The organism is Pseudovibrio sp. Ad37 (genome assembly GCF_001623075.1).
GTDB lineage: Bacteria > Pseudomonadota > Alphaproteobacteria > Rhizobiales > Stappiaceae > Pseudovibrio.
In genome coordinates this window covers 1-113,859 of the sequence record NZ_LMCF01000026.1, presented here as the reverse complement: position 1 = coordinate 113,859, position 113,859 = coordinate 1, and the positions used below count along the sequence as shown (strand labels likewise).

Below are 113,859 nucleotides of genomic sequence, written 5' to 3'. Positions count from 1 at the left end.
GCCTCTTTGCTTTTGGGCTCTGCCTTCCTGTTTTTTGCCGGTGGTGTTACCGGTATGCATTTGCCGCTTAGAGGTACGTTTGAGGGTTTCTCCTCTCTTTCTCTCGGTCTGTTGGGGACGGGCTGGGCGATTGGGTATGTAACTGGCTGCCTGAGCGTGCCGAAGATCGTGCAGCGGGCGGGGCATATTCGGGCCTTTGGTGTGATGGCATCTTTGGCGTGCTTGTCAGTTCTGGCCTCTTCCCTGTTGGTTGATCCCATTGCATGGATTGCCTTTCGCTCCGTGGCAGGGTTTGCCTTTGCCGGGGCGGCCATGATCGTGGAAAGCTGGTTGACGGAACGCTCGGACCCAAGCAACCGCGGGGTTGTTTTTGGCACCTACACCATGGTGAACCTTGCTGCGACCACGGGTGGGCAGGTGGTTCTTTCCATGGGTCCGATTGATGGTTTCGAGTTCTTTGTGATTGCCTCCATGTTTTATGTGGTGGCACTTATCCCGACAGCTGTCACGCGCACCCCTGCTCCGGCTCCCCTTGCACAGGTCAAACTGGATATAAGACGGCTGTGGCGTAACTCTCCTGTTGCCGTGGTTGCTGTTGTTCTGACTGGCGTTTCCAACGGCAGCTTTGGAACGTTGGCGGCGGTATATGGCGGGAAAGTTGGCCTGCCGATTGCCAGCATCACGTTGTTTGTGAGTTCATCCATTTTGGCTGGCGCCTTTGCACAGGTGCCAATCGGCATGATCTCAGACCGCACGGACCGCCGCTACGTCGTGATTGCGATTGCGGTGGTTGCTTTGGCGGCGGACTCCATGTTCCTGTTTGCAGACACCAGCAGCGCCAACATTGCCATTGCCTCAGCGGTAATTTTTGGCGCTGCGATTTACACGTTCTACCCGGTGCTGGTTGCCCACGCGAATGACCATGCGGATGCGGGGGATGCGATGCAGACCAGCGGTGGTTTGTTGCTGATGCTTGGCGTGGGGTCCATGATCGGACCATTTCTGGGCGGCGTGTTGATGAGCGTTTTCGGGTCCATCGGCCTGTTCATGTCCACGTTTGCAGCCCATGCGCTTATTCTTGCCTTTACCTTATGGCGCCTCACACAGCGTTCTGCTGTTGCAGAGAGCGAGAAGAGTGTGTTTGTGCCTTCTGCGCCAACGCGCACGGCCACACCGCAAACGATTATTCTTGCTGATGAAGAAGTTGCCAAGGAGATGGAAGTGGACGAGCTGTCAGAACAACCTTCGTCTTAAGTGGTTATGCGCAGGCATTTGCAGGATGTCTGCGTTATCGAATAAATATGAGGTAAAAACTCCCATTTAAACTTGACTATAATTATCAGGTATACAATAGCTCACTCTACAACCTTTGCTATTGCCCGTCCTTATGAGAAGTCAAGCCGATGAAAACCAATCTTTTCGCAGCCGCCTTCGCTGGTGCCCTTTCAACTCTTGTTGCCTTTGGAGCGTCCGCGCGTGATGTAAAACACGAGCTGGGAACCACCACTGTTCCTGATCAACCTCAGCGTATTGTTGTGCTGGAATATAGCTTTGTTGATGCGCTGGCTGCCGTTGGCGTTGCTCCTGTGGGTGTGGCGGATGATAAGAAACGTGAGCGCATCATCAGCGCCTATACGGATAAGATTGGGCAGGACTGGGTTTCTGTTGGCACCCGTAAGACACCAAGTCTTGAAGTGATTGCATCCTTAGGTCCAGACCTGATCATTGCCGACAAGACCCGGCATACAGCCGCTTATGACACGCTTTCTGAAATTGCACCGACGGTTGTCTTTGACAGTCTGGGTGGTGACTACCCTTCTGCAATTGCGCAGCTGGAAGCAATTGGCGCTGCCGTTGGCAAGGCAGATGAGATGAAAGCCCGTGTTGAAGCGCATAAAGCCAAAATGGCTGAGATTGGTGCGCAGTTTGAAAAGGCTGGCGACTACAAGATCCAGTTTGGTGTGACCAACGCAAAGGGGCTTTGGCTGCATTCCCCAGTTTCCTACAATGGCTCTTTATTGAAAGGCTTTGGCTTTGCCAGCGGCATGAAGCCAACCAAGGGTGCGGTTTATGAATCCAACTACGTGAAGACCTCTCTGGAGCAGCTTTCTGCTGTGAACCCGGACATTCTCATTCTGGGCCGCTACGCAAACCCAGCCTTTGCGGATGGCTGGAAGGGTGAAGCGCTTTACGAGAACATCAGCGCTGTGAAAAACGACCGCGTGTTTTACATGGAAGCGCATGTGTGGTCTCGTCTGCGCGGCATGGTGGCAGCAGAGATGACCGCCAATGACCTGCAAAACATTATGAAGCAAGTTCAGAACTAAGCCGCGCACATGCCACTCACTGCCATGTACTGGAGCCTTATGGGGATGGCGCTGCTCGGTGGAGCGGCGCTGTCCCTTGCCACAGGTGGCCGGCAAGATATCGGGTTTCTCCAAATCCTGAATTCGGTCTTTGCTCAACTTGATGAGCAGAGCCTTTCCATTGTGCGCGATATCCGTGCTCCGCGCACTCTCATTGCCGCATTGATTGGCGCAAACCTAGGCCTTGCCGGGCTTTTGCTGCAAGCCACAACGCGCAATCCACTTTCCTCTCCGTCTATCCTTGGCATCAATCAAGGGGCCGCTCTGGGCATAGCCATCGGGCTGGTGTTCCCATCACTCGTTCTCTTCAACATCGACACCATGGCGGTGCTGGGTGCTGCCTTTGCCGGTGGACTAACTCTGACGCTTGCAGGTGGCCTGAAAGGCACATTGAGCGCACTTCGGTTGATCCTTTCTGGTGTGGCAGTCAGCGCTTTTGCGTTTGCATTGGTGCGGTTCACTTTTACGCTGGATGACGAGCTGGCCCTCTCCGTGATCCAATGGACCACAGGCGACATTGCGGATGTACGCTGGAAGCAGGCAACACCGCTGCTTATCTGGTGTCTGGCAGGTGGCCTCCTGACGTTCGTCATGTCGCATAAGCTCAATTTGATGGCGCTTGGAGAAGCAGCCTCAAAGGGTCTTGGGTCTGATCCGCGGTTTACGTTGCTTTTTGGTATTTTGCTCGCGGCAATCCTGACCGGCGTTTCCGTTTCTGTCGCCGGACCTGTGATGTTTGTTGGCCTCATCATTCCGCATGTGTGCCGCGCTGCCTTTGGCACAGACCATCGTGTGTTGGTGCCTGCGGTTATGCTGTGTGGTGCCACCTTGATGCTTGTTGCTGATGGCGCTTCCAAGCTGATCAACTTCCCGGAGGAAACTGCGGTGGGTGTGGTTTCAGCCCTGATTGGCGCGCCCTACTTTTTGTACCTGACCATCACGGCCAAGGAGATTGACTGATGAGCGTGCTCTCTGAGGCCTCCGGCGCACAGTGGCGTACAGATTTTAAAAGCCACCGGAACACCAAAGCCTTTCGCGTCCAAATGCTACTGTTGTTTGCCTGCGTCTTTGTCAGCATGCTCAGTCTGGGTGTGGGCGCGGTTAACATCCCGCTGGATGTGATTTTGAACAGCCTGTTTGATCTGGATGGCCAAAAGCAGACCTATATTATCTGGAAGTCACGGCTTCCCCGTGTGTTGATTGCCTTGCTGGCCGGGGCAAGCCTTGCTGTTTCCGGTGTTATTGTTCAGGCTATCATTCGCAATCCGCTGGCAAGCCCCAAGATCATGGGCATCAACTCAGGCGCTGCACTGGCTGCTTTGGGCACAGTTATGTTCCTGCCCAATGTGCCCGTTACTTATCTTCCTATCGCAGCGGCCCTTGGCGGCATTGTTGCTGCGGTGGTTGTGTTGTTTGCAACTCATCTGCGCCAAGTCTCCCCAGCCCGTCTGGCTCTGGTTGGCATTGCCGTTGGCATGGTATGTGATGCAGGTGTTGATTATCTGCTGGTGACAGCCGCAACGCTGGAAATCTCCAACCCGCTTGTCTGGCTCACCGGCTCGCTATGGGCTCGCACGTGGGTGCATGTGCAGTCGATCTGGTTGCCACTGATGGGCCTTTTAGGTCTGACTATGGTGCTTTCCTATCAGCTGGACCTGCAGCAACTGGGAGACCAGACCGCGCGCGGGCTTGGCCAAAGCACAAATAAGATGCGTCTTTTGTTGTTGGGCGTTGCAACCCTGCTTGCCAGCATCTCTGTTGGGGTTGTCGGCGTGATTGGCTTTATCGGCTTGATGTCACCGCATATCAGCCGCTCTCTTGTTGGAGGACGACATCGTCTCCTGCTGCCAACAGCTGCTCTAGTGGGCGCACTTCTGGTTGTTCTGGCTGATGCGGTTGGACGGGCTGTTGCGCCGCCGCTTGAAGTCTCCGCAGGCATTTTGAGTGCAATGCTGGGCGCTCCCTACTTCATCTGGATCATGAGCCGCTCACAAAAAGGACAAAGCACATGAGCATCGTTCTTTCAAACGTCATTTCCGGTTACGAAGAGTTCATGCTCAAGGGCATCAATCTCACCATTCAAAAAGGCAGTTATGCCGCTTTGATCGGCCCGAACGGCTGCGGAAAATCCACACTGCTGAAAACCATTGGTCAGATCACGAAATTAAAAAGCGGCAGCATCACCGTTGATGGTCAAGAGATCCACCGTTTGCCTGCCAAAACCGTTGCAAGGCAGATTGCGTTTTTGCCGCAAAGTCCGGTGGTTCCGACTGGCATCAGCGTTGAGCAACTTGTTGGCTATGGACGTGCGCCGCATCAATCTCTCCTTGGCATTCGTAGCAGACGGGATGTTGAGATTGTTGAGGAGGCCTTGCACACCTCGGGCCTTTACACGTTCAAAGACCGGGCACTAAAAGACCTTTCCGGCGGCCAGCGCCAGCGGGCCTTCATCGCCATGTGTCTGGCTCAGGATACGCCCTACATCATGTTGGACGAACCAACCAGCTATCTGGATATCCGCTATCAGTACGAGACACTGGATCTCCTCCAACAGCTCAACAGTCAGGGCCGCACGGTGGTGGTCGTCCTCCACGACATAGCCCAGGCCTCCCGCTATGCAGATCACCTCGTCGTCATGCGTGATGGCGCTATCTTTGCCGAGGGCACCCCACACGAGGTGGTCAGCCCATCTTTGGTAAGTTCGGTCTACGAAATTGACACTAGCGTTTACGCTGATCCGGTGTCTCAAACACCAGTGGTGACACCAGTTTGAGATGAAGGCCAGCGAGCGTTCTGGTGAAAGCTGCGCATTAAGTGTTAGGGACAAAACCTGCTTGTCCAGACCTAATGTTATTCGGATTTTGATGCCTGTAACAACTATTTTTCAGAAAATCCTCAATGTCAACATCTATCTCATGGACAATCGCTGAGACATCGAAACACTCCTATTGGAGGCAATCCCTCTTTGATTTGGCGGAGAGTGTTAAGAGTTAAAGACTTAGAGCTCGTCGAAACCTCGGGCGCAGACAACATAGCCCTGAAAGATCACCTTCACGATCGCTATCCTAAGCGTTAGGCGAGCACATCCCCCCACTACGCGAATTATATAGAGAAGAAATAAAAAGTACTTCGCACTTAAATTCATCCACTTATGTAAAATTCGCGTCACGCAATATAAACTAGGAGCAGTGTTCAGCAAGCAGTTGGAGAAAAAGTGACAAACCTTTGGAAAGCAGAGAAAATGCTCGTTTTATTATCTAATAATTTCAAGGAGATAAGTGGTGCCCGGAGGCGGATTCGAACCACCGACACGCGGATTTTCAATCCGCTGCTCTACCAACTGAGCTATCCGGGCATTTCGCGTTGGGCAGTGTGCCCCGCTGAGGTGAGGGTCTTATAGGGTGCCAGATTTCTTCTGTCCAGCACCCCAATGAGTTTTCCCAAAGGCTTTTAGGGGGTTAAATCTTTTTTTTCGCAGAGTGTATTGCACGAAAGAAGTCAGGCCATAAAAAAGGGCGCTGTTCAAGCGCCCTTAATTCTCTCTCACTCTCAAAAACCTTAGACAGTGACCCAACTGGCCTGTTCGTGAGATTTGGCCATGGTCTGGACGAGGCCTTCGATGAAGATACCGCGTTCGAAGTCGATCAGGTGACTGTATTCGCCCTGAAGGCTTTTCAGAATCTCGTTTACTTCGATAATCTTCAGATCGTTAAAGCCGAGACCGTGGCCCGGGGCTGGGATGAAGCGGTCATACGGCGCATGGGCCGGCCCTGCCAGAACCGTGGTATAGCCCTGCCCTGCCACGTCGCCTTCAGCTTTGTAGACGTGCATTTCGTTCATGCGTTCCTGATCATAAACGATAGACCCTTTTGAGCCGAAGATCTGCGCTGCAACACGGCCTTTACGGCCCCATGCAGAGCGGTTGAGCTGGAGGGTGCCGTTGCCGCCGTTTTCCAGTTCAAACAGCACGGTGGCTGCATCATAGGTCTCAACAGCTTTGTCGTTGCCTGCTGCGTCCTTACGGGTCGCATATGGCTTGGTCATGTGGCACATGACTTTTGAGATGCGCAGGTCCAGAGCCATGAGGAGAGACATGGTGTGCACGCCAAAGTCATCCAGTGCGCCAAAGCCGGAAGCTGCGCCGCTTTTGATGCCCCATTCATCATCCGGGTTGGCCATGAAGTCTTCGTCCATCTCAAGACGGATCTGAAGTACATCACCGATTTCGCCTGAGTTCAGCAGGTCGCGGATGCGGCGCATCATGGGGTTCTGGATGTAGTTATAACCAAGGAAGGTCTTCTTGCCGGATTTGCGGGAGGCTTCCAGCATTTTCTGCGCATCCGCATAGGACGGAGCCATTGGCTTTTCGCAGTAGACGTGCTTGCCCGCTTCCAGAGCTGCGATTGCCATTTCCGGGTGGAACTCATTCGGCGTGGTAATCGAGATAATGTGAATATCCGGATCGGCGAGCATATCGCGCCAGTTGCCCGTAGACTTGGCAAAGCCAAAGTCTTTTGCGCGTGCTGCTGCCAGTTCTTCATTCACCTCAGCAAGCGTCACCAACTCTGGCTTCAGCTCACCACCAAACACACCGGATACAGCATTCCATGCCAGAGCATGACATTTGCCCATGTATCCGGTTCCAATCAGACCTACGCCGATTTTTTCCATCTCAGTAATCCTGGAAGTGCCCCTAGAATAGAGTTCATTGGAATAGAACGCGTTATGAACGGGGCATTGATAAAATGAAGGAGCGGCACGATCGGGTAATGCCGCTCCTCAGTGTCTCACTGAACATCCTGTAAGTTGCGTATGCCTGACCCGAAAACCAACAGAGGGTTTTCGGGAATACACATCACACAGTGCCGCCCAATGATGCCTCCAGACTGGCAAGCTCTTGCCCGCCAGCCATGAGATCTTGAAGTTCTTCAGCGGTGATTTCGCCTTTCTTCGCAGTACCAAGGGTTTGCCCTCTGTTCAGCACTGTGAAGCGGTCTCCCACTGCCATGGCGTGGCGTACGTTGTGCGAAATGAACACGACGCCAACACCTTTTTTGCGGACCTTATCCATGGTCGAGAGCACGTTTGACGTCTGGCGTACACCCAGAGCAGAGGTCGGCTCGTCGAGGATGAGGACCTTCGCGCCGAAATACACGGCGCGCGAGATTGCGACTGTCTGACGTTCGCCGCCAGACAGTGTGCCCACAGCCTGATCCGGTTCGCGCAGATTGATGCCCATCTTGGACATTTCTTCCATAGTGACTTCGTTTGCGTACTTATGGTCGAAATAGGAGATCGGGCCGAACTTCTTGACTGGTTCACGGCCAAGCCAGAAGTTGCGGGTGATGGACATGAGCGGGATCATCGCAAGGTCTTGGTGCACCGTTGCAATACCTGCATTCATGGCATCACGCGGGCTTTCAAAGACCTGCTTTTGACCATCAACGACGATCTCGCCTTTGCTTGGCTTGTGCACGCCGGACATGGTTTTGATGAAGGTGGATTTACCTGCACCATTGTCACCAAGCAGACAATGCACTTCGCCGGGCATGACGGAGAAGGAAACACCAGCCAAAGCAATGACGGAGCCAAAGTGCTTCTCGATGTTCTTCATCTCAACAATAGGTGTCGTCATGATCAGCGCTCCCCTGTGACACGCTTGCGGATCATGTTGTTAAACAACACCGCGATCAGCAGCATGGAACCGAGGAAGACCAGATACCAGTCCTGATCGATATTGGTGTAGCTGAGGCCGATCAGCACCATTCCGAAGATGATGGAGCCGAAGAAGGCACCGATTGCAGAGCCATAACCGCCTGTCAGCAAACAGCCACCGATCACCGCTGCAATGATTGCCTCAAACTCCTTTTGGAAGCCACGGCGGGCGTCCGTTGAGCCAGCATCCATAACTGTCAGGATTGCAACGAGAGCTGCACAGCATGCGGTGAACATGAACAGGTACATTTTGACCTTGCGCACCGGCACACCGGAGTTGCTTGCCGCGTTGCTGTCGCCACCTGCTGCAAAGATCCAGCTGCCAAATGGGGAGCGAAGCAGAACCCAGGTCGCCAGAAGAGCCAGCAGGCCAAACCAAAGAATATCGACCGGAATGCCGTCTACCTTTGGCTTTCCGGATTTGAAGGTGTCGACCCAACCTGCTTCAGCCAGCCAGTAGAAGAACGGTGTGAACGCTTCTCCGCTAAAGAAATCAGCAAGCCAGCTGCCTTCAAACTCTGCACGGATGCCGCGCAGCTGAGTGGAGCCGCCGGTTGCCGCTTTGAGGCCAACCAGAGACAGGCCGCGCAGGATAAACAGGAACGCAAGCGTCACAATGAAAGACGGTAAGCCCGTACGGATGACGATCTGTCCGTTTATGGCCCCCATCGCAGCCGCCGCCATGAAGGTGACGATGATCGCTGCATAAAGTGGCAGGTCGAAGGTGACCATTGCCGCGCCGAAAATCAGGCCTGTGAACGCAACCATAGAGCCAACGGAGAGATCAAACTCACCGCCGATCATCAGAAGTGCCGCCCCAATTGCCAGAATGCCAAGTTGGGCAGCAGGCGTCATGAAGTTCAGGATCCCTGCGAGGGTGAACATCTTAGGGTCAGCAGTAAAAAGAAAAAAGATTGTTACGAGAGCAAGGCCAGCAATGGCGCCGAGTTCAGGACGCTTCATGAGCCGGGATATGAGCGAGACGTTTTTTACTCTTTCGTCCGCGCTCTCAACAGCAAGATCGGACATTTTATTTCCCTCAGTTTTGCATGAAATGAGAGGGATGCGTGCACCCCTCCCACAGCAAAGCTCCTTAACGGATGCCTTGAGCGGACAGCTCTACAACCTGGCCGGCTTTATCAGCGGTGATCAGATTTGGACCGGATGGAACGTTGCCACCAGGGATAAGTCCGTACTCTGCATTGAGAGCGAGGAAGATAACAGGCAGGTAGCCTTGAAGGAACTGCTGCTGGTCGATTGCAAATGCTGCTTTACCATCAGCGACTGACTGCAGGAAGCCTGCGGACATGTCGAAGGTTGCAACATTTACTTCACCAGTGCGTCCAACTGCTTCAACAGCTGCCACTGCAGGCTCACCTACGAGAGACGCACCAAGACCCATGATGGTGTCGATGTCTTCGTTGGATTGCAGAGTTGCCTTGATCTTCGCTTCAACTTCAGCTGGATCGTTATTTGTTGGAACAACAGTTACGTTGCCGCCAAAGCCAGCTGCAAAACCGTCACAGCGCAGGTCGAGGGACACGTTGCCCACTTCCTGGTTGACGCAGATGCCGACTTTGCCGCCCATGTCAGCAAGCTTTTTGCCTGCTGCTTTACCGGCGTCATACTCGTCCTGGCCTACGTGCAACAAAGCACCAAAGCTTGCGGACACATCACTACCGGAGTTCATGGAGATGACAGGGATGCCAGCTTCCACTGCTTTGGTAATGGATGGGCCGAGCGCGTCACCATCTGGAATGGACACAACAATTCCGTCCGGCTCCTGAACGATTGCTGCATCAATCAGCTGGCTCATGGCCACCATGTCAAAAGTTTCTGGAGCACGGTAGGAAACGTTAGCGCCGCTGTCTTTCGCTGCTTTGTCTACACCATTCTTAACAACAGACCAGAATGGGTCGTTTGCCTGGCCATGGCTCACAACAATGATGTCAGCAGCCATTACAGCAGGTGCAGTCATGATCGCAGCAGCAGCTACGAACGCGCGTAAAATCTTTTTCATATAAACCTCCCAAGATTGGCGGATGCCAATTTTAAGTCAGGGTTTCCCCTAGAAGTCCGGTGTTTATCTCGTCCACAAACACTGGAGTTCGAATGCGTTTCCGCACGAATTGTAGTGCTCAGCCGTCCCACGGGCAAAAGCACCCATCACCCCAATTATATCAAAGCAAGCCTGATTGCGGCAAATCCGTGCTGAAACAGCACTTTAAAAGGGTGATGAACAGAGCACGTGTTACCGGCCCTACAATCGTAGAATTCATCCAAATTTGAGCAATTCGGAAAATTCATTCCAAATTTATAGAACGTACATTGCGGTTTTTCAAGTTTTGGAATAGATTTTTTTCATGACACAGAATTTAGACGCAATTAGCCCAGACATTCCCTCGGATTACGAGAGCCTGAAAGCTCGAATAAGTACTCTTTCAGACAGCATGCCCAAGCGCCTTTTGCAGTGCGCAAGATATGCTTTGGCGAATCCGGACAGAATCGCTCTTGGCACCACAGCTGAGATTGCCAGCGCTGCAGGCGTGCAGCCTTCTACTCTTGTTCGCTTTGCCCAAACGTTGGGATTTGACGGTTTCTCGCAGATGCAGCAGATTTTTCAGGGGCAGCTGGTTGGCCGCAACTCTGAATATACGGAGCGCCTGACGAAGATCCGCGAGAGTGGAACAAACACTCCTGGCGGCATTCTTGGCAACTTTGTAGAACGCTCCAAACAGTCGCTTGATGATCTTCTGCGCCAGGTCGACACAGTCGCTCTTGAGCGCTCCATTGAAGCGCTGTCAGCTGCAGAAAACATACACTTATTAGGCCTGCGGCGTGCATATCCGGTCGTCAGCTACCTACACTATACATTGGGCAAGATGGGCGTGAGAACGAACCTTCTGGAATACACAGGTGGCATTCTGGAGGAGCGTGTTCAGTTCATCAATGAGAACGATGCTTTGTTTGTGGCGACCTTCAGCCCCTACTCTCCTGAGGTGGTTGAGTTTGCAAGCAAGGCCTTTGGTCGAGGCGTCTCTGTTATATCCCTGACCGACAGCGTTCTGTCTCCAATTGCCCGCGTTTCTTCAACCGTTCTGGAGGTTAATGAGGCTGAGCACGGCGCGTTCAGATCACTCTCTACAACCATGTGTCTTGCGACTTCTATCGCTGTTGCCGTTGGCGATGCGCGAAAGTGGACGTCCCTCTCCTAGAGTACCTCTAAGGAATCAATGGGAAGCCGGCAAAGGACTGAAATTGGAAAGGAGCCTGTTTAAAATTTTGGAACAAAGCCCATTCTATTTTGAACAGATATTCCACTTGTGATTATTTTTGGAATATGTAATCTTTCAGAAAATGCTAGTACCTGATTGGGAGAATCCGTTGAAATCACTTGATGTCATCACAATCGGCCGGTCATCGGTCGACCTGTATGGAACGCAGGTTGGCAGCCGACTGGAAGACATGTCTTCATTTAATAAGTATGTCGGCGGCTCACCAACCAATATGTCAGTCGGAACAGCCCGTCTTGGGCTGAAATCTGCCCTTATCTCCCGCGTAGGGGATGAGCACATGGGCCGTTTCATCCGCGAGCAGCTGGTTAAAGAAGGCGTTTGCGTTGATGGTCTTGTTACTGACAAGGACCGCCTGACCGCCCTTGTTATTCTTGGCATTCGCGACAAAGAGCAGTTTCCGCTGATTTTCTATCGCGAAAACTGTGCTGACATGGCGCTGTGCGAAGATGATATTGATCCTGAGTTTATTGCTCAATCCGGCTGTGTGACTGTAACAGGCACACACCTTTCGCACCCACGCACAGAAGCTGCTGTTTTAAAAGCGCTGCGTCTTGCGAGAGAGAACGGCTCCCGTACGGCTCTGGACATTGACTACCGCCCCAACCTTTGGGGTCTTGCTGGTCATGGTGATGGTGAAGAACGTTTCATCGCTTCTGAGAAAGTGACCGCTGAGCTGCAAAAGCACCTGCACCTGTTTGACCTGATCGTGGGTACGGAAGAAGAGTTCCATATCGCAGGCGGTTCCACCAACACGCTTGAAGCTCTGAATGCCGTGCGCAAGGTCAGTAAGGCTGCTCTTGTTTGCAAGCGTGGCCCGATGGGCGCTGTGGTGTTTGAAGACGAGATTGGCGCGAGCCTTGATGATGGCAAGTCCGGTCCGGGCTTCCCGATTGAAGTGTTCAACGTGCTTGGTGCGGGCGATGGCTTTATGTCTGGCCTGCTGCGCGGCTGGCTGAAGGATGAAAACTGGGAAACCACCCTCACCTATGCAAATGCATGTGGTGCGTTTGCCGTCTCTCGCCATGGCTGTGCGCCTGCTTACCCAAGCTGGGAAGAGCTGCAGTGGTTCCTTGATAACGGTTCCTCCGAACATGCTCTGCGCAAAGACAAGAAGCTGGAGCAGATCCACTGGTCTACCAACCGCAAGGGCGAGTGGTCCAACATGAAGGTGTTTGCCTTCGACCATCGCTCTCAGCTGGAAGACATGGCCGCCAAAGTTGGCGCATCCGAAGACAAGATCCCTGAGTTTAAAGAGCTTTGCCTCAAAGCTGCTCAGCAGGTTCGTGCTGGTGGTGACGACTACGGCATTTTATGCGATGGCCGTCTTGGTGACGAAGCTCTGTTCAAAGCAACGGGTTCCGGTCTTTGGATTGGCCGTCCGGTTGAACTGCCAGGCTCTCGCCCACTGGAGCTGGAGATCGGCCCAGACCTTGGTTCGCAGCTGGCGGAATGGCCGGTTGAGCATGTGGTCAAGGTGCTGTGCTTCTACCATCCGGATGACAGCGCTGAGATGAAGGCCCGCCAGGAAGAGACCATTCTTCGCCTTGCGCATGCATGCCGTGAAAATAATCTGGAATTTTTGCTGGAAGTCATCCCGTCCAAGGTTGGACCGGTTGATGATGATACCACCGCGACTATCATTCAGCGCTTCTATGATTTGGGTGTCTACCCTGACTGGTGGAAGCTGGAGCCATTGAAGACTGACGCAGGCTGGCAGAAAGCTTGTGACGCGATCAAGTCAAATGATCCTTGGTGCCGCGGTATTGTTGTTCTTGGCCTTGATGCACCAGCTGAGGAGCTCACTGCGAGCTTTGAGGTTGCAGGCAAGTATGACCTTGTGAAAGGTTTTGCTGTGGGCCGCACTATTTTTGCTGAGGCTGCTGAGAAGTGGCTTGGCGGAAACATTTCTGACGAAGAAGCCATCGCTAACATGGCTGCAAAATTTGAAGGCCTCGGATCTGTCTGGGAGCAGGCCCGAATGGATAAGAAAGAAGTTGCATGAGCACGATCAGATTAACAGCCGCGCAGGCTCTGGTTCGCTATCTAGCAGCCCAGAAAACGCCTGAGGGAGACAGCTTTATTGCTGGGGTCTGGGCTATTTTCGGTCACGGCAACGTGGCGGGTCTTGGTGAAGCGCTTTATCACACGCAGGACACGCTGCCGACCTATCGCGGTCACAACGAGCAAGGTATGGCCCACGCGGCGATCTCCTATGCCAAAGCATCCAACCGTCGCCGCGCGATGGCTGTGACCACCTCCATTGGTCCCGGTGCAACCAACATGGTGACTGCTGCTGCGCTGGCTCACGTGAACCGCCTGCCGGTTCTGCTGCTGCCAGGTGATGTGTTTGCAAACCGTGCACCGGATCCAGTGCTTCAGCAGATTGAAGACTTTCAGGATGGCACTGTCAGTGCGAATGACTGTTTCCGCCCTGTAAGCCGTTACTATGACCGTATCCAGCGCCCTGAGCAGCTTTTGACAGCTCTGCCACGCGCCATGGCGGTTATGACTGATCCGGTCGAGTGTGGTCCTGTTACACTGGCCATGTGTCAGGACGTGCAGGCTGAAGCTTATGACTGGCCTGTGAGCTTCTTTGAAGAGCGCACCTTGCACTTCCGCCGCCCTGCACCTGATGCAGCTGAGCTGGAAACTGCGGTTGCTGCAATCCGCGCTGCGAAAAAGCCGATGATCATTGCTGGTGGTGGTGTGCACTACTCTCTGGCAACGGATGACCTGAAGAGCTTTGCTGAGACACACAACGTACCCGTTGCTGAAACGCAGGCTGGCAAGTCCGCTCTGCGATGGGATCATGAGCTGAATCTGGGCAGTGTTGGTGTGACTGGCTCTTCTGCCGCAAATGCTGTTGCCGAAGATGCTGATCTGATCATCGCAGTCGGCACACGCCTGCAGGACTTCACGACAGGCTCCTGGGCACTGTTTAAGAACCCCGATCGCCGTATTTTGCAGCTGAACGCCGCCTCTTATGACACCGGAAAGCACAATGCGCTTCCATTGGTGTGTGATGCGCGTGTTGGTCTGCAGGCTCTCAGCCAAGATTTGGGCAACTGGAAGGCTGTGACCGAGACTACGTCTCACCTTGCGACCTGGCTCTCAGCTGTTGAGAATGCAACGGCAGCCCCTGAGGGTGGCAATGAGTTGCCAACTGATGCGCAGGTGATTGGCGCTGTTCAGCGTGCCTCCAATGCAGACACCACTGTTGTGTGTGCTGCTGGTGGTCTGCCTGGCGAGCTGCACAAGCTTTGGAAGACCGACAAGCCGGGTGGTTACCATCTGGAATACGGCTTCTCCTGCATGGGCTACGAGATTGCCGGTGGTCTTGGCGTGAAGATGGCCAAGCCAGAGAACGAAGTGGTCGTCATGGTTGGCGATGGCAGCTACATGATGATGAACTCTGAGCTGGCGACCTCCGTCATGCTGGGTCACAAGATCATTCTGGTTCTGCTGGACAACCGCGGTTACGGCTGCATCAACCGTTTGCAGATGGCAACCGGTGGTGACAACTTCAACAACCTGCTGGATGACGCCTATCACGTTGAGCCATCCAACATTGATTTTGCTGCACATGCGGGTGCAATGGGGGCAACCTCTGAGCACGTGAAAAGCATCGAAGAGCTGAGTGAAGCTCTGGAGCGCGCAAAAGCCAGCACCAAGTCCTACTGCATTGTGATCGACACTGATCCGCTGCCAACCATGCCGGAAGGTGGCCACTGGTGGGATGTTGCCGTGCCAGAAGTATCAAAAAGAAAAGAAGTTAATGAAGCTCGCAAGGGCTATGAGCACGCGCTGACCAATCAGCGTTTGGGGGACTAAGGCCAATGATCCGTTACGGAACCAACCCAATTGCGTGGAGCAATGACGACGACCGTACTCTTGGTGCGCACATCTCTCTGGAACAGTGCCTGAGCGAGGCTGGCGAAATCGGCTTTGACGGCATTGAAAAGGGCCACAAGATGCCAACCGAGCCAGCTGCTTTGAAAGCTGCGCTCGACCCGCATGGTCTTGCCTTTGTTTCTGGCTGGCATTCCCTGAACCTGTTGGCTCACAGCGTTGAAGAGGAAAAGAAGGCGATCCAGCCGCACCTCGATCTGCTCAAAGCCATGGGTTGCAAGGTTTGCATCACTTGTGAAACCTCCAACGCGATCCACGGTGCTGATGATACCCCGCTGGCAGACAAGCCTGTGCTGGCTGATGACCAGTGGGCGAAGTTTGGCGCTGACGTTGAAGCAGTTGCTGCCTATTGTGCTGAACAGGGTATCTCGCTCGTTTACCATCACCACATGGGTACTGTGGTACAGAGCGGTGAAGAGATTGATCGCTTTATGGACGTGACCGGACCGAACACCTACCTGCTGCTGGACACTGGCCATGCATGGTTTGGTGGAGCAGATCCGGTGGAAGTTGCCAAGAAACATATGGCGCGTGTACGCCATTTGCATGCGAAGAACGTTCGCCCGACTGTCCGCGCACAGGTTGAAGGCGAGCGCCTGAGCTTCCTGGAAGGCGTCCGCCGCGGTGTGTTCACCGTTCCTGGCGATAAAGAAGGCGGCGTTGATTTTGAACCTGTGCTGAAGGTTGCAGCCGAGCATGGCTATGAAGGCTGGCTGGTGATTGAAGCAGAGCAGGACCCTGATCAGCGCAATCCGTTCACATACCAGAGCATGGGCCTGAAAGCACTGCGTGAGATGGCTATCAGCGCTGGTCTTGATAAGAAGGTAGTCGCATGAGCAAGCTTCTCGTAAAACCCAATGGTACAGAGGGCAAGGTGCATGACATCACGCCTGAATCAGCCGGTTGGGGCTACGTTGGTTTTGGCCTTTATCATCTGGAACCGGGCGCAAACGCCAAGGAGCTGATGAAGGGCCGCGAGGCCATTCTGGTTATCGTGGAAGGCAAAGCCTCAATCACTTCTGATGGTCAGGACTTTGGTGTGCTTGGTGAGCGCAAGAACGTGTTTGAACGCATCAAGCCATGGTGTGTGTACGTTCCTGCCGGAGCTGAGTGGAGCGCAACTGCTGTTACCAAGCTGACACTGGCTGTGTGTACTGCTCCTGCAAAAGACGGCAGCTACCCTGCCCGCGTGATTGGCCCGGATGACATTCCAAGCGTTGAGCGCGGCGTTGGTGCCAACACCCGCTACATTCACCCGATTGCCATGGAAGACCAGGACTTTGCAGAGAGCCTGCTGGTGACTGAGGTTTACACCCCTCAGGGCAACTGGTCGTCTTATCCTCCGCATCGTCATGATGAAGATAACTTCCCGGAAATGACCTATCTGGAAGAGACGTACTACCACCGTCTCAACCCGGATCAGGGTTTCGGCTTCCAGCGTGTGTTCACTGAAGATGGTGAGCTGGATGAGGCGATTGCCATGTCCAGCGGCGATGTTGTGCTTGTTCCAAAAGGGCACCACCCTTGCGGCTCTCCGTATGGCTACGAGATGTACTACCTGAATGTGATGGCTGGCCCGATGCGCAAATGGCGCTTCCAGAACCACCCTGACCACGACTGGATTGCACAGCGCGACGCAAAACCTGCGGACGCCTAAGGCACCTGATATCCGCGTGTTCCCACTGATATGTCCTTGGGAGCACGCGTTTAATAAGCGCGTAGGTTCTGCGGAAACCACCAGGCATTCGTTGGAGATGCGCGATATAAACGCTGTTGTGAAAGATAAGCTATGACTGTTTCAATTGGCCTGTTGGGAGCTGGCCGTATTGGCAAGACCCACGCAAAAGCTGTGAGCCAGCTTGAAAATGCCAAGCTGGCTGCTGTGTTCGACCCGTTTGAAGATGCTGCAAAAGAGATTGCAGCTCAAACAGGTGCACGCGTTGACGGCCTTGATGCCATCATGAATGATCCGGCTATTGATGCTGTGATCATCGCGACCCCAACTGATCTGCACGCTGAGCAGATTGAGCAGGCTGCGCGTGCTGGTAAGGCAATCTTCTGCGAAAAACCAATCCATCTGGACGGCGACCGTGTGCGCGAATGCCTCAAGGTTGTTGAAGAGACCGGCGCAAAGCTGATGGTTGGCTTCAACCGTCGTTTTGATCCGAACTTCGCTGAAGTGAAACGCCAGATCGAAGCTGGTGTCATTGGTGATGTTGAGATGGTTCAGATCACCTCTCGTGACCCTTCCCCGCCACCAGTCGACTACGTGAAGCGCTCTGGCGGTCTGTTCAAAGACATGATGATCCATGACTTTGACATGGCTCGCTTCCTGCTTGGCGAAGAAGTTGTTGAAGTGAACGCCATGGGCAGCGCAATCGTATCTGAGGAGATCGGTGCTGCTGGTGATGTGGACACGGCAACTGCAACTTTGAAAACTGCGAGCGGCAAGATCTGCACCATCACCAACTCCCGTCGCGCAACATACGGCTACGATCAGCGCGTGGAAGTGCACTGTTCCAAGGGTATGGTGTCTGCAGAAAACATGCGCACCACCACTGTGACTGTTGCAAATGGTGACGGCTACACTGCTGAGCCACTCATGGACTTCTTCATGGAGCGCTATGAAGCAGCTTACCGCATTGAGCTGGCAGCCTTCGTTGACGCTTTGACCAGTGGTACCGAGATCTCTCCAAACGGCTTTGATGGCCTGAAGGCTCTCGAACTTGCTGAAGCTGCAACTGAAGAAGTTGCCAAAGCACGCGATCTGGCAAACGCTTAAGCTGCTTTAAAAACTGAATATGAAAAGGGCCGATGCATTGCAACGGCCCTTTTTTATTGGTCTAAAGCCTTCGCTTTACGCCATGGCTGCCTGACGGCGGACGGTGGCGATGCGGAAGCGGTTGGCGACGTAGGCGCCGTCTGTGAGGCTGGCGTTGCCTGCCGGGTTGGCACCGGTGACGTGGAAGTCAGAGTAAGCTGCTGACTGATTCACATAGATGTTGCCAGTGAGGTTCACAGAAAGCGGTGCGCCTGCCCACGCGTAGGCATCAGTGGCCTGATCAATCACCCCTTCCTTTGTTGAATACAGCGCTGCGGTGATGGCACCGTGGCTCTTGGCTGAGCCTGCTGCGCGGGCGATGGCATCGTCAATGTCATCACAGGCAATGATGAAGGAGATCGGGCCGAAGCGCTCCTGCATGTAAGCTTCTTCTTCTTTGGAATCGACTGCCACAACGGTTGGCGTTGCAGAACGTGCGCCGTTCATGCCTTCCACGGGCTCAGATGAGCGGATCACTTTGCCCAGTTTTCCTGCTGCAAAAATACGTTCCAATGTGGATGGGTTCTGCACGGCGCCGAGGATGGCAGCGGCACGAGCCGGATCGCCAAGGAGCTTGTCCAATGAGATCTTGATGGCTTGCGCCACTTCCTCAAAGCTCTTCTTGCCGTCGTTGGTTTCAATGCCGTCACGGGGAACGAAGATGTTCTGCGGAGTGGTGCACATTTGACCGGAATAAAGCGACAAGGAAAACGCGATGTTGCTGGCCATGCCGCGCAGGTTGTCGGTCGATTCAATGGTGATCGCGTTGACGCCTGCTTCCTCGGTGTAGACCAATGCATCGCCTGCGTTTTCACGGACCCATGCACCAAAGGCATTGGAGCCGGTGAAGTCGATGATCTTCACGGCATCATTGGTCACCAGTTCCTTGGTTTTTGGCGCCTCTGCGGTATCCGCAGCCAGCATCAGTGCGTTTGGATCGAAGCCAGCTTCTTTGAGCACCTCACGGCCAATCTGAATGGAGATGGCCATTGGCAGGATCGCCATTGGGTGCGGTTTGATGATGACCGGGTTGCCAGTGACGAAGCTTGCGAACATACCCGGATAGGTGTTCCAGGTTGGGAAGGTCGCGCAGCCGATGACCAGCGCAACACCGCGCGGCACAACGCGGAATTTCTTGTCGAGCACAATCGGATCGTGCTTGCCCTGCGGCTTGGTCCAGGTCACCTCGGTTGGTGTCTGGGTCATCGCGTCATAGGCATAAGCGACGGCTTCCAGTCCTCTGTCCTGCGCGTGTGGGCCACCTGCCTGAAACGCCATCATGAACGCCTGACCAGAGGTGTGCATCACCGCGTTGGCGATAAGGAAAGACTTTTTGTTGATGCGAGCCAGCATTTCCAGCGCAACGCCAACGCGCTCTTCAACACTGGCTTTCGCCCAGCTTTTGCCAGCTTCTGAGGCTGCTTTGACCAGCTCTGCAGGGTCGGCATCTTCATAGGTGACGCCCAGCTCTTTGCCGTAGGGAGACGATTCTGCGCCTGTCCAGTTGCCATTGGTTGGCTGGCCCAGTGCGAATGGCTTACTGAGAATCTCCTCAAATTCTGCAAGCTGATCGTCTTTTGCTGTTTCGCCATAGATCTTACCGGATGCGATCTCAGGATAAGCAGACCAGTAATCTCTTGATTTACTTGTCTTTACTGCTTGAAAGAGCGTGTCTTTATGCGTTTCAAAAAAGTTACTCATTGTTCCTCCTCGAAAAACCTGCGCCTACCGCAGTGCTTCTTCGACCAATGTGTGACCTTAAAGCGCTCCGCAATTACTCCAGATCGCGCGAACACTTTAAAGGTCTCTTGTTTCCTGCGTATTCTCTTCCCAAAACCGGATTCCACTTTTGGCGAATACGCTCTGAATTCCAATTGACAGCGGTTTCACTTCCAGACAATAATTTACCGACCGGTCAGTCATTTCAAGCAAAAAGTGCCAGAACCATCGACCAGTCTACGAAATGATTAGGTTTTCCAGAGGGCTCTCCTCATGAATTTGGAAGTTCATTGGGAGCAAATTGGTGGTTCACTGGTGAGTGATGATTGATCTATTTGGAGGGAGAGACCATGAGCGAGCCCACAGTCATTTCCGAGCAGAGCATTTTGGTGGATGTGAATGACACCTACCACGTGATTACGCTGAACCGCCCTGACAAGCTGAACTCGTTCAACGACGAGATGCATCGCGCACTCTATGCGGCGCTGGAAGCTGCGGACGCAGATGACAACTGCCGCGCCATTTTGCTGACGGCTGCAGGCAAAGGCTTCTGCGCTGGTCAGGATCTTGGTGACCGCGTGAAGCCGACACCAGACTCCCCTCCACCGGACCTGACCCAGACCATCGGTGATTTTTATAATCCTCTCATCCGCAAGCTGAAGTCGATCAACATACCGATCGTGTGTGCGGTCAATGGCGTGGCAGCTGGCGCAGGCGCCAACATTGCCATGGCCTGTGACATCGTGATTGCCTCTGAGAAAGCCAAATTTATTCAGGCGTTTGCCAAGATCGGGCTGGTGCCGGATTCTGGCGGCACCTACTTCCTGCCACGCCTTGTGGGTTCGGCCCGTGCGCGTGGCCTTGCCATGCTGGGCACGCCGATCACAGCGAAGCAGGCCGAAGAATGGGGCATGATCTGGAAGTGCTCTTCTGCCGAGACCTTTCTGGAGGAAGCCACTGCCATGGTGCAAGAGCTTTCTGTGGGGCCAACCATTGGCCTTGGCCTGATCAAGCAGGCGCTCAATGCCTCTGAAGGCAACACGCTGGATGAGCAGCTTGATCTGGAGCGGGATTACCAGGGCGAAGCCGGACGGACACCGGATTATCTGGAGGGCGTGACGGCCTTCATGGATAAGCGGGCTCCAAAGTATTCAGGCAAGCGCTGATGAACAAGCAGGAATTAGCGGAGGCCGTTGCGGCCTCCATGTGGGACGAAGACGAGGCGACACAAGCGCTTGGGATGACGCTGGACGAGATTGCACCCGGACGGGCTGTGATTTCCATGAAGGTGATGGAGCGCATGACCAACGGGCATAAGACCTGTCATGGCGGGTACATTTTTACCCTTGCGGACAGCGCCTTTGCGTTTGCCTGCAACAGCCATAACCAACGTGTTGTCGCCTTCCAGTGTTCCATCACGTATCTCGCCCCGGCCTTTGAAGATGATGTTTTAACGGCAACTGCCGACGAACTTACCGTGCAAGGCCGATCCGGCATTTACGACATTCATGTGCGCAATCAGGACGGCGCGCATATTGCAGAATTTCGCGGAAACTCGAGGACCATCAAAGGGACGCATATCGAGTTAAGCACCTAATATTTATGGATGACCAGCATTTGAGGAGGAGAAAATGTTGGAGGTTGAAGAACGCAGGCCCGATCTGGAGCCTATTGAAACGGCAGGACGGGAAGACCTGGCAGCGCTGCAATTGGAGCGCATGCGCTGGTCAGTGCGGCACGCTTATGAGAACGTAAAGTTCTACAAAGACAGCTTTGATGCAGCTGGCGTGCATCCTGATGATCTGCAAAGCCTTGCTGATCTGGCGAAGTTTCCATTCACCACCAAGCAGGACTTGCGCGACAATTATCCGTTCGGGATGTTTGCTGTTCCGGAAGAGGATATCTGCCGCATTCATGCATCCTCTGGCACCACAGGCAAACCAACCGTTGTTGGCTACACCAAGAAGGATATTGAAACCTGGGCCGGTGTGGTTGCGCGTTCCATTCGTGCAGCAGGTGGTAAGCCGGGTGACAAAGTGCACATCGCTTATGGTTACGGGCTGTTTACGGGCGGTCTGGGTGCCCACTACGGGGCGGAAGCGCTTGGCTCTACCGTTATTCCAATGTCTGGCGGCATGACAGAGCGGCAGGTGCGGCTGATTGAGGATTTCAAGCCAGAGATCATCATGGTCACCCCGTCTTACATGCTCTCCATTTTGGATGAGTACCGCAAAGAAGGGCTGGACCCGCGCAAGAGTTCCATCAAGATCGGCATCTTTGGAGCTGAGCCATGGACCAACTCCATGCGCGAGGAGATTGAACAAGCCTTCGACATGCATGCGGTTGATATTTATGGCCTTTCAGAGGTGATGGGTCCAGGTGTGGCGCAGGAGTGTGTGGAGACCAAAGACGGCCTGCACATCTGGGAGGATCACTTCTATCCGGAGATCATTGATCCGGTAACGGGTGAGGTTCTGCCGGATGGATCTGAAGGTGAGCTGGTGTTTACCACGCTGACCAAGGAAGGCCTGCCGATCATCCGCTATCGCACCCGCGACCTGACCCGCCTGATGCCGGGCACAGCCCGCAAGATGCGGCGCATGGAGAAGATCACCGGTCGGTCTGACGACATGATGATCGTACGCGGTGTGAATGTGTTCCCGACCCAGATTGAGGAGCAGATGCTGCGCTGTGACGGGCTCTCCCCTCACTACCAAATCCAGATTGCCCGTAAGGGACGCATGGATCAGCTGACCGTCAACGTGGAAGCCGCTGCACATGCAACATCTGACGCTGATCGCCTGGCAAGCGCCAAGGAACTGGCGGTTCATGTGAAAAACAACATTGGAATTTCGGTTGGGGTAGACGTGGGCCTGCCAAATTCCATAGAACGAAGCCAAGGCAAGGCCACACGGGTTATCGACCTGCGGCCTAAAGAAGATTAACGGAATTAAAAAGCATGGCGCGCACCAGAGCAGCGGATTATGACGACAAACGCAAATCCATCTTAAAGTTATCGGCGCGCGCCTTTGCGCAGCAAGGCTATGACAAAACCTCGATGGCGCAGCTCGCCAAGATCTGTGGGTTCTCCAAGGCTTTGCTCTATCATTACTACGAGAACAAGGAGACGCTGCTGATCGACATCATCAGCGCTCACCTTGAAGAGCTGGTTGATGCGGTGGAAAGTGTTGCTCAGGCCGAGCAAGATCCATTGGAGCGTCTGCGCGGCCTGTGCCGTGCTTTACTGCTGGCTTATGAAGACGCAGATTCTGAGCATAAGCTGCAGATCAACGAGCTGTCCTTTCTTCCAACAGAGAAAAAGCAGGACATCATTGAGCTGGAGCGCAAACTGGTTGCCATCTTCGCCAAAGCAGTTGCGGCCACAAACCCGCAGTTTGGCGATGGCAGTGCGCTGATCAAGCCCGTTACCATGAGCCTGTTTGGCATGCTCAACTGGTCTTATCTATGGTTTAAACCGGGCGGCGACCTGACCCGCGAAGGTTACGCGGATCTGGTGGTGCAGTTGTTGCTGAACGGCTCGCAGTCCATACAGGGGAAACTGGCGAGCTAAGCCTCGCCTGCTCCCGATAACGCTGGATTTCTCAGTCGCCAGCTCTCCGAGGCGCAGTACCTTCACCGCGCTGTGGGGATCTCCAATTGAGACTGTGGGTTTTGTTAAATGACAGGCATGCTTTGCAGTTCGCGCTGCCTGCCTTTTCCCAAATGCCCCATTGCAGTAAAAATGCAGCTTGCAAGACTCTTCTATTTTTCCGAGAGTTACGGGAAGACTCAAGGAACAGACCCATCATGAAAACAGAACGCGAAAAGATGGAAGCGGGTGAATGGTACACCTGCATCGATGACGAGCTGGAAACGCTGCGGCAAGCGGCCTACCACGCTGTACATGAGCATCGTACGCTGCACCCGAGCAAGCGTGGATGGATAAGCCCTGCCCTGCGTACGCTGCTTGGCAGTTCTACCGACAGCACAATCATCGAGGCGCCATTTCACTGCGCTTATGGCATCAACATTCATTTGGGAGAACGGGTTTTCCTCAATGCGGGCTGCACGATTTTGGATACCGCGCCTGTGCGAATTGGTGACCAGACCATGCTTGGCCCCAATGTGCAGATCTACTGCGCCCAGCACCATAAAGACGCTGAGAAACGCTGCGCAGGGCTAGAGTTTGCCAAGCCCGTGACCATTGGCAAACGAGCATGGATTGGCGGGGCTGCGATCATCATGCCGGGCGTGACCATTGGCGATGAGGCCATTGTTGGTGCAGGCAGCGTGGTGACCAAAGATGTACCTACCGGAGCCACTGTTGTGGGTAACCCGGCACGGATGATGGGGCAGGCTTAAGTGCTGGTCACAATAAGCTCAATTGCAGGTTGGTAAAGCTGCATATAGGCTGTGGGCATCTGATCATTCCAGCAAACATAAGTGACCTATGAAACTGTTTTATGCCCCCGGCACGATCTCGATTGCCGTTGCCATTGCTCTTGAAGAATCCGGTGTACCCTACACCACACACAAAATTGACTTTAGGAACCCTGACGTCAGCCGTCCGCAGCTGTTAGAGGTGAACCCAAAGGGCCGTATCCCTGTTCTGTTGACAGACCATGGTATTTTGACAGAGGCCGGTGCTCTGCTCGACTATGTCGCTGATCTTGCTCCAGATGACAGCCTGAAGCCTTCTGATCCCTTTAAGGCCGCCAAGATGCGCGAGGCCATGTACTATCTGGCCTCCACCATGCATGTGAACCACGCCCATAAGCTTCGTGGTGCCCGTTGGGCGGACAAGGAAGCGAGTTGGGAGGACATGCGCGCCAAGGTGCCAGAGACCATGACAGCCTGCTGCGCCTATGTGGAAGAGAACATCATCACCGGCCCTTACGTGCTAGGCGACACCTTCAGCATTGCTGATGCCTACCTTTACGTGGTCAGCACCTGGCTTAAAGGCGATGGAGTGGACATCACACCGTTTCCAAAGCTCCACGCCTTCCAGAAGCTGATGGAAGAGCGGGATTGCGTGAAAGCGGTGAAAGCTGCGGGGATGCTGGGTTAAGCTCCTGACCCAAACAGGGCAGCTGCCGCTTTACATCCGGGGCAGCTGCTTTGCATTGGCTCAATACCAATTAGGCGTTTTAGTTGACCACCTCAAATGCAATTTCTCCGTTATGGAGAAAACAACATTTGGTAAAAACCGCCAGATCAACCGGATTGGGAAGACGAATATCAGACAGGTCCGGCAAGGGTTTCATTGCCAGATCAAAGTCCCTTTGAACCTGCGATATCAAGGTGATGATAATCCCTGTTTTCCTTGCAAACTCTTTGAGCTCATTCAGCTGCAAGGAGAGTTCGGGGTTTTGGCGTTTCTGATCAAGCAGCTGCAGGTAATCAATAACAACTAGCGTCTTTGAGGGCGCATGCCGAAGTTCATTGATGATGTAGCGGGCACAAATCTCATCAGAGCAATCCAGATGGAAAGCCTCCCTCATCTGAGCAGGATTGTAGCCGAGCTGGGACACACGCTTCAAAACATCTGCAGGCGTATACTCGAGGGTAAAAAAGTAACTCTCGCCCCCTGCTCTACTGGCTTGAATGGCCAGTTCCAATCCAAACAGAGTTTTGCTCTGACCCGGACGTGCAGCAATTAAAACAAGGTCTCCGCAGTCTAACTGACGAAGGCATTTTTGAGCGCGGCCAGACCGTGAGCCAGAAACCGACAGGTGGCTCCAGCTGCTATAGCCTTCTTTTTGCGCAAGCTGATCCAGCGCCGCATGTAACGGCATGCCACTTTCGCGTGCGGTTAACTTCGCTTGTCTTTTCAGATGGTGAACAGGACTGGACAGTTTCATTGAAGAACCCTCTCTTCAGAGCATACATTGCAGTCCCTCCTTATGCGCTTGCTCGAACAGTATGGTTCTGATCCTGACGTCCTACATGTGCAATGCTTTCCGGATTGGAGGGCGGAGGCTTGGACGTAGCCTTGCTGCAAGGATAGAAATCTGGCTTACCGCAATCAAGAGCCAGTTGTGCTTTTCAACATGCTGCTGAAAAGACCCAGCCTCTGCCGGTTGCTCAAAGATCAAGCCGATACACAACCTGCTGCTCGCCAAACCGTTCAAGTTGCCGGGTTTGTTGCATGCCCAGCTTTTGTAGCAGGCGGATGGAGCGGATGTTTTGGAGTTGGGTTTCAGCAAGAAGGGATGTCAGGTTCAGCTCCTGCATAGCGAATGGCAGGAAGGCATTGAGGGCTTCCTCTGCATATCCCTGCCCCCAATATTCCGGCAGGAACTCGTAGGAGACTTCCATGTCTTCTCCTTGATGACAAGGAGCTAAACTGAGCAGGCCGAGGAACTCGTTGGTTCTGCTGGAGCGCACTACAGCATGATACACCCCTGTTTCAGTAGTCACCCTTGCACATCGAGTTTCGATAGCTGCAGGGCTTTGCTTTCCGCCCAGAAACATTCTTGTTTGCTCATTGGCGAACAGTTGTCGGAGTGCGGGTTTATCTGAATGCGCTGGCTGGGAGAGTGAGCAACGGCGCGTTACAAGTGGTTTTCTCATTACACTGATCCCCTCACCTTCCTTTATGCGTTGCGCTGTTTTCTTCAGCTCAATTTCTCTCAGATCAAAGGCAATATTAAATAGAGTATCTCGCCCACCTTTATTAGCGTGCTAATAATACTTAGCCTTCTTTGGTTTTGTTATTTCTGCAGTGACGTTGCCGAGTCATAATTGGCCAGTTGATTAAGATTGTCGGCAAGAAGGGCGAACTAATGGCTCCTGGCAACAATAGGGAACAACAACCCAACGAGAACCCTGCTCCAGATCACGAAAACTGGATTCAGGCGATGGGGCAACAGCTCAATTTGCGGTTTGAACCTGGTGGTGAAGGTGAGCGGGTCCCTGCTGGTGGGCCTGAGAACCAGGTGCCGCCAGAGGTTCGGGTCGATGATGCTGAGGTTCAGCCGCCAGATGCGCCACAAGTTCCACCTGCGCAGGGCATGCCGAATATGCCGCCACTTGCAGTTCCCATGCAAGACCGCCCCAACGAAAAGCCGAAGGAAGGCAGCCGGATGCAGGTGGAGTACAAGGACAATGGCACGATGGTCATTGATCCTTACTCCGTCCCCCGCACAATTGCGACTGGTCATGGGGCTGGTTTGGACGGTGTACGCCACGCGGTTTATGCGCCAACCCGATTGTCTACAGATGTAGAAGGCAAAATCACCCCACCTCTACAAGGTGCTGACCTGAACGAACATGCCCTTGGACGCGGCGGGACAGGGTACCTGCAAACCTATCCGGAGATGGAGGATGCCGTCATCAAACGCCCTTACAGCTTTGGTGAGGGCGAAGACCGCCAGTTCCTTGGGATGGAGTCCATCATTCATGAAACCACCATTCTTTCTGCTCTTGGCGAGTTTGAAGGTGCAAAGGGCGTTGAAAATATCATCAAGGTGAAGGGTTCTGGCGTGACTGGCGATGGTGAGCCTTTCGTGATCATGGAGAACCTCAAAGGCGGCACGCTGGATAACCGCATTGCGAATGAAGGTCTTCCTCCAGCGCAACTGGACCAGTTCGCTGAAGGCTTGCTCTCTGGAATTTCCTTCCTGCAGAACCGCAATGTGATCCACCAGGACCTGAAGATCGACAATATCATGTTCCGCGATCAGGACAGTGTGGAACCGGTGATCATCGACTTTAATGCCGCCTCCGCCACAGAAGGTATTGCTGCCACCACAGATGACTACGAAGAATTCCGCTATGAGCGGGATGGTGAGCCGAACATGCAGCCGCCAGAGAAACAAGGCAACGAGATCAATCTGGCGAAGATCACCCCCAAAGCAGATTCCTGGACTGGTGGCCTTTGTCTGGCCGCAGCTGTCATCGGCAAGCAAAACCAGCAACAGTTGATTCAGGAGGCCAGATTGGCCGGAGAGGATCAGGTGGCGATTGACGCAGCCCTTGATGCTCGCCTTGGAATGGCTCCTGAACACATCAAAGTGGCCATCAAAGGCATGATGCGGGCTGATGTAGCTGAACGCCTGACCGCTGAGCAAGCCCTTGAGCTGATGCACCAGAACAATCCGGAGTATGTGCCTGAAGAACAACCACAGCCGCAGGCACCTGAACCAGAGCCTCAAGAGCCGGGACGGGTCTATAACGAGGGTCCTAAGGAAGGCAGCCCAATCCGTGTACAGAGAAAGCGAAATGGCACCATGGTGATTGAGCCGGACAGTGTGCCAACAGGCATCGAGATGGTGCCTCAGCGCGGGCGAGACGCTCGCCAATTTGGCAATCGCTATCGCGCGACACAGCATAGCCTGCGCATGAACCAGCATGTTCCGCCACCAATCGTCGACGGGGAACACGATCAGCCGGGCGTTCTTGCCCACGGTGCAACTGGCGTGCTCCAGGACTTCACAGAGATGGAAAACGCGGTTTTGAAGCGCCCCAATGCGGTGCAGGTGGAGGCGGGAGAACCTTTGACCTACATCGGCATTCCGCAGCTTCTGCATGAAGCGAAGATCCTGACGGCGCTGGCTGAATTTGACGAGGCAAAGGGCTACGAGAACATCCCTCAGATCAAAGGCACCGGCATCACCGAACAGGAAGAGCCTTACATGGTGATGGAAAAGCTCAAGGGCGGCAATCTGGCTGAACGCATCCCAGAAGACAAGGGCATGCCCCAAGAACAGGCAGAGGCATTTGCCAACGGCCTGCTGAATGGACTTGACTTCCTGCACAAGCGCAACATCGTCCATCAGGACCTGAAACCCAACAACATCATGTTCCGCGAGGAAGGCGATGAGGTGCCGGTGATCATCGACTACGACCTTGCCACGGCGCATGAAGGTGTAGCGACGGGAACTGGTGAAGGTGAGCCCGATGGGTTTGATTTAAGCGGCACCCCAGACATCATGCCGCCTGAAGCCAAGAATCCTGGCCCGAACAAGGAAAATTTGAGCGAGAAGATTGATGTCTGGTCTGCTGGCCTCTTGCTGGTGACGGCCGTTGCCGGAAGTGCGACTGCAGAGCTTTTGAAGACGGATTTAGTAGAATTCCGTAATGGTGAAAACAAGGACTCCAACCAGTTGCGCGTGTTGCTGGAGCGGCACTTAGCTGGTGTTCCGCAAAACATGAAGGAAGCCATCATCGGTCTGCTCAAACTGAACCCAACAACCCGCCTTTCCGCAGAACAGGCGCTCACGTTGATCAATCATGCGAAGGGAGGCCCAGGCGGTTGATTAAGGAGGATCGTGGTGCGGTTGCTGTGATCTGATGATGTACAGTTTCCCCTATACCCCCAGCTTTACGACCACGTTGAGGAGCGTATCACGGAGGGATTGGACTTCTTCTTTGGTGAGGTTCTGGTAGATGACGCGGCGATCGCCGGTCATGACGCTTTCCATGGCTTTTTCGACGGTGATTTTGCCTTTGTTGGTTAGGCCGACGATCTTGCTGCGTTTGTCGGTATCGTGATCGATGCGCGTGACGAGGCCGTCGGATTCCAGCTGCTTGAGAATTTTGGTCATACCGCCTGAAGTCATCAGCAGAGCACGGTACAAATCACTGGGGGACATTTCCCTCGGCTCAGGTAGCCCTCGCAGCGCGACCAGCACCTCAAAGGCGCCGTTTGTCAGGCCGTAGGTTTCCAACTCTTTGTTGCAGTTTTGATCGAGGATTTCGCTGAACCTGTTCATACTCAGAAACAGCTCGGTTTCTAAAGAGACAGCTTCTGGCCAGTTCTGGCGCATCTGTTCCAGGGCTTTGCCCATTGGGTAGGCTTTCGACATGAGATCCTCATCACAGTTTATCGGATTTCTAAATCAAACCTTGCCAGAAAGATAGTTTGAATATACCTATCCAGAAAGCTACTTAGATAGATAGGTGTGACATGAGAAGTTTCTGGGACAGAGTTCGACACTCCGTGCTGTTTGAAGGGATCGCCCTTTCCATCGTCGCGGTGTTTGGAAGCTGGATTACTGGCCATTCCATTTCAGAGATTGGTGTTCTTGGACTGGTCATGTCCCTGATCGCCATGGGCTGGAACTTTCTTTACAACTGGCTCTTCGACAAATGGTATGTGGCCAACCGTGGTGCCAAGCCAAGGACCGTTGCCTTGCGTATTGTGCACGCCCTGTTGTTTGAAGGCGGGCTGCTTGGATTTGGCATTGTCGCAATCATGTGGCTTCTGCAGATGAATTTTGCTCAGGCATTGCTGCTTGATATCGGCTTTGCGGTGTTCTTTCTGGTTTACGCCTTTGTCTACAACTGGGTTTACGATCTGGTGTTCCCCGTTCCGGTTGCAAAAGCCGTTTGAACGTGTGGTACTGACATAAGAACGCAAGAAAAGCCGGAATAACGCAAATTCCGGTTTTTCCTTTCAAACCAACGCAAACCGTCGTTTTGATAGATCAGATGTCGTCGTAATCGACTGTTACATCATCTGTTTTCGGCCTGGACTGGCAAGTGAGCACGTAGCCAGCCTCAATCTCCCATGGTTCCAGCGAATAATTGACGGCCATGTCGACTTGACCAGAGACCACCTTGGCGCGGCAGGTGCAGCACATTCCACCCTTACAGGAGAACGGTGCTTCTATGCCCAAACGCAGGGCACCATCAATGATGGTTTCACCCGGTTCCAGAGTAACGTCGTGGCGTGCACCATCAACGATCATGGAGACCTTGGCCTTATGGTCTACAGCGCTGGAATCCTTGGCTTTATGGGCTGCGTGCGGGTCACCGCCATCAGCAGGCACAAAGAGCTCGTTATGGATGTGTTCCAGCGGAATGCCATGGCTTTGACAGGCTTGTTTGGCTGCCTCAATCATATCACCCGGACCACAAAGGAAGACGTGGTCGATGCTGTTCTCACCAACGGTTTTGGTGATGAATTCCTCAATCTTTTCAGATGTTAAGCGACCATTGAAGAGGCTCAGTTCCTGCTCTTCACGAGACAGAACATGGTAGACACTCAAGCGATCGAGGAAGCGATCCTTCAGGTCATCCAGCTGATCCTTAAAAATCACGCTCTGGGAATTCTTGTTGCCGTAGAACAGGAAGAAGTGGCTGTTCGGCTCATCTTCCAGTACAGCCTGCACCATGGACATGATCGGCGTGATGCCGGATCCTGCTGCAAAAGCGGCGTAAACCCTTGCTTCTTCAGTGGTTCCTCTTGGCAGATTGAAGCGGCCCATCGGGGTCATCACGTCAATCTCGTTGCCAACAGAGACATGATCCAGAGCGAAGCTTGAGAAGCGACCACCCTCCACTTTCTTGATCGCAACGCGGATGTCATCATCCTTTGGAGACGAGCAAATGGAGTAGGATCGGCGGGTGTCTTCGCCGTTGATGAACTCGCGCAGGGTGAGATACTGCCCTGGAATAAAAGAATAATCTGACTTCAGGTCCGCAGGAATTTCAAAGGCGATAGAGACAGCTTCCTCTGTTTCCTGATGGACTGACTTGATCTTCAATCTATGAAACCGTGGTGACATGGTTTCCTCCCTTACATCTGTCGGCGTTTTTCAGGCGAGCGGATCAAATGCACTTGAAATAATCAAACGGCTCAGAGCAATCATTGCAGCGGTACAGCGCTTTGCAAGCAGTAGAGCCAAACTCGGAAATGCGGCTGGTGTTGGCAGAGTTGCACTTGGGGCAACGGACTTGCTCCTCACCAAACAAGGCCCGGCGCGAGGCCTTGCCGTTTGGAGGCGCAATGCCGTAAACCCTTAGCTTTTCACGCGCTTTTTCTGAAAGCCAATCGGTGGTCCAGGCTGGCGTGAGAACGGTTTTGACGTCCACCCTCTCAAAACCAGCGGTGAGCAGAGCCGCTTCAATATCGAAAGCGAACATGCTCATGGCCGGGCAACCAGTGTAGGTTGGTGTGATGGTCACCTCTACAGAACCATCTGCCTGCACGTGCACATCGCGCAAGACACCAAGGTCCTCAATGGTAAGCACCGGCACCTCAGGATCGGGTACATCGCACACCGCATTCCAGGCCTTTTGATCCAACTCAGATCTCAGAATTTTCGCTGCAACTGCCATGGGTTAGCTCCCGATCACCACTGGGCTTGTGGGAACGAGCGCTGCAGATACTGCATTGGCGACAGAATATGTCCCAGATGCTCGCTGTGCTCGCCCTTACGGCCACCTGTCTGCATCCAGCTTTCAGTTGGACGTTCTAGATTGGCGCGTGCCAGAACCGTGTTCACCGTCTCATCCCATAAGTGCTTGATAGACATAGGATCTACAGCAACTTCTTTGGCAACTAATGATGATACAACCTCGTCACATTCAAACATCTCGCCGGTGTACATCCAGAGGAACTCCAACGCATCACTTATGCGATTGTGGCTTTCCTCGGTGCCGTCTCCCAGACGGATCACCCACTCAGCAGAATGGCGCAGATGGTAAGCTGCTTCTTTCTCTGCTTTCGCTGCCAGACCTGCCAGTTGCTCGTCTTTTGAGTTCATCATCGCTTCCCAGAACGGGTGCATGAACGCGGAGAAGAGGAACTGGCGCATGATGGCATACGCGAAATCATCATTGGGCTGTTCGACCAGCAGAAGATTGTTGAATTCACGCTCAACCCTATGAAAACACAGGGCATCTTCGTCGCGACCCTTACCTTCGATTTGCCCTGCATAGGTGTAGAGCTCACGGGCATGACCGATGAGATCAAGCGCGATATTGGTGAGTGCGATGTCTTCTTCCAGGTGAGAAGCGTGACCACACCATTCGCCTAGTCGCTGGCTCAGAATTGCGGAGTCGTCAGCTAACCGCATGCAATATGTAAATAGTGCCGTATCTGTCATCATGGCCTCCTTACATATTCGCGACTTCGTCAGGCAACTCATAGAACGTTGGGTGGCGATAAATCTTTGAAGCTGTTGGCTCAAACATCTCGCCCTTCTCGTCCGGATCGTTCGCGATGATTGCTGCTGATGGGACAACCCAGATAGACAGCCCTTCTCCGCGGCGTGTGTAAACGTCTCGCGCTGCCTGCAGAGCCATCTCCGCGTCAGCTGCATGGACAGAACCTGCATGTCTATGAGACATGCCATTGCGTGCTCTGATGAATACTTCCCAAAGTGGTGTTGCTTGTTCGCTCATCTGATCCCTCCCTTAAGCAGCTGATTTCTTTGCGGCTTGCTTTGCAGCGTACGCCTGCGCAGCCTCGCGCACCCAAGCACCGTCCTCATGTGCCTTGATGCGGTCTTTCATCCGCTGCTTGTTGCAGATGCCATTGCCTTGAATGGTGTTGTAAAACTCGTCCCAGTCCGGTTCACCATGCTCCCAGTGCCCCGTTTCCTCGTTAAGTTTGAGGTCAATATCCGGCAGAGAAATGCCGAGAACCTTTGCCTGAGGCACAGTGGCATCGACGAACTTTTGACGAAGCTCATCGTTGGTAAAACGCTTGATCTTCCACTTCATGCTAGCGGCTGAGTGCTTGCTGTCCTTGTCAGAGGGACCAAACATCATCAATGCAGGCCACCAGAGGCGATTAACGGCGTCCTGAACCATCTCCTGCTGCTCTGCAGTGCCTTTCATCATGGCAACGAGAAGATCGTAGCCCTGACGCTGATGGAAGCTCTCTTCCTTACAGATGCGGATCATTGCACGGGAATATGGCCCGAAAGAACAGCGACATAGCGGGATCTGGTTCATAATTGCGGCACCATCAACCAACCAGCCAACGGCACCAACATCCGCCCAGTTGAGCGTTGGGTAGTTGAAGATGGAAGAGTATTTGGCTTTGCCGGTCAGCAATTGATCCACCAGTTCCTCGCGGGAAACACCCAGGGTTTCTGCGGCGGAATAGAGGTAGAGGCCGTGACCACCTTCGTCCTGAATTTTGGCAAGCAAGATGGCTTTGCGCTTCAAAGATGGAGCCCGCGTCACCCAGTTTCCTTCTGGCAACATGCCGACCACTTCTGAGTGCGCATGCTGAGAGATCTGCCGGACCAGCGTCTTGCGATAGGCCGCTGGCATCCAGTCGTTGGGCTCAATCTTCTCTTCACGATCAATGCGAGCTTGAAAAGCTGCAAGCTTCTCTTCGTCCTCAACACCAGCCTCAACTGCCGGGTTGTTCAATGCTTGCGTGTACATAGGTAAGGTCCCTCCCAAGAGCACACCAATGTTCGTTTCCGCTTCAATATGTCACAGAATACCATTCTCACAAGTATTTTTTGTAACATTTAAGGGTGCATTTTAGGACAATTCTAAATTCGCTAATGATTACAAAGGTTGGAACCGTTCAAAAAAAGCAGGTTCAGGAGATGGCAAAGCGCCCTCTGCATTCTTGGCGTTAGAATCAAGCCAGACCTCACCGTGATCTCTCAGGGTGTTGTAGATGCCCGCTGCAAGTTCTCGTGCGACGCTTCCCTCCCACTTATCTGGCAGGGCTTGTAAAGGCAGCTCAGGATCTCTGAGAACCAGTCGCCGGAGGTCATGGATCAGAATGATGCGGATGATCAGAGCTGTTTCTGGTGCAATAGGAGCACGGCTTCCACACTCAAGAAGTGCTTGCAAGCCGCCGTAATTTTCAATGAACTCGCGGTATCCCTGCTGCAAGCTCTCCAGGTTCCAGGCTTGCCGGGCAAGCTGCACGGCTTTGTCAGAAGGTGCCTTGGATTGCATAAACACGACCTTCTCTGAGGATTTGGGCAATTGCTGGCCGATGTCCGGTTTAATCAACACGTTCGGCGCGATCACGCCAAAGCCCTGATCTGTCAGGTGTTCCCGGCGTTCAGCCCGCCCCTCCCCTTCACTCAGAATTGCCGTGATCCAGTTGCCATTCCCGTTTGCCGGACCACGGGCATAAATGCGCGGCGTTGCCTGATCAAAAGTCTCGCGGCCCATTTTGGTAAGGCGATAGAACGAGTTGCGACCGATGCGTGTGCGCTCCAACCAGCCATCAGTGGCCAGACGAGACATGGCGGTGCGGACCACTCCGGAGTTGATCCCAACCATCTGCATGATCTCGGTGATGTTTCCCATCCAGAGCTCACCACCACGCGGCGCAACGCAGTCTCCAAAGATCGAGATGATCATGGACCATGAGCGGATTGGCTTTTGGGCGTGAAAACGATCAATGAGCCTTTGTTGTTCCGTTTCGAGAATGCTCACGTTCACACGCCTTTTGAGGTTCAGAAGCTGCATATTTGTAAGCGGTCAATGCGCTTTTGTGCAAGCCTCTGTTTAAAAAGAGCAATAATGAGCAAGGCAAAGAAAAAGCCGGAGGCGTGTGCCTCCGGCTTAAATTTATCTGCTCAACAAGATCAGCTTATTTTGCAGTTGCGTCAGTGATGCGACCAGCCAATTTAGGCTCGTATGCACCGCCCTGCGCTTTCAGGAAGTCAGCAAGTACGAACTCAAGGCCTGGACCGTAGTCGTATGCGTTTTTACCTTCTGTTGCGAAGATCTTGTAGCCGTCACCACCGTTACGAACGTAGTTGTTGGTTGCAAGCTTGTAAAGCTTGTCTGCATCAATTGCAGAACCGTCTTCCAAGGTTACTTCAACAACACGCTCACCAGCAGGCTTGGACGCATCAAAGGTGAACTTCAGACCAGCAATCTGTGGGAAGCGTCCGCCGCCTTCTTCGATCTTGGACAGACCGTTTTCGAGAGCGGTTTTGATGAACTTACCCTGAAGTTCGAAGGTCGCCAGAGTGTTCTGGAAAGGAAGAACTGCCAGAGCTTCGCCCATGGTTACTTCGCCAGCGTCGATAGAAGCACGCAGACCACCACCGTTGGTGATTGCGATTTCAACGCCTTTGTCTTTCGTTGCAGCAAGCATAGCGTCAGCTACGAGAACACCCATTTCACACTCACGTGCGCGGCAAGACTTGCGGTCACCATCTACTGGTGCTGCAGTTGCGCCGATAACTTCGGTGCGAATTTCGTCAAGCGGACCAGCAAGTTCTGCGATACGTGCTTTGGTTACTTCGTTTTCAGCAACCTTCGCGTCCATGATGATTGGCTCGCCAACAGCTTCGATCACGTCGCCGTTGTCGTCAAACTTCACGTTCAACTCGCCAAGGAATTTGCCGTAAGCGTATGCAGATACGATCGCAGCTTTCTTTCCGTTTGGAGCTTCAACCCAAGTTGGGTATGGGCCTTCAGCACGGTCAGAAGTGTTGGACAGATAAGTGTTGGTATGGCCGCCTACAATCACATCGATACCGTCTACAGCAGCAGCGATTTTCTTATCAACGTCGTAACCGGAGTGAGACAGAACGATGATCTTGTTCACACCCTGCGCCTGAAGCTCAGCAACGTGTTTGGTAGCAGCTTCGATTGGGTCGTAGAATGTAACATGATCGCCAGGGCTGGACAGCTCATGCGTGTCATCTGGCGTCAGGCCGATGAAACCGATTTTTTCGCCGTCACGCTCAACGATAGAGGTAGGCTTCAGAACGCCGATCAGCTTGCCTTCTTTGGAGACGTCAGCGTTTGCAAGAAGAACCGGGAAGTTCACGATATCCATGAAGCCACGCAGAACTTCTGGACCATCATCAAACTCGTGGTTGCCGACGGTCATTGCGTCGTAACCAAGAGTGTTCATGAACTCAGCAGCAGCCTTACCTTTGTAGTAAGTGTAGAACAGAGAACCCTGGAACTGGTCACCACCATCCACGAGGATAGAGTTTTTAGCAGCCGCACGGCGCTCTTTGATTGCTGTTTCCAAACGGGCAGTGCCACCCAAACACTTGCCTTTTGCATCATCCTTTGCGGAACAATTCGAGTCGTACTTGTTGATTGGCTCAATGCGGGAATGGAAATCATTCGTATGCAAAATGGTCAGATCAAATTCTGCCATAGCCGGCGCGGAAACGCCAAAAGACAACAAAAGCGCAGTTGCGCCCAAGAGATGCTTTTTCATAGGTCTTGCCTTTATTCAATTGCCCCAAGCAATTTAACGAGACGGCTACGCGAGAATCTCTATATCCGCGCAAACCTCCCAAGAACACGCTCGGTACAATTGCCCATAACTGTGACAGGCACAAGACTAAAGGAGATATATTTCGCCATCTAACTGAAAAAAAATTCAGAGCCTGACTTTTTAATCGCGAGCCTTATTAGTACCTATTACAAGGGGTAGGATTGTTGAGAATCCTTATAATATATCAACTTGTTGGCTCAATAAATCAGAGGTAGAAAACACCCGAATTTGGTAAAATTTATCGAAAAAACCCTTAGATTCTCGAAATATTTATCCCCAAATGCTCAGTGCAGAATACGTGAATTTTCTAGGTCAGTGATATCAGATTCAGAGAACTCTTCCTCAACCGCGGGTACGGAATAATGACCACTCAACCACTTGTTGAGATCCACCTGTTTACACCTGTCTGAGCAAAACGGCTTTGTTGCCTCTTGCGCTGGTTTCTCGCAGATCGGGCATTTTACTGATGGCTTCTTCATCATCTCTCTCAACTGCTAGCTTTGATCTTCGCAGATATGGCTGTTCACCTATCCGGCTCAGCAGAGCATCTGCTAGTGCCTCTAGCCAGAAATCTACAGGACATCAAGAGATAAAATCAGATCATTTTGATGGTTTTGTTGAATTTGGAGTAACGGAGCGTCAGCCACCCCTTCACAACTGCAAATTATCTCCTAAATTTAAGGCGTTAAACAGTTTAGCTGCAAACAACTTTGCAGCAATTAGAGTTCAGACTAAGATTAGCCATAGGCAGGCACTTTTGAACATGCTCGTATCCTTATCCGAACACCAGAACCACGTTTCAGGGATACACTCTGAGTTCTGTATGGATTTGAAAGTATCTCGCGAACACCGGGGAAGCGTATAATGAACAATGAAGTTTCTTGGATTCTGACAACGCACCTGGCCACCGCAGAACCGAAAGTCTTTGAAGGACTGATGGTGGAGATGGTGAAAGCAGTCCAGCAAATGCAGGGTGATACCACAGCTTATGTCTGGTACCTGAGCGAAGACGGGCAATCCTGCGAGATTTTTACGAGCTTCAAGGACAGCAACTCAGCAATGTTGCACCTGACGTGGTTCTCCAACACCTATTCCAAGCAGTTTATGGACACATTGCACCCAACAGGCATGACAGTTTATGGCAAACCAACTCAGGAGCTGCGCAATGCTCTTGCGAGCTTGTCACCACGATATGTACAAACTGTGGGTGGGTTTGCGCGTTAGCCTTCTCCTGCCTATGCAGCAGGTACAGCGTCTTCGTCCCATGTTTTTTGAGTTGGATAGCCAGCTGACTGTAAGAGGCTTGCGGTCTCCAGCAGAGGCAAACCGACAACGCTTGGGTAAGATCCAATCACACGCGCAATAAACGCGCCAGCAAGGCCCTGAATAGCGTAGCCGCCTGCTTTACCACGCCACTCCCCTGAGGCGAGGTACTTTCCTGTGTCATGAGAAGACAGACGACGGAAACGTACGCGGGTTTCAACCAGTTTTGTGCGAACCACGCCATCGGGCATATTCACGCAAACGCCGGTGTAAACCTTGTGCATGCGACCGGAAAGCAGTTGAAGGCAGACGCTGGCCTGCTCCTTACTCTCGGCCTTTGGCAGGATGCGGCGTCCTACTGCAACAACTGTGTCAGACCCCAGGATGATGGAATGCGCTTTTTCGTCATCCCGGTCGATCAGAACACGTGCAGCGGCTGCTTTGCCGCGTGCAAGTCTTTGAGCCAGCGCGCGCGGGCTTTCCCCACGCACAGGCGTCTCATCAATGTCTGCAGGCAGGAGGAATTCCGGTTCTATACCAATCTGCTGAAGCAACGCCAGACGACGTGGTGACCCGGAGGCCAATACTAACGGCAGTTCTTTGGTCATATGCCAGTTCCCCGATGAATTACAGACCAGAGCTCAACTAAGGCAGGCTCATCAAGAACCCGCGCTCAGTGGATCGCTTATTTGTAGCGATAGGTGATACGACCCTTTGTCAGGTCATATGGTGTCATTTCCACGAGCACTTTATCGCCAGCCAGAACGCGAATACGGTTTTTACGCATACGACCAGCAGTGTGAGCGATAATTTCGTGATCGTTTTCAAGTTTCACACGAAAAGTCGCATTAGGAAGGAGTTCGACGACGACGCCTGGAAACTCCAGCATTTCTTCTTTAGCCATTAGGATTCCTGATTAGTTAAATGGAATTTTCGCGGAACCTACCGGATAACTCGCCAAAAGTGAACAGGCTACCTCCATTTCTTGGAGGGCAGTTTGACGAGTTTTACCGCTTATTCCTTGTTTTGGGGTGGAAAACACATGCAAAGGCCACGCGTAGAGTATTTTCAGCAGCTTATTGCATACGTTGTTCTATTTTTCTCTTAAGCGTATCACGCACCGCTCTGTACGCATCCATGATCTGTGAACGGCTTCCTGTTGCCACTGTCGGGTCAATCGTCGGCCAGTACTCAACATCGACGTGCTGTGCGCGTGTCAGCTCCAATGCCATGTGGTGGGCCTCCGGAGCAAGCGTAACAATGAGGTCGAACCCGTCTTCGGCCAGATCCTCAAATGTTTTTGGATGGTGATTGCTCAGGTCCATCCCAAGCTCATCCATAACAGAGTCGACAAACGGATCACGTTCGCCTGCAAAGACGCCACAGGAGCGCGTATAGACCTGTTTGGGGTAGAGCAGTTGGGTCAAGCCCTCTGCCATCGGAGAGCGTACGGCGTTCATTCTGCAGATAAACAGGATGGAACTTGGCCGTGACATAAACTCGGCCATACTTACCCCCGGTGCTGCAAGGCGCAAATGAGCGTAAACAGTCGTCGGGCGGTTTGATGGTCGATGGTGATTTTCCCTTTCAGGCGCTCTTCCAATATGCAGGCGCCGTCGTCGTGTAGTCCACGACGCCCCATATCGATTGCTTCAATCTGTTTTGGTGAGGCACTTCGAATTGCATCGTAGTAGCTCTCACAGATCATGAAGTAGTCTTTAATGATCTTCCTGAAAGGGGTGAGCGAGAGGATGTGGGTTGCTATTTCGCTGCCCATTTCATCCCGAACTCCCAGCACAAGCTTACGCTTGATCATAGCCAGGTCCAACCGGTACGGGCCCTGATCGGGCCCGACCGGAGAAAACATGTTTTCCTCTACCAGATCAAAGATCGCAATTTTTCGCTCCCGCTCGACGTCTTTGTCGGCGCGCACAATAGAATCCGGATCAAGGACCACCTCAAAAAGGCGTTCTATTCCTTGTTGTCTCTGTTCTTCGTTTACAGGGACTTCCTTATTCATCAAGCGATCTTTTCCGTCCTGGATCAATTAACTAGTGGTTTAAGCGAATAGAGACTGAACGTCCATGCGCCTGCAGACCTTCCACTTCTGCCAGTGTGACGGCCGCAGGGCCGATCTGTGCGAGGTTTTCCGGGTTACAGCGCAGAAGCGAAGTTCTCTTTACGAACTCCAGCGTAGACAGACCAGAGGAGAAGCGCGCCGAGCGAGCCGTCGGCAGCACATGGTTTGAACCGCCGACATAATCGCCGATCGCTTCTGGTGTGTAACGTCCAACAAAAACTGCGCCAGCATTTCTCATTTTTGGCAGCAGTGCATCAGGGTCCTCAACACACAGCTCAAGATGTTCTGGTGCAAAACGATTGGAGAGCACCATAGCGTCATCCAAATTGTCGACGGTGATGATCGCTCCGAAGTCATTCCAGCTCTGACGCGCAACATCTGCACGTGGCAGCGTGGTGAGCTGACGCTCCACGGCCTCTTCTACAGCCGCTGCCAGTTCTTCGCTGTCCGTGATGAGAATGGACTGCGCAACCGGATCATGCTCTGCCTGAGAGAGCAGATCGACGGCAACCCAGTCCGGGTTGTTATCTTTGTCAGCCACGACGAGGATTTCGGATGGGCCAGCGATCATATCGATGCCGACAGTTCCGAACACACGGCGCTTTGCTGCTGAAACGTACGCATTGCCCGGACCAACAATCTTGGAGACCGGCGCAATTGTTTCTGTGCCATATGCCAGCGCCCCAACAGCCTGAGCCCCGCCTACGCGGTAGATCTCTGAAACACCAGACATCTTAGCTGCTGCCAACACGAGTGGGTTGAGTACGTCATCAGGGCTTGGAACCACCATCACGATGCGCTCAACGCCAGCAACCTTTGCAGGCACGACATTCATGAGCACAGAGGACGGATAGCTGGCAAGACCGCCAGGTACATACACACCAACAGCTTCCACTGCAGTCCAGATAGCGCCCAGCTCTACGCCGATGGCATCTTTGTAAGTGTAGCTTTCGGGCAGCTGCTTTTGATGGTGGGAACGAATACGATCATGGGCAAGCTGCAAGGCTTCCAGTGTTTCAGCAGGGATTTGAGCAACAGCTGCCTCTATCTCCGCTTCAGTTACTTTCAGCTCGTCCATAGATTTGGCCGACATACGGTCAAATTTGTTGGTGTATTCGAGCACAGCTGCATCACCGCGCATTTCGACATCCCGCAGAATGTCGCGCACGATATGATCCACATCCTCTGAAGTTTCCCGCTTGCTTCCAAGCAGGGCACGAATTTCTTCTTCGAAACCTTCAGACTTTGAGGAGAGCTTAATCGCCACGTTATCGTTCCCAATTTACTATAATTTCCGGGACTGTTCTTCCCGAGATGATGTCAGATTCTTAGAGATGCAGTCCAAGCCTTCAGGTTGTGTCGGGATTTTACGAAACTATCCCGCGCTTTCCAACTAGCCTTCTAGATCATGTTCAGGTCTGCTTTCAGTTTCCCAAACGGAGCCCAGATCTGCCAGTTGCGCTTCGATGCACTCGATATTTGCTGCAATAGCAGCCCCACCGGAAAACTCAAGCTTCAACTGACCAGCCGGTGCATTTGTCTCTTCAAACAGCACACAGAGCAAAGACAGGACCATGTCTTTGTTTGTCTGGTTGATTTTCTGAGCTTTGACCGCATCCACCCGCGACACAGAAAGAACGGACCGTGCCCGCATTCTTCGTTTCTGGTTGTTTTCGTCTGTTTCCCAAAGGTATCGATTCATTGTCAGCACCAGGCGGCGCTCAGCAGGTAAGTACTTGATATCTGCGAGTTTCAGAACACTGTCCTGCACCATGGAAGAGATGATCTGCAAATCTTCCTGATCCAGCGCCATCAGCTTCATTGGTTTTACCTGTTCCATATTAATCCCTTGCAGATTTCCCTAGCCTCACGCACCGTATATAGCGCGAGACATCCTTACTATTACAACAATTTACAGAAAAACATCTATGAATGAACGCAGCAGATTTCAAGCATGAAGCTTTGATCCAGTTTCTTTGAGAATATCTCCATGAAAAAACCCGGACTGAAAAACAGACCGGGTTCAAATCATTTGCTTCGGTTTCGTTAGGCCGAGATACGCTCGATCACCGCACCGCAGCGAGACAGCTTCTCTTCCAGCCGCTCAAAGCCGCGATCAAGGTGATAGACACGGCTGACCGTCGTTTCACCTTCCGCCGCCAAACCAGCGATGACGAGAGAAACAGATGCGCGAAGGTCTGTTGCCATAACCTGAGCACCGCGCAGGGTTTCAACGCCCTCAACAGAAGCCACCTGCCCGTCCAGTGTGATCTTGGCGCCAAGGCGAGCCAGTTCCTGAACGTGCATGAAACGGTTTTCGAAGATGTTCTCAGTGATCTTGCTCACACCTTTGGAGCGGGTCATGAGCGCCATGAACTGCGCCTGCAGATCTGTTGGGAAACCCGGGAACGGCTCAGTGGAAACGTCTACCGGGCTGATGCCAGCACCGTTGCGCTTAATTTTGAGACCCATATTGGTTTCAGTGATTTCTGTTCCGGTCTGACGAAGGACATCCAGTGCACCTTCGAGAAGATCGCCGCGTGCGCCTTCCAGAGTGACTTCACCACCCGTCATTGCCACTGCCATGGCATAGGTCCCGGTTTCGATACGGTCAGGAATAACCGGATGGCGATGTGCGCCCAGGCTATCTACACCCTGAATATGGATTGTGTCGGTGCCTGCGCCTTCAATCTTTGCACCCATGCCAATCAGGCAGTTTGCGAGATCGGTGACTTCTGGTTCCTGAGCGGCGTTTTCGATCACGCTCTCGCCCTTGGCCAGTGTCGCAGCCATCATGACTGTGTGTGTTGCACCTACGGAGATTTTCGGGAAGACAACCCGGCCACCCCTCAGGCCGCCCTTGGCATCTGCCTGAACATAGCCGCGATCCATCTCGATATCAGCGCCAAGTGCTTTCAGACCGTCGATGAAGAAGTCAACCGGACGCGTCCCGATTGCACAGCCGCCTGGCAGAGACACACGGGCTGTATGCATACGTGCGAGCAATGGACCGATCACCCAGAAGCTTGCACGCATTTTGGACACCAGCTCATATGGAGCTGTTGTGTCGACAATGTTGCTGGCATTCAGGTGAATGGTCTGGCCGGTCATTGTATCCTGACCTGCCCGTTTGCCGTCGACCGAATAATCGACACCGTGATTGGAAAGAATCTGAGTGAGAAGTGCGACATCACGCAAGCGGGGCACATTCTCAAGGGTCAACGTATCTTCGCAGAGCAGTGACGCGATCATCAAAGGCAGTGCAGCATTCTTCGCGCCTGAGATCGGAATAACACCATTAAGCTGATTGCCACCAACAATACGAATTTTGTCCATACTTCTATAACCCCAATAAAGCCCGCGGCGGGAAACACAAATTTGAAGAAGAATTGATCGTGTCCACTAACATCAGGGCTGTGGCATTAGCAAGGCAGCGCTCCCGCCTAGTTTCTTCCCCAACGGTTTTCCCCAATAGATCCTGCTGATATTTCGCATTAACAGGACTTACAAGGACCGCAACATCCTACCCCGCCCAAAACCTGCAGTTTTCGGCGAGATTTCCATATATTTCTAATTTAGCGATAAATGCTAGATTTTTACTTAACGCCCTCGCGATTGAGCAAAGCGCATGCAGCAATCTCTAGTCATCGTCAGTGTTCTTCTTAGCAGCCTGTTTTCTGCGACGCAGGTTGGCGCGTAAGGCTTCGGCCAAACGATCGGCTTTTGGGTCGTTTTTTGGCTTTGCTACGGACTTTGACTGGCTACCCGTCGTTTCGGTTTTCTTTGAATCTGTCATGCTCAACAGGTACACGAGGACGGGATTGAAGCCAAGTGCCCTAATATACGACAAGTGCATGGCAATGCTCTCATTTCACTGTGTTATTCAGTTTCCACAGAACTGCCAATAAAACCCCTTGCAGGTTTAAAAGGGTTATGACATAAGCCTCCTCGTTCCGAGGGCGCTGCCTGCGGAGCACTTACCTCGTTGCAAAATACGCTGGTTTGGAAGATACGAGAAGCACTTAAGTGCTTCATATTTATGCGATGCTGCCGTAGCTCAGGGGTAGAGCACTCCCTTGGTAAGGGAGAGGTCGAGAGTTCAAATCTCTCCGGCAGCACCATTCTTCTAACAGCACTGCACAAATTTCGGCACGCTGCCGTAGCTCAGGGGTAGAGCACTCCCTTGGTAAGGGAGAGGTCGAGAGTTCAAATCTCTCCGGCAGCACCATTTTCCTCTATGATCGATCGTTTCACTGATTTGCGCCATGCGCACTGTCTTATTGTTGCGCATTCTGTGAAATCTGATTTTAAAAAATCACTGAATTTTAGAACAATTTACAACTCTGCCGTGAGCCCTCTCTAACGCTCAGACTTTTCTGAGGGCAAGCAATCGCACTTATCAACGGTAATCCATCGATAATCCAAAGCGGTCGCGAAACAAACAAACTCACCCGAACACGTAAATATCAGTTCAATGAAATAAAATTCCACGTTCTTGGGCTGAGGTCTACCTGCCTTAGCGGCACTGTGCCTGAGATGTAACGTGCCACAATTCGACCAAATTTCATCTTGGAGTTGGTTTACATGTGATGGGAGTCCTGCGACGTTTCTGTGGTCTTGGGGGCGTATTGGGGTAGTTTTCCAACCAACCGTTTTGCGGATCGGGGAAGAGGGTATGCCTCCCAAGCGCACTTGCATGAGCTCTCGCGCAAGTGTCCGCTGATATTCATTTTGTTGGAGTTTCAGGAGGTAAAAATGGATCAGGCAGTCATCGACGCAGATGTCCCAACAGCAGCACACGGAAAGTTTTCCGAAGCAGAGTTACAGATGCTTCGCTACCAACTTGAGGAAGCAGAGTTCGCTAAACTCATTCGATTGGTATCCAGTCTTCCACCAGAGAAATGGGATCAAGCAATCAAGGCCCTCTCCGCTCTGTAGGCGTCACAGGTGATCCACCTTGGGGGCAACGCGACGCCTCCGAGGAGGTATTGCTTGCCTTATTGCGAAAAAGAAAGCTCAGACCATCGTGGCTGAGTTTGCCTCACCAATGATACTGTTTCCGTCCCAGTTCTTTTTGTGTCCGCGGATTTCACGCGGTGCTGGGCCGAAGTAACCTGTTGTTTTTACAAAGTCTCTTGGCTGAAGAATAATCGATGCAATGCGCTGATAGAGCGCTTTGGCAGAAATCGGCTTACACAGCAATTCGTGGATGCCCAGTTTTCTGGCTTCGATAATGCGGCTGCGTTCGGTATGGGCCGTGACCATAATAATCGGGATATAAGCGTACGGATTATTCTGGGTACGTATCATGCGCACCATATCTGCTCCATCGAGAATTGGCATAACCCAGTCGAGAATCAGGATATCCGGATTAGCGCGATCCATCGCCTCCAAGCCAGATGCTCCGTCTTCCGCTTCGACGATTTTCCGGGCTCCAAAACCTTGAAGCATTGTACGCAGGATTGTGCGCATATAAGCGCTGTCTTCAACCACCAGAAACGATAAGGATGAGAGGTCTATACTCACGCAGTCATGCCCCGGTCACTTGATGTAACCCAATTAAATTAGAACAGAAATTCAGTTATTAGTTACAAGATGTGGCAGAGAACATAACAAATTGCAAGACTGCCCAATTATAGTTCTATGTCAAAGACTATGTCTGCGATATATATATAGGCTGATATGCGTTAGGTGAAAAAATCCTTTGATAAATCCGCAATTCCATGGACCGCGTCAATGTGTCCTTCGACAGGGATAAGGATTATCGCTAAGTTTAGGCTAACTCTAAAGTATCGCCGAATAATACCGCCGCAATATAAGGGGCAAAAAATGGACTACCAAAATATCTTCAATGAGGCGATTGCTTCTTTGAAGGATGAAAAACGGTACCGCGTATTTGCTAATCTCGAACGCATTGCAGGGCGTCACCCACATGCACTGTGGCGTAAAGAAAATCAAAACCTCCGTGAAATCGTCATTTGGTGTTCAAACGACTACCTGGGGATGGGCCAACACCCTAAAGTTATTGATGCCATGACGGAAACCGTTCAGCGTATGGGAGCAGGCGCAGGCGGCACGCGTAACATCTCAGGCACGAACTACCCTCTGGTACAGCTTGAAGAAGAACTTGCTGATTTGCATGGCAAAGAAGGTGCCCTCGTCTTTTCCAGCGGTTTTGTTTCCAACGAAGCGTCCATTTCAACAATTGCAAAATTGCTTCCTGATTGCCTGATCCTGTCTGACCAGCTGAACCACGCTTCCATGATTGCGGGTGTTCGCGGCGCAGGAACTTCTAAGAAAGTATGGCGACATAATGATCTTGAGCACCTTGAAGACCTGCTTAAGTCTGCTGGAAACGACCGCGCAAAACTGATCGTGTTTGAATCCGTGTACTCCATGGATGGCGATATCGCACCGATCGAGCGCATTTGTGACCTTGCCGACAAGTACAATGCAATGACCTACATCGATGAAGTGCATGCTGTTGGCATGTACGGTCCACGCGGCGCAGGTATTGCTGAGCGCGATAATGTCATGGATCGCATCGACATCATTGAAGGTACTCTAGCGAAAGCATTTGGTGTGATGGGCGGTTACATCACTGCCTCTCAGACAATCATCGATGCGGTTCGCTCTTATGCTCCCGGTTTTATCTTCACAACTGCTATTCCTCCAGGACTTGCGGCAGCTGCAACAGCTTCCATCAAGCACCTGAAAGAATCCGGCGTAGAGCGTGAAGGCCAGCAGCGTCAGGCACAGCGTACCAAGGACGTGCTGAAAGCCGCAGGTCTTCCTGTGATGCCTTCTGACACACACATCATTCCAGTGCTTGTTGCTGATCCTGATCTGTGTAAGCAGGCAACCGACCTTTTGCTGGATAAGCATGGCATTTACATTCAGCCAATCAACTATCCAACAGTTCCACGCGGCACAGAACGTTTGCGCATCACTCCGGGTCCAGTTCACAACGATGCTCTGATTGATCATCTGCGCGATGCTCTGGTGGATGTATGGCAGACACTTGAGTTGCCATTCACCGATGCTCCAGCTGAAGAAGATCTGGATGCTGCGCAAGGTCAGGCTGTTTATCAGTTTGCAGGCGGCTAAAAACCACTTCAATTCATCGCAAAAAGGCCGGCATATTTGCCGGCCTTTTTTGTTAGCTACATTGGCACATAGAAAAAGGCTTGAAGCGGATCGCTTACAAGCCTCTCATTTCGTGATGCTTTTCGCTAAATACAACTAGTAACGACCAGATACCTACTCAGGAAACCTTGCGTTTCGCAGCTTCTACAGGTGCACTATTTTCCTGCAAGTCACCATCATCCAGGATGCGCCATTTAGGCCCTTCCATGTCATCATACTGGCCAGAGCGCAAGGACCACAAGAACGCTACCAAACCTGCGCCACCAAGAAACAACGCAATCGGAATGAGGTAGATTAAGACTTCCATAGTTCTGTTCAGGCCTCCGAATTGGGCTGAGTAGATGAGCCTGCGAGCATTCTCAGGCGTACAGCATTGAGCGTCACAATAATAGAAGAACCCGACATAGCCAAGGCTGCAACAAGAGGTGTGACAAAACCTAGCACTGCAAACGGCACTGCGATCATATTGTAGACAACAGAAATGGCGAGATTTTGGTTCATCACCCAGCGCGCTTTCTTCGAGATTGTCAACGCACTCATGACGGGTGCAAGGCTATCTCCAAGGAAAACGGCATCTGCTGCTGCCTGACTGACGTGAACAGCAGAGACAGGTGAGATGGATACGTTTGCTGCGGCGAGCGAAGGCGCATCATTGAGACCATCACCAACCATCAGAACCTTCTTGCCTTGTGCTTTCAGTTCTTCGATATGGTCGATCTTGTCTTGAGGCTTCATAGCAGCTTGCCAGGTTTCAACGCCAAGTACCCTTGCTGCATGTTCTACGGCGCCTTTATGGTCACCACTGAGGATTTCAATTGTGAAGCCCGCGGTTTTGAGCTTCTGGATCGTGTCAGTTGCCCCTTCCCTCATAAATTGGCCAACAGACAGCAACTGTGCTGCTTTATCTCCCAATTGGAAGGCCACAAAGGAAGCATCGGGTTGCAGTACTTTCGCCTGATCAAGCTGCTCGTCAGAAACACCGCAAAACGCCGGAGAACCTAGCTTAGCAGGCACGCCATCTATGATAGCTTCAACCCCTTTACCCGCACTCTCCTTTGCATCCGGCAACGCTTGTTGTGCACCGGTTGCTCTTGCTATGGCCTGCGACAGCGGATGTGACGAGGACAGAGCAAGACGACCAGCCAGCTCCAGTTGGTCTGCTGAAAGGTCATGTTTTTCTGAGAGTGAGGTTTCTGGAAGTGTCAGTGTGCCAGTTTTGTCAAACACGATGGTATCAACTGTCGCCAGACGCTCAATCGCATCACCAGCATTCAGCAGAACTCTCTCGTTAAAGAACAAACCACTTGCAACAACTTGAACTGCGGGTATCGCCAGTCCCAGAGCACAAGGACATGTGATGATGAGTACAGAGATCGCGATGACCAAAGCTGGTTGCCATGCCATACCAAGCATGATCCAGCCCACGAGCGTCAGAAGCGCAGCGGCGTGCACGACGGGCGCGTAAAGCTGTGAGGCGCGATCTGCGATATGAACGTACTTGGAACGACCTTCCATGGCCGTTTCCAGAAGTCGGTTCACTTCATCAAGCAATGTGCCTTTGGCTGCAGCTGTTACCTCAATCTCCAACACGCCGTAGGTGTTCATCGTACCTGCGTAGACAAGGTCCCCTTCCCCAACGGGCTGCAAGAGGGTTTCACCTGTCACCAAACTCTGATCGACTTCTGATATGCCCGTCGAGATTTTGCCATCAACGGAAATGCGTTCACCGGCTCTGACCAAAACGCGATCACCGACGGATAACTTTGACAGAGGTACATCGAGTGCACTGCCGTCCTCTTGTATCTTTGCAGCGCTCTCAGCTTTCAAAGTCGCGAGGTTTTCAGCAAAAGAACGCGTTTTTCTGCGCATGAGATGATCGCAATAACGCCCGACAAGCAGGAAGAACAGCAGCATCACCGCGCTATCAAAATAAGCGTGTTCGGCTTCCTGAACAGTTTGCCACATGGACAGACCAGTTGCGAGCAACACACCGATCGTGATCGGCACGTCCATGTTCAAACGACCTGTTTTCACTGCCATATAGGCACTGCGGAAGAAAATGCGGCCAGAGTAAACGACGGTCGGCAATGCAATGAGTGCAGAAATCCAGTGGAAGAACGACCGGGTCTCTGGATCGATATCCGATGCGTTACCAGACCAGATTGAGATGGATAGCAGCATGATATTCATTGCTGCAAAGCCAGAAATAGCCAGCGCCCGCAAGATCTCTTTGCCGACGGCATCGCCACGCGACTTCACCTGCGCAGGATCAAAAGGATACGCTTTATAGCCCAGCCTTTGGAGAAGATCGACAATAGGAGATGGGTTGGTCTTTTCGCCATCCCAGTCAACTGAGAGGCGATGGGATGATAGGTTCACGCGCGCTTTTTCTACGCCATCCAACTTCTGGAGGCCGCGCTCAATTTCGTACATACATGCAGCACACGTAATACCGTCGACGGCAAGGTCCATATGAGCCTTGCCATCGTCGGTGTTTGTTACGAATGCAGCCCAATCCCTTTCAGGCGCAGACATGCTATTACCGCCTTACTCAGCGAAGAAGATCTTGTTTTTGGAACGGAAAATCGGAAGCGTCTTGTCGCTTCGATCCGCGATTTCTACGACCACGTTCCAGTTGCCAGCGCCAATGCCAGATGCATTGGCTACATATTCACCCGCGGAGCGCTCAGACAAGATAAGATCCTGATCAGCTGCTGTGATTGTTGGGCGATGTAGTTTAACGGTTACCATTTCACCGGTGATCGGAGCACCGGCTTTATCTTTTGCCAAAACGCGCACATGAGCAGAACCGTCGCCATTGCGTTCAATGGCAGCATTTACGCTCCAGTTAAGAGCGGCTTGAGCATTCGCATTGGCGATTTCTTTGTTGTATCGCTGGCTTACCTTATAGGAGCTATCGACTTCCAGTCCTGGGAAGGTGTCAATTGCGATATAGACCATAACAGCATTCATTGCAGCGATAGCGCCGAAGAACGCAATGAGGCTGAACAGAACCGTGCGGCCGGTAATCTGCCGAGGTTTACGCGGAGACTTGTGGTCTACAGCCATTGTCATATCCTAGCTCCTTTTTGGCGGCTCATAAGATGGGGGGTGAGCTTCGCCTTTTTGATCGTTTAAGTGATAAGGGGCGTACCCCTTATCACGCAAGTTGAATTAGGTGCTTTTATAGCCTGTGACGCCTACTTGCCGGGTGCCCGGAAGAAGTCGCTGATCACTGTTGTTTCACCAGTCTCTGTGTCCACCAGCTTAAAGCTCATAGGCAGAGAACTTGGCATTTCGACACCAGCTGGAGAGAACACGAGTGCTCGTACAGAACGGGTCGTGTCAGCATCTACCGACAAACTCAGTTGAGTATCCTTTGTCACGTCATCCGCATTCTTGTGAATGCCCACAACTTCAAGGGTCGCCCCTTTAGGCATGTCCTCAACACTCAGCGTAAAGGACTGCTCGTTGTTGTGTTTGTTCAGCAGGCGAAGCGAGTAGCCGTTTCTGAAGGACCCGTCACTTTGTTGAACGTAGAGCGGGTTCCGGTCATGAACGACAGACAGATCCGTCATGGAACGGTTGAGCTGTGCGTACAACATCACACCCGCAATCAACGCAATGATTGCTGTATATACAACAGTACGAGGACGGATCAGACGATAAACTGATGCCTCACCTCTTTCGCGGCGCTCAATGTTGTCGTCCGTGTCATACGCGATCAGACCCGTTGGCTTGCCAACCTTAGTCATGATCGAGTCACAGGCGTCGATGCACAAGCCACACTGGATACAATCGAGCTGCGCGCCTTTACGAATATCGACACCTGTCGGACATGCATAGAAACACTGGTTACAGTCGATACAGTCACCCGCAGGCAAGCCATCTGCGATGCGTTTTTTGCTCTCTTTCAAGTGACCGCGAGGTTCACCACGGTCATAACGATAGGTTACGTTTAGAGCGTGCTCGTCAGTGAGAGCTGCCTGAATACGTGGCCAAGGACACATATACACACAGACCTGCTCACGCATGTGACCAGCCAGCGAGTAGGTGGTGAACGTCAGGATTCCAATCCAGACGTAAGCAGAGAATGCAGCTTGCCCTGTTGCAAGATCATATACAAGGGTTGGTGCATCCGCGAAGTAAAGAACCCACGCCCCTCCGGTCCACCAGGCAATCATTAGCCAAAGAAAATGTTTTGTTCCCTTTTTGAGAATTTTTTCTGCATTCCAAGGCTGTTTGTCCAGCGTAATCCGTTTGCGGCGATCGCCTTCAATCATGCTTTCTACGCGAAAGAACAGGTCTGTCCAAACTGTCTGCGGGCAAAGATAACCGCACCATAGGCGACCTGCGATCGCGTTCATCAAAAACAGAGCTACCGATGCAATGATGAGCAAACCGGCAAGGTAGTAGACTTCCTGCGGCCAAATTTCGAGAAAGAAGAAGTAACCTCTTTTTCTCTCAAAATCGACGAGAACAGCCTGATCAGAGAGCAAAGGCCCTCTGTCCCAACGAATGAAGGGAGTAAAGTAATAAATTCCAAGGGTAATAAAAAGGATTGCCCATTTGATTTTCCGAAAACGGCCTTTTACCTCCATGGGGTAAACTTTAGCCGCTGACGCGAACCAGGCTTCGTCCTCTTCTTTATCGATGGGTTCAACTTGGCTAGACATAATGTCTTCCTCAGTTGGCGATGTGCTTTGTGCAAGTGAAGCGAGGGCACTTACGCGTCCTCGCTTATGTCGTCATCTCAAAAATATTCAGAGATCTTATTGACCGCCACCGAGAGAGTGAACGTACACAGCCAGTGATTTAACTGTGGTCTCACCCAGACGGTCGATCCATGCAGGCATCACACCGTGACGTGGTGCATTCACCTGCGCGATGATGTCTTCTACAGACTTGCCATAGAGATAGGTTGGTGCTGTCAGGTTCGGAGAACCTGTTTCCAAGTCGCCCTTGGCGTTTTCCATATGGCAGGCAGCACAGTTCTCTTCATAGATCACTTTGCCCGCTTCCAGATCAACGCCTTCTTGCGTTGGCAGACCAGCTACAGAACCGACATAGTTTGCAACCTGAATAATCTCTTCTTTTTCAAGCAGCTCATCACGACCGAATGCAGGCATTTCCGCATACCGGGTTTCGTCATGCTCTGCACGAACACCATAAGAGATAGTGGTTGACAGGGTGTCCAAATCGCCACCCCAGATCCAGCTGTCGTCCTGAAGGTTTGGATAGCCCTCAAAGCCTGTCGCACCAGTTCCATGACAAGGTGCACAGTTGTCACCAAATGCCACTTCACCCTGAGCCATAGCAAACTCGAGCAGTGCCGGAGTATCACGAATTTCTTCGAGAGACGCTTCAAGAAGCATCGTGCCGATTTCTGCTCGTTCTGCAGCCGCTTTATCAAAATTCTCTGTTGCTACTGCACGCTGGCTGTAATCCAGAAGACCCTTTGTATAACCGTTGACCAGCGGCCAGCTTGGCATGAGGATCCAGTAGATTACAGACCATACGATGGACCCGTAGAACATGTAGAGCCACCACTTAGGAAGCGGGTTATTGAGCTCTTTCAGGCCATCCCATTCGTGACCAGTGGTTTCGATACCCGTTACCTGGTCGATTTCCTTTTTGTGCTCAGCCATTAGTCATCCTCCCGAAGCGGGATCTGTGAAGCATCGTTAAAGCGCTCCCCATTGCTTGGCCAGCAAGCGTAAAGAACTACACCTGCAAAGATTGCCATGAAATAGAGCAGGCCACCAGTTTGCGCGAAGTGTGCGAGAGCGGTGTACGTCGCGTCCATCATCTTCTCCTTAACGCAAGTTGGCTTTTTCGTCATAGAGGCTAAAGTCTACGAGCGTGCCAAGCATCTGCAGGTAAGCTACAAGTGCATCCATCTCCGTGATTGCATCTGGATTTCCGTCGAAATCCCGAACTACGACATTACGGTACTTGCCCTCTGGATAACGTTCCAAGAAACCTTCCGCAGCATCACTATCCGGCATTGCCTGCGCCATCATGTCCGCATTTGCATTTGCAATCTGTTCGTCAGTGTAAGGCACGCCGTAAAGCGCATTTACCTTAAGATTATTTTCGATTTCGATCTTTATCGGAGAGAGCTTGGCATCCATCAGGAATGGGTAACCAGGCATTACAGAAGTCGGAGATACTGAACGTGGGTCAATCAGGTGGTCTCTCTGCCATTCGTCAGAGTACTTACCACCCACACGAGCGAGGTCAGGACCAGTACGCTTAGAACCCCACTGGAATGGGCGATCATACATAGATTCCGCAGCCAGTGAGTAGTTGCCATAACGCTGCAGTTCGTCACGCATTGGACGGATCTGCTGTGAGTGACATGCATAACAGCCTTCACGCACATAGATGTTACGTCCAACAAGCTCAAGCGGCGTATAAGGGCGCATACCCTCAGTTTTTTCGATCGTGCTCTTTAAGTAGAAGAGAGGCACGATTTCTACGAGACCGCCGATTGAGATCATGATGATGATGCCAACAATCAGGATCAGCGAGTTTTTCTCGAAGATTTGGTGTTTTTTCCAAGCAGACATTCGTGATCTCCCGATTATTCCGCTGGCGTCAGAGCAGCTTGACCTGCACCTTCGCTCTCAACTGCTTCACCGGCACGAACTGTCATTACGAGGTTGTAAACCATGACGAGAGCACCTGCGAGGAAGAGCAGACCGCCGAATGCGCGCATGACATAGAACGGGTACATCGCATCAACCGTTTCGATGAAGGAGTACTCAAGGAAGCCGAGGCTGTCGTAAGCACGCCACATCAGACCCTGCATAATGCCGGATACCCACATTGAGCAGATGTAGAACACGATTCCCAATGTTGAGACCCAGAAGTGCCAGTTAACCAAGCGCAAAGAATACAATGACTTATTGTAAAGCCAAGGAACCAGGCAATACAGAGCACCGAAGGAGATGTAACCAACCCAGCCGAGTGCGCCAGCGTGTACGTGACCAATCGTCCAGTCGGTGTAGTGCGACAGGCCGTTCACAGCGCGGATGGACATCAGAGGTCCTTCGAAGGTCGCCATGCCGTAGAATGCAACGGAAACAACCATCATACGCAGGACAGGATCTGTCCGCAGTTTGTCCCAAGCACCTGACAGGGTCATCAGGCCGTTGATCATACCACCCCAGGATGGCATCCAGAGGATGATGGAGAAGGTCATACCGAGCGTGCCCGCCCACTGAGGCAGAGACGTGTAGTGCAAGTGGTGAGGACCAGCCCAGATGTAAAGGAAGATCAGAGCCCAAAAGTGCACGATTGACAGACGGTAAGAATACACCGGACGCTCAGCACGCTTTGGAATAAAGTAATACATGATTGCCAGGAAACCAGCAGTCAGGAAGAAGCCAACAGCGTTATGGCCATACCACCACTGCACCATCGCATCTTGAACGCCACCCCAAACAATATAGGATTTAGTGGAGTAGATGCTGACAGGAATAGCCGCATTGTTGAACAAATGCAGAACTGCAATTGTCACGATAAACGCGAGGTAGAACCAGTTTGCTACGTAAATGTGAGCTTCTTTGCGGCGCCAGATTGGCCCCAAGAATGTCAACAGGTAAGCCACCCACACAATAGTTAGCAGCAAATCTGCGTACCATTCTGGTTCGGCGTATTCTTTACTCTGTGTAACACCAAGCAGGTAGCCTGTACCTGCAACAACGATAAACAGATTATAACCCAGAACAACGAACCAAGGCGAAATCGCACCCATCAAGCGGGCCTGACACGTGCGCTGCACAACGTAGAACGATGTTGCAATCAACACGTTTCCGCCAAATGCGAAAATCACGGCTGAAGTATGGAGAGGACGGAGACGCCCAAAATTGGTCCAAGGCAGATCAAAGTTCAACGCTGGGAATGCCAACTGCGAAGCGATAATCACGCCGACTGAAAAGCCTGCGATACCCCAAAAAACAGAAGCCCAAGTCGCAAATTTTACGGGCCCCATATTATAGTTCGGTTTGCCGTTAATCTCTAACGGTGCCGGATTGTTGTTTCCGTCGAAGTATCGGCGAAAAATAAAGAAGATACCCGCCAGTGATGCTAATGCAATCAAAGCGGTATGAAATGCCAAGACCTGATCCCAGGTTTTCCCTGCAATGATCAGACAGAAAATCGCTGCTACCAAAAGAAGTACGGTGTAACCGCCTTCTTCAAGTGACAGATATCTGACTTTCCGCTCACCCATGATGTTCGCCCCATATAAAGTAAACAAGTTCGTCCAGATAGGACTACCTGAGCGTAGTTCTATGGGTGGCAAATTGCCCCGCCCTTGATACATGTCAAAAAGAACTCGAACAAAAAAAATAAAATTACTCTAATTCGCAACTACACCCCCCATTATTGGGTTTTCGTCATATATTACATAATTTTAGGGTAAGATGCGTTGTTTTGGCGCAGCTTGAAGTGAGTTTCACTGGTTCCTGAAAAAATTAGCGTAATTTGATAGGTGAAGTGGCGACGGCACGTATACATGGAACCATGATTAGTTAGATAAGTTCTCGTATCCATCCCGCAGCGCACCAAACTCTCGCGGCAAAACTCGACCTAGGTCGCAACCGAGTTTTCCGTGGGATCTGTTTTCTGTGCGGAGATTGGCCCCAGCACGTATCTGGTTACGACCGGCATGAATGCTAAAAGCCCCATAAAACGAGCTAACTGGTGCGTGGCAACGAACACCGGATCAATGTCCAGCAGGATCGATATAAGAAGCATTGCTTCCATACCTCCGGGAGCAAAGGCCAGAAAAACCTTATCGAATGAGATGTCCAGAGCCCAAGACGTCACCAGCGCTCCTGTTAGCGCAACTGACAGACTGATCGCAAACACCACAAGAGACGTGCCAAGCATGGGCTTTAAGGTGCTGCTGTCCATCTTCCCAATATAAAGGCCTACATTGGTTCCCAAGATTACGTAGCAAGGTATGGCAAGCCAAGCAGGCAAAGTAAACTCTAAAATCCCCGTTGAGTTAAGGGCAGCACTGGCAAAGAATGCTCCGATGAGCAGTCCAGCAGGTGCCTTCAGCCTTAAGGCCAGCACTGCAAAGATCGCGCAGACCAGAAGAGCAGCTATGAGTTCAACTGCAACCGTTGGACTGAACGCCACTTCGGCATCTTTAGTTATAACGTCGGCTGCCCCATTTGAATCGACCATATTTGTGACAATCAAAGGCAGAACAGCAATCAAAAGGAAGAGGCGCACGAGCTGGACAATCATAATTCGGTCCATGGGCGCTCCCCTCTCAAGGGCGAGCGCAGTCGTCATTCCCAGTACGCCCGGCAAACCTGCGAAGAATGCCTCATCCCTACCCCATTTGCATTTCTTGTAAGCGTAAAGGTAGACCGCTGAGGTGATGCCGCCGACAACAGCACCCAGTGCTAACATCGACAAAGGCCACAAAGAGGCCCCCTCCCAGAAATCTGGAGAGACTGCAGTCCCCATTGCAGCGCCGATAAATATGGAATTTATAGAGGTTAGTTGCTTGGGAAATGTGAAATCCTGATTAGCGATCAAAGGCAGAGAAAGAGATTTCGCCAGAACCAAGACAACCATAGGCCCTGCCAGAAAACCAGCAGGAAGAGAAAGCAGTTCAAAGACAGCAGCTCCTGCCCCTCCAAGCGCAAGAACTCCAACTAAACTCAGAATGTCTTTTCCGCTCACGGCTTTACCTCCTCATGTCGTCACGACACAAGAAGTACAAATCGCAATTCATATGATCAATCTTGATAGAACCAATCAATATATAATTTCAACCAGAGAGTTTAGAACTGTTCGCAAACAGCCACGAATTGCTTGAAGGGACTTGAGTTTTTTAAAAACTCAGTGTTGTTGACAGGGATCAAAGTTCAATTAGTCCATTTGCGTATGGTAGCGTCATGACCGATCTAGAGCAAAAATATGCGTCCTTGAACGTACCCCGTTATACCTCCTATCCCACAGCCCCTCACTTCAGTGAAGCTGTGACGCCGTCTCTCTATGGTGACTGGCTGGAGAGTATTCCTCATGACACTCCTTTGTCGCTTTATCTGCATGTGCCGTTTTGTCAGGAAATGTGCCATTACTGCGGATGTAACACCAAGGCGACACGCAAGATGGCGCCGGTGCTTGCGTATGTGGAGTTGATGCTCAAAGAGATCGACCTTGTGCTAAAGCGCCTTGGTACAGGCCGTCTGGTGCACCACATCCATTGGGGTGGTGGCACACCAAGCCTCGTTCCGCGCGAAGCCTTTTTGAAGATTGTCGAAAAGCTGAAGGACAACTTCGTTTTCTCCGAGGACATTGAGCACGCGATCGAGCTCGATCCGAGAACCGTTGGTGATTATCTGGCCGAGACACTTAAGATGGCTGGCATCACACGGACCAGCTTGGGCGTTCAGGACTTTGATGAAGACGTTCAGAAACAGATTGGCCGCATTCAGCCCTACAAAACAGTGATGAAGGCTGTTACCGCTCTTCGTAATGTTGGATTGAACGATATCAACTTTGACTTGATGTACGGGTTGCCGGGGCAATCTGAGCAGACAATTCGCGAGACAGTTGAGTACACCAAAGAACTTGCGCCGGGCCGTGTTGCTCTGTTCGGTTACGCGCACGTGCCTTGGTTCAAGAAGCACCAGCAATTGATCAAGGAAGAGAACCTGCCGGGCGCGAACGAGCGTATCCGCCTTTCTGACGTTTCTCGCGATGCTCTTGTCGATGCAGGCTATGAAGTGATCGGTCTTGACCACTTTGCTCTGCCAACGGATGAGATGGCAATCGCTTTGAAGGAAGGCCGCCTACGCCGGAACTTCCAAGGTTACACCACCGACACAGCTGATACCTTGATCGGCTTCGGTTGCAGCTCCATCGGCTTCTTGCCACAGGGCTATGTGCAAACGACACCATCAGCTCGCGAATGGGAGCGTATGGTTGTTGATGATGTACTGCCGATCAAGAAAGGCATTGCCGTTGATCAGGTTGATCTGTGTCGTGCTGAAATCATCATGCAGCTAATGACCTACTATGAGGTCGATTACGCAGCTACTGCAGAAAAGCACGGATTGCCAGTTAGTGAGTTTGACAGCATTCCAGCTGACATGCAGGATATGATCGATGATGGCGTTGCGACCCTTGAGGGAACGGTTGTTACGGTGACTGATGCAGGCCGACGCTATGTTCGCGTCGTGGCAGCGGCGTTTGATACTTACCTTGCAACTCAGCAAGCACGGCACTCTGTCGCGGTTTAATCCTGATCGGATCCAAAGATGAAAGAAGCGGCCTTTATGGGTCGCTTTTCTTTTGTCCGGACAACAAAAAAGGCGCTGAGTTTTCAGCGCCTGTTTCATTCATGTACTGCGGATGCCTTAGTCGGACAACTTCAATCTTACAGTGAGCTTCTTAGTGCATGCCAGTCAGCTGACAGATGCCACAGATGTTGGTGATGTGGATGCTGTCCTGCTTTTCAACCTTGATCAGACCGCGACGCTTCAACTGAGAAATCACGCGACTTACGGTTTCAATGGTCAGACCTAGATAGTCGGCAATTTCCTGACGGGTCATGGACAGAGCAACAGTCTTGGTATCTGGTCGACCCTCTTCATTCGGGCCTGAGCAGCCGTGTCCACCACGATTTGGCACCAAGCTCATCAGGAAGGTAGAAACGCGCTCTAGTGCGGATTTACGGCCCAGCAGAACTGTATGTTCGTGAAGGATCTCCATCTGGGAGAGCAAGCAACGATTTACATAATGCTGCATCATCGGAGAAGTAGAGATCTCGCGGCTTTCAAAAACCTGCAGCTCAACTTCGGTCAGCGCTTCAGCTGTGCAGTCAAAGAAGTCACGGTTGGAGAAACCGAGCATATCGCCTTCACGCAGAATATAGACCACTTGGCGACGACCATCCGGAAGCAGCTTGTAGAGCATCATAACCCCACGCACGACTTCATAGAGGCGCTCTGCCTTATCACCTTCATAGAAAAGCACGTCATGCGCAGACAAACGCTGCTTACGACCAAGATGCTTTCCCGCGGCTTCTGGTTGCTTGAAGTTTTCCTGACAACCGTTGAATGGTGCCTGGCCATCAAGGTCGCTAAGCTTTGTCAATGTGGCCGATACCATAATCCCTCCTCGCGGACATCTCCGCAAACATCGTGCCTGGGCAAGTAGCGAGAACTATTCGTCTATTCTCTAAATGCCTCTTGGCCATGGCAAACATCCGTCATTGTTTGCCTGACCTGTTGATGCAGATTTACTGATTAGAATGCAACGTCAAAATACGCATTAAAACTTATGGAGCAGGTTCATATCTCAGTAATTTGATCTGAAACAATCGAATTTTTGCGTTAGATCAAGTTTATACGTACACCAATAAATCCTGTTCTTTCAATGGCTTACGAACAACAGGCGTTGTGGTGATTTTTGGTAAATCGCGCGTGATCTTCCAGAGAGGCTGGCCGCTGATTGCGACAATTTGTGGCGCCTCATCCAAAGCAGCAACCTTCTCAATCAGATCAGATCCTGCCAATCCGGGAAGATGCAGATCAACAAAGACAGTGTCATCTATACGAGGTGAAGCATCTGAGAGAAACGATTCTCCATCTGCAAAAGCGGTGCATGAGAGTTCGAGACTCTCAAACATCCTAGCAATTGCATCTCGCACAGATACATCATCTTCGACAATATAGATCACAACAAACCCCAACGTTGTTCTCGTAGCTCATGAGACAAAGCACAAAGGTGCAGCACTTTGTCTCACCAGTCACCATAACCAAGCGCCGGGGTCTTGTAATGCGTAGTAACACTCGGGAATAACAAGATTGGCCGAAAGTATAGCCAGTCATTCCCTATGAAGTTGCGCTACATCAAGCAGCTGGTGGCTCACCCGTGAGGACGATACGGACGAGATCCGCAGCATTACGTGCACCAAGTTTTTCCATGATGCGCGCGCGATGAACTTCAACAGTACGTGGAGAGATCTTGAGGTTTCTACCAGCTTCCTTGTTGGAGGAACCGGCAGTGATCTCAGTCAACACCTGACGTTCGCGTGGCGTTAAAGTTTCTGCGCCTGGGAATGTCAGCGTATTTGCACCACTCGCCTGAGCGTTTCTGGAAACAGCTTCACGCACACGGGAGATGATGGATTCAACGTCAAATGGCTTTTCAATGAAGTCGTAAGCGCCTGATTTGATCGCTTCAACAGCCATTGGGATATCGCCCTGACCGGAAATGATAAAGATTGGTGCAGGGAAATTCTCACCATTCAGGCTTTTCAGAATATCAATGCCTGAGCGTCCTGGCATATGAACGTCAAGAAGAACACAGTTCGGTGTTTCTTCTTCTACCCCACCAAGAAACTCTTCAGCATTCGCAAAGGATTTTACGCGAAACCCTTCTGTTTCAAACAGCAGAGAAAGCGCGTCGCGAACCGCTGGGTCATCGTCAACAATATGGATCACAGACGGCATGGTCATGATTGCTCAGGTCCTTATTCTTGTTGTTCTAAGCAACAGCTTCAGCTTAGCTCGTTGCTTTTGAGTTTACCGGGAGCCTCAAAGTGAAGGTTGCACCTTTACCTTCCTCATATGGCTCTACAAGTAAATCGCCACCATGATTTTGGGCTATACTCCGAGAAATCGCAAGTCCAATACCTAAACCGCGCCGCTTTGTCCCAGTAAAGGCCTTGAAAAGGTGCGACACTGCTTCCTCATCCAGCCCTGGTCCGGTGTCCATAACCTTAACAAACACATTGTCATCGTCGCGTTCGACAGAAACAACTACTTGCTTAACAGGTTGATCCTTTACGGCTTCGCCTGCATTTCGGATCAAGTTTACAAGAATCTGTTGTATTTGTACGGAGTCCAACTCAAGCTGGTAGTTATAGTCCACGAAAGTAGAGATGAACTCGACATCATCCGCTTCGTGCCCTACCCGAACAAGCTCAAGGCAATCATCAATGAGTGTTGCAAGGCCGGTTCCGATGCATTGCGGAGCCTGTCGTTCGACAAAGTTACGCATCCGCTGGATGATCTGACCAGCACGTTCAGCTTCCACCACAGCCTTATCCATCAGGCTGATCATGGGATCATCTGGCTGATCGGCAGCTCTTGCACGGCGCGCTGCCGTTTGCAGATAGAGCATCAGAGCCGTGAGTGGCTGATTAACTTCGTGAGCAATCGCTGCGCCCATTTCGTCCAACGCGTTCACGCGGGTCATCGTCACCAGGTTAGATTGCAGCACACGAAGGCGTTCTTCATATTCCTTGGTTGCCCTAAGATCTTTCAGGACGCCAATGAACTGATGACCGCTTTCTGTCTGAGCTTCGCCAACGGACAGTTCTATTGGAATTTCGGTTCCGTCTTTATGGCGACCGACAACTTCGCGGCCAATGCCGACAACTTTCGGGTCTCCGGATTTCAGATAGTTCCGAATGAACTGGTCATGCTGCTTAGCAATGGCGCTCGGCATCAATGTGTTGACATTCTTGCCAACGACTTCGGCGCTCTTATAGCCAAACATGTTCTCGCAAGCACGGTTATAGATCAGGATAGTTCCGTTATCATCTATGACGATGATGCCATTAACGGCTGTATCCAGAACACTGTGCAAGCATGAAGAGGAGACCATAGTAGTTTCCTAGTTGTTGTAGGCGTACCCGTACGCTTATCTAAACGGGTATCAGATGGGTATTTTGACTAATCAGCTATCCCATGGCCTGAGCTAGGTCAATCACCTAGCCTGCGACTGATTTAACGATTAATTTCCGCTAATTCATTGATATATTATGTAGGAGACAAGCGTTCTCTAAACCTGAGCGTGTAAGTTTGAAGTGTGAAGACATTGAAAGCGAGGCTGATCCCCGGCTGGATAATGCATTTACTTATTGTAAAACCCAGAGAACCCTTAGGTTAGTTTATATATAATATTATTTTACAAGTTTCGGGTCGCAACGCAAAATCATTGCGTAATTTGGAATAAGACTAAGTAGAGCAAACCAAAAGTAGTAAGCGTGTTCACCTATACGGCGCGTATATGTCGCAGGATATATCATACTCTGAGCCCAGGTTTTCCACCGAAGCACAACGTTTCTGGCTCTTTTCGTCCGGTATTGAAGTCTCCTCCTTGAGTCGCGTGCGGCAATTGAAATTTTATTTCGCCACTCACAAATCGGGGTCAGGAGATCGGGTCTGATGGTTTTGTGCCAGTTCTGTAAGTGCTTTGAAGTTGGCACGTATTGAAAACTCATGCTGCAGTTGCAAAAGGTTCAAGCGCAATCCGTTGAGAAGCAACAGCTCATCATGACCATGCAGGCGTTTGTGAACCGGTAAGCTACAAAAGATCTTCGAGACTTGTGTAGCCGCAATGTCTACAACACTGCGGGCTGGCACTAAAGCATCCGTGCGCATTTTGGTTGACATGTTCTGAGCTAATGCATTCAATTCCTGCGCCGAACAAACGGAAGCGTCCTGATGTTCGACCAGGATTTCCTTAAGCAGTTGCCCGATCATGCCAGCAAGATCCTGCGGGTCCATTCTCGTTTTTTGCCGCAACACAATGAGAGCCATTTCGCCGACGAGCTCAACAGTGATGGAGAAGGAGCTCCAGCGGGAGGCTTCCAGAGCCTGCTGAAAATCTTCCTCGCCAAGCAATGCATTCCAATGGACTCCAGCCCGAGAGCGGGAATATTCCTGCACATTTTTATAAGTCAGATACGCCGCACTGCGCCCAAGATACACCTTCAGCTTAACAAGGGTATCCAAGTCAGATCTATAAAAGAAGAAAGCATAGATGCGCTTCAGCCAGCTTGGACTGTCGAGAGATACATTCTCGATGTTTTCAAAGGCACCCAGCAGGTTCTCTTTGGTGGAATTGCGCTGCTGTCCCAACTTATAGCCTTTCGTCGTGGTCGGAAAAATCTACAGTTACAAAGACGCAATAACTCGTATTGAACTCTTGCCTTTCATAAAAGATCGGTCAACTGTGCAACATTGAGAGACAAAAAACACTTAATGGAAGTAACGGACTACCAGTCCGGCGGGGGAAGCATGCTTCAAGGTTGGATCGTAGTCCTTGTCGCTTTGGCATATATACTGCTCTTATTTGTTATCGCGAGTTACGGTGACAAAGTCGCCAAGAACCGCGTTAAGAAGACAAGAGGGCGGCCACTCATCTATGCCCTCTCACTCTCCGTTTACTGTACATCATGGACATTTTTTGGATCTGTCGGATCTGCCTCGAGAAATGGTTTCGAGTTTATTGCCATTTACCTCGGACCGATCCTTGTGTTCGCTTTTGGGTTTCCGCTGATCCTGCGGGTGATCCAACTTGCGAAGGCAGAAAAGATTACATCCGTTGCCGACTTTATTGCTGCACGCTATGGCAAAAACCCTATGGTTGGTGCGATTGTTACGTTGATCGCCTTTATCGGCATGATCCCTTACATCGCGCTTCAACTGAAGGCACTGGATCTGTCTGTCGGTACGATTGTGCTGCATCCCTTATTGTCGCTTGATGATGCAGAGATTTCGATCTTCGGTGATGAGACACTGATGATCGCCATTTTCATGGCCGTGTTTACATGGTTATTCGGCACCCGTCATATTGATGCGACAGAGCACCAAGAAGGCTTGATGCTGTCCATCGCGACTGAAGCCGTTGTTAAGCTCGTTGCTTTTCTCGCGATCGGCATTTGGGTTACCTTCATGCTGTTTGATGGGCCATGGGATCTCCTGCACGCTTCATTTGCCAACACCAACAGCTCACAGGACCTGTTCACGAATATCAATGCCAGCAAGTGGGCGGTTATCACCCTCCTGTCTTTATTCTCGATTGTGCTTCTGCCGCGCCAGTTCCATGTGACTGTGACGGAATACAACAGTGAAGCTGAGTTGAAACGGGCGACATGGTTGTTTCCAAGTTACCTGATCGCCATTAATCTATTCGTCGTGCCCATTGCTCTTGCAGGTATGACCATTTTGGGCAACACGGTCGACCCGGACATGTTCGTGCTGGCGCTGCCTCGTGCTTATGATGCTGACTGGTTGACCCTGCTGGTGTTTATTGGTGGTCTTTCTGCAGCAACTGCCATGGTGATTGTGACCACCGTTGCACTTTCCATCATGGTTTCCAATGATCTGGTGATGCCGATTATTCTGCGCCGGCGTAGTGAGGACGAGATCATTTCGACTTCAGGCGAAGACATGAGCCAATTGGTGCTGGGCATTCGGCGCATGTCGATCTTCCTCGTCATTCTGGGAAGTTATGTCTACTACCGCGTTGCGGGTGATAGCGCGGCTCTTTCGAGCATCGGCCTTCTCTCTTTTGCAGCAATTGCGCAGTTCGCTCCTGCCTTTATCGGCGGCTTAATCTGGCGCAGAGCGACGGCGCGCGGCGCGGTTGCCAGTATGACAGCTGGATTTGCAGTCTGGTTCTACACTCTGCTGCTTCCAGTCTTTGCGCGGGAGAGTATCTTTGGCTCAAACATCCTTAGTAACGGCCCGTTCGGCATAGAGTTCCTGAAGCCTGAAGCACTGCTGTATCTTGATATGGACCCGTTTGTGCACGGTGTGCTCTGGAGCCTTTTGTCGGGACTGCTGTTTTTCGTGGTCTTCTCACTCACGCGCCAACCAACTGCGATTGAGCGCATTCAGGCCAACACCTTTGTGCCCACTGGGATTGCACAGGCCCCTGCCCTGCGGAAGCTGCGAACAACAGTGACGATCGGAGATCTACAAGCAACGATTTCTCGTTATGTTGGAGAAGAGCGGACACAACGCTCCTTTGATACTTATGCTGCGGAGCATCGCATCACGATTGACAGCAGTGAAGAAGCCGATGCCGTGATCCTGCGTTTTTCCGAGCAACTGCTTGCCAGTGCAATCGGATCAGCATCCGCACGACTGGTGCTTTCTCTTCTCCTCAAACGGCGGGACCCGGGCACTCAGGAAGCCATCAAACTGCTGGATGATGCGACCGAGGCCATCCAATATAACCGCGACCTTTTGCAGATCGCGCTGGACCAAGTGCGGCAGGGTATCTCCGTTTATGACAAGGATCTGCGTCTGATCTGCTGGAACCGGCAGTATCGCGAAATGCTTATGTTGCCGGCCAAGTTTGGACAAGTTGGCACTTCGCTTGAGGAGATGATCCGCCATATTGCAGAAGCAGGCGAGTTTGGTGATGGCGACGTGGACGAGATTGTCGGTCTGCGCATGCACAATTTCATCAATCGCCAAGAGACCTATCAGGAGCATCTGGTCAGCACCGGAACAGTGTTGGAAGTGCGTACCAGCCCAATGCCTTATGGTGGCCTGGTTACCAGTTACACCGATATTACTGAGCGTGTTTTTGCAGAGGAAGCTCTTGCCCGCGCCAATGAGAATTTGGAGCAGCGTGTTCGTGATCGGACCGAAGAGCTGACGAAGGTGAATGAGCAGCTCGAGGCTGCCAAGAAGACAGCAGAGCTGGCTTATCAGGACAAAACGCGGTTCCTGGCTGCTGCAAGCCATGACATTTTGCAGCCGTTGAATGCAGCGCGACTTTACTCCTCTACCCTGACCGACCGTTTCATGGACGGAGACCCGGAAGACCGCAAACTGGTTAGCAATATCGAAGCATCGCTGGAGTCTGTGGAAGAGATCATTGGTGCCGTACTCGATATTTCCCGTCTGGATACCCGAGCGTTCAAGGCAGAGATTTCGACATTCCGCCTTGATGATATTCTCAATCCATTACGCGTAGAGTTTACTCCAATTGCTAAGGAAAAAGGGCTCAAGCTCACAATCCGCAGCACTGATGTTTGCGTGCGCTCAGATCGACGTCTTTTGCGGCGTTTGCTGCAGAACCTCATTTCAAATGGGCTGAAGTACACCACAAAAGGTGGCGTCGTAGTTGGTGTTCGCAAGACGAAGAACAACATGGCGAATATTGAGATCTACGATAGCGGGATCGGCATTCCAGAAAAGCAGCAGGAGCTGATTTTCAAGGAATTCCGCCGCCTTGATGATGGCGCACGCATCGCCTCCGGGCTTGGGCTGGGCCTTTCTATCGTGGAACGCATTAGTAAGGTGTTGGCGCTTAACGTGGCACTCAAGTCTCAGGATGGGAAAGGCTCTCGCTTCTCTCTTGCCATTAAAGAAGCCATGAGTGTACCGGTTGCTGCAAAACAAGCTCAGCCTAGTGCTATCGTCAGTCAACTGGCTGGTCTCAATGTGCTGGCTATCGATAATGAACCGCAGATTCTGGAGGGCATGGAGTCTTTGTTGCGTACATGGAAATGTAACGTGCTGACGGCTCCAAATGCGCAGGATGCTGCCAAGGCAATCTATGCCAGCAAGACACAACCAGACATCATTCTGGCAGATTACCATCTGGATCAGGGGACTGGCATTGAAGCCGTTGTGCACCTGCGCTGGAAGTTTGGCGTACACTTCCCTGCTATGCTTATTACTGCAGACCGAACAGCTGAGGTTCGAGCAGAGGCCTTTGATAAAGATATGGAGATGATCCATAAACCACTGAAGCCAGCTGTGCTCAGAGCACATCTGATGCGTTGTAAGGCAGCTTTTGGGGATACGTGATCTTTCAGGAGACATTTATTTGGCATTGCCAACAAAAAAGGCGCTCCAAAGAGCGCCTTTTTTCGTAGATCATCTCGAAGAATGCCTAGCCAGCGATGCTTTGCCACTGACCAGCTTCGATTTTTGCCGCTGCAATGACTGCCTGTGTCCGACTTTCAACGCCCAGCTTCTGCAAAATAGCAGAAACGTGCGCCTTTACAGTCGCTTCCGATACAGACAACTCATAGGCGATCTGCTTATTCAGCAAACCTTGCGAAAGCATCATCAACACACGCACTTGCTGCGGTGTTAAAGACGCGAGACGCTGAGCCATTTTGGTTGCTTCATCAACGGTGTTCAGGTCAATGTCTGGTGGAATCCAAACGCCTCCCTCCAGAACTACTGAAACACCATCCTGAATGACATCAATACCAAGTGACTTTGGAATATACCCGGACGCGCCAAACTCAATGGCACTGCGAATTGTAGTCGGATCTTCTGTTCCGGAAACGACAACAATTGGCACACCCACATATTGAGCACGCAAGTACATTAATCCAGAGAACCCTCGCATGCCCGGCATGGACAGATCCAGAAGGATCATGTCTACGTCTTCCTCCCGATCGAGAGCAGCGGTGACTTCATCAAGGCTCCCAGCCTCGATAATCTTTACCGATGCGAACTGTTTCTCGATTGTTTGACGCATTGCACCACGGAACAGCGGGTGGTCATCAGCGATAATAAAGCGGTGGACCGCGTTGTGCACGCTGTGCTCCTCCATTTCTTGTCGTGGACTGCCTCCAATGATCTTCGATCCGTCTCGTCGAAATAAGATCATCAGATTTGCAGTTTTCGACGCCTCGGGAGCATAAACGAGAATTTCGCAGCTCTCCCAAAACGCCACGATAGATATTTTACAACCTTAGAACTCCGCGGAGTTTCAACCGGTCGCATCCCCCTATACAAAAGCATTATGCGAAACAGGGAGGTGCTGGCAAGCATGAAGTTGATTGTTTTCACTCATCTCACGTACTTTTACCACAAAACCGTCAGTAATCATTAAGATATTGCAAGAAGGCATGCAGAGAACTCAAGAGTTGCTCCCAAAGTATGGGCTACCTAAATCGGGCGTTTTTCTGTTTTGGGCACTTCGAGGATTGGGGATTAGTATTAGGTAGTAGAATTTTAGTCTAGCGGTTCGCTTAGGGGACTGTAGAGTATGTATACGTTGGGTAATCATTACTGGAGGTGGGAGTGCGTACACCAAATAGAGTCGCCTACTGGACCAAAACACGTGCGCTCATGGCTGCAACGCTCATTCTCTGGCTCATCTTCTTTGGCGTCGCTGTCTTTTATGGAGCACCCGGCTCTGATCCCAATGCCCCTCAAAATGGATTGAGTGGGCTTTTCGGTTCTCTGTCAAACAGTTATGTGTGGGGATGCCTCCTGTTTTTCGTCGCCAGTATCCTGATCTCATGGTTTTGCGGTGCACAGGACAGGCTTGATGAAGGCAGCACTGGTTCATCTCAGCGACGGGGGAGCTCATCATGACACTCTCCAGTCTCGATCCTCATCCTTCGCAATACAAAGGCCTTCCACTAGCGCTTTCTCTGTTTACGCTCGCACTCTTTTTGCTGACTGGCTTACTTGCCGTTATGGAGAAAGCCGGTGTTGTTGTCGTGCTCATCGAAGCGTTGATGGCTTTGCTGCCATTGCTGGTATTCGCCATGGTGGGCGTTCTGGCACGGACCATGAAGCTCTCCGAGTATCATTGGGGCGGTAAGAGCGTGCCTGCTGGTTTGACAGGTGTGACCTTGGCTGCATGCTTTGTTGGCGGCAGCTTCTTTCCGCTGTTTCTCTCTGTCATTTTCCTGCCAGAATACATCAGTTTCCCAATTGTTTTGGGATGGGTGAGCAGTCTTGTCTTGTGTGCAGTGCTATTTGCCTCCCCTCTCCGGAAATTTGGTTCAGCGACGATTCCTGAGTTTTTGGGTGTCCGTTTGCAGAGTAATTTGGTTCGGTTGATTGCCAGCGGATTGGTTATTCTTGTTGGCATTCCTTTCCTATGCACCGAGATGTTGATTGGCGGTCAGGTACTGGCAACATCTCTCAGCGCGACCTCGACAACGGGTATTCTGCTCTTTTCTATCGTGTTGCTCATTTCTGTTGTGCTTGGCGGTGTCAGCAGTGCTGTGTGGACCCAGGCTCTGCAAGGCGTGCTGATGGTGTTTGCCTGTCTTTCTCCAGTCGTCTTGCTTGGGTTAGACCAGCTGACATCACCTATGATCTCTGAAAATGCCGGTTTCACCAGCGTTGTCAGCACCTCGCTCACAGAGCAACTCACTGCAATCATTGATCTTGAGAATACCAGTATCGGTTGGTTCTTAATGCAAGGTCCATATGCTGGTGGGCTCTGGCCGTTGATTGGAACAGCTCTTTTCTTTGCCATTGGCATGGCTAGCCTTCCCCACCTTCTCAGCAAATTTTTGGGTACTGGGAGTTCGTCGTCTTCTCGTCGTGCAGCCGGGTATTCTCTTTCCTTCCTTTTACTCCTGATGGTCGTTGGTTCGGCTTATTTCCTGTTGCTGGCAGATGAGCGGCTTCAGAGTTTGCTTGGGCCGAACGCATTGGATCAAGGTCATCAAAGCGGTCTCATTGCCGCGCTGATCAGGTCCGGGATTGTTGCAGCAGCACTTGCGGCAAGTTCGGCCCTCTTAATGGCACTTTCAACAAGCGTTTCGCGAGATCTCATTGAAGCTTTGGTGCTGCCGCGTGCTTCACTCAACCAGAAGATCGTGCTGGCACGTGTTGTGGTGCTGCTGATTTGTGCCTTTGTCACGTACCTGGCCTATAGCGAGAGCTTGTTGTTTCTGGACATGCTGACATTGTCGCTCTCCCTTGCAGCAGCTGCATTCTTTCCTGTACTTGTACTTTCATGCTGGTGGAGCAGGTTTCACGCAACTGCGGCTTACAGCACAATGCTTGCAGGCAGCTTAGCGACCTTGTTTTACGCTGTTGCGGTGACCAGTGGCTCTACCGGTTTCTGGTTTGGGTTTCCTGCGGAAATGGGCGGGCTGCTCGGTGTGTTCCTTGGGTTTGCCGTCGGAATTTCACTTTCGTACGTTACTTTTTCCGAGGATGAGCGTCATTTCTATCTGGCAAGTTTATTGGAGCAACCAGGCGAACGAGACCTCTCGATAGATCTACCTGACACTTCTGACAAGGATGAACCAGAAGAACTCATAGAGATTAAGACGTAATTTTCAGAAAGTTGTAAGTAAACTCTTACAAACACTGACCGTCGTTTGCACTCCATTTACGCCGATTCAAATTTACAACTTCCGCTAAGTCGAATTCAATAGAGCTGCGTCTATAGTTTATCTCCAATAGAAGCCTAGGAGAAACCTATGGACGCTTTACAACGTGCTGCCCGTGCCAGTGTTGCTCGTATCTGCGGATTTTATTGCCTCGGCGTGCTCCTTATTATGGCAGCGCTCAGTTTTGATCCGGCCAGTTCTTTCCGTACAGGCGCTATGCTTGCAATCACTCTGAGTGCTGTTCTTGTTTACAAAGCTTGGATTATGCCAAACGGTAAGCATGACGGCGATGATGCGTGGGCCTTGATCAAGGGACAGGACAGCAGCGGGCAAGACCCAAACAGAATGCAAAGCGACGCGCTACGCACCGCCTATCATGAGTATTCCAAGCGGGCGATGGTTGTCGCTCTGGGGCTCTGGTTCGTAAGTGTTGTGGCTAGTATTTCTGACTGAATGCTGTCAGTAGTCAGGAACCAAGATAATGCAGGGTCATGGAGCGTCGATGCGACGCTCTTCTATGTTCGATCAGATAGATCCCCTGCCAGGTCCCCAAATCCAACTCCCCGTCGACCACCGGTATTTGCAGAGATACTCCTGTGAGCATGGTTTTGATGTGCGCAGGCATATCGTCCGGGCCTTCATAGGAATGGAGCCACCCACCATTTTCAGGCGCGAGATTTGTCAGGGCCTTTTGCAGGTCCTGCAAAACAGTCGGATCAGCATTTTCCTGTATGGTGACAGAGGCCGAAGTGTGGCGAACGAATAATGTGAGCAATCCATCTTTTAATTGGAGCGACTTAGCCCATTCCCGGATCTCTTTGGTAACTTCATAAAAGCCCAACCCCTCCGTCATGAACACTAGTCGTCCCATGGACTGAGAAAGCTGTGTCTGACCACTATCAATGGTCCAGACTTCACAGCTGTTCTTCGTTTTTGACCAACCCGACATGCTGGAAATCCATCCCCTTATTATTCGTTAATTAAGATCGTGTCGTTGTCATTGACGCGAGATTGCGCGACAACTTCTATAACAAACATATTGGCAACATCTTATTGTCGCTTCCGGAGAAACTACATGTCCGAGAATTTCGCTCCTCTGTCGATAAGTCAAGAGGCCGTCGCTGAAGCAAAGGAATTTAACAAGGAAATGACGGAGCAGCTGCGCGCGCTTCCTGATCCATGGAGTTTCCCCCCAACTGTCACCCGTGAACGTCGGTTACAGGGGCTTGGTGCATTTCCTATCCCCACCTATTCAGAGCAGGCTGAGGATCTGGAGATTGAAGGGCAGCATGGTTCTATTCCCCTACGGCTCTTCAAAGCTGATAAAAACTCATCAAAAGGTGTGATAATTCATTTTCATGGTGGAGGCTTTGTTTTCGGCTCAGCTTCCTTTCAGGATCCTTATCTGGAGAGTATGGCGAATAACACTGGGCTTGACGTAGTTTCAGTTGAATATCGCCTTGCTCCGGAACATCCTTTTCCGCAAGGGCCTGATGATTGTGAGGCGGCTTGTCATTGGATCCTGAATGAAGGTGCAAGTCAGTATGGCTGGGATGCCTTTGCTCTGACCGGGGAAAGTGCGGGTGCGACATTGGCCCTGACGACCGCCCTGCGCCTGCGTGACAAGCATGGGATGATCCCCTTTAAGGCGTTGGTTTTGTTATCAGGTTGGTATGACATCGGCCTTACGCCATCTGCCCGCCTCTGGGGTAAAGAAGTGCTTTTTCCAACAACTCGTGACCTTCAGATGTTCAGGAGGCATTTTCTGCTTGGAGAGGAAAACGCGGAAGATCCAGCTGTTTCTCCTTTGTATGCCCGGCTGGAAGGATTGCCACCAACACTGCTAAGTGTAGGTACAGAAGATCCACTACTGGATGATACTTGTTTTCTCGCGTCCAGGTTGAAATCTGCTGAAGTGGAGACTTCACTTGAGGTTTATCCCCATGGATGTCATGTTTTTCAAAGTTTTGATCTTGCTCTTGCCAAGCTGAGCACCCAAAGGATAGATAGTTTTTTTCGGACGAAATTCGGTTCGACCTGACCTAATTATTAATAATTAGTGGGTTATCGCAGTAGCGCTTATGGACCGAGGCTGCACAAAGGGTTGGATATGGCAAGCTTAGAAACACTTCTCTCGTTTGTGAATACATGGGAATGCGACGAGAACGACCATTTGAACGTGCAGTTTTACTTCTCCAAATTTGAAGAAGCTGACCGTCAATTCAGAATGATGACCGGATTTAGCGAAGCACTGGTTGGTGCGCGGCGTGTTCGACACGTGCGTTACCATGCAGAGCTGGTTGCTGCATCCCTGATTACCGTGAAGTCTTATGTGGCCTTTGACGGGCCGCACATGCTCTCTGTTGTGCATGAAATGATTGAAGGCTCCACCGGGGAGATCTGCGCAACTGCGATTGATGGCTATACGCCAAATCCTAGTTCTGCAAAGCAGTTGCGGGCGCGCTTCAAAGATGTTGAGGAGAATATCTCCAAGCCAGCGGTTCCACGTGGCATCTCTCCAAGCCCGTTCTCTGGCAAACCAACCATTGATGATTTGCTCAAGAGCGGTGCGCAGATTACTGGCCGCTCAACAGTTCTGCCACGGAATCTGAATGCTGAACAGAAAGCTGAAGACGCATTTGCACTTGCCTGCTTCTCTGATGCAGCAGCGCATGTGTGGGAGCGGACTCCGATGAACACGGCGTGGTTGGATGAGAATGAATATGGCCGGGTTGCGCTGGAGCAGAAGCTTTCCTGGATCAGCCCGCTGAAGCTGGGGGATATGGGTCTGGTGATTTCTACGCTGACCAGCGTTCAGGAAAACACCTTCACAATCCGCCATCATCTGTTTGAATCTCGCACCAAGCGTTTGGCGGCGGTGTGTGATCAGGTGTCTATCAGCATGGATCTGAACAGCCGTAAGACTGTCCCTCTGACTGCAGATTTCCGCACAGCACTGGTGGCCTTACAAACACAGTAAGCTTTGCGATCAACGCGTTAAGAACCGCCTTCCTTTGAAGGCGGTTTTTTTATGCCCGCTTGTTACTGCGCTGGCTGTTCGTTTTCGCCCTTCTGGAAATCGTCTTTCATTTCTTCGGCAACAGAGAAGAAACGGCGCATGGCGTTTTCGGTAAACTCCAGTGCTTCTTCCAGTTTTTGTTCTTCTTCATCGCCGAACCAGCCTTCTTCCTGTTGTTTGGCGATGGAGAGGTCGAGGCCTGCTTCGGGTTTGATGGCGGCGATGCTGGCGTCTTCGGTCAGGGTAGCAAGTGCTTCGGAGATGCGTCTAAGTTCTTGACGCATCTTGTTGTTTTCTGCTTCCAGACGGGTGATTTCGTCCTCGTAGACCATGATGCCGTCAAGGGAAGGCTGGCAGACGAGTTTTTCGGCCTTGGTGGCGCAGAGTGAGACTATCCCCGTGCGGGTATCGAGGCGAACCAGCCCTTTATCCGTCTGCTGCATTTCAAAGCGAACGGGCACATCCTGCTCAGTTTGAGCAAATGCGCCTTGTCCGCTCATCGCAAAGATGACCGCGAGAATTCCACTGGCCAGATAAGACTGTTTCACGATTTCTTCCCATCTCTGTTTCAAATCAATGACTTAAAGCGGTTGGAGATTGCAGCGCCATACCTGCTGGCAGATATGGCTTTCAGTTTAGCAGCAATCAGAGCGCCTTGACCATCTGATCAGACATAGGCGTGAAATGGGGACTACTCGAGGCTTTGATAAGGGCTGCGGCCACTTTTCAACGCATCTTCCAGAAGATCGAGGCGGTCTTGTCCCCAAAATGGTTCGGAGTTGAGCAGATAGGTTGGTGAACCGACCGCATTTGCCGTTTCAGCCATGCGGGAGTTGACAGTGTAAGCTTCCAGCATCTCATCAGACTTTCCAGCTGCGATGAGGTTATCCGCGTCCAGACCGAGCTCATTCAAGATGGCTGTCAGGACATTTTCATCGGCTGCGTTGAGGTCTTTTTGCCAGACAGCTTCAAAGACTTTCTGGGAATAAGTGCCAACCGGACCGCCCTGCTCCTGCAGACGAATTGCGATGGAATCTGCCAGTGCGATGTCCGTCGGGAAATAGGCTGGCTTGTAGTTCATTGAAACGCCGCGCTTTTCTGCCCAGCGCTGGAGCTCAATAAAACGATACTTCTGGCGGGCCGGATGGCGTTTGCCCAGAGGCAGGCCGCCTGTCAGCGGGAATAAGACAGCGAGATTGACTGGCCGAAAGGTTACTGTGACATCATAGTTTTCCGCGATGCGCAGAAATTCCTGATGGCCCAGATACGCCCATGGTGAAAGGTGCGTATAGAAGTAATCGATCTGTGCAGTCATGATTGTTCCCCAATGTAAACACTCAGCCTATCCTGTTGCAAAAACAGACCGATTTCAATGAGAAAGCCCTGTGCTGGCGTTCACAAAAACGCGCAGACCGTATGAGCAGCTGTAGAGTTTTGTTTTTACGGCTGTTTATCTGAAAACCGGTCACATTGGAGTCGGATACACATCAGAAACCAGCTTTGCGTTCTTATGTGCGTTGGTTTGCGTTAAAGGCGTTTTTTGTGCGTTGGTTACAAAAAAGCCCCCAAACTTCGCAGTCGGGAGCTTCATTCTTCATTGCTGAGCCGAGTTCAATCAGGCAGGCTCGTTCACAATGCTTGCGATCTTCCACCGGCCTTCAATGTTGATAAGCAGGTAGTGGCAAGTGAAATCGAAGACTGCTTCGCCTTCGTCATCTTCCTGCTGCCAGTCCAGGCTGACGCTCGCGGTGGAGCCGGAGATGTGAGAGGACACCACTTCGTAGATGGAAGAGGTTACATAATGCTCGCGATGCACTTCCAAGAGTGCTTCGATGTTCTCGCAAAGCTCAGCCTTGTCGTTGAAGACATGGCCTTCTTCCAGCTGCCAGATGACACAGGGAAACGCAAAGCAATCTGCAATCAGCCCGGCGTCATAATCCTCATAGGCATCTGCATAGCTATCAAACAACTCGGAGAGCATTAGTTCTGTTTCGTCCTGAACACTCATAGTGACTGCCCCTTTTCCCAGCTTATTGATGTGCCAGCATTTTTCACGAAGGTAAGGCTGCTGGAGCCCGTTTTCCCTTATATGCCGTGGATAGGGCTCAGTTTGCCAGTCCTTTTTTCAGAAGGAAACAAATTTCATGGGTATTTTCCGCTTTTTGTGCCGATATCCCGACCACCTCACAGAATAAATCTCATGGTTTGACACCAATGGGTTGAGTGAGATCGCTTTATCCCCCTCCCTTCTCCTCTTTGCTAAAATGTTCTTGGTTTGCCCCGTTTCTGATTGGCACATGTGATCATTGGTGGCAAAGTGCGCTCAACTGTTTTCAGGATCGGACCTTTTCGTCGTTTATGACAGACACCTCTCACCTTCCCTCAGTCTTTAACAACTGGTTTGGCAGCCGTGGTTGGGCACCGCGTGCCCACCAGCTGGAGCTGTTTGACAAGGTGACCGCTGGCAATTCTGCCCTTCTGATCGCTCCGACTGGTGGCGGTAAAACACTGGCGGGCTTTTTGCCGTCACTGGTGGACCTGCATCACAAACGAGAAGCGGACAAGCGCAAGGCCGGAGAAGCGAAGGCTGCAGGGACGGGCGGTCTGCACACGCTTTACATGTCTCCCCTTAAAGCGCTGGCGACGGATATTCACCAGAACCTTGAGGTGCCAATTGAGGAGATGGGGCTTTCCATCAAGCTGGAGACCCGTTCCGGAGATACGCCCAGCCACAAGAAGCAGCGGCAGAAACGTCTTCCACCAGACATTTTGCTGACCACGCCGGAACAGATCTCGCTTCTGCTTTCTGACAAGAACGCCGAGCGGCTGTTTGCTGATCTGCATTATGTCATTTTGGATGAGTTGCACGAGTTGGTGACCTCCAAGCGCGGGGATCTGCTCGCTCTGGCTCTGACCCGCTTGCGCAAGCTGGCGCCTAACCTGCGCTGTATCGGGCTTTCAGCCACCATTGCGCACCCTGATGATCTGCGTGCCTATCTGGTAGAACAACCTTTGTCGCAACAAGTTCACCATGCTGAAATTGTGCAAGCCAAAGGTGGGGCCAAGCCTCATATCAGCATTTTGGAGACGCGGGAAAGGCTACCGTGGTCTGGTCATTCCTGCATCTACGCCCTGCCGGAGATCTATGAGGAAATTAAAGCCCACACCACCACACTGGTGTTTGTAAACACGCGCTCGCAGGCGGAGCGGCTGTTTCAGGAGCTTTGGCGTATCAATGAGGACACTCTGCCCATTGCGCTTCACCATGGCTCGCTGGATGTAGGCCAGCGCCGCAAAGTGGAAGCGCATATGGCCGCGGGCCAGCTTAAAGCCGTGGTTTGCACCTCCTCGCTGGATCTGGGCATTGACTGGGGTGATATCGATCTGGTGATCAATGTGGGCGCTCCTAAAGGAGCAAGCCGACTGGCACAGCGCATCGGGCGCGCCAATCACCGCATGAATGAAGCCTCCAAGGCCATTTTAGTACCCTCCAACCGGTTTGAGGTGTTGGAATGTCAGGCAGCCCTGGAAGCCTCTGAAGCAGGTGAGCAAGACACCCCTCCTCTTCGCGAAGGAGGACTGGATGTTTTGGCCCAGCACATTATGTGCGTTGCCTGTGCTGCGCCGTTTGAACCCGAGCAGCTTTACGAAGAGGTGATCAGCAGTCAATCCTACAGGCATCTGGATTATGATCTGTTTGTGAAGGCTGTAGAGTTTGTGGCAACTGGTGGCTATGCCCTGAAAGCCTATGACAGATACGCCAAGTTGCGCCCAACCAAAGAGGGTTTGTTTCGGGTATCCCACCCGCAGTTTGCCCAGCAATATCGCCTCAACTCCGGCACGATTTTAGATGCAGCAACGCTCAAAGTACGGCAGGTGAAACCACGGGGGGCCAACAGCAAACGGCCTCTTGGGTTTGGCGGCAAGATGCTGGGAGAGATTGAAGAGTGGTTTATTGAGCAGCTTGCTGTAGGCGATACTTTTGTGTTTGCCGGTCAGGTGTTGAAGTTTGAAGGCCTTAAGGAGAGCGAGGCCTATGTGTCCCGCAGTGCTTCGCAAGACCCGAAGATCCCGAGTTATCAGGGCGGCAAGTTTCCGCTCAGCACCTATCTTGCTGAAGGCGTACGCAACTTTGCTTCTGATCCTAACAGTTGGTCTTCTTTGCCAGGTCAGGTTCGTGAATGGTTGGAATTACAAAAAGAGAAATCACAGTTACCAGATTATGAACGTCTTCTGGTAGAGACCTTTCCGCGAAACGATAAGCACTACCTTGTGTGCTACCCGTTTGAAGGCAGATTGGCTCACCAAACGCTGGGAATGCTACTGACACGCCGTCTTGAGCGCGCTGGCCTGCATCCTCTGGGGTTTGTGGCAACTGAGTATTCACTGGCCCTGTGGGGGCTGACAGATTTGGGCGCTGCCATAAAAAGCGGGCGTTTGACGCTGGATGACCTATTTGAAGAAGATATGCTTGGTGATGACCTTGAAGCGTGGCTTGCTGAAAGTAGTTTGATGAAACGAACCTTTAGAAATTGCGCTATGATCTCAGGTCTCGTAGAACGACGGCACCCTGGCAAAGAGAAAACCGGGCGGCAGATAACTATAAATACGGATCTTATTTATAACGTACTGCACGAACACGAGCCCGATCACCTGATTTTACAAGCAACCTGGACGGATGCCGCTACAGGACTTCTGGATATCTCTCGTTTAGGTCACTTTCTTTCTCGTATCGACAAAAGAATCACGCATAGTGCTTTAAGTCGCGTTTCTCCTTTGGCTATCCCGGTTCTTCTTGAAATTGGGAAAGAGCCTATCTTTGGAAGTGCGACAGAAGAACTGCTGGCGGACGCAGCAGATGATTTATTACTGGAGGCCCAATTGTGAGACTTAACAGTCAGTTGCAGCCACGAGTAGAACTGAGTTATCGTCAACCTATTCCTGTATGCCACGACTTGTCTCTCGCAAGAGAACTTGTTGGCCTTCACGACAGTGGAGCCCTGTGGTGGCCAGAAGAGCGGACCCTTGTGGTTTCCGATCTCCATCTGGAAAAAGCAGCCAGCATTGCCAAGAGCAAGGGCCTGATGCTGCCTCCTTATGATACAGCTGCCACACTGGAAAAGCTCTCCGCCCTGATCGATCTGTTCGATCCGCGCCGCGTGATTTGCCTTGGTGACAGCTTCCATGACTGCGAAAGCTCCGAGCGCATGCCTGCGGCCTATCTCGCCATGCTGGCAACCATGCAGCTGGGACGGGAGTGGATCTGGATCACCGGCAACCACGACCCTGAGATTGCCCGGCACATTTGCGGTGAGCGCTATCAAGAGCTCTCCATCAAATCCCTCAGTTTCCGGCATGAGCCGAATGAAGAGGCCGAGCGCGGCGAGATTTGCGGGCACTTGCACCCAGCCGCCAAAGTGCGCCGCATGGGCCGTACCATTCGCAGAGCCTGCTTTGCAACCAACGGCAACCGCCTTGTGTTGCCAGCCTTTGGTGCGCTGACAGGTGGCCTGAATGTGATGGACAGAGCTTTTTCTGATGTGTTTACCGAGAAGCGGTTCTCAGTGTTCATGCTGGGCAACGGGCGATTGTTCCCATTCACAGCCTCTAAGCTCTTAAGCGAATAGCAAAAAAGGCCCTTCTGAGTTGAGGGCCTTTTCTTTTATCTGTACGTCAGAACTTTACTTCCTAATCTTTCTTGAAGATCACGCCTGCGAGCCAACCGGTGAACAGGGCCAGAATGATGGCCAGTGTGCCGTAGACTGCCGGATGTTGCCGTGACAGGTTGAACGTCACCTGCTCGAAGCCTGTTTTCGCCACGGTCAGCACTTGCTCCTGCTGGTCCAGCAGCACGCCTCCACTAAAGAGGAAGGTCGTAACCTTGTAGTCGCCCGTCGGGATGGTGGCTGGCAGGTCCACCGTGGTGGAGAACAGGGTTGGGCTCAGGAAGTTGATGGACTTGGACATCTGAGAATAAAGGCCGTGCTGGACACGGGAGCGCAGGAACGCTGCCTTGAACGCATTGCGCTCCAACGCTGGCGCACGGGTGCCCAAGGCTGCGAGCGGCAGGTGTTCCAAGCCGATGCGGTACTGCTTGAGCCAGTCTTCTGATGCGATGTTGCGCAGGTCATCGGTTGCGTGGACGGCGTAGAAGCTTGGGACTGCAATGTAGGTTTGCGAGGTGGCGTTGATCCAGAGGCCGACGATACGGTCCTTGCGCCATGTAGTGACGCGCTCCAGCGGACCTTCCACAACCACGACCACATCCTGATTGCCGGTTCTGGAAACGGTTTCTGCGTCTCTGGCGATCTCTCCGTAAACGAGGATCTGCGTTCCGGTAAAGTTGGAGGTGATGGCCACGTGAGAGGATGAGATGGCAGACACGAGCTTTTCAGCCAAAACTGGTGCACCAGAGATAAGTGCCAGCAAGAGGACCGTCAGCAGCATTGTGAGTGAGTGGATCGCTTGTCTCATTTGACAGGCTCCTCGATCACGCTGACGGAGTAGAGGTCGTCCGGTTCCACAATGAGGTTGAACGCGAAGCGCAGGCCGACAAGCAGCACCAGCAGGCCGAGGCCGAGGCGCAGGTGCTCACCGCGCATGCCCTGCCCCACCTGAGCGCCGAACTGAGCGCCAATCACACCGCCGATCATGAGCGTCAGGGCGAGCACGATATCAACGGACTGGGTGTTGATGGCATGCAGAAAGGTTGCCACGGCCATTGTGCCGAGGATTTGCAGCAGCGAGGTACCAATGACGATATTGGCCGGTACGCGCAGCAGGTAGATGAGTGCTGGCACCATCATGAAGCCGCCGCCGATGCCGAGGACAGAGCCGAGGAAACCGATGGAGCTGCCGATACCGAAGATCGGGATGACACTCACATAGAGTTTAGACCGGCGGAAACGGACCTTGAACGGCAGGCCATGTACCCAGTTGTGTTGTCCGGGTTTGCGGCCAGCAGGTGCTTTCCCGCTTTTGCGGCGCATGATGGCCTTCATGGATTCACCCAGCATCAGCACGCCGATGGTGCCGAGGAAGGTGACATAAGCCAGTGAGATCACCAGATCCAACTGCCCGAGGCTGCGCAGAATGCCGAAGATCCAGACGCCGATTGCCGAGCCAATGATACCCGAACACAGCAGAACTCCGGCGAGTTTGAAGTCAATGCCCGCTTTGCGCCAGTACGACAGAACGCCGGAAGCCGAAGAGGCAACGATCTGTGTGGTGACGGTTGCAACAGAGACGGCTGGCGGAATTCCGGAGAAAATGAGCAATGGCGTGAGCAGGAAGCCGCCGCCAATGCCGAAAAGCCCTGAGAGGAACCCGACGGTTCCGCCCATGGCGAAGATCATAAAGACATTAATCGGTAGTTCTGCAATGGGTAGATAGATCTGCAAAATGGCACCGCGGGTCACTCAGGTGACCTGACAGTGCGCCCCGTGTCACCTTTTATCCAACAACATTGTAGAGTGTTAAGCGCCATTCCAGACGCCCTGTCAATCTACGCGGAGCAGCAAGTGCAAATCTAACCAGAAATCCCCTAGTAACGTGAAATTATATGGTCTGAGAGGCCAGCGCCGTCATCAGACGCCGATCAGGTTCACCCGTTGCTTCCATTCCCAGGCGCGCTTGCAAACTCTTGATTGCGCGCCGTGTATTAGGTCCCATTACACCATCTGGGTTGCCTGGATCATACCCCATATCGAGCAAGGCTTGCTGTATTTTTTTCACAGATGGAGAACCGGCTTGTGAAACTGTGGTTTTCGGCTTGCCGGACCACTTGGTGTCGATCATGACTTTGTTGGCAGCAGGGTCGACCGGCTTCATCTGATAGGTCGCGACTGCTTCCAGAGCCTGTCCGTGCTGGCGTTTTGTCAGGCTGGCGGCAACTTCGTCGCGTTTTCCGGCGGCGTCATCGTCGCCTTGCAGGGCTGCTAGGGCGAACCACTTGTAGCTTTCCACCAGATCCTGCTTCATGCCAAGGCCACGCGCTGCCAGGATTGCAAGGTTGAACTTGCTATCTGCGACGCCATGGTCAGCGGCGATGCGGAACCATTTGACGGCGGAGGTGTAGTCCGGTTTGCCATCGATGCCCTCTACGAAGAGAACAGCGAGATTGTGCATGGCTTTGATGTTGCCTTGCGCAGCTGCCAGAGAATACCAGTCCCGTGCCTGTGCCAGATCTTTCTCAACACCGCGGCCTTTTTCATAGAAGCTGCCGAGGCGGTATTGCGCTGGCGCCAGACCTTGGGCTGCAGCTTTGCGGTACCAGTCCGCTGCTGCACCCAGATTGGCCGGAACCAGATTGCCTTCGGTGTAGCGACGGGCCACTTCGAACTGGGCGGCGGCTTCGCCAGTCGCGGCGGCTGTTCGCAGATCAATCGGACCGATTGCATACGGCAGATCGTAAGCTGACTGTTTTGGCGCAACTTGCTGAACTGGCTGCTGCGGAATGAATGGTGTCACCTGCTCGCCAAAGCCAGAGGCTGTTGCCTGTGTGGTAGGAACGCTGGCCGTTGTGATTGGATCAGCGGCCACATTGGAAGCAACTTTTTGAGCTGGCTGTGCTTTGCTATTTCCCCCGCCAATGTCGGTTGCCTGACCAAAGATCAACTCTTTGGTTGGTTCGGACGGTGCGGTGGCGGAGCCAGACTGCCAGATGCTTGTGGAACTGACGGGTGATGGTAACTCTGCCCCAGAAGGCATGGAGGATACGCGGCTGATAACATCAGGCACTGCAATTGCGTCTACACCACCGCTCAGCAGGGAGGAGTTGTCTTTGCCTGGCATTGGTGCATCTGGCGCCATGATGCTTGGCATTGTGTCAGATCCTGCAGTGTCAACGCCGTCTGAACTGGAGAACAGACCTGTGTCGAACGCCCGCAACGCGCCGATGGTCAGAAGAAGAGCCGCTGCTGCCAGCATGATTGCACGGCGGCGGTTGGATTTGCTTTCCTTCTTCTTGCCTTTTGTTTCTGTTTCAACTTTGCCCAGCTCAACAGGTGCAGCAGACAGATTGATCGGCTCTTTCACCGCAGTCTCTGTCTCGCTTACTATATCTTCTGAGCTTAAGGAAATAGGCTCTTCGGCTACCTGAAGTTTGCTGAGAACCTCAGCCGTTGCAGCTGCCTTTTTGGCGCGCAGGTTTTCAGGAACCTCAACATGTTTGGTCCGGTTCGGGCTGATGTAGTCACGCAGACGGCGTGCCCGTTCTGGTGCTTTGCTCGTGCCGGATGCTGGCTTTTCTTCTTCCTGCTTGGCTGTCTTCACTTCTTTGGCAGCTGCTTTTGCAGCACGGCGAGCCGCTGCTATGAAGTCTGCTTTACGGTTACGCGGACCTTCCGGTTCCGCTGCGGCAGCAGCCTGTTCCGCTGAGTTTCCTTTGCGCCCCATATTGAAGGCGCCCAGAATGCTGCTGATTTGCGTGTCGCCAACCAGTTTCTGGTGTTCGTCGGAAATCTCTGTGTTGCCAATGGCGTTGCGGATACTTTCCAGATTTTCCAGACGATGGGAAATGGTGCCCAGCACATCGCGCACATCTTGCAGAGCATGCTGGTCTACATCGTCTTTCTGGCCGGATGCTTCCAGCAGTGACTGCAGGTCGAGACGCAGCGCGGAAATGGCGGCTTCAACAGCCTCACCCTGCTCAGCGCCATTGCCCAGAGCCAGACTGTCTGTTGCAGCCTTTACTGCATCCTGTGCGATCTGCTGCGCCTTATCCACCATGTCAGTGTGAAGGCCTTTGATCTCTTGCTCGATGGTGCCGAAGCTGTTTTCCAGATTGCCGATCGCGCCAAACTGGGTCTGAGACATATCCAGCTTTTGAGAGAGGTCCGCAATCTGCTGTTCCAGATGATCGATCTCAACATCAGAGGACAGACCAGACGGGCTGGAGATGGTTGCAGCCAACTCCTGCAGTTGGGATTCAATGTCGCCGGAAGTTGCCAATGCACCGATGTGGCCGCGTAGTTCTGCGATCTCGGCGCGGATCATGGACATTGCTTTGTCGGAGGAACCAGCATGGGCACTGTCTTCAACCATCTGGGTCAGCGTCATCACACGCTGTTCAAGACGGGCAAGAGCCGCACTTTCGTTCTCGTTCAAAACAACCTCGAAGGAGGTTTCCGCCAGACGGACTTCGATGCCATCCACTTTGTTGCAGAGATGGTCGAGGCGACCTTCGATGGACGAGAAAGCCTGATCGAAGCCAGTTGAGGCTTCCGGACTTTTCTCCATGCGGTCCAGCTTTTGGCCGATATCAGAAAGGCGATCTTCCAAACGGTTCAGTTGATCGTTGTTGCCTGCTTTTTCCGGGCCTTCAGCCAGAATGTTGGAGATGGAGTCCAAACGGCCATGCAGACGGTCAATCACTTCGCCATCTGGCATGCGTGTTTCAACGCTGCTGAGGCGAGACTGGATATCACGTTGAATTGCGGAGAAGTGGTCCAGTTCATCCATACGGGCTGTCAGGAACCGGATGCGCTGATCCACATCATGGATCATGCGGCCTGAATCCAGACGATCAATAACTTGTCTCAGCTGAGCAACTTCATCGCGGACAACTTCCAGGCCAGCGGTACCGGAGCGAAGCAAAACATCTTCCAGACGGTCGCCCATGGAGGACAGACGGTTTTCCAGCGGGTTGAGCTGATCAACACGAGGCAGCTGGCGGATTTGGTTTTCCACCTCGGCCATCCGCTCAGACAGGCTCTCGTAAATCGCCGGATCAACATTCTTTTCTGCCAGTTCCTGCAAGCGAGACTGGATGGATGAATGCGCCATGCCCAGAGCATTGAGGCTATCCTCAATGTCAGAGCGGGACAGCGCAGACTTCATCTGCTCCAGTTCGTGGCGCAGTTCTTTGAGCAGCAGGCCGTTGCCCTCTTCATCGCGCAGGCGCCCAATAATCTCGGAGAGCTGCGAGCGATTGTCAGAGGTACGATCCATCATTTCGTCACGCAGGCTGTTGAGCTGTGTCTGCATGCCATCGTGCAGTTGCTCAAAGCGTGCTTCATCTGGCTCACGCAATGTATCCAGTTTACTGGCCAGCTGCTTGAAGTGGCCATCAATCATTGTGTTGAGCTCAGAATACTCCGCAGTTTGTGCTGGCTGCGGTGCTGCTGGTCTCTGGCTTTGCCGTGCTTCTACACCGTGTGGCATTGCACCTGCGTTGAAGCGAGGCTCCATCTGAGTGACAGGAGGATGAGCATAATCTTGTGCGGCAGGTGCCCAGTTCTGCTCCATAGGTGCAGGCTCTGGCTCCTGCATAGGCGCAGCATTTTCAGCTTTTGGCGGAACACCCTTCCCTTTTTCATTTTCGTTATGAGCAAGGGAGTTCAAGCGTTCATCCAGGGCGTTCAAGGCATCCAGCACAGAACTGATACGCTTGACTTTGGAGTTTTCCGCATTTGGATCTTCGTCCTGTCTGGCCACTGGTGCAGCCCATTCCTGCTTTTCCGGCTGCATAGGGGCAGCAGGATGAGCGGATGGCTGGTGCGCATGCGGCTGCATTGGTGCAGGCTTAGCATATTGCTGGGCACGGCGCTGCGGCGCATAGGTTTCAGGAGCCTGTGGTAAAGGAGCTTGTTCCTGTCTGCGTATAACTGGCGGGCTCGGATGCATGAGCGGATCACGCGAAATACCTGCGCGCGCATATAAGTGCTCGGCGGCAGACGGATCATACTGATCCTCATAGGCATGTGGGCTTGTTGACTGGTCGAGACCGGATCTCAGGTCAGAGCGGTGCCATGGATCACGATTTTGGGGATCACGAATTTGAGGGTCGCAAACATGAGGATTATGCGCATGCGGCGCATGCATATGTCGATCGCGTGCGCGCGGCTGTGGTTCTGTATGGGCGCGCGGTGTACGGCCTTCAGACTGCATCAGGCGGTTTAGTGCCTGCGCAACTTCATTCATCGCCGCTTCCTGAGAGGTGGGATGAGGTTCTCCGTAGGGCTGCTGTGCCTCTGTACCGAATTCATCAGAATAAGGAGAATGGGCCGCATGCCTTGCTGCTGCAGGATTATGTTGCGCCATTCCACTTTCCTCCAACCACTTTACGTGGTCTGCATCCAGCCCTTCACCAAAGGACTTGTCTGACGCGGATTTTCCAAATTCTGGTTTATTCCAAGACATGCCTGAAGGGCCTCATAAAACTGTCCGGACCGCGCCATGTCGTCTTTCCCTGCCCAAATCACATTATAAAAATAAACGTCAACCACTTTACGTGGTCTGTGAGTGGGTCAAGAAACGAATCACTTTGCGGTTTTGCACCGATCTTAAAACTCGTAGGACTAGTTTTTTACTCGTTAGGGTAAATAGCGGGTTAATAGCTCGAATTCTGCGTGAAGAGCCCTTAAGGAATGTGAATTACGGCGGTTATCATGCAGATACCCTGCTATTTCAGGGAGTACGGAACAAACTCATGAAAATAATTCGTGTCCCGATTTACTCGAATTAAGGGTTATCAAGCCGCGCACGCTGGACCTACGTGTTCTTGCCAATGTATAAACTTGATGGAAATTGCGCGGTGCATCATTTAGCATGTACTTAAGTACGGATGTCGTACATTAGAGGCAGTGTCGTGAGAGCAAAGAAGAACAGGTCAAGCAGATGAGCGAAGCCCTACATATCAATGAGATGATTGTTGATGCTGTTGCCAATGAGCTGGGTAAGGGAAAGAAGACACAGTTTACCATTGGCGACCTGGCAAAAGAATTTGATGTTACCCTCCGCACTCTTCGATTTTACGAGGACAAGGGCCTCCTGAATCCTAAGCGTGACGGGCTTAATCGCATTTACAACCGTCGGGATCGTGCGCGTTTGAAGCTGGTCTTGATGGGAAAACGTGTTGGTTTTTCTCTCACTGAAATCCGCAGTATGCTGGATCTTTATGATCTGCGTGACGGTCAAGTCACCCAGCTTGAGGTGGCACTGAGCCGCTTTCAGGAGCAGATTAAAGTGCTTGAAGGTCAGCGCGCCAACATTGATGAAGCGATTGAAGACCTGCAGAGAACCGTCACGATTGTTGAAGGTATGCTGCGCGAAAAAAGAGGCTGATTTCCAGTCCGGTCAGGTGGGGCTTTTACCCCACCTTTTTGATTTATAGCCACTTATAGGTGCCTGAATTTATTCATGAAGAATACGTTCAATATTTTTCACCTATAAAATACCGGCACATCTCCCGAACTTTCTTAATTTAATTGTTATCCAAGCCATAATCTCGCAAAACGCTTGCCACACGGATGCGATACTTCTGGAAATATTCATTTTTTCCCAGTTGCTGCGCCTCCTGATGCTTTTCCTGAGTGCGCCAGCGCTTCACGGCTTCTTCGTCCTCAAAAAATGACAGTGACAAAATTTTCTCAGGATTGGTGAGACTCTGAAATCGCTCAACAGAGATAAACCCCGGGATTTTCTCCAGTTCAGGCTTAATTGAGGCGGCCACATCCAGATAACTGGCTTTGTGGTCTGCGAAGGGTTCAACTTCAAAAATAACGGCAATCATGCTGGGAACTTTCACGGCTTATTTGGCGATTACGGCTTTGCATGCGGCGTGGATGCAAGAGTGAGAAACGTTCGGTCTTCTTTCAGGATGAACTTTTCTCTCATAGCGAACTCATAGTTTTCGCGCCCGAGCGGGTCATTTGCAAGAGCGGCTCTGTATTCTTCATAGTGAGCCAAGCTTTGCACATTGTAGATGCCATAGGCCAATGTGGTGGAGCCTTCATGAGGGGCATAGTAGCCAATCAAGTCTGCCCCACAACGCGGGATCGCCTGCCCCCAATTGCGCGCGTATTGTTGGAATTCTGCCTTTTTCGTCGGGTCTATCTGGTAGCGGATGACACAGGTGAGCATCACAAATCTCCGGTTCAGTTCATCAATGCCCCCGGTGTAGCAAGCTGGTCTGCGCTATTGTTTCGATCGTGATCGAACTATCAATTTTGCGTGTGTGCTATAGTCATCGGGCAGAATTCAAGAATGGAGCCCCACATGAAAGAAGGTCCGAATATTGCCGGGATTGCCGCGCTCATTGGAGATCCGGCACGGGCAAACATGTTGCAGGCTCTTATGACCGGCGTGGCGTTGACGGCCAGTGAGCTGGCTCAGGAGGCTGGTGTCACGCCACAGACCTCCAGTTTTCATCTGGGTCGGTTGGCGGAGGCCGGATTGGTCACCCTGCGCAAACAGGGGCGGCACAAGTATTACAACCTTGCGGATGCTGATGTTGCGGCTTTGCTGGAGGCCATGAGCGGAATTGCCATGCGCTCTGGCATGACGCGTGTGCGGACCGGGCCGAAGGAGCCTGCCCTGCGCAAAGCCCGTGTCTGCTACAACCATCTGGCTGGAGAGTATGGGGTGCAGGCCTATGACAGTCTGCTGGCGAGAGCGTTTCTGGTGGAAGATGGCGAGCAGCTTCATCTGACCGGAGACGGCCGATCCTTCCTGAGTGAACTGGGCGTGGTGTTACCGGACAAGGAGACCAAGCGGCGGCCCTTGTGCAAATCCTGTCTGGACTGGAGTGCACGGCGGTCGCACTTGGCAGGAATTGTGGGCACCTCCCTGCTCTCCTTCTTTTTGGAGCAAGGCTGGGCCAAGCGTGTGGACGGGAGCCGCATAATCGAGTTTTCCAAAAGCGGCGATTCTCGCTTTCACGCCATATTTTCCCTTTAAAATTGAGGGGCAGACAAAGCTTACCCGTCACTTTCATAGTGCTAGAGGCAGGGTCCACTAAGATTTCACAGGGAAGTTATCAGGTGCAAACCCGCAGGATTCCGCGGATACGTACCTACCCCTAAGAAATTACACTTGGGTATAACTTGCCGCAGGCGCGAGGGCGCTCTATATTCCGTCACAAGTTGACGTTTACGCAAACGTTAAAGCCATGCCTCTAGGGTTGGTCGGAAGGAAAAATTGCTATGCCGAGTTATAGTGCTCCCGTCGAAGACACTCTCTTTTTGCTCAAAGATGTTTTGGGTTACGAAAAACATTCCAACTTGCCCGGGTTCTCCGAGGCGACACCGGATCTGGTTGAAGCCATCTTGAAAGAAGGCGCAAAGTTCTCTGAGGAGATCGTGCAGCCGCTGAACCATTCTGGCGATAAAGCTGGTTGTATCCGCCATGATGATGGCTCTGTGACAACGCCTCCAGGCTTTAAAGAAGCCTACAACGCCTATGTTGAAGCTGGTTGGGGTGGTCTGTCCGTTCCTGAGCAGTATGGTGGTCAGGGCCTTCCGTCCATCTTCTCCGGCATTGTGAATGAGTACATCTGTTCGGCCAACATGGCGTTTGCCATGTATCCGGGCCTGACAGCTGGCGCGATGGCTGCTCTGCATACGCATGCAAGTGATGAGATCAAGGACACTTACCTGCCTAAGATGGCAACGGGTGAGTGGACTGGCACCATGAACCTGACCGAGCCGCATTGTGGTACGGATCTGGGCATGCTGCGCACCAAGGCTGTTCCGCAAGCGGATGGCTCCTACAAGATTTCCGGCACAAAGATCTTCATCTCTGCAGGTGACAACGATCTTTCCGAGAACATCATTCACCTCGTTCTGGCTCGTATCGAAGGCGCTCCTGCCGGCACCAAGGGTATTTCCCTGTTTGTTGTGCCGAAGAAGAAGCTCGATGCAGACGGCAATCCGGGTGAAATGAACGGCGTTTCCTGTGGTTCCATTGAAGAGAAGATGGGCATCCACGGCAATGCAACCTGTGTCATGAACTATGACGATGCGATTGGTTTCCTCGTTGGTGAGGAAAACAAAGGCCTACGCGCCATGTTCGTGATGATGAACGAAGCGCGTCTTGGCGTTGGTATTCAGGGGCTGTCCCAGTCCGAAGTGGCTTACCAGAACGCAGTTATCTACGCGAAGGATCGCTTGCAGGGTCGCTCCCTGACCGGACCTAAGAACCCGGAAAAGCCAGCTGACCCAATCATCGTGCACCCGGATGTGCGCCGCGTGTTGATGACCATCCGCTCCTTTAATGAGGCAGCGCGTGCTCTTTACATGTGGACTGGCCTGCATGGCGATGTCTCTCATCTTTCCGAGGATGAAGCTGAAAGACAGTCTTCTGACGACATCATGGGTCTTCTGACCCCAGTGATCAAAGGCGTTATCACCGATAAGGGCTTTGACAACGCTGTGATGGCTCAGCAGCTTTACGGTGGTCATGGTTACATTCAGGAATGGGGTATGGAGCAGTTCGTTCGCGACGCTCGTATCGCCATGATCTATGAAGGTGCCAACGGCATTCAGGCGCTTGATCTTGTTGGCCGTAAGCTGCCAGCAAATGGTGGCCGCGCTATTCAGGCATGGTTCAAAGAAGTTGGCGCACTTGTAAAAGAGCATGAAGGCGACGAAGAGCTGAGCGTTTACACCACAGCGCTGAAGCAGTCTTTGAAGGACCTTCAGGCCGCGACCATGTGGTTTATGCAGAACGCAATGAAGAACCCAGACAATGCGGGTGCCGGATCCAACGACTACATGCACCTGTTTGGCCTTGTTGCCCTTGGTTACATGTGGACCAAGATTGCGATTGCAGCAAAAGGTAAAATTGCTGAAGGCGCAAACGGCAAGGAAGACTGGCTGAACACCAAATTGACCCTTGGTACCTTCTTCATGGAGCGTATCATGCCGGAATCTTCTGCTCATCTGGCTCGCATCTCCACTGGTGCGGACACAATGATGAGCCTGGACGCAGAAGCGTTCTAATCACATTACCGTAACTCAAGAGCCCGGGACCTATCCAGGGCTCTTGTCCTGCCCTATTCTCAATCTGATATATTAAGCTGACAGATTTTAGGAGTGCGATATGGCGGAATATGAACTTCAGTGTTTTGCGCAAAGCGGCAATGCCTACAAGGTTGCGCTGATGCTGGAGCTTTCCCAGGCATCATGGACCCCGACTTGGGTTGATTTTTTCAATGGTGCGACCCGCGATCCTGAGTTCCGCAGTGAGCAGAACGAGATGGGGGAGATTCCCGTGCTGATCCACGGGGAAACACGGCTGACCCAGTCTGCCGTGATATTGGAATACCTTTCCCAGCAGCTTGGCACATTTGGCTGGGAGAGCGAGGAAGAACGCCGGGAAATCCTGCGCTGGCTTTTCTGGGACAACCACAAGCTGACCAGCTATGTGGCGACCCTGCGCTATATGCGAGCCATGGTGAAGACCGGTGAAACCGATGTGACCCGCTTTTTTGAAGGCCGGACCATCGCCACGTTGAAGGTGCTGGACCAGCGCCTTGCGAACAGTGACTTCCTTGTTGGAAATCGCCCGACAATCGCAGACCTTTCGGTGTGCGGATACTTGTTTTGGCCAGAAGAGATTGGTGTGGACTTCGGCCCTTATTCAAATGTGAATGCATGGCTTGAGCGGATTAAGGCCCTGCCCCATTGGGTAGCCCCTTATGACCTGATGCCCGGCCACCCCTTGCCTACACCAGCCTGACCAATTTTTGCGGAGGACAATATGGCAGACGCCCTTATATTCGATCATGTGCGCACCCCACGCGGGCGCGGCAAGAAAGACGGCTCCTTGCATGAAGTTTCGACAGCGCGCCTTGCAGCGAACGCTCTTGAAGCCATCAGAGACCGTAATGAGCTTGATACCAAGCTTGTAGACGATGTTGTGCTTGGCTGTGTTGACCCAGTGGGTGACGCAGGCTCTGACATTGCACGCGCTGCTGTCTTCGCAGCAGATTATGACCGCTCAGTCCCTGGTATGCAGATCAACCGCTTTTGTGCGTCTGGTCTGGATGCGGTGAATATGGGTGCCTCGCAGATCATGGCCGGTCAAAACCAACTGGTTATTTCCGGTGGTGTTGAAGCGATGAGCCGTGTTGGTCTTGGCGCTTCTGGTGGTCCTTGGCCTGCAGACCCGCAGGTGGCTATTCCTGCTTACTTCATGCCTCAGGGTGTTTCGGCTGACCTGATCTCCACCAAATACGGTTTCTCCCGTGATGACGTGGATGCATATTCTGTAGAAAGCCAGCGCCGTGCGAAACAGGCATGGGATGAAGGCCGCTTCAAGAACTCAGTTGTTCCTGTGCGCGACATCAATGGCCTGACCATTTTGGACCGTGATGAGCACATGCGCCCTGAAACAAACATGCAGTCCCTTGCAGGTTTGAACCCATCCTTTGAGATGATGGGCAGTATGGGTGGCTTTAACGCTGTTGGTATTCAGGCACATCCTGAGATCGAAAAGATCAACCACATGCACCATGCTGGTAACTCCTCCGGTATCGTGGATGGTGCTGCGGCTGTGTTGATGGGTACGAAAGAAGCTGGCGAGGCTTATGGCCTGAAAGCACGCGCACGCATCAAAGCGTTTGCAAACATCGGTTCTGATCCGGCTTTGATGCTGACAGGCCCGGTTGATGTGACCGAGAAGCTTTTGAAAAACGCTGGCATGGAAATTGGCGACATCGACCTGTTTGAGCTGAACGAAGCCTTTGCTGCTGTTGTTCTGCGCTACATGCAGGCGTTTGAGATTGACCACGCCAACATGAACGTAAACGGTGGTGCAATTGCAATGGGTCACCCACTTGGTGCAACCGGCGCAATGATCCTTGGTACAGTTCTTGATGAGCTGGAGCGCCAGGACAAAAACACTGCTCTTGTTACGCTGTGTATTGGTGCTGGCATGGGCACAGCAACCATCATTGAGCGCGTTTAAGGGGAGAGACGAACATGACTTACACACACTTTACCCTTGAAACCGATGCGGACGGCTTTGCAGTTCTGAAATGGGACTCGCCTGAAAAGCCGATGAACGTGTTTGACGAGTCCGTCATTAACGAGCTGGACAAAATCATCGACGACATCACCGCTGATGACGCCATCAAAGGTGTTGTGGTTGCGTCTGGCAAGAAAGCGTTTTCCGCTGGTGCTGACCTTTCCATGATCGGCAAGGCTCTTGCCGGCTTTAAAAAGCGTCAGAGCGTTGACCCGGAAGGCGCTGCGAAAGAACTGTTTGAAGGCACTCGCAAGCTTTCTCTCGTGTTCCGTAAAATGGAAACCTCCGGCAAGCCATATGTGGCTGCGATCAACGGCGTTTCCATGGGTGGTGGCACTGAGCTGGCTCTGGCCTGTCACAAGCGTATCGGCGCTGAGGAAAGCCTGAAGATGGCTCTTCCTGAAGTGAAGGTTGGCCTGTTCCCAGGTGCTGGTGGCACTCAGCGTGTTATGCGCCTGGTTGGCGACCTTCAGGGCGGTCTGCAGTTCTTGCTGATGGGTCAGAACCTTGATGCGAAAAAGGCCATGCGCCTGAAGCTGATTGACGCTGTTGCACCTGAAGCAGAGCTGGTTTCTGCTGCCAAGAAGATGCTGAGCGAAGGTGTTGACCCAGTTGCGCCTTGGGACAAGAAGGGCTTCAAAATCCCGACCGGTAAGGTTTACTCCCCATCCGGTATGCAGTTCTGGCCTGCTGCGAACGCGATTTACCGTCAGAACACCTATGACAACTATCCGGGCGCACGCTACATGCTGCACTCTGTTGTTGAAGGCCTGATGGTACCAATGGACACTGGCCTGACCATTGAGAGCCGCTACTTTGCCCATGTTCTGCAGAGCAAGGAAGCTGCCGCTATGGTTCGCTCCCTGTTTGGTTCCATGCAGGAGCTGAACAAAGGGGCTCGCCGCCCTGCTGGTGTGCCTGAGACAAGCCTGAAGAAGGTTGGTGTGCTTGGTGCTGGCATGATGGGTGCAGGTATTGCTTATGTGACAGCGAAAGCTGGCCTTGAGGTTGTTCTGATCGACCAGTCTCAGGAAGCTGCTGACAAAGGCAAAGCTTACTCTGAGGGCCTTTTGGACAAAGCCATCAAGCGCAGCAAGTCTACTCTTGAGAAAAAAGAGAAGCTGCTGAGCCTGATCACTGCGACGACTGACTACAACGCCCTGAGCGATGTGGATCTGGTAATCGAAGCTGTGTTCGAAGACCGTGAAGTGAAGCGCGTTGTGACCGAGAAAGCAGAAGCAGCAATGCCAGCTTCCGCAGTTTATGCGTCTAACACGTCTACTCTTCCGATCACCTCACTGGCAGAAGCGTCATCGCGTCCAGCTGACTTCATCGGCATTCACTTCTTCTCCCCAGTGGACAAGATGATGCTTGTTGAGATCATTTTGGGTGAGAAGACCGAGGACAAGGCAACTGCTGTTGCTCTGGACTATGTGAAGGCCATCAAGAAGACCCCAATTGTTGTGAATGACAGCCGAGGTTTTTACACCTCCCGCGTGGTTGGCACTTACGTTCGTGAAGGCATCATGATGCTTTCCGATGGTGTTCCGGCAGCGATGATCGAGAACGCTGGCAAAATGGCAGGCATGCCTGTTGGTCCGCTGTCTCTGGGTGATGAAGTTGCTCTGGACCTTGCCTGGAAGATTAAAGAAGCGACCAAGAAAGACCTTGGCGATGCGTATCCTAACAGTGGTTTTGACACCATTTTGGATGCAATGGTTGTTAAGAATGAGCGTTTTGGCCGTAAGAACACCAAGGGCTTTTACGACTACAAAGGCAAGGACAAGGCTCTGTGGCCTGGCATTACTGACATCACAGGCCCTTCCAAGTCTGCCGATGAGTTTGACGTTGAAGAACTGAAGGACCGTCTGCTCGGCATTCAGGCTCTTGAAACCGCACGCGTGTTTGAAGAGAACTGCCTGACAGACGTTCGTGAAGCAGATGTCGGCTCCATCCTCGGCTTCGGCTTTGCACCATTCTCCGGTGGCACGCTGTCCTACATCGACGGCATTGGCACCAAAGAGTTCGTAGAGCGCTGTGACAAGCTGGCAGCCAAATGGGGCGACCGCTTCGCACCAAACAAACAGCTGCGCGCAATGGCCGACGCTGGCGAAACCTACTACGGTAAGTTCTCCCCTGCAGAAGCTGTGGCAGAAGCTGCTGAGTAAGACAGGCCAGGCTGAGCTTTATTGCTCAGCCCTCTGGTTTGAGATTGAAGCGCCGGTGGGAGAAATCTCGCCGGCGTTTTTCTCTAGCAGGTTGCTAAAATCAATTTTATCAGCTTCTTCTTTGATATGTATAGTTCCGAAGACTGCAAGCCCAGAAATCACCCCGACGCACCAAAAATGTAAGACCCTTTTGATGACGTGTAGATTTTCTCTACCGCTTTTCTTTTTTGACAACTGCGTCCATTGCGCAAGGCTGCAGACAACACTGTAGAAGAAGTAAAAGGCAGAAACAGCGAGAAGAAATAAATAAAGAGAATAGGGCATGTGGCTATCGCCTTTCGAAAGCAGGGCTGCTCTCAGAGCGTCTGCTAGGCCTCGTCGTGTTTCATCATATCCCCCTATGATGATTTTGTCTCTGCCTCTTGATTACACGTCGACCTTGCAATGTGTTGAAGGACACTCGCGAAGCCTGTCAAATCCTATACCAGAGGTTGATGATAATAATGTAGCAAAGATCTCGCGATGCCTATCAATACCCAGAGCCTCACTAATGTTCAGTCCACACATCCGTTGCAATCAGCAGCTGGTGCACAAAACGTGCAAAGCGCTAATAAAGCTGTCGAGGTTGGGCAGTCCTGGAAAGGAAGCCTCAACTGGCAATCAGGGGCGACGCCGCTTGAAGACAACTCCCACTTTCGCGACCACCTGACCAATCAAGCTGCTTTGCTACAGCCCACTGCGCACAGCTGCATGAACTGCAAGGAAGCTGTTCTGCTGATGGGGCTTAAGGCCTATGCGGATACACCAGAGAGCAACCGGGTCATTCGCGAGCTGGAAGACAACCTCAACTACGACATTGGCTACAATGAAATTCTGGATGAGGTTGTCGGGTATGACAACAGCGAGCCAGCAACCTCCTTTGAAGCGGGTGATGTGGTGTTCTTTTTTGCGGACACGCATGTGGCGCTGGGAGCGGAAGACGGCAAGGTGCTGAGCCTGTGGTTTGGACCGGGCGATAGCAGCAATCTCCAGGAGGCTGGCCCGGAAGAGCTTTTTCAGCTGACAAAAGAAAATCCAGAAACCTACTATCAGGCAGCTAAAGGCTGGTTCAATGTGGAATCCGGCGATTATGAAATTGAACTCCAGTTTCTGGAGGTTAAATCTCAGCTACAGGATGCGTTGGAAGAAAACGGAACACTCTCGGACACTCAGCGCTATGAGTTCAGAGATAAAATTGACGGACTGCTCCGGCAAGCGGGTGCTGATCCCAACAATGCCTGGGAGTTCATTACCGTCGCCAAGAAGCCCTTAGAAGTCCTTGGGGCGTAAAGACCAGTTTCACGCCTCACTTGCTTCGAGAGAGCACTTTGGCGCATACTCATAGTAGTTGTTGGAGCCTTCTGAATGGGGCATGCCAAAGCCGTAGCCCTGGTAGAAATCGTTAGCGCGGCTGATGCGGAGGGCGTCAAGGCGGATGGGTTTGTTTTGCTCATCCGCTTGTGTCTTGATCTGTTGCAGGATCTTCGAGCCGATGCCTAGGCCTTGCGCTTCAGGTAGCAGGTAGCAGGTAGAACATATCCAGATACAGGTGATCAGGGTGGTTCAGGACTACATAGAAGCCGATGGTTTTGCCGTTCCTCAGGATTTTCCGGGTCTTCTCAGGGACATACTCGCTTAGGAAGATCTCGCGGGCTTTGTCGTGCTGAAACAACCCATTGGCTTCCGCGCTTTCCTTCATGGCCGTATAGCGAATGTGCTGAAGTTCTTCGAAGTCTCCCTGAGAAGTCGTTTCGAGCTGGAAGGCCGGTTCCGGCGTGAACTCGTAAATGTTCTCATAGCCTTCCGAATGGATCACTGAGAAACCATGGGTCTGATAGAATTCGCTGGAGCGACTGATCCGAAGCGCATCAAGCCGGATTGGTTTGCCTGCTTTGACGGCAATATCTTTCAGTTGACGGAGTATTCGGGAGCCAATCCCCTTTCCTTGCGCAGAAGGATGCAGGAACAGCATGTCCAGATAGAAATGGTCTGGATAGGAATGGAATGCATAGAACCCGCAGAGTTTTTTATCTTGCAAAATCTGTGAGGTTACCCGCGGCTTGAAATCATCAAAAAAATGGCTGCGAGCAAGATGGTAATCAGTCAAACCATTGGCAGCCCACTCATCCTTCATGGCCTCATGTCGTAGATCCGCCAACTGTTCAGCATCGGCCTGTTCAGCTGGTTTCAAGAGGAACGAAGGCCTCGCTTGCACAATATTGTTGGGCGTGAACTCGTAGTAGTTGTTGAACTCCACATTATGCGTGAAGTTGAAGCCTTGTGCCTGATAGAACTTATTGGAGTTGCTGACACGAAGCGCACCCAAGCGGATTGGTTTGCCCACCTGAGCTGCGTGCTGTTTGATGTTTGCAACAATCTGTGCACCTATGCCCTGTCCTTGTGCCTTCGGGTGCAGGTAGATCATGTCGAGATGGATGTAGTCCTGATATTCATGCACAGCTGTGAAGCCGAGCAATTCTCCGTCTAGCACAATCTTTAGTGTGGCTTCCGGTTTGTAGTCTTCAAAGAAATGTCTGCGGGCAAGGGCGCACTCCATCAGACTGTTGGCTGCCCATTCGTCCTTCATTGCCTCATGTCGCAGGTTTGCAAGCTGTTCGATATCTTCCGGTTCGGCACGTTTCAGAATGAAAACTGGCGTACTTGGCTCGATGTTTTCCAGCGGGAGTTCGTAGTAGTTGTCAAAATCTTCGCTGTGGGTATGCTGGAAACCGTGACGTTGGTAAAAGGCGTTGGCTTTGCTTTGTTTCAACGCACCAAGGCGGATGGGCTTTCCGTTTGAAACCGCGTGTGCCTTGATCCGGGCGATTACTGCAGCTCCGATGCCAGTGCCTTGAGCGCTTGGGTGGACATAGAGATGGTCCAGCCAGATGTGGTCTGGCCGGTCCCGCAGAACATAAAACCCAAGTATCTGCTGTCCGCTCACGAGCTTGAAAGTGTCTTCGCAGGCAAAGCTTTTCAGGAAACGCTCACGCGCTCTTTCAGGGTCGAAACGACCCAGCGCTTCAAGGCTTTCGCGCATGGCCTGAACACGAATGTTTGCGAGGAGATCTGCGTCGTGTGGTTCCGCAGCGTAGACAATAAACGACACACCAATAACTTTCAGCACTAACCTGAGCGTACAATTTGGATTTGCATCTATGCAATATCCCTCAGGCTTCCTATATAGAAATCAATGTTAAGCAGTATGCACTAAACTTAGAACAGTCAAACTGCTTTAGCCTTTGATTTCAGCGCGTATCCTTATTCCAAAACCGGCTTTGGCTTTTGCGGTGCGCTTTAAAATTTGCGGAGATTTTGATGTCAAACGATAAGTTCAACCGTTTTCTGGGAGACTCGCCGGGGCGCGTTCTCATTCGGCTGATTTTTCTATCTTTGATTGTTGGGATTGTTTTGGCTGCGCTGGACTTTTCACCGCTGAGCCTGATCTATTCCGTGCAGGACTTCTTTGTCAGAATCTGGAATATGGGCTTTTCAGCGATTGAACGCTTTGGCTCCTACTTCTTCCTTGGAGCCATCGTCGTCGTGCCGTTGTGGTTCATTACTCGCCTTATGAACTGGCGCGGACGTTAACCGCGCCTGCTCCGGCAGGGAAACCATTACTGCATACAGATGTTGTGTATGTTGGTTGACAAGTTGTCGAAGATCTCCGGATCTTCGCTTGTGTTGCCAATCAAAACGGCGACTTCCAGTGCTGCAAGCACGAAATCGGATTTCACCAGCGCTTCTTCAGAGGACCAGCTGCCACTGTATTCCAACAAGTCTGCCAGCCAGACACGGTTGCGGCGAGCGAAAGTCGCTGCAAGTTCCTGAAGTTCATCCGGCAGTTCTTCGTCCTTATCGCCCAGCACCGCTGAGAGGAACAGTTCACCACCATCTGCCATACCTGCCTGGAAGGCGGCGATGTATGTATCCAGCGCTCTGCGGAAGTGAAGGGTTTGCGTGGAAGGGTCACCCAGGATCTGCAGGAAGCGGTCGATGTACCTTTGCAGCACGGCATGCTCTACCCCCTTATTGGAAGAGAACATTTTCGAGATATCCTGCTCGCTTGTTCCAGTACTGCTGGCAAGCTGATCGACATCCAAGCCCAACAGCCCGCTTTCCCGGATCATGTAATCCGCAGTATCCAGTACAACGCTTCTATTGGTGACCACAACACCCATACGTGTCTCCTAGCCTTCCGAGGCATTTTATTTGCACTTTACGGAGGGGATACTGCGCATTTTTCATAAAATGGCAAGACACATTTACTTATTCAGTTCTTATAGGTGGAATATTACATTTTACTAAAATTTTATATAAATAGGACTTGTTTTTTTAATCATAAGTACTTCGCTGCCACTCGGTACAGATTTGAATGCCGGTTAACCAATAGTCGAAGATTATACGAATAACCACCTCCCAGCACACCTGCAAGTGGAAGCCCCTCATTTCTTACCAGTTTTAAGACCAGTTCCTCTCGCTTTCTCAGCCCCTCATCGGAGAGTGCAAGACGCCCTAAACGATCATCATGATGAGGATCAACACCTGCATTGAAGAACACCAGGTCAGCTTTGAAACTGGTGAGAACCTGTTTGAGCGTGTCCTCTAGGATCTCAAGATATTCGTCATCTTCCATGCCATCGGTCAGCGGTACATCCAGTGTGGAAGCTTTTTTGCGGACGGGGTAGTTCTTTTCTGAATGGAGGGAGAGAGTGAAGACGCTGGTGTCATGGGCGAAGATATCGGCAGTCCCGTCTCCCTGATGAACATCCAGGTCAATAATGAGCACGCGGCGTACCATGCGCATGGCCTGTATCGCCCTCACCGCGACGGCGACATCGTTGAACACGCAAAACCCTGCTCCTTGTGCAATACGGGCATGGTGCGACCCACCGGCGGTGTTGCAGGCGACGCCATGTTCCAGAGCCAGCATTGCCGTGAGCAAAGACCCACCTGTTGCGCATTGCGCTCGAAAGGAAACGCTTTGGGTCATGGGAAAGCCGATTTCACGCGCGATGGCGTGAGGAACATTACAGCTGAGGACCTGATCTACATAGTCTTTTGCGTGCACCCGCAGCAGGTCTTGTCTGGAGATTGGTTCCGGCTCGTGGAAATCATAGAGTGCACCGTCTGGATCAGTTTGCTTCAACCACTGAGCTACTTCCGCATATTTGCGCATTGGAAACCGATGGTTTTCCGGAATGTCTGCCGTGTAAGCAGGATGGTGCACAATTGGGAGCTTCACAGGGGCAGTACCTTCTTAGAATTCGCTTTTACTTTCTCGTTTCCTTATCCGAAAACCGGTTCCCACGTTTCGGAGATACATTCTTATCTATAGCAGTTCTGCGCAATATGGTATGGACAAACGCAGAACAAACAAATATGCAAATGATACTTTGATTATCCAATCCATTTTGAGCTGCTTGCTGGTGCTGCACTCGTGCGTTTGAAGGTTTCCCGCGTGTCTACAAGTTTCAAGGTGACGAACCGCTCTTTCCTTGCGCTCGCCGTGCCTATGACACTGGCGTATATCTCCACTCCTTTATTGGGGCTGGTTGATACCGCGGTGATTGGACAGTTGCATGATGCTGCCCTTTTGGGTGGTCTGGCTGTTGGTACGATCCTTTTTGATGTGATTGGCGCTTTCTTCTATTTCTTGCGAGCCGGAACGACAGGCCTTGCCGCACAGGCTCTTGGTGCCAACAATGGCAATGAACTACGTGCAGTGCTCGCCCGTGCCCTTCTGCTTGGGATCATTGGCGGCATTGTCGTCATCTTTTTACAGTGGCCGCTTCTAAGGTTTGGCTTACCTATTATTGGCGGGACAGATGCGGTGCAGGAAGCCGCGGCAACATACTTTGCGATCCGTGCGTTTTCAGCACCGTTCGTACTTGCCAACTATTCCATTCTTGGCTGGTATCTGGGCCTCAGCAAAGCTGGTATTGGGCTGCTCATTCAAACCTTCCTGAATGTCATCAATATGGTGCTTTCTGTTGTGTTTGTGCTCGGGTTTGACTGGGGTATTCCCGGTGTCGCTGTGGCAACCTTTATTGCAGAGATGCTTACATTTGGCCTCGGTCTTTTTCTAATCAAGCGCGAACTCCGCGGCGCACGCCTGCCTTCGTTTTCTCAGATCATCATTTGGGAGAAACTGAAGCCGATGCTGGCACTGAACCGGGACATCATGATCCGCTCCATGGTGATGCTGTTTGCTTTCGGCTTCTTTACCTCTCGCAGTGCTGCTCAGGGAGAAGTAGTGCTTGCCGCCAATGCTGTGCTTGAGAAGTTCATTCTGATTGCGGCATTCTTTCTTGATGGTACGGCATCAGCTGCAGAACAGGTAATAGGGCAAGCAATCGGGGCCAAACAGCGGACTGCCTTCCGCAAAGCACTGCGGCTCTCCATCGGTTGGGGCTTTGGGCTTTCCTTTGGTGCGGCGGTTGTGTTGTGGGTGGCTGGCGGACCGGTTATTGACCTGCTGACAACGCATACAGAGGTGCGAGAAACAGCGCGTACCTATATGATCTGGGCTGTACTGACGCCAATCATTGGCACACTGGCCTTCCAGATGGATGGTGTATTTATTGGCGCAACATGGTCTCAGGATATGAGAAACTCTGTTGTGGTCTCCACCATCCTGTTTCTTGCCAGCTATTACTTGTTCTATCCGCTCTACGGAAACCACGGCCTGTGGTTCTCATTGCTGGTGTTCTTCGGGGCGCGTGGTTTGACCCTTAGCTATCTCTGTGTGGTTCGCGAACGCCAGTATTTTGGAGCTCTCCAAAAGGCATAATTTCAGGACTTCCTCAGCTGAAAGCAGCTTGTCTTGCCCGATATGCATACCCGGGCAAGACGCAAGTCACATGCTAAGCAATGTCGATGGTGACTTTGCCCATGTGCTGTGCCTGATCCATGTAGGCATAGGCTTCGTCGATCTGGGACATGGAGAAAGATTTGTATATGAGCGGTTTGATCTGGTGCTTGGAGACAAACGCACACAGGTTCTCAAAATAAGCGCGGGAGCCGACCAGAACACCTGACAGCGACGAGTTATTCAGGACAAGCTGGCTGATATTCTCAGGGGCGTGTGCCCAACCAGTCAGAACACCCACTTGTGTAATCAGGCCATGTGCGGCAACGGCACGTATGGATCGCTCTAGTGTTTCCTTCCCGCCAAGGTCCAGAACCACATCAGCGCCGTGCCCATCTGTCAGTTCTCTCAGTTCGACGTCCCAATCTGGTGTTGTTTTATAGTTGATGGTGATGTCTGCTCCCATCTCCTTTGCTTTCTCCAGCTTTTCATCTGAGGAGCTGATGAGAACAACGCGGGCTCCAAACGCTTTGGCGAGTTGCAGAGCGAAGATGGCAACACCACCCGTGCCTTGTATCAGGACGGTGTCTTCTGGTCGCAAAGCCCGGTGTTGCTCAAAAAGGGCATGCCATGCTGTGACGCCAGCACAAGGGAGTGTCGCTGCTTCCTGAAAGCTCATATGATCTGGCACACCCACAAGAGTATCCTGATGAAACTGCGCTTGCTCTCTTAAAACGCCCGGCTGATCAGCTGAGCTGATTGCGGAAGATAATGCACTTGGATGGAATGAGCCTTCAAGCCAGTCCTGAAAGAAGGTTGGCATGACACGGTCGCCAACAGACCATTTTGTGACTTGCTCACCTACAGCAATGACTTCCCCTGCCCCGTCGGACAAAGGCACAAGATCCGCTGGCATTTCACCGTACTGGCCTTTTCGGATCATCTGATCTCGTGCATTCAGGCTTGCGGACTGCAGAGCAATCTTTACTTCGAATGGTCCAAGCGATTCTGCAGGGAACTTATGGGAGCTGAATGTATTTCCGTTTAAAACAATACCCTGATGATGATTTTGCGCGTGATTAGGAACGGTCATTGAATGATCTCTTAATGAAATATATGAGGCAGGCCTTGGCAGCCTTGAAGGTTTTGTTGAGTTGATGCGCCTGATCACACAACGCAGGCAACGTGCTGCTTGATGTGATCAGGCGTGGCACTTGCTTTTAGCTGGCGAGTTTGCTTGCAATTGTTGCGACGTGGCGCCCCTGGTCACGGGCCAGTTTCAACTCATCCTCACTTGGCTGGCGAGAGCCATCCGGGCCTGCAATGGTGCTGGCGCCATATGGGGAACCGCCGCGCACTTCGGTGATATTGAAGAGTTCCGGACTTGAGTACGGCAGGCCAACAATCATCATGCCGTGGTGCGCCAGTGTCGACCAGAAGCTGGTGATGGTTGTCTCGTTACCACCACCTGTTCCAGTGGATGTAAACACCGAGCCGACTTTACCAATCAGCTTGCCACCAGCCCACAACCCTCCGGTTTGATCCAGAAAGTTACGCATCTGCGATGCCATGTTGCCGAAGCGTGTTGGGGTACCAAAGATGATGGCGTCATAATCTGCCAGCTCACCCGGCTGCGCAATCGGCGCCTGTTGATCCAGCTTGAAGTGACCGTTTACAGCAACTTCTTCCGGCACAAGTTCCGGCACGCGCTTTACAACCACAGTCGTTCCGGCGACGTCTTCTGCCCCCTCACGGATGGCCTCTGCCATGGTTTCGATGTGGCCGTAGCTTGAATAATATAAAACGAGAACTTTGGTCATGGGTCTTCCTTCATGTTGCTCTTACAGTGAAGGTAAAGCACCGACATAAATGAACAATATTACATTAAATAGAATGTCTGTTCATTATATATTGACAGTTGTAGAGATTTTCGTGCCACTCAGCGGACGGCGGATATCTTTGACTGGTGTTCTCACAAAGAAAAAGGCCAGACTTCCTGCGAAGCCCGGCCTCATTTATCGATAGGTGTGAGCCTCAGTTCTCCAGCGATTTATCGGCCCAGATGTCATTGTCGATGCCGACAAGTTCCTGCAAGTTGGCAACACCGCGAGCGGCGACCAGACGGGACAGATGGTGGTTGATCTTCTTCACCAGCGTTTGTCCCTCATAAACCATGCCAGAATAAAGCTGAATCTGGTTTGCGCCTGCAAAGATCTTTGCTGCGGCTTTTTCTGGTGTATCTACACCACCGACGCCAAAAAGCGGCAGATCCGGACCGACTGCGCGTCGGGTTTTCGCCAATGCAATGGTGGCTCGTTCAAACAGCGGTGCGCCTGACAACCCGCCTGCTTCTTTGGCCTGCAGCTGATCCTTCAGCGTGGCTGGACGGGCAATGGTGGTGTTGGAGACAATCATGCCATCAACCTTGCTGGTCAGGACGACTTCTGCGATTTCCTTGAGCGCCTCGTCTGTCACGTCTGGGGCGATTTTGAGCATGACAGGCACCTTACGGCCCAGACGGTCTTCCTGCTCGTTACGCGCTTCCATGATGGCTGTGAGCAAATGGCCCAGCGCATCCTTTTCCTGCAAGTCTCGCAAGCCCGGTGTGTTGGGAGAGGAAATGTTGGCCGTCAGATAGTCCGCCAGTTCTGCAAAGCGCTTTACGCCCAGAACATAGTCCGCAACACGATCCTCTGAGAGCTTGTTGGCACCAACGTTGATGCCAAGCACTCCTGGTGTGCGGCCTGCTTTGCGGATGCGCTCGTAGACGACATCGTGGCCGTCATTGTTGAAGCCATAGCGATTGATTACGGCGCGGTCAGCACTCAGGCGGAAATTCCTAGGCTTTGGATTACCTTCCTGCGGCAGAGGAGTGACCGTTCCCACTTCAACATGGCCAAAGCCAAGTTTCATCAGCGGCGTGATTACTTCGGCATTTTTGTCAAAGCCTGCTGCCATGCCCACTGGGTTCTTAAAAGTCAAATCACCCCACCTATATTCAAGAGCCTTGTCCTCGATCTGGCCGAATGTGGGTGCGAGACCTGAGGCAAGCATCTTGATGGTTGCGTTGTGGGAGGTCTCCGGGTCCAGACAATGCAGTGCCCGGATACCGACTTTGTTTATGAGGTTTTCAATCGACATTTACAGCTCCTGAAACTCGTGATTGCCATTTGCATCCAATGGTAAAGGTTTGACCCATATAGCTTTGGAGGCGGGAAACTTGCCATACAGATGTGGAAAGAGCGTTCCACCCCGGGAGGCTTCCCACTTCATTTGCTCTTCAGGGAAATCTTCGCTTTCGACGGCAATCAGCAGCAAGTCAGTTTGTCCCGCAAAGTACAGCGCTGCTGTTTCTTTCACGGTTTCGGCGCTGGAAAAGTGGATATAACCATCGGCCAGATCGATCGGTGCACCCGCAAAGAAACCGGCTGCTTCAGCTTCTTGCCAAAGCGCCTTGGGGGCGATCTTGAATATGAGGGACATGGGACTTGCCTTTCAGGAGAGACGTCTACTCAACTGAAGTCATGCTCTTACATCCACAAATCAGTGGCTGGCAACCCCTCTCTTTCGTCTAGAGCTTGCAATAGGATTTTATTCACCACATACAAGATTTCTTTGAGATGCAGGCGCAGTTAGTTTTTCTGATCATATCTGCGTTCGTTTCAGGTAACGCCCTTGCTATCGCTGGAGGATATATGCTGGATCACGAACACCTTTGGGCCGCACTTGATAAGCTGGCTGAGCAGCATCAATTGACGCCTTCAGGATTGGCACGCAGAGCTGGGCTTGATCCGACCTCTTTCAATCCTTCCAAGCGGTTCGCTGCAGATGGTCGTCCGCGCTGGCCTTCCACCGAGTCACTTGCCAAGGTGCTGGAAGTCACTCAGATGCCTTTCCGGGACTTTGCCGCTTTGCTGCAAGATAAAGCAGAGATCTCAAGTACACATTTCAGGTCTTTTCCAGCATATCTGTGCACGAGTGATGAGTTACGGGAGGTAGATCTGGAGCAGCTGACCGATTTTCAGTTGGATAAATTCTGCGATAGCTTCATTTTTCCCAGTTCTCAGAATGAGAAATTCTTCGCGCTTGAAGTTTCGAGTAATAGTTTTGAACCATACTACCGGGAAGGACAAATTCTAATCGTCTCTCCCGAGACTTCATTGCGGCGTCATGATCATGTTTTGATAGCAACTAAATCCGGAGATTTTCATTGCGGTGCTTTGCAACGGCAAACAAACGAGCGCATTGAATTTCGGCGGGATACCCCTGACGATAACCCAAGGGTGGTTCAGGTTGCAGATCTGGTTTGGACAGCAAGAGTTTCATGGGTGAGCCAATAAGCAAGCAGGGCGCTTATGCGGATTACCAAGACCACAAGTATTCTTTTTGGAGCTTTGCTTCTTGGCGCCGGGTTTTATGCGCTGACAGAGTACAATGCAGCAACAACCCTACGTGGGAATGCGCGCACATTGTACCGCCCTTCTTCGTTTCCTGTTGAGCATAAGCCGACAGCAGAAGAGAAGCAGCGGAAGCTGGCTGCGCTTGAAGCTGCGCGTGTTGCAGCTGAGGCGAAAATTCCCAAGACACCGCCCAAGCATCCTCAAACACTTCGCAATGTTGGCGGCAGTCGCACGCCCCCTCCTCCCGTAACGACGCAACTCCAACGCGTTGCACACGTGAAAGTACCTCGTAAATCCAAACAGCCTCCTCCGAAAGAACTCGTGCTGTATCGCCCTGTTGCCGTTGACGGTGCAACTCTAAGTGATAAAAAGAAGAGAATATCCCTTCATCACATTCAGCCTGTACCGCTCAGCACAACATGCCCCAGTGAAGATGGTGAAAGATGGCCGTGCGGTATCAGAGCACGGACGGCTTTGCGTGCTTTTATCCGCCAAAAGCGTGTCACCTGCTCAGACATAAAATCAGTGCAAACAGATGAATATGCTGCTTCCTGCAGTGTGGGCAAACATGATCTTGCCACTTGGTTGATTGAAAATGGTTGGGCCAAGGCTGAACGGAATGCAACAGATTCACTAAAAGAGATCGCGGCACGGGCTCGGCGGTCTGAGCAGGGTATCTGGCGTTCCAAGCTGGTTCAGCTGAGCGAGGATGAAACCGCAACGCTGGTAAACTCCTGGGAGGAGCTGGATGATGACAGCACCTCAACCACACCGCTGGTGATGGAAGGAGAGCCTGCAATAATCTGGCGTCCACGCAACAGCGCGACTGCGGAGACGTCTGCCACCGAATAACTTATTTTTTACAGGGCCTTGGAGAATAAAAATATAATGTCAGGGTTTTGGAATACACTTAAACGAGAGGCCTGCTTTCTTGCAGGTGCTGCAACCACAGCCTTCTTCTTTCTGGCTGGGGCGGATCTGTTACTGCCGACCTCCGGTCTCCTTGTGCAGATGTTCTGCTTTATCTGGCTTTTCGGTGTCATGCTGTGGTGCGCCTTTGGTGTGGTGCGCCATGCAGATTGTCTGGCAGTCATTCTTGGCGAGCCCTACGGAACGCTGATCCTGACACTCTCAGTGATCGGCATTGAGGTCTCGCTGATCGTTTCCATTATGCTGACAGGTGGGACAAACGAGCCTCTGGCCCGGGATACGATGCTAGCGGTGCTCAACATCGTGCTGAATGGCATGGTGGGCATCAGTCTGCTTCTGGGAGGGCTAAAGTACGGGGAGCAGCCTTTCAACACACAGGGCGCCCGTTCTTTCCTTTCAGTCCTCATTCCGCTCGCTACTTTTTCTCTGATCCTTCCCCGCTATACGACCTCAACGGCTGACCCTTCCCTTTCGACGGGACAGCAGATCTCGTTTGCGGTGATGATCAGCCTGCTTTATGCGATCTTCCTTGCCACCCAGAGCATCCGGCATAAGTCTTTCTTCATTCAGCCCAAACCACACTCCGGTGTGGCACTGTCCTTCCTGATGGCGAAGGATGAGGTGGAAGACGACAAGCATGCTCATGATGAGGATGATCATCACGATCTGGAGATCTATTCAACCGGCTATCACGCCACGTTCCTGATCCTGACCATGCTGCCGATTGTGCTGCTTTCCAAGAAATTCGCTGTGCTGGTGGATTTTGGCATAGCAAGCTTTCATATGCCCGCTGCATTTGGCGGTGTTCTTGTTGCGCTTCTGGTTCTGACACCTGAAGGTTTGGGCAGTTTCCGTGCAGCGTTGTCGAACAGGTTACAACGCTCCGTCAACATCTGTCTTGGATCAGCTCTGGCGACCATCGGTTTGACAGTTCCGGCTGTTCTGATCGCAGCCGGGATCTTTGACATTCATATTGTGCTGGGTGTGAAGGATACGGACATGATCCTGCTCCTCCTGACACTCATTTTGAGTATGATCACCTTTACCGGCAGCCGAACGAACGCCCTACAGGGCGCCGTCCATCTGGTCTTGTTTATCTTCTACTTCATCCTGATCTTCCAGCCCTAGCAGGTTGCCCTGCATCAACTCGTTGACCACATGATCCACCCAGTGCTGATTACCAATCGGCTCTGCGTGGATTCCGTCCTCACAAAAGCCTTCTGGCGTTATTCCCGGTGTTACAGAGATAGCAATGGCACCGCGCTCATGGCACAGCTGTGTGCCGACACGATTGATCATCTGCCGGCGAGGTTCCAGAACGGCGCCTAGTCCCCACGAGAGCGCAGGCACATTCATTGGTGACATGAGGTTAGACCAGTAAATCCGTGCATGAGGGTATTTGGTACGCAATGCATAAATCAACTCACCAAACCCTTTCTTCCATGCTTTGCCAGTACGGAAGTTCTTCAGGTCGTTAAAACCGATGCTGATGTAAATGTGCGTATAATCGGCATGCGGTAGATTGGGGACGACTACATCGCGGATTTGGCTGGAGGTTGCAGAATTACTACCAGCAGCCCGCCATTTAACAGGCCGTCCGGATACCTCTGCGATTTTGTGGGCCATCTTGCAGGTCAAGCCATTTGTCGTGTGGTCCAGCCCTACTCCGGCAACGGAGGAATCGCCAATAACAAGCAGATTGATCGACTGGCCCTGACCGGGAACGGTACCAAATTGCGGTCCTGGTGCGGGTGACAGCCTTAGTGAGTTGGCCCGAGCACGTAAGCCTTCGAAAATGTAGACGGGTAAAAGTGCCCAAGTTAGCCAGCTGGGAAAAGACATAAAAAAAGCCCCCTCGTTTGAGGGGGCTAATTCATCACGCTGCAAGTTCTCCTGCAAGTGCTTTTGCAATCAAACTACGAGTTTCCGGAATACCGTAGAGGGCGATAAAAGAACCAAAGCGTGGACCTTTCTCCTGCCCCAGAAGTACTTGATAAATCGCAGAGAAAAAGGTTTGCGCGACACCAGGACGACCATCAGGACCCGGCTTTGCAGTGTTCTGGTAACGCTCAATATTACGACCAATGTCGTAAATTGCGTTTTGGATATCGCCGCCGTCAGTCTCTGCTGGCAGGCCAGCGAGCACTTCATCCAGTTTGGTGAGCATTTCTGTCTCAACTTCATCTGCTGCTTTGAACTGCTTCGTTGGTTTCACAAAGTCGTCGTAGTAGCGGATGGCGTAGCCAACCAACTCATCCAGCATCTTATGCGTTGCAGCAGAAGAGCCCGGTGCGTAGCGGGAGATAAACGCCCACAGCACGTTCTTGTTCTCTGCGTTAGATGCAGACACCAGGTTGAGCAGCATTGCGAAGGAGATCGGCATCTCTTCTTTTGGCGGTGTGCCGTAGTGGATGTGCCAGACCGGGTTCATCAGCTTCTGCGTTGCATCCATGTTGTCGAACTTGGACAGGAAGGTGCAGTACTCATCAACCGCTTTCGGGATAACGTCAAAATACAGCTTCTTCGCAGTTTTTGGCTTCTGGAAGTTGAACAGGGACAGGCTTTCCTGATTGGCGTACTGGAGCCACTCTTCCATGGTCAGGCCGTTGCCTTTGGACTTGGAGATTTTCTGGCCTTTGTCATCCAGGAAGAGCTCGTAGTTGAAGCCTTCCGGAGCAGGACCGCCCAGAGCTTTACAAATCTTGCCAGACAGGTTCACGCTGTCGATCAGATCCTTACCAGCCATTTCATAGTCGATGCCCAGCGCGTACCAACGCAGCGCCCAGTCAGCTTTCCACTGACATTTGACGTTGCCGCCTGTCACCAGAACTTCAACACGCTCTTCAGTCTCAGGGTCAATGTAAGTCACAGTGCCTTTTTCGACATTGCGATCCACCATTGGCACCTGCAGCACAATACCTGTGCGCGGGCAGAGCGGAAGAAATGGAGAGTATGTGGCCTGACGCTCTTCACCCAATGTTGGAAGAATGATCGCCATGATCTTGTCGTAGACTTCCAGCATGCGCAGGAGCGCTTTATCGAACACACCAGACTTGTAGTAATCGGTAGAGGAGACAAAATCGTACTCGAATCCGAACTTATCCAAAAACGCCATGAGCTTTGCGTTGTTGGCCGCTGCAAAGCTTGGGTATTCGTTGGAGAATGGATCCGGCACGCTGGTCAGTGGCTTGCCAAGAAATGACGCCATCATCTCCTGATTAGGCACGTTGGTTGGCACTTTGCGGAAGCCGTCCATATCATCTGAAAAGCAGATCAGCTTGGTCGGGATCTTGTCTTCTGTCAGCACACGAAATGCGGTGCGCACCATGGTGGTGCGTGCAACTTCGCCAAAGGTGCCCATGTGAGGCAGACCAGATGGACCATAGCCGGTCTCGAACAAGACCGGCCCGGTCTTGGGTTTCTTCTCCAACCGTTTGACCAGTTTGCGTGCTTCTTCAAACGGCCAGGCTTTAGATACCTGTGCCGCCTCGATAAGTTCTGGGCTGAGATCGAGTTGAGGCAAACTGTTCATAGACATGGATTTTGAGATCCGTATTTGGAGATTAAATTGTAACTGAGTTTCGCTTTCTCCAGCAGGATTTAATGCCGGAAAGCTGCGCGAACTTATGTAAAACTAGCGCCCGCGTCAATGACAGTTCTCGGGTTTTCGGCTCTACCCCCTTGTATGAGGCCGGAAGCCCCCTTACCTTTGCAGTCATTAACCGCCGCCATACAATTTGGCAGAGCGAAAAACTAAAGCAAACCAAGAGGCAAAGCTTTTCGCTTTGGGGAGATATGGGTACAATAGAAAGATTACTAAGCGTAGAAGAAGCTCTCATTCATGTGATGGTGATGGTTTCCGCCGCAGATAGCGCGATGAGCGACGCAGAGCTGCGCCAGCTTGGCGATATTGTAGGCATTCTCCCTGTCTTCAAAGATTTTGACGACAATAACCTGATCAAGATTACCCAGCAGTGCGCTGAGCGTCTTTCCGGCGAAAACGGCATGAACGCAACACTGGCGCTTGTGGCAGAGTCATTGCCAACCAAATTGCATGACACTGCTTATGCTCTTGGTGTGGAGATTGCTGCGGCAGATTTGCGGGTAAGCCCTGAAGAAGTGCGTATGTTGCAGTTGCTGCGTGACCACCTGAAGCTGGACAAGCTGACGATCGCAGCGATTGAGCGCGGCGCTCAGGCCCGCTTCCGCACGCAATAACTTAGTTCAATCTGATTGGCGGGCAGCACGACTGCCCGCCAATCCTGCTCTTTGCACTGCAAAATATTGTTTGCAGCTGTTAATGCACGGTCTTGACCATATCCGGCAGATCCAGCGAGAAAGCTGGAATTTTCACCGCAAAGGACTCCCCCTTTTCAGTTTGCATACGGTAGTTGCCCGTCATGATGCCTGAAGGGGTATTGAGTGGACAGCCTGAGGTGTACTGAAACGACCCACCGGGTTCGATGACTGGCTCTTCACCAACCACACCTGCCCCGTTGACTTCCTGCGTGTTGCCGTTGGCGTCGATGATATGCCAGTGGCGAGACCGCAGTTGGATAGTATCAGAACTCAGGTTCTCAATTGAGACCGTATAGGCCCAGAAGAACTGCTCATCTTCGGGAGTGGACTCCTCAGCAAGATAATACGGTTCGACAGTGATCTGTATATTTCGGGTAACGGCACGATACATAGCACAACCCATTTCTAAGGAAAATTCCACTGCAAATACAACAGCAGTACGCATCCTATTTTTAATAAGTCTAGCCTTTTCACCCCGATCTTCGCAAGAGCAGCGATCTCACACCGAAGGATCTGGGTGGTTCAAAACCATATGTCGAACCATAAAAACGCGAGAAATGGCCGAAAGTGTGCAGATCGCAGCAAAAGTCCATGCAACCCATGAGAAGTAAGTGGGGAACAAGCAAAATGCGACGAAGACACCAATGGTTTCAAAGCCTTCAGCGAGCCCTCCCAGATAATAGAAGGACTTCTTGCCTCGTAATGAGGTTTGCATGCCCAACTTCTGTGCCAGAGTTGCGAATGCAAGGAAAGTGGAACCGTTAATGTAAAAGCTGAAAAGTAGGGCTGCCGCAGCAAGAGCGTTCTGCTCCGGCGCGACAAATGCAAAGGCCAGTGGAATTGCACCATAAAAGATGAAGTCGAATGTGATGTCGTAAAACCCACCGAGATGTGTTGATCCCGCCGCTCTGGCGATGGCACCATCCAACCCGTCTGCAAAGCGATTGAGCAGGATAAACAGCAGAGCTGTGTTAAATTGCCCAGCGGCTACCGCCGCCCCCGCAGCTAGGCCAAACCCAAGCCCGACCAAGGTCACTGCATTTGCAGTAATCCCCAGATCTGCCAGCGCTTTTCCCATTCTATTGAGAGGTGGGTCTATATAGCCGCGGAGCTTTGCATCAAACATATCGTATCCTATCAGATATGCTTTTCGTCTTAGGGCTTTTTTTCCAAGGTGCCTATAACAGTCCGCTCGCAATCCACACGCGCGGTGATCAAGATTACTTCATCAGAACTTGATCACGATCTTCAGCATAAGTAGTTCTGCCGGTGGGTAACCTTACTCGCGGTTTTTCCGCAATTTTTCCAGCTCAACCATCAGATCAAGTTTCAGGTCCTTTAGTTCATTCAAGACAACCTTGGTCTCTTCATGCACGTTGATACGATCTTGCTCAATATCCTTATCGTGCTCCTGCTGCATTGCTGCAACGATTATACCGATAAACAAGTTCAGGACGGTGAAGGCCGTGCATAATATGAAGGGAATGAAGAACAGCCATGCATTGGGAAAGACATCCATAACCGGCCGAACGATCCCCATACTCCAGCTTTCCAGTGTCATGATCTGGAACAACGAGTAGGCAGATGCTCCAATTGAGCCGAACCATTCAGGAAATACCAAGCCGTACAAGCGAGTGGCCATTACGGAGAAGACATAAAAGACAAGAGCCATGAGCAGGACGATTGAGCCCATGCCCGGAAGTGCGAGGATCAACCCACCAATGACACTTCGCAGAGAAGGGACAACCGAAATAAGCCTCAAAATCCTCAGAATCCTGAGAGATCGCAGAATGGTTGCCGGACCCGTTGCCGGGATGACTGCAATCGTGATGATGAAGAAATCAAAGAGGTTCCATGGCCCCTTAAAGAAACCCGGACCAAACGCGATGATACGCAGTGTCAGTTCAACAACAAAAATTATAAGGATCAACTCATCAAGAAAGCGCAGTATGGGGCCATACTTGGCAATAAGCATCTGGCTTGTGTCCAAGCCAAGAACAACAGCGTTCAACGCGATTATACTTATGATTGTGAATTCCCATTGGCGGCTTTCAATGATGGATCGCAACTTCGCCCGCATTTCGGCACTTGACCTCACATTTCGAATTTGGGCCCACCCTAAGTAATTATCTGATGGTTTCAAGTTGAAAGGGGCCAGCAAAATAGTGACTGGTATAGATGAAGAAATAGCCAAGAACTTCAGGTAGTAAAATCAAAACAACACTACCAAATTTAACTTATAGTTTCCATAGGCTTGATCATTTCCACAAGAGCTAACAAAAAATTACATAAACTCTGTAGAAATCGTGGGTATCGCTCGACACCAGAGCAAAAACCTCCTGAATGTATGCTCTGAAGAATAAGAGGCTGAGTTTAACACCCGTCGAATGCACCCGGCTTGAACCCTGCAATTGCGGTTTCCCCCTCTCCTCATACCGCTTGGGTACAATGAATGATGTTGCTAGGGCACTCTCTGCAACTCAAAATGCTCTGTATTCCTATTGGCAGATACAACCTAAGCTATTCCAAGAAGGGGCAGAGACGCTTCCTGAAGGACAGCGCACCAAGTGCCGGTGTTGGTGTTGGTGCGCTGATGTGCTTCCGTGCTGCACAAATACCATCGCCCACGTCCTGAGAATGCTCTCTAGTGGACTGACCTAAAGAAAATGGAGAGCCTCTGTCTCACTATTTCTTTTCTGTCTCTCGAACGCGATTGGCGATTGATAGCCTAACGACGAGTGTCGCCTGATTGGATTGTAAAAGCCCTCAATGTAAAGGCCAAGTGCCTTTTCTGCCTTCTGACGAGTCTGAAAGGTAGTTCGCCACAACATTTCAGACTTAATGGTCTTGAGCGCGGTTTCCACCATGGAATTATCGAAGCAATTACCCTTGCCGCTCATCGAAGGGGTAATCTTGTGCCTCGATAAGAGCCGCTGATAAGCATCGGAGCAATACTGGCTGCCTCTGTCGGAATGATGAATGAGACCATTTAGAGAAGTCCGTGTAGCCAGAACTCGCTTTAATGCCGTTGTCACCAGATCGGTCTTCATGCGATTGCTGGTTGCCCAGCCTACGATACGCCTTGAAAACAGATCTACGACGATCGCCAGATACAGCCAGCCTTCTGAAGTCCAGAGTGGAGTAAGAAGCTCCAAAGAGCTTCTCCTCCCCGAACCGGACGTGCACCTTTCAGCGCATCCGGCTCTCCGTTCAAGTCTGGCTCATAGCCATTGCGACATCATGATAGCGTGAGGTAACCGTA

At 51.9% G+C, this 113,859-nt stretch carries 108 protein-coding genes, 3 tRNA genes and 1 pseudogene (1 of these 112 only partly in view); 47 read left to right on the top strand and 65 right to left on the bottom strand.

The genetic code is table 11. From position 1 onward, the window contains the following. The 5 genes from PsAD37_RS08095 to PsAD37_RS08075 all read left to right on the top strand — a co-directional run. A protein-coding gene (locus PsAD37_RS08095) for an MFS transporter (protein WP_063295698.1) crosses the window boundary here: on the top strand, positions 1–1,254 show its 3' portion. Its footprint begins 24 nt before the window's first position; only the last 1,254 of its 1,278 coding nucleotides appear in the window; its start codon lies beyond the left edge, outside the window; it ends in the stop codon at positions 1,252–1,254. Between the two features lie 149 nt (positions 1,255–1,403). Next, positions 1,404–2,327 (top strand): Fe(3+) dicitrate ABC transporter substrate-binding protein, encoded by a 924-nt coding sequence (locus PsAD37_RS08090; RefSeq protein ID WP_063295697.1) that lies wholly within the window; start codon positions 1,404–1,406, stop codon positions 2,325–2,327. A gap of 9 nt (positions 2,328–2,336) precedes the next feature. Beyond that, the gene (locus PsAD37_RS08085; RefSeq protein WP_084407691.1) at positions 2,337–3,326 is read left to right on the top strand and encodes an iron ABC transporter permease; all 990 of its coding nucleotides are present in this window, start codon (positions 2,337–2,339) and stop codon (positions 3,324–3,326) included. After that, positions 3,326–4,378, top strand: a complete 1,053-nt coding sequence (locus PsAD37_RS08080; RefSeq protein WP_063295696.1) for an iron ABC transporter permease — start codon at positions 3,326–3,328, stop codon at positions 4,376–4,378. Before PsAD37_RS08085 ends, PsAD37_RS08080 begins: the two co-directional genes overlap by 1 nt. Next, positions 4,375–5,139, top strand: coding sequence for an ABC transporter ATP-binding protein (locus tag PsAD37_RS08075; RefSeq protein ID WP_063295695.1), 765 nt, complete (start codon positions 4,375–4,377; stop codon positions 5,137–5,139). The genes PsAD37_RS08080 and PsAD37_RS08075 overlap by 4 nt, the downstream gene beginning before the upstream one ends. A gap of 506 nt (positions 5,140–5,645) precedes the next feature. Here the strand turns inward: PsAD37_RS08075 and PsAD37_RS08070 are convergent. From PsAD37_RS08070 to PsAD37_RS08050, 5 genes are all read right to left on the bottom strand, one after another. After that, positions 5,646–5,721 (bottom strand) — tRNA-Phe (locus tag PsAD37_RS08070). A 203-nt stretch (positions 5,722–5,924) separates the two neighbouring features. Next, positions 5,925–7,037, bottom strand: coding sequence for a Gfo/Idh/MocA family protein (locus PsAD37_RS08065; protein WP_063295694.1), 1,113 nt, complete (start codon positions 7,035–7,037; stop codon positions 5,925–5,927). A gap of 184 nt (positions 7,038–7,221) precedes the next feature. Then, the gene (locus PsAD37_RS08060; protein ID WP_057465013.1) at positions 7,222–8,001 is read right to left on the bottom strand and encodes an ATP-binding cassette domain-containing protein; all 780 of its coding nucleotides are present in this window, start codon (positions 7,999–8,001) and stop codon (positions 7,222–7,224) included. A 2-nt stretch (positions 8,002–8,003) separates the two neighbouring features. Further along, positions 8,004–9,110, bottom strand: a complete 1,107-nt coding sequence (locus tag PsAD37_RS08055; protein ID WP_063295693.1) for an ABC transporter permease — start codon at positions 9,108–9,110, stop codon at positions 8,004–8,006. Between the two features lie 64 nt (positions 9,111–9,174). Continuing rightward, the gene (locus PsAD37_RS08050; RefSeq protein WP_063295692.1) at positions 9,175–10,101 is read right to left on the bottom strand and encodes a sugar ABC transporter substrate-binding protein; all 927 of its coding nucleotides are present in this window, start codon (positions 10,099–10,101) and stop codon (positions 9,175–9,177) included. A 343-nt stretch (positions 10,102–10,444) separates the two neighbouring features. Between PsAD37_RS08050 and PsAD37_RS08045 the strand changes: the two genes are divergently transcribed. The 6 genes from PsAD37_RS08045 (at position 10,445) to iolG (ending at position 18,068) form a co-directional block, all read left to right on the top strand. Then, entirely contained in the window at positions 10,445–11,296 is an 852-nt protein-coding gene (locus PsAD37_RS08045; RefSeq protein WP_063295691.1) for a MurR/RpiR family transcriptional regulator, read from the top strand. A 142-nt stretch (positions 11,297–11,438) separates the two neighbouring features. Beyond that, on the top strand, positions 11,439–13,379 hold the full coding sequence (gene iolC, locus PsAD37_RS08040) for a 5-dehydro-2-deoxygluconokinase (protein ID WP_193778232.1): 1,941 nt from the start codon (positions 11,439–11,441) through the stop codon (positions 13,377–13,379). Continuing rightward, a complete protein-coding gene (iolD, locus tag PsAD37_RS08035) occupies positions 13,376–15,208 on the top strand; it encodes a 3D-(3,5/4)-trihydroxycyclohexane-1,2-dione acylhydrolase (decyclizing) (protein WP_063295690.1) in 1,833 nt (610 codons plus the stop codon). Before iolC ends, iolD begins: the two co-directional genes overlap by 4 nt. Positions 15,209–15,213: 5 nt before the next feature. Continuing rightward, positions 15,214–16,122 (top strand): myo-inosose-2 dehydratase, encoded by a 909-nt coding sequence (gene iolE, locus PsAD37_RS08030; RefSeq protein ID WP_063295689.1) that lies wholly within the window; start codon positions 15,214–15,216, stop codon positions 16,120–16,122. Next, positions 16,119–16,943: a 5-deoxy-glucuronate isomerase gene (iolB, locus tag PsAD37_RS08025; protein ID WP_057465008.1), complete on the top strand. Its 825-nt coding sequence runs from the start codon at positions 16,119–16,121 to the stop codon at positions 16,941–16,943. Before iolE ends, iolB begins: the two co-directional genes overlap by 4 nt. A gap of 132 nt (positions 16,944–17,075) precedes the next feature. After that, a complete protein-coding gene (gene iolG / locus PsAD37_RS08020; RefSeq protein ID WP_063295688.1) occupies positions 17,076–18,068 on the top strand; it encodes an inositol 2-dehydrogenase in 993 nt (330 codons plus the stop codon). 75 nt (positions 18,069–18,143) lie between these two features. Here the strand turns inward: iolG and paaN are convergent, their stop codons facing one another. Next, positions 18,144–19,808, bottom strand: a complete 1,665-nt coding sequence (gene paaN / locus PsAD37_RS08015; protein WP_063295687.1) for a phenylacetic acid degradation protein PaaN — start codon at positions 19,806–19,808, stop codon at positions 18,144–18,146. A gap of 368 nt (positions 19,809–20,176) precedes the next feature. On the opposite strand from paaN, the gene paaG reads away from it, so the two are divergent. From paaG to PsAD37_RS07985, 6 genes are all read left to right on the top strand, one after another. After that, complete coding sequence (paaG, locus tag PsAD37_RS08010) at positions 20,177–20,992, top strand: 2-(1,2-epoxy-1,2-dihydrophenyl)acetyl-CoA isomerase PaaG (protein ID WP_208991763.1); 816 nt, start codon at positions 20,177–20,179, stop codon at positions 20,990–20,992. Next, a complete protein-coding gene (gene paaI, locus PsAD37_RS08005) occupies positions 20,992–21,423 on the top strand; it encodes a hydroxyphenylacetyl-CoA thioesterase PaaI (RefSeq protein WP_063295686.1) in 432 nt (143 codons plus the stop codon). Before paaG ends, paaI begins: the two co-directional genes overlap by 1 nt. Positions 21,424–21,457: 34 nt before the next feature. Beyond that, positions 21,458–22,771, top strand: coding sequence for a phenylacetate--CoA ligase PaaK (gene paaK, locus PsAD37_RS08000; protein ID WP_063295685.1), 1,314 nt, complete (start codon positions 21,458–21,460; stop codon positions 22,769–22,771). 14 nt (positions 22,772–22,785) lie between these two features. After that, positions 22,786–23,397 (top strand): TetR/AcrR family transcriptional regulator, encoded by a 612-nt coding sequence (locus PsAD37_RS07995; RefSeq protein WP_063295684.1) that lies wholly within the window; start codon positions 22,786–22,788, stop codon positions 23,395–23,397. A 233-nt stretch (positions 23,398–23,630) separates the two neighbouring features. Next, the gene (locus tag PsAD37_RS07990; RefSeq protein WP_153039694.1) at positions 23,631–24,188 is read left to right on the top strand and encodes a sugar O-acetyltransferase; all 558 of its coding nucleotides are present in this window, start codon (positions 23,631–23,633) and stop codon (positions 24,186–24,188) included. Between the two features lie 88 nt (positions 24,189–24,276). Beyond that, positions 24,277–24,894, top strand: coding sequence for a glutathione S-transferase family protein (locus PsAD37_RS07985; RefSeq protein WP_063295682.1), 618 nt, complete (start codon positions 24,277–24,279; stop codon positions 24,892–24,894). A 79-nt stretch (positions 24,895–24,973) separates the two neighbouring features. On the opposite strand, the gene PsAD37_RS07980 is transcribed toward PsAD37_RS07985, so the two are convergent. After that, entirely contained in the window at positions 24,974–25,687 is a 714-nt protein-coding gene (locus tag PsAD37_RS07980; RefSeq protein ID WP_063295681.1) for a DNA helicase, read from the bottom strand. Between the two features lie 223 nt (positions 25,688–25,910). Next, positions 25,911–26,399, bottom strand: a complete 489-nt coding sequence (locus tag PsAD37_RS07975) for a GNAT family N-acetyltransferase (protein WP_084407689.1) — start codon at positions 26,397–26,399, stop codon at positions 25,911–25,913. 212 nt (positions 26,400–26,611) lie between these two features. Here PsAD37_RS07975 and PsAD37_RS07970 point away from each other — a divergent pair, with 212 nt between their 5' ends. Next, complete coding sequence (locus PsAD37_RS07970) at positions 26,612–29,086, top strand: protein kinase (RefSeq protein ID WP_063295679.1); 2,475 nt, start codon at positions 26,612–26,614, stop codon at positions 29,084–29,086. 51 nt (positions 29,087–29,137) lie between these two features. Here PsAD37_RS07970 and PsAD37_RS07965 read toward each other — a convergent pair whose 3' ends face one another. Then, positions 29,138–29,635, bottom strand: coding sequence for a MarR family winged helix-turn-helix transcriptional regulator (locus PsAD37_RS07965; protein ID WP_063295678.1), 498 nt, complete (start codon positions 29,633–29,635; stop codon positions 29,138–29,140). Positions 29,636–29,736: 101 nt separating this feature from the next. Here PsAD37_RS07965 and PsAD37_RS07960 point away from each other — a divergent pair, with 101 nt between their 5' ends. Beyond that, the gene (locus PsAD37_RS07960) at positions 29,737–30,162 is read left to right on the top strand and encodes a PACE efflux transporter (RefSeq protein WP_084407688.1); all 426 of its coding nucleotides are present in this window, start codon (positions 29,737–29,739) and stop codon (positions 30,160–30,162) included. 94 nt (positions 30,163–30,256) lie between these two features. On the opposite strand, the gene paaE is transcribed toward PsAD37_RS07960, so the two are convergent. From paaE to yacG, 8 genes are all read right to left on the bottom strand, one after another. Continuing rightward, entirely contained in the window at positions 30,257–31,339 is a 1,083-nt protein-coding gene (paaE, locus tag PsAD37_RS07955; RefSeq protein ID WP_057464992.1) for a 1,2-phenylacetyl-CoA epoxidase subunit PaaE, read from the bottom strand. Positions 31,340–31,382: 43 nt separating this feature from the next. Continuing rightward, a complete protein-coding gene (gene paaD / locus PsAD37_RS07950; protein ID WP_063295676.1) occupies positions 31,383–31,892 on the bottom strand; it encodes a 1,2-phenylacetyl-CoA epoxidase subunit PaaD in 510 nt (169 codons plus the stop codon). Positions 31,893–31,906: 14 nt separating this feature from the next. Then, positions 31,907–32,665: a 1,2-phenylacetyl-CoA epoxidase subunit PaaC gene (paaC, locus tag PsAD37_RS07945; protein WP_084404674.1), complete on the bottom strand. Its 759-nt coding sequence runs from the start codon at positions 32,663–32,665 to the stop codon at positions 31,907–31,909. A gap of 7 nt (positions 32,666–32,672) precedes the next feature. Further along, positions 32,673–32,960: a 1,2-phenylacetyl-CoA epoxidase subunit PaaB gene (paaB, locus tag PsAD37_RS07940; RefSeq protein ID WP_054664467.1), complete on the bottom strand. Its 288-nt coding sequence runs from the start codon at positions 32,958–32,960 to the stop codon at positions 32,673–32,675. Between the two features lie 12 nt (positions 32,961–32,972). Next, on the bottom strand, positions 32,973–33,956 hold the full coding sequence (gene paaA / locus PsAD37_RS07935) for a 1,2-phenylacetyl-CoA epoxidase subunit PaaA (protein WP_063295674.1): 984 nt from the start codon (positions 33,954–33,956) through the stop codon (positions 32,973–32,975). 129 nt (positions 33,957–34,085) lie between these two features. Beyond that, positions 34,086–34,976, bottom strand: a complete 891-nt coding sequence (locus PsAD37_RS07930; protein WP_153039691.1) for a PaaX family transcriptional regulator C-terminal domain-containing protein — start codon at positions 34,974–34,976, stop codon at positions 34,086–34,088. Between the two features lie 157 nt (positions 34,977–35,133). Next, positions 35,134–36,732 carry a bifunctional UDP-sugar hydrolase/5'-nucleotidase gene (locus tag PsAD37_RS07925; RefSeq protein WP_063295672.1) on the bottom strand — a complete coding sequence of 533 codons (1,599 nt, stop codon included), beginning with the start codon at positions 36,730–36,732 and terminating at the stop codon, positions 35,134–35,136. Between the two features lie 344 nt (positions 36,733–37,076). Continuing rightward, positions 37,077–37,274, bottom strand: coding sequence for a DNA gyrase inhibitor YacG (yacG, locus tag PsAD37_RS07920; protein ID WP_057464985.1), 198 nt, complete (start codon positions 37,272–37,274; stop codon positions 37,077–37,079). Between the two features lie 382 nt (positions 37,275–37,656). Here yacG and PsAD37_RS07915 point away from each other — a divergent pair, with 382 nt between their 5' ends. Next, positions 37,657–38,016, top strand: coding sequence for a hypothetical protein (locus tag PsAD37_RS07915; RefSeq protein WP_063295671.1), 360 nt, complete (start codon positions 37,657–37,659; stop codon positions 38,014–38,016). A gap of 11 nt (positions 38,017–38,027) precedes the next feature. Here the strand turns inward: PsAD37_RS07915 and PsAD37_RS07910 are convergent, their stop codons facing one another. The 8 genes from PsAD37_RS07910 to PsAD37_RS07875 form a co-directional block, all read right to left on the bottom strand. Next, positions 38,028–38,663: a Maf family nucleotide pyrophosphatase gene (locus PsAD37_RS07910; protein ID WP_063295670.1), complete on the bottom strand. Its 636-nt coding sequence runs from the start codon at positions 38,661–38,663 to the stop codon at positions 38,028–38,030. A 77-nt stretch (positions 38,664–38,740) separates the two neighbouring features. Continuing rightward, the gene (gene infA, locus PsAD37_RS07905; RefSeq protein ID WP_008549604.1) at positions 38,741–38,959 is read right to left on the bottom strand and encodes a translation initiation factor IF-1; all 219 of its coding nucleotides are present in this window, start codon (positions 38,957–38,959) and stop codon (positions 38,741–38,743) included. Between the two features lie 172 nt (positions 38,960–39,131). Then, a complete protein-coding gene (locus PsAD37_RS07900) occupies positions 39,132–39,563 on the bottom strand; it encodes a low molecular weight phosphatase family protein (protein ID WP_208980475.1) in 432 nt (143 codons plus the stop codon). Positions 39,564–39,565: 2 nt separating this feature from the next. Further along, positions 39,566–40,075 (bottom strand): UPF0262 family protein, encoded by a 510-nt coding sequence (locus PsAD37_RS07895; RefSeq protein WP_057464982.1) that lies wholly within the window; start codon positions 40,073–40,075, stop codon positions 39,566–39,568. A 31-nt stretch (positions 40,076–40,106) separates the two neighbouring features. Continuing rightward, complete coding sequence (gene hisD, locus PsAD37_RS07890) at positions 40,107–41,402, bottom strand: histidinol dehydrogenase (protein WP_063295669.1); 1,296 nt, start codon at positions 41,400–41,402, stop codon at positions 40,107–40,109. A 126-nt stretch (positions 41,403–41,528) separates the two neighbouring features. Beyond that, positions 41,529–41,975 carry a DUF2948 family protein gene (locus PsAD37_RS07885; protein ID WP_057464980.1) on the bottom strand — a complete coding sequence of 149 codons (447 nt, stop codon included), beginning with the start codon at positions 41,973–41,975 and terminating at the stop codon, positions 41,529–41,531. Between the two features lie 206 nt (positions 41,976–42,181). Next, the gene (murA, locus tag PsAD37_RS07880) at positions 42,182–43,471 is read right to left on the bottom strand and encodes a UDP-N-acetylglucosamine 1-carboxyvinyltransferase (protein ID WP_063295668.1); all 1,290 of its coding nucleotides are present in this window, start codon (positions 43,469–43,471) and stop codon (positions 42,182–42,184) included. 304 nt (positions 43,472–43,775) lie between these two features. Then, the gene (locus tag PsAD37_RS07875) at positions 43,776–43,991 is read right to left on the bottom strand and encodes a hypothetical protein (protein WP_063295667.1); all 216 of its coding nucleotides are present in this window, start codon (positions 43,989–43,991) and stop codon (positions 43,776–43,778) included. A gap of 190 nt (positions 43,992–44,181) precedes the next feature. Between PsAD37_RS07875 and PsAD37_RS07870 the strand changes: the two genes are divergently transcribed. From PsAD37_RS07870 to PsAD37_RS07860, 3 genes are all read left to right on the top strand, one after another. Next, positions 44,182–44,256: transfer RNA gene (locus tag PsAD37_RS07870), tRNA-Thr, on the top strand. Between the two features lie 32 nt (positions 44,257–44,288). Further along, a tRNA-Thr gene (locus PsAD37_RS07865) sits at positions 44,289–44,363 on the top strand. A gap of 527 nt (positions 44,364–44,890) precedes the next feature. Then, positions 44,891–45,073, top strand: coding sequence for a hypothetical protein (locus PsAD37_RS07860; protein WP_063295666.1), 183 nt, complete (start codon positions 44,891–44,893; stop codon positions 45,071–45,073). Positions 45,074–45,151: 78 nt separating this feature from the next. Here the strand turns inward: PsAD37_RS07860 and PsAD37_RS07855 are convergent, their stop codons facing one another. Next, a complete protein-coding gene (locus PsAD37_RS07855) occupies positions 45,152–45,661 on the bottom strand; it encodes a response regulator (protein ID WP_084407687.1) in 510 nt (169 codons plus the stop codon). 303 nt (positions 45,662–45,964) lie between these two features. Here PsAD37_RS07855 and hemA point away from each other — a divergent pair, with 303 nt between their 5' ends. Then, positions 45,965–47,242: a 5-aminolevulinate synthase gene (hemA, locus tag PsAD37_RS07850; protein ID WP_063295664.1), complete on the top strand. Its 1,278-nt coding sequence runs from the start codon at positions 45,965–45,967 to the stop codon at positions 47,240–47,242. A 157-nt stretch (positions 47,243–47,399) separates the two neighbouring features. Here hemA and ccoS read toward each other — a convergent pair whose 3' ends face one another. From ccoS to PsAD37_RS07805, 9 genes are all read right to left on the bottom strand, one after another. Next, a complete protein-coding gene (gene ccoS / locus PsAD37_RS07845; RefSeq protein ID WP_063295663.1) occupies positions 47,400–47,588 on the bottom strand; it encodes a cbb3-type cytochrome oxidase assembly protein CcoS in 189 nt (62 codons plus the stop codon). A gap of 8 nt (positions 47,589–47,596) precedes the next feature. Next, the gene (locus PsAD37_RS07840; RefSeq protein ID WP_063295662.1) at positions 47,597–49,816 is read right to left on the bottom strand and encodes a cation-translocating P-type ATPase; all 2,220 of its coding nucleotides are present in this window, start codon (positions 49,814–49,816) and stop codon (positions 47,597–47,599) included. Between the two features lie 12 nt (positions 49,817–49,828). Continuing rightward, on the bottom strand, positions 49,829–50,356 hold the full coding sequence (locus PsAD37_RS07835) for a FixH family protein (RefSeq protein ID WP_063295661.1): 528 nt from the start codon (positions 50,354–50,356) through the stop codon (positions 49,829–49,831). A 125-nt stretch (positions 50,357–50,481) separates the two neighbouring features. Next, the gene (ccoG, locus tag PsAD37_RS07830; protein WP_063295745.1) at positions 50,482–51,882 is read right to left on the bottom strand and encodes a cytochrome c oxidase accessory protein CcoG; all 1,401 of its coding nucleotides are present in this window, start codon (positions 51,880–51,882) and stop codon (positions 50,482–50,484) included. A 171-nt stretch (positions 51,883–52,053) separates the two neighbouring features. Further along, complete coding sequence (gene ccoP, locus PsAD37_RS07825; protein WP_063295660.1) at positions 52,054–52,929, bottom strand: cytochrome-c oxidase, cbb3-type subunit III; 876 nt, start codon at positions 52,927–52,929, stop codon at positions 52,054–52,056. Next, positions 52,929–53,087: a cbb3-type cytochrome c oxidase subunit 3 gene (locus tag PsAD37_RS07820; protein WP_057464970.1), complete on the bottom strand. Its 159-nt coding sequence runs from the start codon at positions 53,085–53,087 to the stop codon at positions 52,929–52,931. The genes ccoP and PsAD37_RS07820 overlap by 1 nt, the downstream gene beginning before the upstream one ends. 10 nt (positions 53,088–53,097) lie before the next feature. After that, positions 53,098–53,853 (bottom strand): cytochrome-c oxidase, cbb3-type subunit II, encoded by a 756-nt coding sequence (ccoO, locus tag PsAD37_RS07815; protein ID WP_063295659.1) that lies wholly within the window; start codon positions 53,851–53,853, stop codon positions 53,098–53,100. A gap of 14 nt (positions 53,854–53,867) precedes the next feature. Next, complete coding sequence (gene ccoN, locus PsAD37_RS07810) at positions 53,868–55,520, bottom strand: cytochrome-c oxidase, cbb3-type subunit I (protein ID WP_063295658.1); 1,653 nt, start codon at positions 55,518–55,520, stop codon at positions 53,868–53,870. Positions 55,521–55,879: 359 nt separating this feature from the next. Next, positions 55,880–56,992: an AbrB family transcriptional regulator gene (locus PsAD37_RS07805; protein ID WP_063295657.1), complete on the bottom strand. Its 1,113-nt coding sequence runs from the start codon at positions 56,990–56,992 to the stop codon at positions 55,880–55,882. A 215-nt stretch (positions 56,993–57,207) separates the two neighbouring features. Between PsAD37_RS07805 and hemN the strand changes: the two genes are divergently transcribed. Beyond that, the gene (gene hemN / locus PsAD37_RS07800; protein ID WP_063295656.1) at positions 57,208–58,557 is read left to right on the top strand and encodes an oxygen-independent coproporphyrinogen III oxidase; all 1,350 of its coding nucleotides are present in this window, start codon (positions 57,208–57,210) and stop codon (positions 58,555–58,557) included. 151 nt (positions 58,558–58,708) lie between these two features. On the opposite strand, the gene PsAD37_RS07795 is transcribed toward hemN, so the two are convergent. From PsAD37_RS07795 to PsAD37_RS07775, 5 genes are all read right to left on the bottom strand, one after another. Then, entirely contained in the window at positions 58,709–59,428 is a 720-nt protein-coding gene (locus tag PsAD37_RS07795) for a Crp/Fnr family transcriptional regulator (RefSeq protein WP_063287338.1), read from the bottom strand. Positions 59,429–59,663: 235 nt separating this feature from the next. Then, positions 59,664–59,999, bottom strand: coding sequence for a response regulator (locus PsAD37_RS07790; RefSeq protein WP_063295744.1), 336 nt, complete (start codon positions 59,997–59,999; stop codon positions 59,664–59,666). A 172-nt stretch (positions 60,000–60,171) separates the two neighbouring features. Next, positions 60,172–60,774, bottom strand: a complete 603-nt coding sequence (locus PsAD37_RS07785; RefSeq protein WP_181952038.1) for a response regulator transcription factor — start codon at positions 60,772–60,774, stop codon at positions 60,172–60,174. 52 nt (positions 60,775–60,826) lie between these two features. Continuing rightward, entirely contained in the window at positions 60,827–61,933 is a 1,107-nt protein-coding gene (locus PsAD37_RS07780) for a nitrogen regulation protein NR(II) (protein ID WP_063295655.1), read from the bottom strand. A gap of 533 nt (positions 61,934–62,466) precedes the next feature. After that, positions 62,467–63,192 carry a hypothetical protein gene (locus PsAD37_RS07775; protein ID WP_063295654.1) on the bottom strand — a complete coding sequence of 242 codons (726 nt, stop codon included), beginning with the start codon at positions 63,190–63,192 and terminating at the stop codon, positions 62,467–62,469. Positions 63,193–63,351: 159 nt separating this feature from the next. Between PsAD37_RS07775 and PsAD37_RS07770 the strand changes: the two genes are divergently transcribed. After that, positions 63,352–66,885, top strand: coding sequence for a PAS domain-containing hybrid sensor histidine kinase/response regulator (locus PsAD37_RS07770; protein ID WP_208991761.1), 3,534 nt, complete (start codon positions 63,352–63,354; stop codon positions 66,883–66,885). 85 nt (positions 66,886–66,970) lie between these two features. On the opposite strand, the gene PsAD37_RS07765 is transcribed toward PsAD37_RS07770, so the two are convergent. Then, complete coding sequence (locus tag PsAD37_RS07765) at positions 66,971–67,645, bottom strand: response regulator transcription factor (RefSeq protein ID WP_014284470.1); 675 nt, start codon at positions 67,643–67,645, stop codon at positions 66,971–66,973. Positions 67,646–68,118: 473 nt separating this feature from the next. Here PsAD37_RS07765 and PsAD37_RS07760 point away from each other — a divergent pair, with 473 nt between their 5' ends. From PsAD37_RS07760 to PsAD37_RS07750, 3 genes are all read left to right on the top strand, one after another. Next, positions 68,119–68,415: a hypothetical protein gene (locus PsAD37_RS07760; protein ID WP_208991760.1), complete on the top strand. Its 297-nt coding sequence runs from the start codon at positions 68,119–68,121 to the stop codon at positions 68,413–68,415. After that, complete coding sequence (locus PsAD37_RS07755; protein ID WP_063295653.1) at positions 68,412–70,124, top strand: sodium:solute symporter; 1,713 nt, start codon at positions 68,412–68,414, stop codon at positions 70,122–70,124. The genes PsAD37_RS07760 and PsAD37_RS07755 overlap by 4 nt, the downstream gene beginning before the upstream one ends. Positions 70,125–70,271: 147 nt before the next feature. Further along, entirely contained in the window at positions 70,272–70,634 is a 363-nt protein-coding gene (locus PsAD37_RS07750; protein ID WP_063295652.1) for a hypothetical protein, read from the top strand. A gap of 13 nt (positions 70,635–70,647) precedes the next feature. Here the strand turns inward: PsAD37_RS07750 and PsAD37_RS07745 are convergent, their stop codons facing one another. Further along, positions 70,648–71,052 (bottom strand): secondary thiamine-phosphate synthase enzyme YjbQ, encoded by a 405-nt coding sequence (locus PsAD37_RS07745; protein WP_206600061.1) that lies wholly within the window; start codon positions 71,050–71,052, stop codon positions 70,648–70,650. A gap of 117 nt (positions 71,053–71,169) precedes the next feature. Between PsAD37_RS07745 and PsAD37_RS07740 the strand changes: the two genes are divergently transcribed. Then, positions 71,170–72,222, top strand: a complete 1,053-nt coding sequence (locus PsAD37_RS07740; RefSeq protein WP_084407686.1) for an alpha/beta hydrolase — start codon at positions 71,170–71,172, stop codon at positions 72,220–72,222. A gap of 69 nt (positions 72,223–72,291) precedes the next feature. Then, complete coding sequence (locus PsAD37_RS07735; RefSeq protein ID WP_057464956.1) at positions 72,292–73,161, top strand: thioesterase family protein; 870 nt, start codon at positions 72,292–72,294, stop codon at positions 73,159–73,161. 62 nt (positions 73,162–73,223) lie between these two features. Here PsAD37_RS07735 and PsAD37_RS07730 read toward each other — a convergent pair whose 3' ends face one another. From PsAD37_RS07730 to PsAD37_RS07720, 3 genes are all read right to left on the bottom strand, one after another. Further along, positions 73,224–73,748, bottom strand: coding sequence for a hypothetical protein (locus tag PsAD37_RS07730; protein WP_063295649.1), 525 nt, complete (start codon positions 73,746–73,748; stop codon positions 73,224–73,226). Positions 73,749–73,891: 143 nt separating this feature from the next. Further along, positions 73,892–74,515, bottom strand: coding sequence for a 2-hydroxychromene-2-carboxylate isomerase (locus PsAD37_RS07725; RefSeq protein WP_063295648.1), 624 nt, complete (start codon positions 74,513–74,515; stop codon positions 73,892–73,894). 300 nt (positions 74,516–74,815) lie between these two features. Next, entirely contained in the window at positions 74,816–75,208 is a 393-nt protein-coding gene (locus PsAD37_RS07720) for a DUF4440 domain-containing protein (protein ID WP_057464953.1), read from the bottom strand. A 350-nt stretch (positions 75,209–75,558) separates the two neighbouring features. On the opposite strand from PsAD37_RS07720, the gene PsAD37_RS07715 reads away from it, so the two are divergent. Continuing rightward, positions 75,559–78,087, top strand: a complete 2,529-nt coding sequence (locus tag PsAD37_RS07715; protein WP_063295647.1) for a ligase-associated DNA damage response DEXH box helicase — start codon at positions 75,559–75,561, stop codon at positions 78,085–78,087. A 32-nt stretch (positions 78,088–78,119) separates the two neighbouring features. Further along, complete coding sequence (gene pdeM / locus PsAD37_RS07710; protein WP_208991767.1) at positions 78,120–78,827, top strand: ligase-associated DNA damage response endonuclease PdeM; 708 nt, start codon at positions 78,120–78,122, stop codon at positions 78,825–78,827. Between the two features lie 61 nt (positions 78,828–78,888). Here pdeM and PsAD37_RS07705 read toward each other — a convergent pair whose 3' ends face one another. From PsAD37_RS07705 to PsAD37_RS07695, 3 genes are all read right to left on the bottom strand, one after another. Further along, complete coding sequence (locus PsAD37_RS07705; RefSeq protein ID WP_063295646.1) at positions 78,889–79,674, bottom strand: TIGR02186 family protein; 786 nt, start codon at positions 79,672–79,674, stop codon at positions 78,889–78,891. After that, a complete protein-coding gene (locus PsAD37_RS07700) occupies positions 79,671–80,600 on the bottom strand; it encodes a sulfite exporter TauE/SafE family protein (protein WP_063295740.1) in 930 nt (309 codons plus the stop codon). The genes PsAD37_RS07705 and PsAD37_RS07700 overlap by 4 nt, the downstream gene beginning before the upstream one ends. Before the next feature lie 157 nt (positions 80,601–80,757). Then, complete coding sequence (locus PsAD37_RS07695; RefSeq protein WP_063295645.1) at positions 80,758–85,341, bottom strand: peptidoglycan-binding protein; 4,584 nt, start codon at positions 85,339–85,341, stop codon at positions 80,758–80,760. A gap of 477 nt (positions 85,342–85,818) precedes the next feature. Between PsAD37_RS07695 and PsAD37_RS07690 the strand changes: the two genes are divergently transcribed. Continuing rightward, positions 85,819–86,265 carry a MerR family DNA-binding transcriptional regulator gene (locus PsAD37_RS07690; RefSeq protein WP_063295644.1) on the top strand — a complete coding sequence of 149 codons (447 nt, stop codon included), beginning with the start codon at positions 85,819–85,821 and terminating at the stop codon, positions 86,263–86,265. Between the two features lie 139 nt (positions 86,266–86,404). On the opposite strand, the gene PsAD37_RS07685 is transcribed toward PsAD37_RS07690, so the two are convergent. Both PsAD37_RS07685 and PsAD37_RS07680 read right to left on the bottom strand, forming a co-directional pair. Further along, on the bottom strand, positions 86,405–86,713 hold the full coding sequence (locus PsAD37_RS07685) for an antibiotic biosynthesis monooxygenase (RefSeq protein WP_063287327.1): 309 nt from the start codon (positions 86,711–86,713) through the stop codon (positions 86,405–86,407). A gap of 29 nt (positions 86,714–86,742) precedes the next feature. Next, on the bottom strand, positions 86,743–87,063 hold the full coding sequence (locus tag PsAD37_RS07680) for an NIPSNAP family protein (RefSeq protein WP_063295643.1): 321 nt from the start codon (positions 87,061–87,063) through the stop codon (positions 86,743–86,745). Between the two features lie 135 nt (positions 87,064–87,198). On the opposite strand from PsAD37_RS07680, the gene PsAD37_RS07675 reads away from it, so the two are divergent. The 5 genes from PsAD37_RS07675 to PsAD37_RS07655 all read left to right on the top strand — a co-directional run bounded on the left by PsAD37_RS07675 (position 87,199) and on the right by PsAD37_RS07655 (position 94,118). Further along, a complete protein-coding gene (locus tag PsAD37_RS07675) occupies positions 87,199–87,879 on the top strand; it encodes a helix-turn-helix transcriptional regulator (RefSeq protein WP_063295642.1) in 681 nt (226 codons plus the stop codon). A gap of 245 nt (positions 87,880–88,124) precedes the next feature. Next, on the top strand, positions 88,125–89,921 hold the full coding sequence (locus tag PsAD37_RS07670; protein ID WP_063295641.1) for an acyl-CoA dehydrogenase C-terminal domain-containing protein: 1,797 nt from the start codon (positions 88,125–88,127) through the stop codon (positions 89,919–89,921). Positions 89,922–90,021: 100 nt separating this feature from the next. Further along, on the top strand, positions 90,022–90,660 hold the full coding sequence (locus PsAD37_RS07665) for a glutathione S-transferase family protein (RefSeq protein WP_057464945.1): 639 nt from the start codon (positions 90,022–90,024) through the stop codon (positions 90,658–90,660). A 21-nt stretch (positions 90,661–90,681) separates the two neighbouring features. Continuing rightward, the gene (locus PsAD37_RS07660) at positions 90,682–91,890 is read left to right on the top strand and encodes an acetyl-CoA C-acetyltransferase (RefSeq protein ID WP_063292170.1); all 1,209 of its coding nucleotides are present in this window, start codon (positions 90,682–90,684) and stop codon (positions 91,888–91,890) included. A gap of 14 nt (positions 91,891–91,904) precedes the next feature. Further along, positions 91,905–94,118: a 3-hydroxyacyl-CoA dehydrogenase NAD-binding domain-containing protein gene (locus PsAD37_RS07655; RefSeq protein ID WP_063295640.1), complete on the top strand. Its 2,214-nt coding sequence runs from the start codon at positions 91,905–91,907 to the stop codon at positions 94,116–94,118. An 18-nt stretch (positions 94,119–94,136) separates the two neighbouring features. Here PsAD37_RS07655 and PsAD37_RS07650 read toward each other — a convergent pair whose 3' ends face one another. Then, positions 94,137–94,442: a hypothetical protein gene (locus PsAD37_RS07650; RefSeq protein WP_063295639.1), complete on the bottom strand. Its 306-nt coding sequence runs from the start codon at positions 94,440–94,442 to the stop codon at positions 94,137–94,139. A 198-nt stretch (positions 94,443–94,640) separates the two neighbouring features. On the opposite strand from PsAD37_RS07650, the gene PsAD37_RS07645 reads away from it, so the two are divergent. After that, entirely contained in the window at positions 94,641–95,447 is an 807-nt protein-coding gene (locus PsAD37_RS07645; RefSeq protein ID WP_063295638.1) for a hypothetical protein, read from the top strand. A 9-nt stretch (positions 95,448–95,456) separates the two neighbouring features. Here the strand turns inward: PsAD37_RS07645 and PsAD37_RS28675 are convergent, their stop codons facing one another. Continuing rightward, complete coding sequence (locus PsAD37_RS28675) at positions 95,457–95,636, bottom strand: hypothetical protein (protein ID WP_342633577.1); 180 nt, start codon at positions 95,634–95,636, stop codon at positions 95,457–95,459. A gap of 31 nt (positions 95,637–95,667) precedes the next feature. Then, positions 95,668–97,266, bottom strand: coding sequence for a GNAT family N-acetyltransferase (locus PsAD37_RS07640; protein WP_208991759.1), 1,599 nt, complete (start codon positions 97,264–97,266; stop codon positions 95,668–95,670). Between the two features lie 209 nt (positions 97,267–97,475). On the opposite strand from PsAD37_RS07640, the gene PsAD37_RS07635 reads away from it, so the two are divergent. Then, on the top strand, positions 97,476–97,748 hold the full coding sequence (locus PsAD37_RS07635; protein WP_063295637.1) for a DUF6460 domain-containing protein: 273 nt from the start codon (positions 97,476–97,478) through the stop codon (positions 97,746–97,748). Between the two features lie 26 nt (positions 97,749–97,774). Here the strand turns inward: PsAD37_RS07635 and PsAD37_RS07630 are convergent, their stop codons facing one another. Both PsAD37_RS07630 and PsAD37_RS07625 read right to left on the bottom strand, forming a co-directional pair. Then, the gene (locus tag PsAD37_RS07630) at positions 97,775–98,338 is read right to left on the bottom strand and encodes a TetR/AcrR family transcriptional regulator (protein ID WP_063295636.1); all 564 of its coding nucleotides are present in this window, start codon (positions 98,336–98,338) and stop codon (positions 97,775–97,777) included. Between the two features lie 158 nt (positions 98,339–98,496). Then, positions 98,497–99,336: a histone deacetylase gene (locus tag PsAD37_RS07625; RefSeq protein ID WP_063295739.1), complete on the bottom strand. Its 840-nt coding sequence runs from the start codon at positions 99,334–99,336 to the stop codon at positions 98,497–98,499. 282 nt (positions 99,337–99,618) lie between these two features. Here PsAD37_RS07625 and PsAD37_RS07620 point away from each other — a divergent pair, with 282 nt between their 5' ends. Beyond that, the gene (locus PsAD37_RS07620) at positions 99,619–100,950 is read left to right on the top strand and encodes an MATE family efflux transporter (RefSeq protein WP_063295635.1); all 1,332 of its coding nucleotides are present in this window, start codon (positions 99,619–99,621) and stop codon (positions 100,948–100,950) included. 73 nt (positions 100,951–101,023) lie between these two features. On the opposite strand, the gene PsAD37_RS07615 is transcribed toward PsAD37_RS07620, so the two are convergent. The 4 genes from PsAD37_RS07615 to PsAD37_RS07600 all read right to left on the bottom strand — a co-directional run bounded on the left by PsAD37_RS07615 (position 101,024) and on the right by PsAD37_RS07600 (position 104,451). Continuing rightward, positions 101,024–102,061: an NAD(P)-dependent alcohol dehydrogenase gene (locus PsAD37_RS07615; RefSeq protein ID WP_063295634.1), complete on the bottom strand. Its 1,038-nt coding sequence runs from the start codon at positions 102,059–102,061 to the stop codon at positions 101,024–101,026. A gap of 127 nt (positions 102,062–102,188) precedes the next feature. Then, positions 102,189–102,788: an NAD(P)H:quinone oxidoreductase gene (gene wrbA / locus PsAD37_RS07610; protein ID WP_063295633.1), complete on the bottom strand. Its 600-nt coding sequence runs from the start codon at positions 102,786–102,788 to the stop codon at positions 102,189–102,191. Positions 102,789–103,002: 214 nt separating this feature from the next. Continuing rightward, a complete protein-coding gene (locus PsAD37_RS07605) occupies positions 103,003–104,109 on the bottom strand; it encodes a quinone-dependent dihydroorotate dehydrogenase (RefSeq protein ID WP_063295632.1) in 1,107 nt (368 codons plus the stop codon). Continuing rightward, positions 104,110–104,451, bottom strand: a complete 342-nt coding sequence (locus PsAD37_RS07600) for a DUF952 domain-containing protein (RefSeq protein WP_063295631.1) — start codon at positions 104,449–104,451, stop codon at positions 104,110–104,112. Between the two features lie 212 nt (positions 104,452–104,663). On the opposite strand from PsAD37_RS07600, the gene PsAD37_RS07595 reads away from it, so the two are divergent. The 3 genes from PsAD37_RS07595 to PsAD37_RS07585 are packed head-to-tail and all read left to right on the top strand — an operon-like array spanning position 104,664 to position 107,426. Next, a complete protein-coding gene (locus PsAD37_RS07595; protein ID WP_063295738.1) occupies positions 104,664–105,308 on the top strand; it encodes a helix-turn-helix transcriptional regulator in 645 nt (214 codons plus the stop codon). 15 nt (positions 105,309–105,323) lie between these two features. After that, positions 105,324–106,220 (top strand): thermonuclease family protein, encoded by an 897-nt coding sequence (locus tag PsAD37_RS07590; protein ID WP_063295630.1) that lies wholly within the window; start codon positions 105,324–105,326, stop codon positions 106,218–106,220. Between the two features lie 36 nt (positions 106,221–106,256). Continuing rightward, the gene (locus PsAD37_RS07585; RefSeq protein ID WP_063295629.1) at positions 106,257–107,426 is read left to right on the top strand and encodes a calcium:proton antiporter; all 1,170 of its coding nucleotides are present in this window, start codon (positions 106,257–106,259) and stop codon (positions 107,424–107,426) included. Here PsAD37_RS07585 and PsAD37_RS07580 read toward each other — a convergent pair. Together PsAD37_RS07580 and PsAD37_RS07575 are read right to left on the bottom strand one after the other, a co-directional pair. Beyond that, a complete protein-coding gene (locus tag PsAD37_RS07580) occupies positions 107,364–108,140 on the bottom strand; it encodes an SGNH/GDSL hydrolase family protein (protein ID WP_063295628.1) in 777 nt (258 codons plus the stop codon). The two genes, PsAD37_RS07585 and PsAD37_RS07580, sit on opposite strands and share 63 nt — an antisense overlap. A gap of 34 nt (positions 108,141–108,174) precedes the next feature. Next, a complete protein-coding gene (locus tag PsAD37_RS07575; protein ID WP_063295627.1) occupies positions 108,175–109,836 on the bottom strand; it encodes a lysine--tRNA ligase in 1,662 nt (553 codons plus the stop codon). A gap of 257 nt (positions 109,837–110,093) precedes the next feature. Here PsAD37_RS07575 and PsAD37_RS07570 point away from each other — a divergent pair, with 257 nt between their 5' ends. Further along, complete coding sequence (locus PsAD37_RS07570; RefSeq protein ID WP_200962360.1) at positions 110,094–110,516, top strand: tellurite resistance TerB family protein; 423 nt, start codon at positions 110,094–110,096, stop codon at positions 110,514–110,516. 79 nt (positions 110,517–110,595) lie between these two features. On the opposite strand, the gene apaG is transcribed toward PsAD37_RS07570, so the two are convergent. The 3 genes from apaG to PsAD37_RS07555 all read right to left on the bottom strand — a co-directional run bounded on the left by apaG (position 110,596) and on the right by PsAD37_RS07555 (position 112,677). Further along, positions 110,596–110,988 carry a Co2+/Mg2+ efflux protein ApaG gene (apaG, locus tag PsAD37_RS07565; RefSeq protein ID WP_057465027.1) on the bottom strand — a complete coding sequence of 131 codons (393 nt, stop codon included), beginning with the start codon at positions 110,986–110,988 and terminating at the stop codon, positions 110,596–110,598. A 108-nt stretch (positions 110,989–111,096) separates the two neighbouring features. Next, positions 111,097–111,723 carry a CDP-alcohol phosphatidyltransferase family protein gene (locus PsAD37_RS07560; RefSeq protein ID WP_057464930.1) on the bottom strand — a complete coding sequence of 209 codons (627 nt, stop codon included), beginning with the start codon at positions 111,721–111,723 and terminating at the stop codon, positions 111,097–111,099. A gap of 153 nt (positions 111,724–111,876) precedes the next feature. Further along, the gene (locus PsAD37_RS07555) at positions 111,877–112,677 is read right to left on the bottom strand and encodes an ion transporter (RefSeq protein WP_063295626.1); all 801 of its coding nucleotides are present in this window, start codon (positions 112,675–112,677) and stop codon (positions 111,877–111,879) included. A 405-nt stretch (positions 112,678–113,082) separates the two neighbouring features. Between PsAD37_RS07555 and PsAD37_RS28320 the strand changes: the two genes are divergently transcribed. After that, entirely contained in the window at positions 113,083–113,232 is a 150-nt protein-coding gene (locus PsAD37_RS28320) for a hypothetical protein (RefSeq protein ID WP_193778231.1), read from the top strand. Positions 113,233–113,254: 22 nt separating this feature from the next. Here the strand turns inward: PsAD37_RS28320 and PsAD37_RS07550 are convergent. Next, positions 113,255–113,734: pseudogene (locus tag PsAD37_RS07550) on the bottom strand (IS3 family transposase); the annotation flags it as partial. Positions 113,735–113,859 lie beyond the last annotated feature (125 nt).

Excerpts from the sequence above, each read along its gene's own strand:
- ccoP (WP_063295660.1), bottom strand. The coding sequence starts at position 52,929 with ATGGCTGAGCACAAAAAGGAAATCGACCAGGTAACGGGTATCGAAACC.
- PsAD37_RS28320 (WP_193778231.1), top strand. The coding sequence starts at position 113,083 with ATGCTCTGTATTCCTATTGGCAGATACAACCTAAGCTATTCCAAGAAG.
- PsAD37_RS07670 (WP_063295641.1), top strand. The coding sequence starts at position 88,125 with ATGCCGAGTTATAGTGCTCCCGTCGAAGACACTCTCTTTTTGCTCAAA.
- paaB (WP_054664467.1), bottom strand. The coding sequence starts at position 32,960 with ATGAGCGAACAAGCAACACCACTTTGGGAAGTATTCATCAGAGCACGC.
- PsAD37_RS08065 (WP_063295694.1), bottom strand. The coding sequence starts at position 7,037 with ATGGAAAAAATCGGCGTAGGTCTGATTGGAACCGGATACATGGGCAAA.
- PsAD37_RS07995 (WP_063295684.1), top strand. The coding sequence starts at position 22,786 with ATGGCGCGCACCAGAGCAGCGGATTATGACGACAAACGCAAATCCATC.
- PsAD37_RS07720 (WP_057464953.1), bottom strand. The coding sequence starts at position 75,208 with ATGAGTGTTCAGGACGAAACAGAACTAATGCTCTCCGAGTTGTTTGAT.
- wrbA (WP_063295633.1), bottom strand. The coding sequence starts at position 102,788 with ATGACCAAAGTTCTCGTTTTATATTATTCAAGCTACGGCCACATCGAA.
- PsAD37_RS07910 (WP_063295670.1), bottom strand. The coding sequence starts at position 38,663 with ATGACCAAAGAACTGCCGTTAGTATTGGCCTCCGGGTCACCACGTCGT.
- PsAD37_RS07975 (WP_084407689.1), bottom strand. The coding sequence starts at position 26,399 with ATGAGAAAACCACTTGTAACGCGCCGTTGCTCACTCTCCCAGCCAGCG.
- PsAD37_RS07755 (WP_063295653.1), top strand. The coding sequence starts at position 68,412 with ATGACACTCTCCAGTCTCGATCCTCATCCTTCGCAATACAAAGGCCTT.
- PsAD37_RS07660 (WP_063292170.1), top strand. The coding sequence starts at position 90,682 with ATGGCAGACGCCCTTATATTCGATCATGTGCGCACCCCACGCGGGCGC.
- paaI (WP_063295686.1), top strand. The coding sequence starts at position 20,992 with ATGAACAAGCAGGAATTAGCGGAGGCCGTTGCGGCCTCCATGTGGGAC.
- PsAD37_RS07900 (WP_208980475.1), bottom strand. The coding sequence starts at position 39,563 with ATGGCCGAGTTTATGTCACGGCCAAGTTCCATCCTGTTTATCTGCAGA.
- PsAD37_RS07650 (WP_063295639.1), bottom strand. The coding sequence starts at position 94,442 with ATGCCCTATTCTCTTTATTTATTTCTTCTCGCTGTTTCTGCCTTTTAC.
- infA (WP_008549604.1), bottom strand. The coding sequence starts at position 38,959 with ATGGCTAAAGAAGAAATGCTGGAGTTTCCAGGCGTCGTCGTCGAACTC.
- paaA (WP_063295674.1), bottom strand. The coding sequence starts at position 33,956 with ATGTACACGCAAGCATTGAACAACCCGGCAGTTGAGGCTGGTGTTGAG.
- PsAD37_RS08055 (WP_063295693.1), bottom strand. The coding sequence starts at position 9,110 with ATGTCCGATCTTGCTGTTGAGAGCGCGGACGAAAGAGTAAAAAACGTC.
- PsAD37_RS07715 (WP_063295647.1), top strand. The coding sequence starts at position 75,559 with ATGACAGACACCTCTCACCTTCCCTCAGTCTTTAACAACTGGTTTGGC.
- PsAD37_RS07765 (WP_014284470.1), bottom strand. The coding sequence starts at position 67,645 with ATGGAGGAGCACAGCGTGCACAACGCGGTCCACCGCTTTATTATCGCT.
- PsAD37_RS07725 (WP_063295648.1), bottom strand. The coding sequence starts at position 74,515 with ATGACTGCACAGATCGATTACTTCTATACGCACCTTTCACCATGGGCG.
- PsAD37_RS07595 (WP_063295738.1), top strand. The coding sequence starts at position 104,664 with ATGCTGGATCACGAACACCTTTGGGCCGCACTTGATAAGCTGGCTGAG.
- paaC (WP_084404674.1), bottom strand. The coding sequence starts at position 32,665 with ATGATGACAGATACGGCACTATTTACATATTGCATGCGGTTAGCTGAC.
- PsAD37_RS07635 (WP_063295637.1), top strand. The coding sequence starts at position 97,476 with ATGTCAAACGATAAGTTCAACCGTTTTCTGGGAGACTCGCCGGGGCGC.
- PsAD37_RS07705 (WP_063295646.1), bottom strand. The coding sequence starts at position 79,674 with ATGAGACAAGCGATCCACTCACTCACAATGCTGCTGACGGTCCTCTTG.
- PsAD37_RS07885 (WP_057464980.1), bottom strand. The coding sequence starts at position 41,975 with ATGGAACAGGTAAAACCAATGAAGCTGATGGCGCTGGATCAGGAAGAT.
- PsAD37_RS07605 (WP_063295632.1), bottom strand. The coding sequence starts at position 104,109 with ATGTCGATTGAAAACCTCATAAACAAAGTCGGTATCCGGGCACTGCAT.
- PsAD37_RS07675 (WP_063295642.1), top strand. The coding sequence starts at position 87,199 with ATGAAAGAAGGTCCGAATATTGCCGGGATTGCCGCGCTCATTGGAGAT.
- PsAD37_RS07630 (WP_063295636.1), bottom strand. The coding sequence starts at position 98,338 with ATGGGTGTTGTGGTCACCAATAGAAGCGTTGTACTGGATACTGCGGAT.
- yacG (WP_057464985.1), bottom strand. The coding sequence starts at position 37,274 with ATGATGAAGAAGCCATCAGTAAAATGCCCGATCTGCGAGAAACCAGCG.
- iolE (WP_063295689.1), top strand. The coding sequence starts at position 15,214 with ATGATCCGTTACGGAACCAACCCAATTGCGTGGAGCAATGACGACGAC.
- PsAD37_RS07585 (WP_063295629.1), top strand. The coding sequence starts at position 106,257 with ATGTCAGGGTTTTGGAATACACTTAAACGAGAGGCCTGCTTTCTTGCA.
- PsAD37_RS08045 (WP_063295691.1), top strand. The coding sequence starts at position 10,445 with ATGACACAGAATTTAGACGCAATTAGCCCAGACATTCCCTCGGATTAC.
- PsAD37_RS07555 (WP_063295626.1), bottom strand. The coding sequence starts at position 112,677 with ATGCGGGCGAAGTTGCGATCCATCATTGAAAGCCGCCAATGGGAATTC.
- PsAD37_RS07965 (WP_063295678.1), bottom strand. The coding sequence starts at position 29,635 with ATGTCGAAAGCCTACCCAATGGGCAAAGCCCTGGAACAGATGCGCCAG.
- PsAD37_RS07750 (WP_063295652.1), top strand. The coding sequence starts at position 70,272 with ATGGACGCTTTACAACGTGCTGCCCGTGCCAGTGTTGCTCGTATCTGC.
- hemA (WP_063295664.1), top strand. The coding sequence starts at position 45,965 with ATGGACTACCAAAATATCTTCAATGAGGCGATTGCTTCTTTGAAGGAT.
- PsAD37_RS07690 (WP_063295644.1), top strand. The coding sequence starts at position 85,819 with ATGAGCGAAGCCCTACATATCAATGAGATGATTGTTGATGCTGTTGCC.
- PsAD37_RS07680 (WP_063295643.1), bottom strand. The coding sequence starts at position 87,063 with ATGCTCACCTGTGTCATCCGCTACCAGATAGACCCGACGAAAAAGGCA.
- PsAD37_RS08060 (WP_057465013.1), bottom strand. The coding sequence starts at position 8,001 with ATGACGACACCTATTGTTGAGATGAAGAACATCGAGAAGCACTTTGGC.
- PsAD37_RS07785 (WP_181952038.1), bottom strand. The coding sequence starts at position 60,774 with ATGCCGTCTGTGATCCATATTGTTGACGATGACCCAGCGGTTCGCGAC.
- paaE (WP_057464992.1), bottom strand. The coding sequence starts at position 31,339 with ATGTCACCACGGTTTCATAGATTGAAGATCAAGTCAGTCCATCAGGAA.
- PsAD37_RS08085 (WP_084407691.1), top strand. The coding sequence starts at position 2,337 with ATGCCACTCACTGCCATGTACTGGAGCCTTATGGGGATGGCGCTGCTC.
- iolB (WP_057465008.1), top strand. The coding sequence starts at position 16,119 with ATGAGCAAGCTTCTCGTAAAACCCAATGGTACAGAGGGCAAGGTGCAT.
- paaD (WP_063295676.1), bottom strand. The coding sequence starts at position 31,892 with ATGGCAGTTGCAGCGAAAATTCTGAGATCTGAGTTGGATCAAAAGGCC.
- iolC (WP_193778232.1), top strand. The coding sequence starts at position 11,439 with ATGCTAGTACCTGATTGGGAGAATCCGTTGAAATCACTTGATGTCATC.
- PsAD37_RS07570 (WP_200962360.1), top strand. The coding sequence starts at position 110,094 with ATGGGTACAATAGAAAGATTACTAAGCGTAGAAGAAGCTCTCATTCAT.
- PsAD37_RS07835 (WP_063295661.1), bottom strand. The coding sequence starts at position 50,356 with ATGACAATGGCTGTAGACCACAAGTCTCCGCGTAAACCTCGGCAGATT.
- iolG (WP_063295688.1), top strand. The coding sequence starts at position 17,076 with ATGACTGTTTCAATTGGCCTGTTGGGAGCTGGCCGTATTGGCAAGACC.
- PsAD37_RS07795 (WP_063287338.1), bottom strand. The coding sequence starts at position 59,428 with ATGGTATCGGCCACATTGACAAAGCTTAGCGACCTTGATGGCCAGGCA.
- PsAD37_RS07980 (WP_063295681.1), bottom strand. The coding sequence starts at position 25,687 with ATGAAACTGTCCAGTCCTGTTCACCATCTGAAAAGACAAGCGAAGTTA.
- PsAD37_RS07770 (WP_208991761.1), top strand. The coding sequence starts at position 63,352 with ATGCTTCAAGGTTGGATCGTAGTCCTTGTCGCTTTGGCATATATACTG.
- PsAD37_RS07915 (WP_063295671.1), top strand. The coding sequence starts at position 37,657 with ATGAACAATGAAGTTTCTTGGATTCTGACAACGCACCTGGCCACCGCA.
- PsAD37_RS07895 (WP_057464982.1), bottom strand. The coding sequence starts at position 40,075 with ATGAATAAGGAAGTCCCTGTAAACGAAGAACAGAGACAACAAGGAATA.
- PsAD37_RS07625 (WP_063295739.1), bottom strand. The coding sequence starts at position 99,336 with ATGCGCAAATATGCGGAAGTAGCTCAGTGGTTGAAGCAAACTGATCCA.
- ccoO (WP_063295659.1), bottom strand. The coding sequence starts at position 53,853 with ATGTCTGCTTGGAAAAAACACCAAATCTTCGAGAAAAACTCGCTGATC.
- PsAD37_RS07840 (WP_063295662.1), bottom strand. The coding sequence starts at position 49,816 with ATGTCTGCGCCTGAAAGGGATTGGGCTGCATTCGTAACAAACACCGAC.
- apaG (WP_057465027.1), bottom strand. The coding sequence starts at position 110,988 with ATGTATCGTGCCGTTACCCGAAATATACAGATCACTGTCGAACCGTAT.
- PsAD37_RS08080 (WP_063295696.1), top strand. The coding sequence starts at position 3,326 with ATGAGCGTGCTCTCTGAGGCCTCCGGCGCACAGTGGCGTACAGATTTT.
- paaN (WP_063295687.1), bottom strand. The coding sequence starts at position 19,808 with ATGAGTAACTTTTTTGAAACGCATAAAGACACGCTCTTTCAAGCAGTA.
- PsAD37_RS07985 (WP_063295682.1), top strand. The coding sequence starts at position 24,277 with ATGAAACTGTTTTATGCCCCCGGCACGATCTCGATTGCCGTTGCCATT.
- PsAD37_RS07580 (WP_063295628.1), bottom strand. The coding sequence starts at position 108,140 with ATGTCTTTTCCCAGCTGGCTAACTTGGGCACTTTTACCCGTCTACATT.
- PsAD37_RS07745 (WP_206600061.1), bottom strand. The coding sequence starts at position 71,052 with ATGGGACGACTAGTGTTCATGACGGAGGGGTTGGGCTTTTATGAAGTT.
- PsAD37_RS07560 (WP_057464930.1), bottom strand. The coding sequence starts at position 111,723 with ATGTTTGATGCAAAGCTCCGCGGCTATATAGACCCACCTCTCAATAGA.
- ccoS (WP_063295663.1), bottom strand. The coding sequence starts at position 47,588 with ATGGAAGTCTTAATCTACCTCATTCCGATTGCGTTGTTTCTTGGTGGC.
- PsAD37_RS07695 (WP_063295645.1), bottom strand. The coding sequence starts at position 85,341 with ATGTCTTGGAATAAACCAGAATTTGGAAAATCCGCGTCAGACAAGTCC.
- ccoG (WP_063295745.1), bottom strand. The coding sequence starts at position 51,882 with ATGGAGGTAAAAGGCCGTTTTCGGAAAATCAAATGGGCAATCCTTTTT.
- PsAD37_RS07970 (WP_063295679.1), top strand. The coding sequence starts at position 26,612 with ATGGCTCCTGGCAACAATAGGGAACAACAACCCAACGAGAACCCTGCT.
- PsAD37_RS07665 (WP_057464945.1), top strand. The coding sequence starts at position 90,022 with ATGGCGGAATATGAACTTCAGTGTTTTGCGCAAAGCGGCAATGCCTAC.
- PsAD37_RS08075 (WP_063295695.1), top strand. The coding sequence starts at position 4,375 with ATGAGCATCGTTCTTTCAAACGTCATTTCCGGTTACGAAGAGTTCATG.
- PsAD37_RS07575 (WP_063295627.1), bottom strand. The coding sequence starts at position 109,836 with ATGTCTATGAACAGTTTGCCTCAACTCGATCTCAGCCCAGAACTTATC.
- PsAD37_RS07820 (WP_057464970.1), bottom strand. The coding sequence starts at position 53,087 with ATGGACGCGACGTACACCGCTCTCGCACACTTCGCGCAAACTGGTGGC.
- PsAD37_RS07780 (WP_063295655.1), bottom strand. The coding sequence starts at position 61,933 with ATGGTCTCCTCTTCATGCTTGCACAGTGTTCTGGATACAGCCGTTAAT.
- PsAD37_RS07615 (WP_063295634.1), bottom strand. The coding sequence starts at position 102,061 with ATGACCGTTCCTAATCACGCGCAAAATCATCATCAGGGTATTGTTTTA.
- PsAD37_RS07860 (WP_063295666.1), top strand. The coding sequence starts at position 44,891 with ATGGATCAGGCAGTCATCGACGCAGATGTCCCAACAGCAGCACACGGA.
- hemN (WP_063295656.1), top strand. The coding sequence starts at position 57,208 with ATGACCGATCTAGAGCAAAAATATGCGTCCTTGAACGTACCCCGTTAT.
- PsAD37_RS07655 (WP_063295640.1), top strand. The coding sequence starts at position 91,905 with ATGACTTACACACACTTTACCCTTGAAACCGATGCGGACGGCTTTGCA.
- PsAD37_RS07590 (WP_063295630.1), top strand. The coding sequence starts at position 105,324 with ATGCGGATTACCAAGACCACAAGTATTCTTTTTGGAGCTTTGCTTCTT.
- PsAD37_RS07685 (WP_063287327.1), bottom strand. The coding sequence starts at position 86,713 with ATGATTGCCGTTATTTTTGAAGTTGAACCCTTCGCAGACCACAAAGCC.
- PsAD37_RS07600 (WP_063295631.1), bottom strand. The coding sequence starts at position 104,451 with ATGTCCCTCATATTCAAGATCGCCCCCAAGGCGCTTTGGCAAGAAGCT.
- PsAD37_RS08090 (WP_063295697.1), top strand. The coding sequence starts at position 1,404 with ATGAAAACCAATCTTTTCGCAGCCGCCTTCGCTGGTGCCCTTTCAACT.
- paaK (WP_063295685.1), top strand. The coding sequence starts at position 21,458 with ATGTTGGAGGTTGAAGAACGCAGGCCCGATCTGGAGCCTATTGAAACG.
- ccoN (WP_063295658.1), bottom strand. The coding sequence starts at position 55,520 with ATGGGTGAGCGGAAAGTCAGATATCTGTCACTTGAAGAAGGCGGTTAC.
- PsAD37_RS07875 (WP_063295667.1), bottom strand. The coding sequence starts at position 43,991 with ATGCACTTGTCGTATATTAGGGCACTTGGCTTCAATCCCGTCCTCGTG.
- murA (WP_063295668.1), bottom strand. The coding sequence starts at position 43,471 with ATGGACAAAATTCGTATTGTTGGTGGCAATCAGCTTAATGGTGTTATT.
- PsAD37_RS07735 (WP_057464956.1), top strand. The coding sequence starts at position 72,292 with ATGGCAAGCTTAGAAACACTTCTCTCGTTTGTGAATACATGGGAATGC.
- PsAD37_RS07960 (WP_084407688.1), top strand. The coding sequence starts at position 29,737 with ATGAGAAGTTTCTGGGACAGAGTTCGACACTCCGTGCTGTTTGAAGGG.
- iolD (WP_063295690.1), top strand. The coding sequence starts at position 13,376 with ATGAGCACGATCAGATTAACAGCCGCGCAGGCTCTGGTTCGCTATCTA.
- PsAD37_RS07645 (WP_063295638.1), top strand. The coding sequence starts at position 94,641 with ATGCCTATCAATACCCAGAGCCTCACTAATGTTCAGTCCACACATCCG.
- PsAD37_RS07925 (WP_063295672.1), bottom strand. The coding sequence starts at position 36,732 with ATGAAAAAGCATCTCTTGGGCGCAACTGCGCTTTTGTTGTCTTTTGGC.
- PsAD37_RS08050 (WP_063295692.1), bottom strand. The coding sequence starts at position 10,101 with ATGAAAAAGATTTTACGCGCGTTCGTAGCTGCTGCTGCGATCATGACT.
- paaG (WP_208991763.1), top strand. The coding sequence starts at position 20,177 with ATGAGCGAGCCCACAGTCATTTCCGAGCAGAGCATTTTGGTGGATGTG.